At 50.0% G+C, this 115,343-nt stretch carries 109 protein-coding genes, 4 tRNA genes, 1 other RNA gene, 1 pseudogene and 1 other annotated feature (2 of these 116 cut by a window edge); of the genes and pseudogenes, 94 read left to right on the forward strand and 21 right to left on the reverse strand.

From position 1 onward, the window contains the following. From H9X84_RS03380 to H9X84_RS03415, 8 genes are all read left to right on the forward strand, one after another. On the forward strand, positions 1–1,110 hold the 3' portion of the coding sequence (locus H9X84_RS03380) for an N-acetylmuramoyl-L-alanine amidase family protein (protein ID WP_205132926.1). It extends 936 nt beyond the left edge of the window; only the last 1,110 of its 2,046 coding nucleotides appear in the window; the start codon falls outside the window, past its left edge; it ends in the stop codon at positions 1,108–1,110. Positions 1,111–1,251: 141 nt separating this feature from the next. After that, on the forward strand, positions 1,252–1,980 hold the full coding sequence (gene rph / locus H9X84_RS03385; RefSeq protein WP_205132927.1) for a ribonuclease PH: 729 nt from the start codon (positions 1,252–1,254) through the stop codon (positions 1,978–1,980). 32 nt (positions 1,981–2,012) lie between these two features. Continuing rightward, positions 2,013–2,609 (forward strand): XTP/dITP diphosphatase, encoded by a 597-nt coding sequence (locus H9X84_RS03390; protein ID WP_205132928.1) that lies wholly within the window; start codon positions 2,013–2,015, stop codon positions 2,607–2,609. A 1-nt stretch (position 2,610) separates the two neighbouring features. Continuing rightward, entirely contained in the window at positions 2,611–3,123 is a 513-nt protein-coding gene (locus H9X84_RS03395) for a metallophosphoesterase (RefSeq protein ID WP_205132929.1), read from the forward strand. Positions 3,124–3,254: 131 nt separating this feature from the next. Beyond that, positions 3,255–3,328, forward strand: a tRNA-Arg gene (locus H9X84_RS03400). A 6-nt stretch (positions 3,329–3,334) separates the two neighbouring features. Beyond that, positions 3,335–3,405: transfer RNA gene (locus H9X84_RS03405), tRNA-Gly, on the forward strand. A gap of 9 nt (positions 3,406–3,414) precedes the next feature. After that, a tRNA-Arg gene (locus H9X84_RS03410) sits at positions 3,415–3,488 on the forward strand. Between the two features lie 97 nt (positions 3,489–3,585). Next, a tRNA-Leu gene (locus tag H9X84_RS03415) sits at positions 3,586–3,665 on the forward strand. Positions 3,666–3,914: 249 nt separating this feature from the next. Here the strand turns inward: H9X84_RS03415 and H9X84_RS03420 are convergent. From H9X84_RS03420 to H9X84_RS03440, 5 genes are all read right to left on the reverse strand, one after another. Then, positions 3,915–4,517, reverse strand: a complete 603-nt coding sequence (locus H9X84_RS03420; protein WP_205132930.1) for a DUF4364 family protein — start codon at positions 4,515–4,517, stop codon at positions 3,915–3,917. A 96-nt stretch (positions 4,518–4,613) separates the two neighbouring features. Continuing rightward, a complete protein-coding gene (locus tag H9X84_RS03425; RefSeq protein WP_205132931.1) occupies positions 4,614–5,552 on the reverse strand; it encodes a TIGR01212 family radical SAM protein in 939 nt (312 codons plus the stop codon). Between the two features lie 5 nt (positions 5,553–5,557). After that, positions 5,558–5,962 carry a hypothetical protein gene (locus H9X84_RS03430; RefSeq protein ID WP_205132932.1) on the reverse strand — a complete coding sequence of 135 codons (405 nt, stop codon included), beginning with the start codon at positions 5,960–5,962 and terminating at the stop codon, positions 5,558–5,560. 71 nt (positions 5,963–6,033) lie between these two features. Next, entirely contained in the window at positions 6,034–7,134 is a 1,101-nt protein-coding gene (locus H9X84_RS03435) for a pyridoxal phosphate-dependent aminotransferase (protein WP_205132933.1), read from the reverse strand. 32 nt (positions 7,135–7,166) lie between these two features. Beyond that, positions 7,167–8,726, reverse strand: a complete 1,560-nt coding sequence (locus H9X84_RS03440; protein WP_205132934.1) for a hypothetical protein — start codon at positions 8,724–8,726, stop codon at positions 7,167–7,169. A gap of 327 nt (positions 8,727–9,053) precedes the next feature. Here H9X84_RS03440 and H9X84_RS03445 point away from each other — a divergent pair, with 327 nt between their 5' ends. The 3 genes from H9X84_RS03445 to H9X84_RS03455 all read left to right on the forward strand — a co-directional run bounded on the left by H9X84_RS03445 (position 9,054) and on the right by H9X84_RS03455 (position 11,742). Then, the gene (locus H9X84_RS03445) at positions 9,054–9,497 is read left to right on the forward strand and encodes an ACT domain-containing protein (RefSeq protein ID WP_205132935.1); all 444 of its coding nucleotides are present in this window, start codon (positions 9,054–9,056) and stop codon (positions 9,495–9,497) included. Positions 9,498–9,594: 97 nt separating this feature from the next. After that, a complete protein-coding gene (gene thrB / locus H9X84_RS03450) occupies positions 9,595–10,497 on the forward strand; it encodes a homoserine kinase (RefSeq protein ID WP_205132936.1) in 903 nt (300 codons plus the stop codon). A gap of 18 nt (positions 10,498–10,515) precedes the next feature. Next, a complete protein-coding gene (locus tag H9X84_RS03455) occupies positions 10,516–11,742 on the forward strand; it encodes an aspartate kinase (RefSeq protein WP_205132937.1) in 1,227 nt (408 codons plus the stop codon). A 184-nt stretch (positions 11,743–11,926) separates the two neighbouring features. Here the strand turns inward: H9X84_RS03455 and H9X84_RS03460 are convergent, their stop codons facing one another. The 8 genes from H9X84_RS03460 to H9X84_RS03495 form a co-directional block, all read right to left on the reverse strand. Then, a complete protein-coding gene (locus tag H9X84_RS03460; protein WP_205132938.1) occupies positions 11,927–12,514 on the reverse strand; it encodes a manganese catalase family protein in 588 nt (195 codons plus the stop codon). Then, positions 12,515–12,799 carry a spore coat protein CotJB gene (locus tag H9X84_RS03465; protein ID WP_205132939.1) on the reverse strand — a complete coding sequence of 95 codons (285 nt, stop codon included), beginning with the start codon at positions 12,797–12,799 and terminating at the stop codon, positions 12,515–12,517. After that, the gene (locus tag H9X84_RS03470; RefSeq protein ID WP_243423506.1) at positions 12,796–13,032 is read right to left on the reverse strand and encodes a spore coat associated protein CotJA; all 237 of its coding nucleotides are present in this window, start codon (positions 13,030–13,032) and stop codon (positions 12,796–12,798) included. The genes H9X84_RS03465 and H9X84_RS03470 overlap by 4 nt, the downstream gene beginning before the upstream one ends. A 403-nt stretch (positions 13,033–13,435) precedes the next feature. Further along, complete coding sequence (locus H9X84_RS03475; RefSeq protein WP_330612248.1) at positions 13,436–14,695, reverse strand: glycerate kinase; 1,260 nt, start codon at positions 14,693–14,695, stop codon at positions 13,436–13,438. Positions 14,696–14,881: 186 nt separating this feature from the next. Continuing rightward, a complete protein-coding gene (locus tag H9X84_RS03480; protein WP_205132940.1) occupies positions 14,882–16,273 on the reverse strand; it encodes a sodium-dependent transporter in 1,392 nt (463 codons plus the stop codon). A 503-nt stretch (positions 16,274–16,776) separates the two neighbouring features. After that, on the reverse strand, positions 16,777–18,168 hold the full coding sequence (locus H9X84_RS03485; RefSeq protein ID WP_205132941.1) for a sodium-dependent transporter: 1,392 nt from the start codon (positions 18,166–18,168) through the stop codon (positions 16,777–16,779). A gap of 569 nt (positions 18,169–18,737) precedes the next feature. Next, the gene (locus H9X84_RS03490; RefSeq protein ID WP_205132942.1) at positions 18,738–20,129 is read right to left on the reverse strand and encodes a sodium-dependent transporter; all 1,392 of its coding nucleotides are present in this window, start codon (positions 20,127–20,129) and stop codon (positions 18,738–18,740) included. Positions 20,130–20,702: 573 nt separating this feature from the next. Continuing rightward, on the reverse strand, positions 20,703–22,610 hold the full coding sequence (locus H9X84_RS03495; protein ID WP_205132943.1) for an LTA synthase family protein: 1,908 nt from the start codon (positions 22,608–22,610) through the stop codon (positions 20,703–20,705). Positions 22,611–22,914: 304 nt separating this feature from the next. Between H9X84_RS03495 and H9X84_RS03500 the strand changes: the two genes are divergently transcribed. Genes H9X84_RS03500 through H9X84_RS03515 form a run of 4 tightly spaced genes read left to right on the forward strand, consistent with a single transcriptional unit; the run spans position 22,915 to position 26,317 of the window. Further along, positions 22,915–24,147, forward strand: coding sequence for an LCP family protein (locus tag H9X84_RS03500; RefSeq protein ID WP_205132944.1), 1,233 nt, complete (start codon positions 22,915–22,917; stop codon positions 24,145–24,147). 4 nt (positions 24,148–24,151) lie between these two features. Beyond that, on the forward strand, positions 24,152–25,498 hold the full coding sequence (locus tag H9X84_RS03505) for an LCP family protein (protein ID WP_205132945.1): 1,347 nt from the start codon (positions 24,152–24,154) through the stop codon (positions 25,496–25,498). 16 nt (positions 25,499–25,514) lie between these two features. Beyond that, the gene (gene udk, locus H9X84_RS03510; protein ID WP_205132946.1) at positions 25,515–26,144 is read left to right on the forward strand and encodes a uridine kinase; all 630 of its coding nucleotides are present in this window, start codon (positions 25,515–25,517) and stop codon (positions 26,142–26,144) included. After that, complete coding sequence (locus H9X84_RS03515; protein WP_205132947.1) at positions 26,141–26,317, forward strand: hypothetical protein; 177 nt, start codon at positions 26,141–26,143, stop codon at positions 26,315–26,317. The genes udk and H9X84_RS03515 overlap by 4 nt, the downstream gene beginning before the upstream one ends. 129 nt (positions 26,318–26,446) lie before the next feature. Here H9X84_RS03515 and H9X84_RS03520 read toward each other — a convergent pair whose 3' ends face one another. Together H9X84_RS03520 and H9X84_RS03525 are read right to left on the reverse strand one after the other, a co-directional pair. Then, positions 26,447–26,803, reverse strand: coding sequence for a type II toxin-antitoxin system PemK/MazF family toxin (locus H9X84_RS03520; protein ID WP_205132948.1), 357 nt, complete (start codon positions 26,801–26,803; stop codon positions 26,447–26,449). Between the two features lie 94 nt (positions 26,804–26,897). Further along, positions 26,898–27,518 (reverse strand): LolA family protein, encoded by a 621-nt coding sequence (locus tag H9X84_RS03525; protein WP_205132949.1) that lies wholly within the window; start codon positions 27,516–27,518, stop codon positions 26,898–26,900. 272 nt (positions 27,519–27,790) lie between these two features. Between H9X84_RS03525 and H9X84_RS03530 the strand changes: the two genes are divergently transcribed. The 17 genes from H9X84_RS03530 (at position 27,791) to H9X84_RS03610 (ending at position 49,550) form a co-directional block, all read left to right on the forward strand. Next, positions 27,791–30,145, forward strand: a complete 2,355-nt coding sequence (locus tag H9X84_RS03530) for a phosphodiester glycosidase family protein (protein WP_205132950.1) — start codon at positions 27,791–27,793, stop codon at positions 30,143–30,145. A gap of 141 nt (positions 30,146–30,286) precedes the next feature. Next, positions 30,287–33,436, forward strand: coding sequence for a murein biosynthesis integral membrane protein MurJ (gene murJ / locus H9X84_RS03535; RefSeq protein WP_205132951.1), 3,150 nt, complete (start codon positions 30,287–30,289; stop codon positions 33,434–33,436). Beyond that, entirely contained in the window at positions 33,418–34,533 is a 1,116-nt protein-coding gene (locus H9X84_RS03540) for a glycosyltransferase (protein ID WP_205132952.1), read from the forward strand. The genes murJ and H9X84_RS03540 overlap by 19 nt, the downstream gene beginning before the upstream one ends. Beyond that, complete coding sequence (locus H9X84_RS03545) at positions 34,530–35,027, forward strand: DUF4330 domain-containing protein (protein ID WP_205132953.1); 498 nt, start codon at positions 34,530–34,532, stop codon at positions 35,025–35,027. The genes H9X84_RS03540 and H9X84_RS03545 overlap by 4 nt, the downstream gene beginning before the upstream one ends. Then, the gene (locus tag H9X84_RS03550) at positions 35,024–35,503 is read left to right on the forward strand and encodes a DUF4330 family protein (RefSeq protein ID WP_205132954.1); all 480 of its coding nucleotides are present in this window, start codon (positions 35,024–35,026) and stop codon (positions 35,501–35,503) included. The genes H9X84_RS03545 and H9X84_RS03550 overlap by 4 nt, the downstream gene beginning before the upstream one ends. A gap of 14 nt (positions 35,504–35,517) precedes the next feature. Then, a complete protein-coding gene (csaB, locus tag H9X84_RS03555) occupies positions 35,518–37,752 on the forward strand; it encodes a polysaccharide pyruvyl transferase CsaB (RefSeq protein WP_205132955.1) in 2,235 nt (744 codons plus the stop codon). A 20-nt stretch (positions 37,753–37,772) separates the two neighbouring features. Further along, positions 37,773–38,504 (forward strand): WecB/TagA/CpsF family glycosyltransferase, encoded by a 732-nt coding sequence (locus H9X84_RS03560; RefSeq protein ID WP_205132956.1) that lies wholly within the window; start codon positions 37,773–37,775, stop codon positions 38,502–38,504. 27 nt (positions 38,505–38,531) lie between these two features. After that, on the forward strand, positions 38,532–39,386 hold the full coding sequence (locus H9X84_RS03565) for a YitT family protein (RefSeq protein ID WP_205132957.1): 855 nt from the start codon (positions 38,532–38,534) through the stop codon (positions 39,384–39,386). A 284-nt stretch (positions 39,387–39,670) separates the two neighbouring features. Continuing rightward, positions 39,671–40,762, forward strand: a complete 1,092-nt coding sequence (locus H9X84_RS03570) for a PucR family transcriptional regulator (RefSeq protein ID WP_205132958.1) — start codon at positions 39,671–39,673, stop codon at positions 40,760–40,762. Positions 40,763–41,086: 324 nt separating this feature from the next. Then, positions 41,087–41,773: a cell division ATP-binding protein FtsE gene (gene ftsE, locus H9X84_RS03575; RefSeq protein ID WP_205132959.1), complete on the forward strand. Its 687-nt coding sequence runs from the start codon at positions 41,087–41,089 to the stop codon at positions 41,771–41,773. After that, positions 41,763–42,671: a permease-like cell division protein FtsX gene (ftsX, locus tag H9X84_RS03580; RefSeq protein ID WP_205132960.1), complete on the forward strand. Its 909-nt coding sequence runs from the start codon at positions 41,763–41,765 to the stop codon at positions 42,669–42,671. Before ftsE ends, ftsX begins: the two co-directional genes overlap by 11 nt. A gap of 155 nt (positions 42,672–42,826) precedes the next feature. Further along, positions 42,827–43,987, forward strand: a complete 1,161-nt coding sequence (locus H9X84_RS03585) for a S41 family peptidase (protein ID WP_205132961.1) — start codon at positions 42,827–42,829, stop codon at positions 43,985–43,987. Between the two features lie 107 nt (positions 43,988–44,094). Continuing rightward, positions 44,095–45,159 carry a rod shape-determining protein MreB gene (gene mreB, locus H9X84_RS03590; protein WP_243423507.1) on the forward strand — a complete coding sequence of 355 codons (1,065 nt, stop codon included), beginning with the start codon at positions 44,095–44,097 and terminating at the stop codon, positions 45,157–45,159. Positions 45,160–45,605: 446 nt separating this feature from the next. Continuing rightward, entirely contained in the window at positions 45,606–46,955 is a 1,350-nt protein-coding gene (gdhA, locus tag H9X84_RS03595) for an NADP-specific glutamate dehydrogenase (protein WP_205132962.1), read from the forward strand. A 179-nt stretch (positions 46,956–47,134) separates the two neighbouring features. Continuing rightward, a complete protein-coding gene (locus H9X84_RS03600; protein ID WP_205132963.1) occupies positions 47,135–47,641 on the forward strand; it encodes an RNA polymerase sigma factor in 507 nt (168 codons plus the stop codon). After that, positions 47,638–48,570 carry an RsiV family protein gene (locus H9X84_RS03605; RefSeq protein WP_205132964.1) on the forward strand — a complete coding sequence of 311 codons (933 nt, stop codon included), beginning with the start codon at positions 47,638–47,640 and terminating at the stop codon, positions 48,568–48,570. Before H9X84_RS03600 ends, H9X84_RS03605 begins: the two co-directional genes overlap by 4 nt. Before the next feature lie 89 nt (positions 48,571–48,659). After that, positions 48,660–49,550 (forward strand): hypothetical protein, encoded by an 891-nt coding sequence (locus tag H9X84_RS03610; RefSeq protein WP_205132965.1) that lies wholly within the window; start codon positions 48,660–48,662, stop codon positions 49,548–49,550. Between the two features lie 48 nt (positions 49,551–49,598). Here H9X84_RS03610 and H9X84_RS03615 read toward each other — a convergent pair whose 3' ends face one another. Both H9X84_RS03615 and H9X84_RS03620 read right to left on the reverse strand, forming a co-directional pair. Beyond that, positions 49,599–49,769 (reverse strand): 4Fe-4S binding protein, encoded by a 171-nt coding sequence (locus H9X84_RS03615; RefSeq protein ID WP_205132966.1) that lies wholly within the window; start codon positions 49,767–49,769, stop codon positions 49,599–49,601. Positions 49,770–49,904: 135 nt separating this feature from the next. Then, positions 49,905–50,432, reverse strand: coding sequence for a gamma carbonic anhydrase family protein (locus H9X84_RS03620; RefSeq protein WP_205132967.1), 528 nt, complete (start codon positions 50,430–50,432; stop codon positions 49,905–49,907). A gap of 177 nt (positions 50,433–50,609) precedes the next feature. Between H9X84_RS03620 and H9X84_RS03625 the strand changes: the two genes are divergently transcribed. From H9X84_RS03625 to H9X84_RS03695, 15 genes are all read left to right on the forward strand, one after another. Then, complete coding sequence (locus H9X84_RS03625; RefSeq protein ID WP_205132968.1) at positions 50,610–51,539, forward strand: metal ABC transporter substrate-binding protein; 930 nt, start codon at positions 50,610–50,612, stop codon at positions 51,537–51,539. Continuing rightward, positions 51,536–52,285, forward strand: coding sequence for a metal ABC transporter ATP-binding protein (locus tag H9X84_RS03630; protein WP_205132969.1), 750 nt, complete (start codon positions 51,536–51,538; stop codon positions 52,283–52,285). Before H9X84_RS03625 ends, H9X84_RS03630 begins: the two co-directional genes overlap by 4 nt. Beyond that, the gene (locus H9X84_RS03635; protein WP_205132970.1) at positions 52,282–53,118 is read left to right on the forward strand and encodes a metal ABC transporter permease; all 837 of its coding nucleotides are present in this window, start codon (positions 52,282–52,284) and stop codon (positions 53,116–53,118) included. Before H9X84_RS03630 ends, H9X84_RS03635 begins: the two co-directional genes overlap by 4 nt. A gap of 107 nt (positions 53,119–53,225) precedes the next feature. Then, complete coding sequence (locus H9X84_RS03640; protein WP_334298055.1) at positions 53,226–53,471, forward strand: TIGR03905 family TSCPD domain-containing protein; 246 nt, start codon at positions 53,226–53,228, stop codon at positions 53,469–53,471. A gap of 112 nt (positions 53,472–53,583) precedes the next feature. After that, entirely contained in the window at positions 53,584–53,748 is a 165-nt protein-coding gene (rpmG, locus tag H9X84_RS03645; RefSeq protein ID WP_275552241.1) for a 50S ribosomal protein L33, read from the forward strand. Between the two features lie 36 nt (positions 53,749–53,784). Then, entirely contained in the window at positions 53,785–54,054 is a 270-nt protein-coding gene (gene secE / locus H9X84_RS03650; RefSeq protein ID WP_205132972.1) for a preprotein translocase subunit SecE, read from the forward strand. Positions 54,055–54,079: 25 nt separating this feature from the next. Beyond that, positions 54,080–54,640, forward strand: a complete 561-nt coding sequence (nusG, locus tag H9X84_RS03655; RefSeq protein ID WP_205132973.1) for a transcription termination/antitermination protein NusG — start codon at positions 54,080–54,082, stop codon at positions 54,638–54,640. Positions 54,641–54,717: 77 nt separating this feature from the next. Then, positions 54,718–55,143, forward strand: a complete 426-nt coding sequence (gene rplK / locus H9X84_RS03660; RefSeq protein WP_205132974.1) for a 50S ribosomal protein L11 — start codon at positions 54,718–54,720, stop codon at positions 55,141–55,143. Between the two features lie 74 nt (positions 55,144–55,217). Then, complete coding sequence (gene rplA, locus H9X84_RS03665) at positions 55,218–55,913, forward strand: 50S ribosomal protein L1 (protein WP_205132975.1); 696 nt, start codon at positions 55,218–55,220, stop codon at positions 55,911–55,913. Between the two features lie 58 nt (positions 55,914–55,971). Further along, positions 55,972–56,096: a sequence feature (ribosomal protein L10 leader region), on the forward strand. Between the two features lie 23 nt (positions 56,097–56,119). Further along, a complete protein-coding gene (gene rplJ, locus H9X84_RS03670; protein WP_205132976.1) occupies positions 56,120–56,617 on the forward strand; it encodes a 50S ribosomal protein L10 in 498 nt (165 codons plus the stop codon). A gap of 100 nt (positions 56,618–56,717) precedes the next feature. Beyond that, complete coding sequence (rplL, locus tag H9X84_RS03675; protein WP_205133053.1) at positions 56,718–57,083, forward strand: 50S ribosomal protein L7/L12; 366 nt, start codon at positions 56,718–56,720, stop codon at positions 57,081–57,083. 144 nt (positions 57,084–57,227) lie between these two features. Then, entirely contained in the window at positions 57,228–58,184 is a 957-nt protein-coding gene (locus H9X84_RS13025) for an SHOCT domain-containing protein (RefSeq protein WP_243423508.1), read from the forward strand. Positions 58,185–58,506: 322 nt separating this feature from the next. Continuing rightward, on the forward strand, positions 58,507–59,553 hold the full coding sequence (locus tag H9X84_RS03685; protein WP_205132977.1) for a helix-turn-helix domain-containing protein: 1,047 nt from the start codon (positions 58,507–58,509) through the stop codon (positions 59,551–59,553). 96 nt (positions 59,554–59,649) lie between these two features. After that, the gene (locus tag H9X84_RS03690; protein ID WP_205132978.1) at positions 59,650–60,009 is read left to right on the forward strand and encodes a BlaI/MecI/CopY family transcriptional regulator; all 360 of its coding nucleotides are present in this window, start codon (positions 59,650–59,652) and stop codon (positions 60,007–60,009) included. Positions 60,010–60,011: 2 nt separating this feature from the next. Then, a complete protein-coding gene (locus tag H9X84_RS03695) occupies positions 60,012–62,102 on the forward strand; it encodes a M56 family metallopeptidase (protein WP_205132979.1) in 2,091 nt (696 codons plus the stop codon). 115 nt (positions 62,103–62,217) lie between these two features. Here H9X84_RS03695 and H9X84_RS03700 read toward each other — a convergent pair whose 3' ends face one another. From H9X84_RS03700 to H9X84_RS03710, 3 genes are all read right to left on the reverse strand, one after another. Next, positions 62,218–62,856 (reverse strand): DUF3885 domain-containing protein, encoded by a 639-nt coding sequence (locus H9X84_RS03700; RefSeq protein WP_205132980.1) that lies wholly within the window; start codon positions 62,854–62,856, stop codon positions 62,218–62,220. Positions 62,857–63,019: 163 nt separating this feature from the next. After that, on the reverse strand, positions 63,020–63,883 hold the full coding sequence (locus H9X84_RS03705) for a DMT family transporter (protein WP_205132981.1): 864 nt from the start codon (positions 63,881–63,883) through the stop codon (positions 63,020–63,022). A gap of 98 nt (positions 63,884–63,981) precedes the next feature. Next, the gene (locus H9X84_RS03710; protein ID WP_205132982.1) at positions 63,982–64,629 is read right to left on the reverse strand and encodes an epoxyqueuosine reductase QueH; all 648 of its coding nucleotides are present in this window, start codon (positions 64,627–64,629) and stop codon (positions 63,982–63,984) included. Positions 64,630–64,859: 230 nt separating this feature from the next. On the opposite strand from H9X84_RS03710, the gene H9X84_RS03715 reads away from it, so the two are divergent. The 13 genes from H9X84_RS03715 to H9X84_RS03775 all read left to right on the forward strand — a co-directional run bounded on the left by H9X84_RS03715 (position 64,860) and on the right by H9X84_RS03775 (position 85,857). Then, positions 64,860–65,006, forward strand: a complete 147-nt coding sequence (locus tag H9X84_RS03715) for a hypothetical protein (protein ID WP_205132983.1) — start codon at positions 64,860–64,862, stop codon at positions 65,004–65,006. Between the two features lie 407 nt (positions 65,007–65,413). After that, positions 65,414–69,271, forward strand: coding sequence for a DNA-directed RNA polymerase subunit beta (locus tag H9X84_RS03720; RefSeq protein WP_205132984.1), 3,858 nt, complete (start codon positions 65,414–65,416; stop codon positions 69,269–69,271). A gap of 17 nt (positions 69,272–69,288) precedes the next feature. After that, positions 69,289–72,936, forward strand: coding sequence for a DNA-directed RNA polymerase subunit beta' (gene rpoC / locus H9X84_RS03725; RefSeq protein WP_205132985.1), 3,648 nt, complete (start codon positions 69,289–69,291; stop codon positions 72,934–72,936). Between the two features lie 409 nt (positions 72,937–73,345). Continuing rightward, positions 73,346–73,768, forward strand: coding sequence for a 30S ribosomal protein S12 (gene rpsL / locus H9X84_RS03730; RefSeq protein WP_205132986.1), 423 nt, complete (start codon positions 73,346–73,348; stop codon positions 73,766–73,768). A 155-nt stretch (positions 73,769–73,923) separates the two neighbouring features. Next, on the forward strand, positions 73,924–74,394 hold the full coding sequence (rpsG, locus tag H9X84_RS03735) for a 30S ribosomal protein S7 (RefSeq protein WP_205132987.1): 471 nt from the start codon (positions 73,924–73,926) through the stop codon (positions 74,392–74,394). 103 nt (positions 74,395–74,497) lie between these two features. Then, a complete protein-coding gene (gene fusA / locus H9X84_RS03740) occupies positions 74,498–76,579 on the forward strand; it encodes an elongation factor G (protein WP_205132988.1) in 2,082 nt (693 codons plus the stop codon). Between the two features lie 140 nt (positions 76,580–76,719). Beyond that, positions 76,720–77,913, forward strand: a complete 1,194-nt coding sequence (gene tuf / locus H9X84_RS03745; protein ID WP_205132989.1) for an elongation factor Tu — start codon at positions 76,720–76,722, stop codon at positions 77,911–77,913. An 877-nt stretch (positions 77,914–78,790) separates the two neighbouring features. Beyond that, positions 78,791–79,930 (forward strand): acyl-CoA dehydrogenase family protein, encoded by a 1,140-nt coding sequence (locus H9X84_RS03750; RefSeq protein ID WP_205132990.1) that lies wholly within the window; start codon positions 78,791–78,793, stop codon positions 79,928–79,930. 66 nt (positions 79,931–79,996) lie between these two features. Next, complete coding sequence (locus tag H9X84_RS03755; protein WP_205132991.1) at positions 79,997–80,788, forward strand: electron transfer flavoprotein subunit beta/FixA family protein; 792 nt, start codon at positions 79,997–79,999, stop codon at positions 80,786–80,788. Between the two features lie 111 nt (positions 80,789–80,899). Then, on the forward strand, positions 80,900–81,952 hold the full coding sequence (locus tag H9X84_RS03760; protein ID WP_205132992.1) for an electron transfer flavoprotein subunit alpha/FixB family protein: 1,053 nt from the start codon (positions 80,900–80,902) through the stop codon (positions 81,950–81,952). 253 nt (positions 81,953–82,205) lie between these two features. Continuing rightward, the gene (locus H9X84_RS03765) at positions 82,206–82,835 is read left to right on the forward strand and encodes a GTP pyrophosphokinase (RefSeq protein ID WP_420314288.1); all 630 of its coding nucleotides are present in this window, start codon (positions 82,206–82,208) and stop codon (positions 82,833–82,835) included. Next, the gene (cls, locus tag H9X84_RS03770; RefSeq protein WP_243423510.1) at positions 82,832–84,406 is read left to right on the forward strand and encodes a cardiolipin synthase; all 1,575 of its coding nucleotides are present in this window, start codon (positions 82,832–82,834) and stop codon (positions 84,404–84,406) included. The genes H9X84_RS03765 and cls overlap by 4 nt, the downstream gene beginning before the upstream one ends. 287 nt (positions 84,407–84,693) lie before the next feature. Continuing rightward, a complete protein-coding gene (locus tag H9X84_RS03775; RefSeq protein ID WP_205132994.1) occupies positions 84,694–85,857 on the forward strand; it encodes a LysM peptidoglycan-binding domain-containing protein in 1,164 nt (387 codons plus the stop codon). Positions 85,858–86,021: 164 nt separating this feature from the next. Here H9X84_RS03775 and lexA read toward each other — a convergent pair whose 3' ends face one another. Next, positions 86,022–86,654 (reverse strand): transcriptional repressor LexA, encoded by a 633-nt coding sequence (lexA, locus tag H9X84_RS03780; protein ID WP_205132995.1) that lies wholly within the window; start codon positions 86,652–86,654, stop codon positions 86,022–86,024. Between the two features lie 212 nt (positions 86,655–86,866). Between lexA and H9X84_RS03785 the strand changes: the two genes are divergently transcribed. The 34 genes and pseudogenes from H9X84_RS03785 to H9X84_RS03950 form a co-directional block, all read left to right on the forward strand. Further along, positions 86,867–87,295 (forward strand): sigma factor-like helix-turn-helix DNA-binding protein, encoded by a 429-nt coding sequence (locus H9X84_RS03785; protein ID WP_205132996.1) that lies wholly within the window; start codon positions 86,867–86,869, stop codon positions 87,293–87,295. A 58-nt stretch (positions 87,296–87,353) separates the two neighbouring features. After that, on the forward strand, positions 87,354–87,722 hold the full coding sequence (locus tag H9X84_RS03790; protein ID WP_205132997.1) for a hypothetical protein: 369 nt from the start codon (positions 87,354–87,356) through the stop codon (positions 87,720–87,722). Then, on the forward strand, positions 87,719–88,966 hold the full coding sequence (locus H9X84_RS03795; protein ID WP_205132998.1) for a PBSX family phage terminase large subunit: 1,248 nt from the start codon (positions 87,719–87,721) through the stop codon (positions 88,964–88,966). Before H9X84_RS03790 ends, H9X84_RS03795 begins: the two co-directional genes overlap by 4 nt. A gap of 62 nt (positions 88,967–89,028) precedes the next feature. Further along, a pseudogene (locus H9X84_RS03800) lies at positions 89,029–90,405 on the forward strand (phage portal protein); the annotation flags it as partial. A 91-nt stretch (positions 90,406–90,496) separates the two neighbouring features. Continuing rightward, positions 90,497–90,856 (forward strand): phage scaffolding protein, encoded by a 360-nt coding sequence (locus H9X84_RS03805; protein WP_205132999.1) that lies wholly within the window; start codon positions 90,497–90,499, stop codon positions 90,854–90,856. Positions 90,857–90,868: 12 nt separating this feature from the next. Then, positions 90,869–91,789 (forward strand): hypothetical protein, encoded by a 921-nt coding sequence (locus H9X84_RS03810; RefSeq protein WP_205133000.1) that lies wholly within the window; start codon positions 90,869–90,871, stop codon positions 91,787–91,789. Positions 91,790–91,804: 15 nt separating this feature from the next. Continuing rightward, complete coding sequence (locus H9X84_RS03815) at positions 91,805–92,107, forward strand: hypothetical protein (protein WP_205133001.1); 303 nt, start codon at positions 91,805–91,807, stop codon at positions 92,105–92,107. Positions 92,108–92,122: 15 nt separating this feature from the next. Further along, positions 92,123–92,482 (forward strand): hypothetical protein, encoded by a 360-nt coding sequence (locus H9X84_RS03820; protein ID WP_205133002.1) that lies wholly within the window; start codon positions 92,123–92,125, stop codon positions 92,480–92,482. 12 nt (positions 92,483–92,494) lie between these two features. Beyond that, positions 92,495–92,986, forward strand: a complete 492-nt coding sequence (locus H9X84_RS03825) for a phage tail terminator family protein (protein WP_205133003.1) — start codon at positions 92,495–92,497, stop codon at positions 92,984–92,986. Beyond that, entirely contained in the window at positions 92,928–93,101 is a 174-nt protein-coding gene (locus H9X84_RS03830; protein WP_205133004.1) for a hypothetical protein, read from the forward strand. Before H9X84_RS03825 ends, H9X84_RS03830 begins: the two co-directional genes overlap by 59 nt. Before the next feature lies 1 nt (position 93,102). Further along, positions 93,103–94,395 (forward strand): phage tail sheath C-terminal domain-containing protein, encoded by a 1,293-nt coding sequence (locus tag H9X84_RS03835; RefSeq protein ID WP_205133005.1) that lies wholly within the window; start codon positions 93,103–93,105, stop codon positions 94,393–94,395. Between the two features lie 13 nt (positions 94,396–94,408). Further along, complete coding sequence (locus H9X84_RS03840; protein ID WP_205133006.1) at positions 94,409–94,867, forward strand: phage tail tube protein; 459 nt, start codon at positions 94,409–94,411, stop codon at positions 94,865–94,867. A gap of 36 nt (positions 94,868–94,903) precedes the next feature. After that, positions 94,904–95,239, forward strand: coding sequence for a phage tail assembly chaperone (locus H9X84_RS03845; RefSeq protein ID WP_205133007.1), 336 nt, complete (start codon positions 94,904–94,906; stop codon positions 95,237–95,239). 15 nt (positions 95,240–95,254) lie between these two features. Next, positions 95,255–95,914, forward strand: coding sequence for a LysM peptidoglycan-binding domain-containing protein (locus H9X84_RS13250; protein WP_205133008.1), 660 nt, complete (start codon positions 95,255–95,257; stop codon positions 95,912–95,914). Beyond that, positions 95,911–96,885, forward strand: a complete 975-nt coding sequence (locus tag H9X84_RS03855) for an XkdQ/YqbQ family protein (protein ID WP_205133009.1) — start codon at positions 95,911–95,913, stop codon at positions 96,883–96,885. Before H9X84_RS13250 ends, H9X84_RS03855 begins: the two co-directional genes overlap by 4 nt. 13 nt (positions 96,886–96,898) lie before the next feature. Further along, positions 96,899–97,267, forward strand: coding sequence for a phage tail assembly chaperone (locus H9X84_RS03860; protein ID WP_243423524.1), 369 nt, complete (start codon positions 96,899–96,901; stop codon positions 97,265–97,267). A gap of 144 nt (positions 97,268–97,411) precedes the next feature. After that, positions 97,412–98,047, forward strand: a complete 636-nt coding sequence (locus H9X84_RS03865) for a hypothetical protein (protein ID WP_205133011.1) — start codon at positions 97,412–97,414, stop codon at positions 98,045–98,047. 1 nt (position 98,048) lies between these two features. After that, positions 98,049–98,390: a DUF2577 domain-containing protein gene (locus tag H9X84_RS03870; protein ID WP_205133012.1), complete on the forward strand. Its 342-nt coding sequence runs from the start codon at positions 98,049–98,051 to the stop codon at positions 98,388–98,390. After that, positions 98,387–98,800 carry a DUF2634 domain-containing protein gene (locus H9X84_RS03875; protein ID WP_205133013.1) on the forward strand — a complete coding sequence of 138 codons (414 nt, stop codon included), beginning with the start codon at positions 98,387–98,389 and terminating at the stop codon, positions 98,798–98,800. Before H9X84_RS03870 ends, H9X84_RS03875 begins: the two co-directional genes overlap by 4 nt. After that, positions 98,793–99,857, forward strand: a complete 1,065-nt coding sequence (locus H9X84_RS03880) for a baseplate J/gp47 family protein (protein WP_205133014.1) — start codon at positions 98,793–98,795, stop codon at positions 99,855–99,857. The genes H9X84_RS03875 and H9X84_RS03880 overlap by 8 nt, the downstream gene beginning before the upstream one ends. Further along, positions 99,858–100,427: a putative phage tail protein gene (locus H9X84_RS03885; RefSeq protein WP_205133015.1), complete on the forward strand. Its 570-nt coding sequence runs from the start codon at positions 99,858–99,860 to the stop codon at positions 100,425–100,427. A 158-nt stretch (positions 100,428–100,585) separates the two neighbouring features. Further along, entirely contained in the window at positions 100,586–100,828 is a 243-nt protein-coding gene (gene secG / locus H9X84_RS03890; protein WP_205133016.1) for a preprotein translocase subunit SecG, read from the forward strand. A 120-nt stretch (positions 100,829–100,948) separates the two neighbouring features. Next, positions 100,949–103,099: a ribonuclease R gene (gene rnr, locus H9X84_RS03895; RefSeq protein WP_205133017.1), complete on the forward strand. Its 2,151-nt coding sequence runs from the start codon at positions 100,949–100,951 to the stop codon at positions 103,097–103,099. A gap of 109 nt (positions 103,100–103,208) precedes the next feature. Then, the gene (smpB, locus tag H9X84_RS03900; protein WP_205133018.1) at positions 103,209–103,682 is read left to right on the forward strand and encodes an SsrA-binding protein SmpB; all 474 of its coding nucleotides are present in this window, start codon (positions 103,209–103,211) and stop codon (positions 103,680–103,682) included. A gap of 56 nt (positions 103,683–103,738) precedes the next feature. Further along, positions 103,739–104,095, forward strand: a transfer-messenger RNA (tmRNA) gene (ssrA, locus tag H9X84_RS03905). Positions 104,096–104,191: 96 nt separating this feature from the next. Continuing rightward, positions 104,192–105,367: a L,D-transpeptidase gene (locus H9X84_RS03910; RefSeq protein ID WP_205133019.1), complete on the forward strand. Its 1,176-nt coding sequence runs from the start codon at positions 104,192–104,194 to the stop codon at positions 105,365–105,367. A gap of 52 nt (positions 105,368–105,419) precedes the next feature. Further along, positions 105,420–106,535: a copper amine oxidase N-terminal domain-containing protein gene (locus H9X84_RS03915; protein WP_205133020.1), complete on the forward strand. Its 1,116-nt coding sequence runs from the start codon at positions 105,420–105,422 to the stop codon at positions 106,533–106,535. A 710-nt stretch (positions 106,536–107,245) separates the two neighbouring features. Further along, positions 107,246–110,779: a pyruvate:ferredoxin (flavodoxin) oxidoreductase gene (gene nifJ / locus H9X84_RS03920; protein ID WP_205133021.1), complete on the forward strand. Its 3,534-nt coding sequence runs from the start codon at positions 107,246–107,248 to the stop codon at positions 110,777–110,779. A gap of 332 nt (positions 110,780–111,111) precedes the next feature. Next, positions 111,112–111,918, forward strand: a complete 807-nt coding sequence (proB, locus tag H9X84_RS03925; protein ID WP_205133022.1) for a glutamate 5-kinase — start codon at positions 111,112–111,114, stop codon at positions 111,916–111,918. A 4-nt stretch (positions 111,919–111,922) separates the two neighbouring features. Further along, positions 111,923–112,435 (forward strand): hypothetical protein, encoded by a 513-nt coding sequence (locus H9X84_RS03930; RefSeq protein ID WP_205133023.1) that lies wholly within the window; start codon positions 111,923–111,925, stop codon positions 112,433–112,435. 12 nt (positions 112,436–112,447) lie between these two features. After that, a complete protein-coding gene (locus H9X84_RS03935) occupies positions 112,448–113,068 on the forward strand; it encodes a DUF2085 domain-containing protein (RefSeq protein ID WP_205133024.1) in 621 nt (206 codons plus the stop codon). After that, positions 113,065–113,631 carry a 5-formyltetrahydrofolate cyclo-ligase gene (locus H9X84_RS03940; RefSeq protein ID WP_205133025.1) on the forward strand — a complete coding sequence of 189 codons (567 nt, stop codon included), beginning with the start codon at positions 113,065–113,067 and terminating at the stop codon, positions 113,629–113,631. The genes H9X84_RS03935 and H9X84_RS03940 overlap by 4 nt, the downstream gene beginning before the upstream one ends. After that, positions 113,628–114,875, forward strand: a complete 1,248-nt coding sequence (locus H9X84_RS03945; protein ID WP_205133026.1) for a glutamate-5-semialdehyde dehydrogenase — start codon at positions 113,628–113,630, stop codon at positions 114,873–114,875. The genes H9X84_RS03940 and H9X84_RS03945 overlap by 4 nt, the downstream gene beginning before the upstream one ends. Positions 114,876–114,893: 18 nt before the next feature. Further along, positions 114,894–115,343, forward strand: partial view of a ketopantoate reductase family protein gene (locus tag H9X84_RS03950; protein WP_205133027.1) — the start only. 471 nt of this gene lie beyond the right edge of the window; 450 of the gene's 921 nt are visible here — the first part of the coding sequence; it begins with the start codon at positions 114,894–114,896; its stop codon lies beyond the right edge, outside the window.

Raw genomic sequence — 115,343 nt, forward strand, 5'->3', positions numbered from 1 at the left:
GCGCAGGTGTCTACTCTCCAGAACCCTTATCGGATTGTCATTGATCTGCCGGGGGTAGCGGCGGACTTCGATGAGCAGATCTCTACCAGCGGCCTCTCCCGCATCTCCGAAATCAGAACGGGCTGGATGAACGGGACTACCTTCCGGGTAGTGCTGGAGGCGGATATGCTGACCAATCTGACATACAGCGAGACCAATGGTGTGCTGACAGTGAAGGTGGAGGACTCTACTCTGGATAATCTGGAATTTGACAGCACCAATGACGAACTGCGGCTGAAGGCGGTAGAAAGCATCAGTACCGGTAGCATCAGCCACAACGACCAGTATCTGAATGGGTATTATGAATTGACTCTGCCGGGAGATTATTCCGATGTTTACGGCTATGGCAAGCTGACCGTCAGCGATGACAAAATCGCCTCCATCGAAGTCTCCACCAGCGGCGGCAAGACAAAGATTCGTTTCAACCAGAATATCATCAGCTGCTATTCCGTCAAGGAAAGCGGCGGATATTATGTGATCTCTATTCAGAATCCGCAGGATGTCTATGACAAGGTGCTGCTTCTGGACGCGGGCCATGGCGGCAACGACCCGGGCACCAGCGGCAACGGCCTGACAGAAAAGACCATGAACCTGACCATGGCATTGAAGGTAGAGAAATATCTCAACGCCAACTCGGATATTAAGGTATATCTCACCAGAGACAGCGATACCCGTCCCGCTAATGAGGACCGGGCAAAAACAGCTAACCAGATCGCCGATCTGATGGTATCTATCCATATGAATGCCGGCGTGGCAACGGCCTCCGGTACGGAGACATTGTACGCGACCCACAGCAACGACAACGCTTCCATGCTGACCAGCCAGCAGGCGGCACAGATCATGCAGAACTATTTGACGGCGGCGCTGCAGCTGAATAACCGGGGCGTGAAACTGCGTTCCGATCTGCTGATTCTGAATTCCACAACAGTGCCGGCGATTTTGGTAGAGACCTGTTTCCTGTCCAATGCCGGTGACGCGCTGAAGATTTCCAACAGCGCGACCCAGGATGCTGCGGCGGCTGCCATGGGCAACGCCATCATTTACATGATGAATAATTATAATCTGCGCTGAGTCGCAGGGGGCAATATGGGGAGGATCTGAAAAGGGTCCTCCCTGCTTTTTGCAGAAAACATCTGTGCTTTTGAGAAGAAGCATGTTAGAATAGAACAAGAATTGAACAAAGAAGAAAAAAAGCGGAAAGGATGGAAACAGATGAAAAGAATCGACGGCAGATCCTTTGACAGCCTGCGTCCGATGCAGCTGGTGACGGGATATACGAAATACGCGGAGGGCTCTGTGCTCATTGTCTGCGGCGATACCAAGGTATTGTGCAACGCTTCGGTGGAGGAAAATGTACCGCCTTTCCTCAGAGAAAGCGGCACCGGCTGGGTAACTGCGGAATATTCCATGCTGCCAAGGGCTACGGCCACAAGAAATAAAAGGGATATCCAGAAGCTGAAGCTGAATACACGCTCCGCGGAGATTCAACGGCTCATTGGCAGGGCGCTGCGGGCGGCAGTGGATCTGGAGGCACTGGGCGAACGCAGTATTACCATCGACTGCGACGTGATTCAGGCCGATGGCGGCACCAGAACGGCGTCCATTACCGGCGGCTTTGTAGCTTTGGGGCTGGCCTGTCAGAAGCTGGTAGCGGAAGGCGTCATTGAGCGGATGCCTTTGAAGAGATATGTTTCCGCTGTCAGCGTCGGTGTGGTGGAAGGAGAATGTCTGCTGGATCTTTGTTATGTAGAGGATTCCGCCGCGGAGGTGGATATGAATATCGTTATGACCAGTGAGGGCGGCTTTGTGGAGCTGCAGGGCACAGGTGAGCACGGTACCTTTGACCGGACACAGCTGGATCGGCTGCTGGCATTGGGTGAAAAAGGCGCGGGAGAACTGCACCGGCTCCAGAAAAAGGCGCTGGGCGGCATGGAATTCTAATAATAGAACACAGGGTAAAAAAGGAGGAGACTATGGAAACGATTATTTTTGCCACAAAGAATAAGGGGAAAATTCGGGAGATCAACGCCATTCTGGCGGATATGGAAGTCAATGTAGTGTCTATGGAGGATGCGGGCATCCATATTGATGTGGTGGAGGACGGTACCACATTTGAGGAAAACGCTATGAAAAAGGCAGTGGAGATCATGGAAGCCAGCGGCAAGATCACACTGGCTGACGACTCCGGTCTGGAGATCGACTATCTGGACAAGGCCCCCGGTGTGTATTCCGCCCGTTTCCTGGGGGAGGATACCCCTTATCCCGAGAAGTTCAAGGTGATTTTTGAAAAAATGGAGGGAGTGCCGGAAGAAAAACGGACGGCGCGTTTTGTCAGCTGTATTGCCGCCGCTTTTCCCGATGGCAGAAAGCTTTTGAGCTATGATACCGTAGAGGGCCGCATCGCGCAGGAGGCGAAGGGAGAAAACGGCTTCGGTTATGATCCTATTTTCTATGTGCCGGAAAAAGGAAAGCATATGGCGGAGCTGTCGGCGGAGGAAAAAAACGCCATCAGCCACAGGGGTAAGGCGCTGCGGAAGATGAAGGACCTGCTGAAAAAGGAGCTGCATTGATATGAAGCTGTTGGTGCTGAGCGATACCCATGGGTATCTGGACCGGGCCAGAGAGGTGTTGCGCCGTCTGGGGGGCCGGGTGGACGCGGTGGCGCATCTGGGGGATCACGATCTGGACGCCATAGATCTCCAGCGGGAATTTCCCTCTCTGCCTTTTCATTATGTGCGGGGAAACAATGATTTTATGCCGGAGACACCCTCCAAAAAGATGCTCCGCTTTCAGGGGAGAATGCTGCTTTTGACCCATGGCCATAAGCAGCGGGTACATTGGAATCCGGATACCATCGCCTATTGGGCGGAAGAACAGGGGGCTGACGCGGTGCTGTTCGGGCATACCCACCAGCCCATGTATGATGACCGGGGGCGGGTGCTGATGCTCAATCCCGGCAGTATTTCTCTGCCCAGAGGGGGCGGCCTGCCTACCTTTGGTATCCTGACCATAGAGGATAACGGCAGAATGGAAGGCGCTATTATGGAGTGCCATCCAGACGGGCGGTTTGTGCGTCTGCCCTGAGAGAAGAAAAGGGGACTTTTCCTTTGGGAAAGTCCCTGCTCTTTATGGACCTGGGAAAAAACAAAAAACAGGAAAAAAACACTTGACGAAAGTATGTATTTGTGGCATAATATTTCTTGCCGAATTGGTATGAATCAGTAGCTCAGCTGGATAGAGCAACGGCCTTCTAAGCCGTGGGTCGGGGGTTCGAATCCCTCCTGGTTCATTTTTTGCGGGTGTAGTTCAATGGTAGAATGTCAGCCTTCCAAGCTGAACACGTGAGTTCGATTCTCATCACCCGCTTTTTTCTATGAATCAGTAGCTCAGCTGGATAGAGCAACGGCCTTCTAAGCCGTGGGTCGGGGGTTCGAATCCCTCCTGGTTCAGAAGCGCCGGAGCATTTGCTCCGGCGCTTTTTTCTTTTTGTGAAATTTCAGGAAATCTTGACAGATTGGACAGAAATGAGTACAATAATACCGTTATGCGGATATGGCGGAATTGGCAGACGCACCGGATTTAGGTTCCGGCGGGTGACCGTGCAGGTTCAAGTCCTGTTATCCGCAGAAAAAAACACCACAGACAGAAAGCAGACTCTCCTTAAGAAAACAGGGTAGTTTCTGGTCTCTTAAGGGGGACTGCGACAGCTGTCTTTACAGGAAAACAATCCCCTAAAAAAACATCGCTGGAATCCTTTACGTGTACTGGACTCCAGCGATATTTGTTTTCTGATGGAGATGGTGTGCCATGGTGTTTTCGTATTTGATGGAAAAAATAAAGTACGAAATTTCCTTTTGGGAAAAATCGTACTTTTTTTATGCCTGAGGATCTTTTTCCCCTTGGGGGAAATTTTCTTCTTTTGCCTTAAAGGAGATATGCTCTGCCTCCGTATCCTTTACCAGTGTGGTGAGGATAGCGCCATAGATGCGGCTTACATTTTTGCGCCAGTTCCGGCAGATGGAAAGGGCCTGCTGTTTGGAGACCACAGAAACGCTGATTTCCATGAGGGTATTGCCGTCATCATCGTTGAGACCGCATTTTACCAGGAAATCATCATTGATCTCCGGGAAATAATTGGCCGTTACGGCGTACTCCGCGCGGATGCGCTTGCTGTTTTCCTTGACATAGGTATTGATTTCGTTTTTGGCGTCCTCGGAAATATGGTTGAGGAAGTAGGTCAGGATCTCCTCACCCTCATCGGTGAGGGTATACCGGGTGTTGTTCTGCTCTCTGGATTTTTCCAGCCATCCCGCGTCCGTCAGTTCCGCCAGATACTGCTGTACGGAAAAATAGTCCATGTAGTTTTTTTCCAGTAAAAACTGGCAGATCTCGCTGTTGGATAAAGCAATCCCCATTTTTTTCAGCAAAAGCAGTATGATGAGCTTATGCTCCGCCAGCTGCCGTATGGAGTCAGCCATGGAACAACCCCCTTTCAATGGTTTTATCGTACATTATCATATCATATTTTCCGGAAAAGAAAAACAGGATTTGTAAAAAAAGAGACCTTTGTGCGGTTATTGGCCCTCTCTTTGGCGGGAAGGCGGCCAGTCCATGCCCTGGGTGATGTTTTCCAGCCGGAGACGATGGTGGATCTGGTTGAGGACGTGTCGCTTGTTCCGACTCCACAGAGGGGCCAGAAGGCTGTTTTTGTCCCCGTCACCCGTAAGGCGATGGATAACGATATCGGGCCGCAGACGGGCGATACAGCGGCAGACAAGACGGATATATTCCTCTTCGGCCAAAGGTACATAGCGGCCCTCCTGATACCACCGGGCCAGCTCGGTGCCTTCGATGACGTGGAGCAAATGGAGCTTGACGCCGGAGATAGGCAGTTCATTGAGAAAGTCCATGGTGGACAGGATCTCTGTTTCCCCTTCTTCGGGAAGCCCCAGAATCACATGGGCTATCACGGGAATCCGCCGCAGGTGCAGCTGTTTGACAGCGGCGGCAAAGGTGTCGTTAGGGTAACCCCGGCGAATCAGAGCCGCCGTGTGTTCGTTGGAGGTCTGAAGGCCAAACTCTACCCAAAGATGGGTATTTTGGGAGAGTTCTTCCAAGAGATCCAGTACTTCCTGGCCCATACAGTCGGGACGGGTGGCGATAGACAGACCGCGAATTTCCGGCTGGTCTATGGCCTGCCCATAGACCCGGCGCAGGACTTCCGCCGGTGCGTATGTATTGGTAAAGGCCTGGAAATAGGCGATATAAGCGGGGTCCTCCCATTTTTTCGCCGTTTGGGCCTTCCCCTTTTGGATCTGCTCCGGAATGGAAAGGGCGGGGCTTTCGGCAAAATCCCCGGAACCGCCCGCACTGCAAAATACACATCCGCCGGTGCCCAGCGTGCCGTCCCGATTGGGGCAGGTAAAGCCGCCGTTTAAAGAGATCTTGGCTGTTTTTTTGCCGAAGATCTCCCGATAATAGGTATTCAGATCACGATAAGGCTTTTCTGCCATTTGCTTCACTTCCAATCTATGGGCGTCTGCCGCAACAGCTCGCATTGTTCCTCAATGGACTTCCAGAGGAGAGGATCATCTCCGGCAAACAGCAGGAGAAGAAGAAAATCCCGCTTGCTGCTTTCCAGAAATTTTTCCAGCGTTTCCTCCGGGTTTTCACAGGAGGAAAGGAACTGACGCAGGCTTTCCTCCGTCAGCGCCAGTGGGATACAGCAGGCGATTTCCTCCAGTATCCCGCCCAGAGTACGGCCCTCCCAGCAGTGCCGGGACAGGGTTTCATAGGCGGCCTGGCTGTTGAGAAAAATTACGTTTTTTCCCTCCTGCTGCCGCCAGCAGGACAGCGCCTGGCGCAGAAGGGACAATGTTTCGCGGAGCAGATCGCTGCTGACGTTGTTGGTCATGGCACTCACCGGACATCCTTCTTTCGTCATAAGTTTAAAATAGCATATCCTGTTTCGCGGAAAATAACGTTGTCAGTTTTTTACTCAATCAGAGATTTCAGCTCTGCTATGAGAGCGGCGTTGTCCTGGGGCCGCAGCAGACAGAACCGCAGGAAGGTCTGATCCAGAAATGCGAAGGTGGACGCGTCCCGAATGAGCATTTTCTTGACGATCAGTTTTTCAAAAAGCTGGGCGGAGGTGATCCGATCCGTCAGCAGCTTTAACAGGATGAAATTGGAAGCGGAAGGGTAAGCCTTCAGATGCTTCCATGTGGCGAACTCCGCCAGGGCTTTTTTGCGCTCGGAGGAGATCAGATGCTGAGAGGTCTCGTGGAAGATGGTATCGGTGAACATATGCTCTCCGGCAAAGGCCGCCAGAGAGTTAACGCTCCAGGGGTCCTGATGCTCCAGCAGCTGACGGCGGAATTCTTCGTTGGAGGAAACGCCGTAGCCCAGACGCAGGCCCGGCGCCGCGAAAAATTTCGAGGTGCCGCGGATGACGAAAAGATTGTCAAATTCCTTTGTAAGAGGAATGGCGCAGATTTCCTCCAGCTGGTCGGAAAATTCAATATAGGTTTCATCGATCATAACGGAAGCGCCAATTTTTTTGCAGTGGGCCAGAATGGTCCGCAGCTGGGATACGGTCAGGGCACTGCCGGTAGGGTTATTGGGGTTGCAGGCGATGAACATGCCTACATCCTCTGTCAAAGCGGATAAAAGGCCCTCCAGATCAATGCGGAAGTCGTTTTTTTCTTCCAGGGGGAAGTAGTCGAACTGGCCGCCGCAGAGGGTCACTTCACGTTCGTATTCGCTGTAAGCGGGGCCCAGAATGACGCTGCGCTGGGGGTTCACTGTTTTGATAAAGGTGCTGATGAGCTCTGTGGAGCCGTTGCCTACCAGAATATGCGCCGGGTCCGCGCCGGTATACTGGCCGATGGCCTGCCGCAGGGCTTTGTATTTCTTATCCGGATAGGTGGAAACGATATGGAGGTTTTTGGCCATCAGGGTTTCCACACTTTTAGGAAATCCCAGAGGGTTGATATTCCCGCTGAAATCCAGAATCTCTTTCTTTGGAATATGATATTTTCTTTCAATGGCGTCCAGATCGCCGCCGTGCTGATGCATGAGCGTGGTATTCTGCATGATAATTCCCTTCTTTATTTATAATGATATATTTAATAGATCTCGTCGATCTGTTCCTGTCGGGTGATTTTTTTGCTCTGGGCCCTGACTCTTGGGTATTGGAGATAGCCGCTGCCGCGTTTCTTTTCCAGCGGCAGGATACGAAGCGCCAGTTTTTTGTTTTTTTCCGGTACCAGCCGGAGGGCGGTATCTATTTGTATGGGCAGTTCCTCCAAAGTCAGCCGGTTGGTCTTGTTCAGAGCGCTTTTGGAGCCCATGGGGGCGTATTCCACCGGGAAGCCGTTCTGGTCCGGTACGGACAGCAGGTAATCCGAGACAGCGTCCATGCCGAAGGCGGCGCAAAGATCACAGCAGAACTCATGAAGATGGCTGTGCGTCTCGATTTCGATGTCCTTCCAGAGGGTTTCGTCCTCGGCGACACAGACCCGGAACACATAAAGTTCCGGCGCCACCTCCACCCGCAGCAGCTCCTCATAGATGCGCATTTCCCATTCCGAGGCGACGGCGTCCAGAATCTGGTCGTAATTGAGGGCGTGGGGCATTTTCTGCCGGTCCTCTTCTTTTGGTTCCTTATTTTCCGCCAGGGCCTTCCCCAGAGAAGTCAAGCTGTAATAGCTGGGAGGAAGGAACAGCTCCGGGCTGATGTTATGTCCCATCAGGAACAGAGCCGCCAGATGGTTCACCGTCAGATAGAACCGGAAGGGGGTAAAGGAAATGGGGCGGATGAGCCGGAAAAAGACGCTCATGGGCGTCAGGAACCATTTATCCAGCATGATCCCCGCAAAAAGCAGGGAGGACAAAATGGCGTGATCCTCCTCCGTCAGATGGGAGGGCGGCGTCTGCCACAGATCGGAAATGTCTACATCTACCCGTTTATAGAACCGGACGAAGATCTCGTCTACCTCCTGATGGCCTTCCAGACAGGCCAGAAAAAATCCGCTGTCGATGGTGTCGGCCTCCAGATCCATGGTGTAGCGGAACCGTCCCGCCGCCAGATAGCAGGCCTCTTCCTTTAACAGTTCCAGCTGCTCTATGGGCGGCAGAGAAAGAAATTCCACGGCTTTGGGGCTTTTGCGTACCTTATGGACATGGATGGCGGTGACAGGCTCCAGCAAACGAAGCTGTCGGCACAGCTGGGTCAGGTAGTCCAGATAAAACGCATCGGCAAAGGAGAGCCGGGCCAGCAGGGCGGCACGCTCCTCCTCCGGGAAAAATCCGTTTTCGTCTACGGTACAGTCCGGCAGACAATGATCCAGCACAAGGGCCAGATCCGCCAGCAGCGGGTGCCGCTCCAGCGTATAGGTCAGAAGGCGGAAACTGTATTTTTCCTTTCCCTCTTTCTCCGGGGAGATATCCAGTACATAAGCCGCCTCGCCCTCGTCAAAGCCCAGATCCTGTGAAATGATATTCACTGGGGAAAGGATGGTGTCCGCCGCCAGCGCCGTATGGTACCACTTGGCAAAGACCATAGGTGCTACCTGATACAGCTGTTCCCGACAGCCCTCATCCATATGGGAAACATATTTTTCATATTCATGGGTAAAAAGCCGCAGCAGTTCGTCGTGCCGCAGCGTTGTATTTTTCTGTTCCATAAAAAATGGACTCCTTTTGCAGAGATTTCGGGCTTCTTTCGTCGAAAAAGGGCGAAAAAAGCCAATTTTCATTGTAGCAGAAAAAGACGGTTTTGTGAACGGTTCCGGCAAAAAAAGAGAAACTGGTATAAAAACAGGGAAAAAACGGGAAAGAAAAAATGTAAAAGGACAAGGGGAAAACGAAAGTGTTTTTGTGCAAAAGACAGAAATCTGTTCTTTTTGAAAAAAACTGAGGGCAACGGTTGAAACTATGCCGGGAATATGGTATATTCCTTGTAGCGGAAACAAATGTATGCAAACGGAAAACAAAAGAGGGGAGAAGAGAACGTGAAGGAAGACAAGAATTTCTTTATCGTGGACAAAAGTGTATTGCCGGAGATCTTTTTGAAAGTCATGGAGGTAAAGAATCTTCTGGAGAGCAGAAAAGAAAAAACGGTGCAGGATGCCGTCAATCGTGTGGGCATCAGCCGCAGCGCTTTTTACAAATACCGTGACGCCGTGCATCCCCTTTACGAGAATACAAGAGGAAAAACGGTGACCATCGCTTTGAACCTGGATGATACGCCGGGGCTGCTTTCCACAGTGCTTAACAGCATCGCCACGGAAGGCGCCAATATTTTGACCATCAATCAGACTATCCCCATCAACGGCATCGCCAATGTGACCATTACCATTGAGACCAACGAGATGCGCGGGGAGTTCGGCAGGCTCATGCGGCAGCTGGAAAGCCTGCTGGGGGTACAGTCCATTAAGATCATAGGCAGAGAATAAGAAAACACAGGAATTCGTGCCGTAAAAGTGGCGGCACGATTTTCCTTTTCTGCTGTATATAAAGAAGAAAAAATAAATTTGGGAATGGAGGAGCATGATGATACATATTCAAATTCCTGCAACATCGGCTAATATGGGACCGGGCTTTGACAGCATCGGTGTGGCTTTGCAGCTGTATAATCATCTGTGGGTGGAAGAGATCCCCGAAGGGCTGGAGATCCAGGTCAAACGGAAACAGGAAATCGAGATCCCCACTGACGAGACCAATCTGATTTATGAAACCATGCGGTATTTTTACCAGCAGAAGGGCCTGCCCATGCCCGGGGTGCGCCTGATCCAGGAGGATTATATCCCCATGGTGCGGGGGCTGGGCAGCAGTGCTGCCTGCATCGTCGGTGGGCTGACGGCGGCCAATGAGCTGGCGGGCCGTCCCTGCGGCAAACAGGAACTGGCGGAAATGGCGGCGGCGCTGGAAGGACACCCGGACAACGCGGTGCCGGCCTTCTTTGGCGGCATGGTTGTGGGCGCTATGAAAGAAAATACACTCAAACACGTATGTTTAGAGTTGCCGAAAGATTTGTTTTTTGCTATAATGGTGCCTGATTTCCCAGTATCTACGGAGAAAGCCAGAGGGGTACTGCCTCAGGAATATTCCCGGGGAGATGTTGTATACAATGTATCCCGGGCGGCGCTTCTGGTGGCATCTTTGATGAGCGGGAAATATGAAAACCTGGAAATGGCCATGGACGATAAGATCCACCAGCCCTACCGGAAGGTGTTGATTCCGGGGATGGAGGAGATCTTCGCGGCGGCCAAAGAAGCGGGCGCACTGGCCTGCTACCTCAGCGGCGCCGGTTCAACGCTGATGGCAATTATTACAAAAGAGAAAGCCGGGGAATTCAGAAATCAAATGTCCGCCTGCTTTGCGAAACTGCCGGATCATTGGGAACTGACCTTGTTGGAGCCCGATACGGAAGGCGTAAAAGCAGTGACTGAATAAACAGGAGGAAAGGAAACGATGTTAGTAGTGCAGAAATACGGCGGCAGCTCTGTCGCCGACGCGGAAAGAGTGTTTAATGTTGCCAGACGGATTATGAAGACCAAGGAAGAAGGCAACGATGTAGTGGTAGTGCTGTCTGCGCAGGGGAAGACCACAGACGGCCTGATTGCCAAGGCGAAAGAGATCAATCCCAAGGCCAGCCGCAGAGAAATGGATATGCTGCTGGTAACAGGGGAACAGCAGTCTGTGGCGCTGATGGCTATGGCCATCAATGCTCTGGGCGGCAGAGCGGTCTCTCTCAACGCCGTACAGGTGGGCATTGAGACCACAAACAATTACAGCAACGCAAGAATCCGGAAGATCCATTCCGAACGAATCGAAAATGAACTGGAAAGGGGCAACATTGTACTGGTCACCGGTTTCCAGGGCGTGAATATGCTGGGAGACATGACGACTCTGGGCAGAGGCGGCTCCGATACCTCCGCCGTGGCTTTGGCGGCGGCGCTGAACGCGGATATCTGCGAAATTTATACCGACGTGGAAGGCGTTTATACAGCGGACCCCCGTGTGGTAAAGGATGCCAGAAAACTGGATGAGATCAGCTACGACGAGATGCTGGAACTGGCGTCTTTGGGCGCGAAAGTGCTGCATTGCCGTTCTGTAGAGGTGGCGAAAAAATACAATGTGAAACTGGTAGTGCGTTCCAGTCTGTCTGACGCGGAGGGAACTGAGGTCAAGGAGGAATGTAAGATGGAAAGAATGCTGGTTAGTGGTGTAGCTGCGGATAAGAATGTATCCCGTATTTCTGTATTGGGTGTCAAGGACGAGCCCGGTAAGGCCTTTGAGATTTTCGATCTGATGGCCAAGGAAAAGGTAAGCGTAGACATCATTTTGCAGTCCAACGGCTATGACGGCAGACAGGACATCTCCTTTACCATTGGCCAGGACGATCTGGATATCGCCATCAAGGCGCTGGAGGAAAACAAGGAACGTCTGACAGCACAGGAAATCGCTTACGACAACAATGTTGCGAAGCTGTCCATCGTTGGTGCCGGCATGGCGTCCAATCCCGGTGTTGCGGCCATGTTCTTTGAAGCGATGTATGATTCCGGCGTAAATATCCAGATGATTTCTACCTCCGAGATCAAGATCACAGTATTGATCGCGGAAAAGGATATTGACGAAGCAATGGTAGCTGTACACGATAAATTTAAAATCGCTTCCGTAAATATGAGAAGAGATTAAGATAAAAAAAGAAACTCCCTAAAGGAAAAACAGTCTTCCCATAGGGTGATTCTCTTTAATAAAAATCATGGCAAAACAGAAAAGCTGAAATCTTTGTATCACAAAGATTTCAGCTTTTTTTCAAATCTCATGCGGGAAAAATAAGTCAGGCAAAAGAAAATTGCCCGAAAGCCCACGTGGCAGTTCAGGATTTTCTAAAGTCGAAGTAATGGGTAGAATTCAGATGGTGGCGGACAATATCCAGCGCTTCGCCAAACCGCTGGAAATGAACGATTTCCCGTTCCCGCAGGAACCGCAGAGGCGCCAGAACGTCAGGGTCATCGGTCAGGTCGATGAGGTATTCGTAGGTGCTGCGGGCTTTTTGCTCTGCCGCCATATCCTCATACAGATCTGTGATGGGGTCGCCCTTGGACTGGAGGACGGAAGCGGAAAAAGGAACGCCGGAGGCGGCGGAGGGAAACAGACCAAAGCCATGGTTAACATAGTAGGCATCCAGGCCGGACTGTATGATCTGATCCTTCGTCAGGCCCTGGGTCAGCTGATGGACGATGGTGCCCATCATTTCCACATGAGCCAGTTCCTCTGTGCCGATATCATTGAGGGTGGCCTGTGCCTGAGGAGTAATCATGCTGAATTTCTGGCTGAGGTAGCGCAAAGCGGCGCCGATCTCGCCATCCCCGCCGCCGTACTGCTCGATCATGATTTTGGCCAGACGGGCGTCGGGGGTTTTGATATGAACGGGAAATTCCAGTTTCTTTTCATAAATCCACATTTATACGCACTCCTTTCCTGCCATACTGGGATTAAAGTCTTTCTGCCAGGGCCATGGCGCGTCGATCCATTGCCATTTTTTATCGCTGGTGCCATAGCTGCGGAAGGAGCAGAGCGGGCCGTAGGCTTCCTCATATTTCAGCCGCAGGGTATCGGCGGCGGAAATGACCTGATGGTAGGCGGTGAGGGCTTCGGTATCTTCTGGATGCGTATTCAGATAGAGGGCCAGATCCACAGCCATAAAGTCCATTTCCGTTAATTTTTGGAGCAACTCATCGCGTGTCATTTCATTCCCCCCTTTTTCGTGCCCTTCTGGGCGAAAATACTGGTGTAAGGCATCGAAAGCGCCGGGAAAACAGTGCCGCAGGCGAGGCTTTGCTCCGGTGTGGAGGGAGATTCGTAGGGCTGGGGCGGCACATAGGCCTGGGCCAGCGGGCAGTTGTTTCCCTGAACGAAGCCGCAGACCATTTCCGGTGAGGTTTCCGTATCGGAAAGGAATACGGAAGACATTTCTTTCATGGAAATTCCTCCTTTTTGGTTTACACTGGTATCATATGACAAAGACAGGCAATCGGTGCAAGGATATAGAAAAAGAAGCATCAAAAAAGGCCCGCCGAAAGCAGTCTCCCCTTAAGAAAACAACGATTTTCGTGTTTTTTGCTTTCTTAAGGGGAACTGCAATGGCTGTCTTCATAAGAAAACGATACCAATCAAAATTGAATTGCCGTAATCCTCTTTGTTGCAAGGATTCCGGCAATCTTTGTTTTCTTATGAAGATGCCCCGAAAGCAATTTTCTTTTAAAAACATTCCCAATAAAATCTCAAAAAAATAACAAGGCTGACTCTTATGTAATTCATAAGGATGTTAGCCTTCTTATTTTCTTATGAAGATGCTCCAAAGCAGTCCCTTGTTTGAAAAGCATTATTCCTTCGGGCGGAAGAGCAGGAAATACAGGTCATTGACGTTGGTGCCGGTAGGACCGGTCATAATCAAACCGTCGGCCTGTTTCAGAGCCTCATAGGCATTATTATCCGCCAGAATTTCATCCAGGTCGATTTCTGCCTGTCGGAGTTTTGCCATAGTACTGCCGTCGGTGATGCCGCCGGCGGCATCGGTGGGGCCATCGGTGCCGTCAGAGCCTACGGCAGCCACCAGTACGTGCGGAAGACCATCCATATAAGGTGCTGCCGCCAGGGCCAGTTCCTGATTTCTGCCGCCTTTTCCCGTTCCGGTCAGGCGGACGACGGTTTCCCCGCCGCAGAGAATGGCAGTGGGACGCGGAGAGAGGCTGCCGCCTTTTTCCAGAGATTGTGCCATGGCGCCGAAAAAGCGTCCAGCCTCTCTGGCCTCGCAGTCCAGCTGGGATGTCAGAACCAGAGGGGTATATCCCAGTTTTTGGGCTTCTTCGGCCGCGAAATGGCAAAGCTGGGAGACGCTGCCGGTGATGACGGCGGAGGCGTTGGGCAGTGTCTTAGGCGTTTCTTTTTTCAGTTGTTCCATAACAGCGGGAGGAAAGACCAGACCATATTTTCTGACAATGGCCAGGGCCTCTTCCGATGTGGATTGGTCGGGACTGGCAGGCCCGGAGGCGATGGAATCCAGCCGGTCTCCCAGAATATCGCTGAGGGCGATGACAAAAACGGAGGCAGGGGCGCAGAGTGCGCCGAATCTGCCGCCTTTGACAGCGGAAAGATGTTTGCGGATGGTATTGATTTCCACAATATTGGCGCCGCAGGCCAGCAGCTGGCGGCTGACGTCCTGGAGCTGAGCCAGAGTCAGGCCCTGGGCCGGTTTTTCAAACAAAGCGGAACCGCCGCCGGAAAGAAGAAGGAGAACCGTATCCTCCGGCGTGGTTTGCTCTACCAGGCGCAGCACTTCTTCGGCACCCAGCAGAGAGTTTTCATCGGTGACGGGATGGCCAGCCTCCCGGATGGAGAAGCCGGGGATAGGGCCCTGACTATGACCGTATTTTGTCAGTACGATACCGCCGTCCAGACGGGGCAGTACTTCCGCCGCCGCCTTTGCCATGGTCCAGGCGGCTTTGCCGATGGAGACCACCAGAATACGGCCGGGGAAGGTGCGGCCTTCCAGCGCGCGATGTACGGCGGTTTCCGGAAGGACCTTTTGCAGTGTTTGTTCTATGATATGAAGCGCGTCTTGTCGCAGTGGGGAATTCATCATTTTGACCTCCTGAAAAGTGGTTTTCTTTTGTTATAACGGAAAAAACGTCTTTTGTAAAGAGCGGTCAGAAAAAGAAAAAAAGAAGCGCGTGAGCTCCTTTGGAGTTCACGCGCATTGGAACCGCCTCATTACCGGCGGCTGGAATTCAGATTATTTTTCCGGTCAAAAGAATTTGCTTTCCGCACATTAGGAAATGGACATACCCAGGAACATACCTGCGATGATGATGATAGCGATCGCGATAGGAGCCACAATCTTCAGCAGGAAGGCCCAAACGGGAGCCAGTGCGAATTTGTATTTGCCGTCGGAAGTTGCTTCCTGGATGGCGTTGTCTGTACCCCAGATCCAGCCTGCGAAAATGGTGGTAGTCAGAGCGCCCAGAGGCAGCAGCAGACGGTCGGTCAGGTATTCCATGAAGTCACCGAAGATGGGGTGAGAGATACCTTCACGGCTGATCCAGATACCTTTCAGGTCCATATGCGCCTGAGACATGGTGTAGAAGAAACCGATGATTGCCAGAATGATGCTGACGATAACAACGGTTTTCTTACGATCCATACCTTTTTCTTCTACCAGGAAGGCTACCGTACCTTCCAGAATGGAGGTAGAGGAGGTTACTGCCGCAAAGAACAGCAGGAAGTAGAACAGACAACCGAAGATGGTGCCGCCGGGGATAGACATGAATACGCCGGCCAGTGTTGCGAATGCGAAGCCGCCGCCTATACCAGGGTCGATGCCGGTTGCGAAAACGGCGGGGATAATCATGAAGCCTGCCAACAGTGCAACCATGGTATCCAGGAAACATACGATACCGGTGTTGGCAACCAGGTTTTCATCTTTGCTCAGGTAGGAAGCGTATGTAATCATAACGCCCATACCAAGGGACAGAGAGAAGAACGCCTGCCCCAGTGCTACCAGGAACGCGTTTGCGTTGATGGTGGAAGGATCGAAGTGTACCATGTAGTACAGGCCTTCGCTTGCGCCGGGCAGTGTGCAGGAACGGATGGTCAAACCGATCAGCACGATGAACAGCAGAGGCATCAGGATTTTACTCATTTTTTCAATACCTTCAGATACACCACGGCTGATGATGAATGCTGTCAGGAAAATGAAAATAATGGGGTAAACGATCGCGCCCTGTACGGGGAAGCGGTCAGCGCCCAGCAGGTTGCCGGTGAAGTAAGCCATGGGATCTGCGTAGATGGTGGAGGACTCTGTGATGTAGCCTACAATGTATTTCAGAGTCCAGCCGCCAACCTGGCAGTAGTAGCACAGGATGATAAAACCGGTCAGAATCCCAAGACCGCCAACCCAGGTATATTTGGAATTCAGTTCGCGGATGGCGCCGATGGCGTTTTTCTGTGTTTTACGTCCGATAACGAATTCGCCCAGCATTACGGTGGTACCGATAAATACAACCATCAGGATGTAAATAATCAGGAAGGCGCCGCCGCCGCAGTTATACGCTTTACCGGGGAATTTCCAGATATTGCCCAGACCAACGGCAGAGCCGGCAGCAGAGAGGATAAAACCTATTTTGGAACCAAATTGGCCACGATTTTCTACTGATGTTGACATAGTATTCCTCCTTTTCTAAAAATAACCGTTTGGTTTTTGGAAATGATGATGTGCAGAATCAGCAGTTTCCTGTTTTGTGTTTGAAAAGCCGCCTCTTTTCAGACAAGATGAAAATAATTCCGCATTTTCTGGTATCTGAATTCCATTTGTCCCTCCTTTTGGCTTTGAAAAGTGTACATGATTTCAAAAAATGTCTGAAAAAAATTGGATTTCAACGGTTCTTCTTGTATCACTTTACTCCATGAGGGAAAAGAAATCCATAAAAAACGTGTTAAGAACTGGATAAAATGTAAATAAATGGTAAAAAAATGCCGGATTTATTATGAAATCTAGCTAGTAAAAGCTTTTGAAAATGAAAAATTGTATGTAAAAAAATACTATTTAGCGGGAGTAAATTTTACTGAAACGAAAAAACCGGAGGGAAACCCTCCGGTTTTTGTATCGTGATAGGAAAAAGCGTGAAGATAAATCAGAACATTCATTTAAGACGCGCTTTGTTCGGATTAGGAGATGGACATACCCAGGAACATACCTGCAATGATGATGATTGCAATCGCGATAGGTGCTACGATTCTCAGCAGGAATGCCCATACAGGAGCCAGCGCGAATTTGTATTTGCCATCAGATGTAGCTTCTTTGATTGCGTTTTCTGTACCCCAGATCCAACCTGCAAAGATGGTGGTTGTCAGTGCGCCCAGAGGCAGCAGCAGACGGTCTGTCAGGTATTCCATAAAGTCACCAAAGATAGGATAAGAGATACCTTCACGGCTGATCCAGATACCTTTCAGGTTCATATGTGCCTGAGACAGTGTATAGAAAATACCGATGATGAACAGAACGATGCTGACAACAACAACAGTTTTCTTACGTTCCATACCTTTTTCTTCTACCAAGAAGGCTACAGTACCTTCCAGAATGGAGGTAGAAGAGGTTACTGCCGCGAAGAACAGCAGGAAGTAGAACAGACAACCAAAGATTGTACCGCCGGGGATAGACATGAATACGCCTGCCAGAGTAGCGAATGCGAAGCCGCCGCCCATACCGGGGTCAATACCTGTTGCGAATACAGCGGGGATGATCATGAAACCTGCCAGCAGAGCTACGCAAGTATCCAGGAAACATACGATACCTGTATTGGAAACAAGGTTTTCATCTTTGCTCAGGTAAGAAGCGTATGTAATCATAACGCCCATACCAAGGGACAGTGAGAAGAACGCCTGCCCCAGCGCAACCAAGAACGCATTTGCGTTGATTGTGGAAGCGTCAAAATGCAGCATATAAGCCAAGCCTGCGTCTGCGCCGGGCAGTGTGCAGGAACGAATTGTCAAACCAATCAGTACGATGAACAGCAGAGGCATGAGGATTTTACTCATTTTTTCAATACCTTCTGCAACACCACGGCTGATGATAAATGCTGTCAGGAAAATGAAAATCAGAGGATAAATGATAGCACCCTGAACAGGGAAACGATCAGCACCCAACAGATTATTTAAGAAGTAAGCCATAGGGTCAGCGTAAATGGTGGAAACTTCTGTAATATAACCAACAATGTACTTGATGGTCCAGCCACCAACCTGGCAGTAATAACAAAGGATGATAAAACCGGTTAATACGCCAAGACCGCCGATCCAAGAGTATTTGGCATTCAGTTCGCGAATAGCGCCGATAGCGTTTTTCTGTGTTTTACGACCGATAACAAATTCACCTAACATTACAGTAGTACCGATGAAAACAACCATCAGAATGTAGATGATGAGGAAAGCGCCGCCGCCGCAGTTATACGCTTTGCCGGGGAATTTCCAGATATTACCCAGACCTACTGCGGAACCTGCTGCCGAAAGAATAAAGCCTATCTTGGAACCAAATTGGCCACGATTTTCTACTGTTGTTGACATAGTATTCCTCCTTTTAAAAAGATACCCACTTTTTGTTACGTCGGAAAGTTGGAGCGGGCACATTGCTTTCCGACGGAGATCAAAGTTTCGACGAAGTTTACCAGAATAAGCAAAAGTAAAATAACAGGTTTTTCTTGATATGATGATTTCGCTTTTGTAAGATCACGCTTTTCCTATCCTCCTTTTTTTGAAATGTCTGATAAGAGTCGAATCTTTAATTGAAAAATGGTTACTGAGATGAGAAATTTTCGTTTCCCTACCAATACTTTATAAAATTTTTATAAAGAAATCCATAAAGATTTTGTTAAGAAGTGGTCAAAATGTAAATAAATGGTGAAAAATCAACGGTTTCATTGTCAAAATTTTTTTTGAGACTGGAATAAAAATGGAAAAATATGGAAGAAAGAGCCATAAGAAATAAGAAAAAAATTAAAAAAACGGAAAAATTGTACAAAATGCAGTACAAAAAAAGAAAGTATGATTGTACGAAAATATTTACTTAGAGGAAAAAACTAAACACAAAAAGAAAAGATCCCGTGCGGGATCTTTTCAGAGATGGTTTACTGTTATTAAGAGATGGACATACCCAGGAACATACCTGCGAAGATGATGATGATAATGGCGATAGGAGCCACAATCTTCAGCAGGAAAGCCCAAAGAGGAGCCAGCGCGAATTTGTATTTGCCGTCGGTAGTTGCTTCTTTGATGGCATTGTCTGTACCCCAGATCCAGCCTGCGAATACAGTGGTTGCCAGAGCGCCCAGAGGCAGCAGCAGACGGTCGGTCAGGTATTCCATAAAGTCGCCGAAGATGGGGTAGGTGATACCTTCGCGGCTGATCCAGATACCTTTGATGCTCATGTGTGCCTGAGACAGTGTGTAGATTACACCGATGATGAACAGTACGATGCTGACCATAACAACGGTTTTCTTACGTTCCATACCTTTTTCTTCTACCAGGAAGGCTACCGTACCTTCCAGAATGGAGGTAGAGGAGGTTACTGCCGCGAAGAACAGCAGGAAGTAGAACAGAATACCAAAGATAGTACCGCCGGGGATAGACATAAATACGCCGGCCAGTGTTGCGAATGCGAAGCCGCCGCCTATACCAGGGTCGATGCCGGTTGCGAAAACGGCGGGGATAATCATGAAGCCTGCGAACAGAGCTACACAGGTATCCAGGAAACAGATAATACCGGTATTGGTAATCAGGTTATCGTCTTTGCTCAGATAAGAAGCGTATGTAATCATAACGCCCATACCAAGGGACAGAGAGAAGAACGCCTGTCCCAGCGCTACCAGGAACGCGTTTGCGTCGATGGTGGAAGGATCAAAGTGCAGCATGTATTTTACGCCTGCGTCTGCGCCGGGCAGTGTGCAGGAGCGGATCATCAGACCGATCAGCAAGATAAACAGCAGAGGCATGAGGATCTTACTCATTTTTTCAATACCTTCCGCAACACCACGGCTGATGATGAATGCTGTCAGGAACAGGAAGATCAGAGGAAAGATGATCGCGCCCTGTACGGGGAAGCGGTCAGCGCCCAGCAGGTTATTCAGGAAGTAGCTCATAGGATCTGCGTAGATCGTAGAGGATTCCGTAATATAACCGATGATGTATTTGATGGTCCAGCCACCAACCTGACAGTAGTAACAAAGAATAATAAAGCCGGTCAGGACACCCAGACCGCCGACCCAGGCGAACTTGGAGTTCAGTTCACGGATGGCGCCGATGGCGTTCTTCTGCGTTTTACGGCCCAGAACGAATTCGCCCAGCATTACGGTAGTACCGATGAAAATAACCATCAGGATGTAGATTACCAGGAAGGCACCGCCGCCGCAGCTGTATGCTTTGCCGGGGAATTTCCAGATATTGCCCAAGCCAACAGCGGAGCCGGCTGCGGAAAGGATAAAGCCTAGTTTGGAACCAAATTGTCCACGGTTTTCAGTCGAAGCAGTCATAGTATTTCCTCCTTGTACTAGATTTTATAAAAGTATGAGTTCGTTGTTTTGTTCCGCGGTCCCTTTTGACACGAGCTGGACTGATGCGGAACTGGCTGTGCCGGGAACGATCCTCCTTTCTTATGTTTATTGATACGAAACTGTTTCTTCATTCACAGGAAACAGTTTCCACACACCTGTATTTTAACGTATTTATATCATAATTTCAATAGAAAATTGAAAAAATAAAATATTTTTTTGTATCAAATGCATATATAGAGCGTGAAAATGCTGACAAATCAAGAAAAGTTGATAGATTGGAGAAGTGTGAAACAATGTAAATTTGTAAGCGAAATAACAAATATTTACAAAAAATTTATGGAATAAATGGAAATATAAGGAATATTATGGCATAAAATTCAATCGGGAATTGGAAAAAACTGGAATATGTCAGACAAAAGAAGGAGAAAACAATGTTTTTTTACTAAAAAGAAAAAAGTTTTCGAGACGGGAAAAACGGCGGAAGGAAGAAAAAGAGGAGAAAAGGCAAAAAAACAGGCAGGAAACGGGATTATCCGCTTCCTGCCTGCGGGGTTATTCTTTTGCGGAAGTGGGCAGGCTCTGGTCAAAGAGCTTGTAGTACTGCCATCCAATGAGAAGTTCCAGCTTTTCCTGCTGTTCGGCGGAAAGCTCCGTCATGTAATTTCCGTTGGCATCAATGCTGTACATATCGGAAAGGACAGGCAGTTCCCGGCGCAGTTCATTGGTAAAGGAGAACAGGGGAGAAAGATCTTTCGCCCCAATGAGTTCCGCCGTCAGACCGCCCAGATAACTGGCGCTGATGAGGCCGTTTTCCGGCAGCGCGGCCGCCGCTGCATTTTCAGAGAAGCCGCAGAGTTCCTCGGCGCTGTCGTTGGCCCAGATCACGAAGGGAGTCTCATAGACAGCGGTCTGTTCTTCCGGAGATCCATTGGTATCCATGGGATAATCCAGCAGGTCAAAAAAGGCGGTGCCGTTGGAGAATCCGGGCAGATGGTCTCCAAAGTAGACCAGAACGACAGGTTCGTCCGAGGCCTGCGCGTAGTCCACCAGCCGGCCGATTTGCTCATCGGCATCAGCCATGCCGTAGAAATACTGGGTCAGCAGATCCGTTTCCGTATCGCTCAGTTCCACATCCGTGGAGAAATTGGGCTCCAGCGTACCGTATTTTCCTTCATAAGGTCCATGGTTCTGGATGGTTACCGTAAAGGAGAACAAAGGCGCGTCGCTTTCCGCCAGATGTTCTTCGAAGGTATCCAGAATCATGTCCATGGTGGCTTCTTCGTTGACATATCCGCCCAGACCCTGGGTAGCCAGATCAAAGGCGTTTTCCAGGAAGAGACACTCATCAAAGCCCATATCCGGGTATACGTTCTGGCGGTTGTAGAACCAGGCGTAGCCGGGGTGGATGGAAAGGGTATCGTAGCCTGCCTGTGCCAGACGGTAGGGCAGAGCGTCGATCTCGTGGCGGATAAAGTTGTAGGAGGGCAGGGCCGTATCCAGGAATCGGGTGGACAGGCCGGTCAGGGCGTCATACTCCGTATTGGAGGTGCCGCCGCCGAAATTGGCGACCACAATATGTCCGCTGACGGCGTTTTCCTTCTGGCACAATGCCCGGAAATTCTCCATGGGGTCCGTATACCCCTCAAAGCTGATATGTTCGTTTTCGCTCAGGTCAGAGTAGGCCTCTCCCATAATCATGATAACATGGGGGAGTCTGGTGCTGTCTATGGCCGTGCTTTCCTCCGCTTCCAAAGCGTCATAGGCGGAAGCGCTGTATCCTTCCGGAGGCTGTATCCGGGCAATATTGGCCTGATGGAAAAAGGAATAGACCAGTCCTCTGGAATTATACTGATTTACCTGGAAATAAGGGTTGTCGATGACGGGATAGCCATCGTAGAGTCCGGTGTCGGCATAGACCGCCGTATTCAGACCGAAGCCGGCCGCCGCCAGCACACAAAGACCGATGAGCCGTGTTTTCAGGGAAGGTCTGGGGTTGGAGGAGCGCGCAAAGGCGAATACCAGCACTGCCAGCCCGCAGAGAATCCCCAGCAGAATCAGCAAAATCTGGGAGGTGGGGAAGGTTTTTAAAATCGCCATAACCTCCTGCACCAGCGTCAGATCCGTAGGCAGAAGCGGCTCCTGCCGCATGGAAATCTTGATCTTGTCGGAAACCGCCAGCAGCACCCACACCAGATTTACCAGCAGCACCGAAAAAAGAGCTCGTCCTGAGAGAAAGTACAGCAACAGGATCATAGCCAGCAGAGGCAGCAGGTTCCACAGGATCAGCGTGGGGCTTTGCAGCAGGTGGTAAGCCACATGCAGCCGGCTGGTGGATGAAATCAGAAAAATCAATCCCATAGCGAAAACGGCGCCCAACAGGAGGAAGGCCCATATACTCCATGGGCGGTCCCAAAAAGAACGGCGCGGCTGTTCCGTCTGTGGGGAAGTGTTTTGGTCCATAAGCGAACCTCCTTTATGTTGATGGAAAAATGTATTTACTGATTCGGTATTATAATGGAAATGCTGGGAAAAGTAAAGAAATCCGGGGGAAAGTTAAGAAATGAGGCGTTGTTTTTTCAGGGAGAGGAAAAAAGAAAGAAGGGCGGCCCCGGGGAGTCGGATGGCGGAAAAAAACGGCAGCCGGGAGAGAAAATGGCGGAAATTGGGCATTTTTTGTTGTCATAAAATAACAGATTTGCTATAATAAATTGATTATGCCATTTTTCGGGGAAATCAAACAAGAATAGATCTAGGAGAATTACCCATGAAAGAAAACAGAACGGACCAGCGTCACAGAAGACGGGCGCAGGTGCATCCCGATTATGAGCGGGAGCGGAAATATGCGGAAAAAATGCGGCGCCGGCAGCAGGAATACAGCCGGCAGGAATGGATCGAGCAGGAACGGTATGCCCAGCAGCACAGGCTGGGGACCCGGATGCAGCGCAATCGGATCAAGCAGATGGAAATGCGCAGAAAACGGCGCAGAGGAGAGATTCTGCTGTGTGTGGCGCTGGTGCTGATTCTGGCGGCGACTTTTGCGGCGGCAAAGATCTATACCAAACTGGATCTGTGGCAGCAGAAGGCGGAAAAGCCGGATTTTGTGGCTACGGCGGCCCAGTCCTCGGAGGTGGAGGACGAGATTCTCAATATCGCCATTTTCGGTACGGATGGGGACGGCTTCCGGACAGATGTAAATATTGTTGCCAGCTTCCACGTAAAAACAAAGGAACTGCATTTGATCTCCGTGCCCAGAGATACCAGAGTGACCATGACAGATGAAATGATCTCCTATCTGGAGAAAAACGGAAAATATGTGCCGGACAAAACCGGCGTATATGGTCAGTGCAAGATGACAGAGGTTCATGCCTATGCCGGCGAAGGGAACAGATGCGCCTTTTCCGTGGCTATGCTGGAGGAGATTCTGGGGATTGACATTGACTACTATGTGAAAATCAATCTGGACGCTTTTAAGGAAATCGTGGACGCGGTGGGCGGCGTAACCTTCAATGTGGAGGAACGGCTGTATTATTCCGATCCGGCCCAGGGACTGTACATCGACCTGTATCCCGGGGAGCAGGTGCTCCACGGCGACGAGGCGGAAATGCTGGTGCGCTTCCGTTCCGGCTATGCCCAGGGGGATCTGAAACGAATTCAGGTACAGCAGGACTTTATGAAGGCCTTCATTGAGCAGGTGTGCAGCACCAAGTCCATACTGGATAATCTGGACAGTCTGATCCGGATCGGCCTGGAGAAAACAGAGACCAATATGCCTTTGTCCACGGCTTTGCAGTATGCCAAGTATGTGACGCAGATCGATCCGGCGACGGTGACGACGGATACCATTCCCGGCGAGGGCGGTTCCTACTTCGATATGGACGAGGAAGCCACCAAAGAGTTGATTGACTACCGGATCTATGACATTGAACCGCCGGCGGACGAAACAGAGGATGGGGCGCTGACGGAAACAACGGATATGACAGAGACGACGAACGGGTGAGGATATGAGCAGAAAAACAAGACGAAGCCATCGGGCTGATTATGATAATTACGAGGGGTATGAGGACTACCGTCCCAGAAAAAAGAAGAAACAGTTCCATCCCGTCAAGACATTTTTCAAAATCGTGATTTCCATTGTGGCGGCTTTTCTGGTGCTGTCCGGCGGCGCGGCTTTTGCCTATTACAAGATCACCGGGGAAAGCCCCTTTGGCAGCGTGGATATTTCCAATGCTTCGGATATGAATTTCCTGGATGCGCTGTTAAAGAGAAATGTGAAAATGAATGTGGCTGTATTCGGCACGGATAAAGACGGCGCCAGAACGGACGTTATGTTTGTGATCCATTACGACAGCGCCCAGGAAAGCATGGATCTGGTTTCTCTGCCCAGAGATACCAGAGTGTCCGTCTGTGACGCGGTGGTGGAGAACTATCAGGAGGGTGGACATGCCTATAATCAGGTGACAAAGCTTAACGCCATCCATTCTTACAGCGCCGGGGACAAGTGCTGTGAAAACACAGTGCTGCAGATTGAGGATCTGCTGGGCATCAGCATCGACCATTATATCAAGATTGATCTGGACGCCTTCCGCAAGATCGTGGACGCAGTGGGCGGCGTAGAAGTGGATGTGCCTCAGGATATGGACTATGAGGACCCCGCGCAGGATCTGTATATCCATCTGGACGCCGGATTGCAGACATTGAACGGCGATGAGGCAGAGCAGCTGGTGCGTTACAGGAAATATCCTACCGGCGATGAAGGCCGTATTGAGGTGCAGCAGCTGTTCTTAAAGGCTTTGGCCCAGAAGGTGCTCAGCAGCGAAACCATTTTGAAAAACCTGCCGGACTATATCGACGTGCTGTATAAAGACGTGGAAACAGATATTACACTGGCGGACGCTTTGAAATATGTAAACTATATCGAAAAAATTGACCTGAACAAGATTACCATGCAAACCATTCCCGGCGCGGGCCAGTATATCGGCGGCGTTTCCTACTTTGTCCATGACGCGGCAGGGACGGCGCAGCTGGTGGATCAGATCTTCTATCAGACCAATACGGGAACAGAAGGAAGCACAGACAGCAAATCTCTGACCATTGAGGTCTGCAACGGCGGCAACGTAGCCGGCCTGGCGGGACGGTTTACAGAGACGCTGGAAGCGGACGGCTATACTTTGACGGAGCCCACCAACTATACGGGAACCCAGTCTGCCCAGACCAGAATACAGGTCAAGAGCGAAGGCATGGGAGAGGATCTGATTTCCTACTTTACGGACGCTGTCATTGAAGTGGCGCCGGAAGAGCTTTCCGCGGGGACAGATATCCGCATTGTGCTGGGGACAAAGGAATCCTAGAAAGAGGGGAACGGACATGGATGAGATCATGATTATCGGCATCGCCGGCGGTACCGGCAGCGGCAAAACTACCTTGACCAACCGGATCAAGGAGCGTTTCGGCGAGGATGTGACGGTGGTATACCATGACAATTATTATAAACGGCACGACGAGATGACCTATGAGGAGCGTTGTCTGCTCAATTACGACCATCCGGACGCCTTTGACACGGATCTGATGATTGAGCATATCAAAAAGCTGCGGCAGGGAGAGACGGTGCAGTGTCCTGTATATGATTTTACGGTGCATAACCGCTCTGACCGATTTACGGAGATCCGGCCCACGAAAGTCATTCTGATCGAAGGCATCCTGATTTTTGAGAATCAGGAGCTGCGGGATCTGATGGATATTAAGGTGTTCGTGGATACAGACGCGGATGTGCGCATCCTGCGGCGTATTCTGCGGGATGTAAAGGAGAGGGGCCGGAGTCTGGATTCTGTTGTCAGCCAGTATCTGAACACGGTAAAGCCTATGCATGAGCAGTTCGTAGAGCCCAGCAAGCGCTCGGCGGATATTATCGTTCTGGAAGGCGGGCAGAATGTGGTGGCGCTGGATATTCTGATCCAGAGAATCTACGCCCATGTGCATAAGGAGGAGAGAGCATGAGTCTGAAAAGCGCGGTGATCAAATCTCTCTCCTACGGGGTGATCTTCAGCCTGCTGTGCAATCTCATGGACCGGTCCGGATTTTCCGTTCTGCGGTTTGCGGCCTTTGCCCTGTTGTTTACGGCGCTGTATACCATCTTTTTGATGCTGCTGCCTAAGGGCGGAAAGAAATAAAAACGGAAAAAGCAATCCCATAAAAATAAGAATCGCCGGATTCCTTCGTATGCCGCAGGAAGTCCGGCGATTTTTGTATTTTGATGAAGATATTCTGAAAACGTGGTATTCCGCGGGGGCGGCCGCCTCTTATGATACCGCGCCCCGCAGGCTCAGGCTTACCAAAAGGCTCTGATCCACCGCCGCCATCAGCTCATCATCCAGATGGCACAGTTTTTCCTTCAGCCGCCGTTTGTCGATGGTGCGGATCTGCTCCAGCAGGACTACGGAGTCCTTGGGCAGGGCGCATCGTTTCGCCGAAAGGGGTATATGGGTAGGCAGCTTGGCCTTGTTCATTTGAGATGTAATGGCGGCACAGATCACCGTAGGGCTGTATTTATTGCCCAGATCGTTCTGGATGATGAGGACGGGCCGCACGCCGCCCTGCTCACTGCCCACCACGGGACTGAGATCCGCATAAAAAATATCGCCTCTTCTGACAATCATATCTGTTCACACTCCGCCGCTTTGAATTGGTCAGGCTGTATGGATTCGGTATGTACACGCTGACTGATACCAGTATGTCCGCGGCTTCGGTTTTTTATTCCGGGATGGCGAAAAGGTTTTCGTCAAAATCCGGGTTGTATGTAAATTCCGTGTAGTCCAGACGGTAACGCTCTTTTCCGTCGGCGTCATAAAGTACCAGACGCACCGGCAGCAGGGTCTCGTTGTCGATCCACAGCTTTTCCGAGGCCAGCGCGTCGGCGTTGGAGGGGATGACCGCCTCCAGTACGGTGCAGCGGCTTTCGTCCAGAGCGGCGCTTTCCACGGCAACGCCTTCCGACTGGAGATAATTTTTCATGAACTGCCCCAGAAACAGCTCGTTGCGCTGGGAAGAAGGCGGCACGTCGTAGCGGATCTTCTCCTCCAGTCTGGGGTTGTACTGACAGACGGTGACGCCGTCAAAAATGGTAACGTTGCCTTCCACAGAAGGCGGGGAAAGCAGTTCCAGCCGGTATTCGCCGGTGGATTTGAAATCCTGGCGGGTTTCATAGACGGTTTCCGATTTGTTGGAAATACGGGTCAGGGTGGCTGTGGCCGAATACCCCTCCATTTCCGTCAGACGCTGCTGGATCTGGGCCATGGGCGTCATTTCCTCTTTTGGCTGACAGCCGCACAGAGCCAGCCCCAGCAGAAGACAAAACAGCAGTTTTCTTTTCATGATCTTCCTCCTTAAGATGAAAAAACAGGGTTATCATACTTTATGATGGGGACAGGGAGAGTATGAGATCCGCCAAGCAGGAGGATATTGGAAAGTATGTTACAAATTTATTAAGTTTTTACAAGAACTTAGCGGCGGAAAGGGTTTTGTGTTAGAATAGGATGGTATGGTTTACAGAAAATGTTCTTTTTTTGGACGGGAGACGGAACAAGACATGGAATGTCTGCGTCTAAGGGAAGAATGAAATAGAAAGGATAAGGAGTGGCAGAAAAATGAAAAAGAGATTTTACGGCATAAAACGTTTGCTGGCTGCGGTTTTGACGGCCTCTCTGGCGTTTTCCGCAATGGGGGTAACGGCTTTCGCGGCGGATACGGTATATCAGCAGAGAACCCACGAAACTGTGACAAAGGGCGTTATCTATGAAAAAAACAGCCGGATGACCACAGACGGCATCCAGAATATCCATGTGCTGACCATCGATCTGACCCAGAGTACGCTGGAATTAAAGGAAGTGGAGAGCACAAAGGAGTATGGCCTGAAGGAGACGGTACAGAAAATGCTGACGGACAACGGCGCTATTGCCGGGGTCAACTGTGACTTCTTTGGTCTTTCGGGCAGCTATTCCGCTTCTTTTGGTCCGGTAGTTACGGACGGAGAACTGATTTCCGCGGGAACTTCCGTAAATAAAGAATCCAATCAGTACGCCGCTTATGTACTGGATGAGGACGGGAACTCCATCTTCTCTTATTTTAAGACATGGGCGACCTTCGCCAACGCGGCAAAGACCATTGAACTGGCGTCTGTGAATAAAGTGACTTCTATGGTATTCCCTATCTATTTTGACCGGAACGCGGCGGACAGCACAGCGGATCTGGATAAACGATTTGAGAACCTGGTGAAATTTGTGGTGGTAGGCGATACCATCACCTATATCTCCCAGAAGGGAGAGACGGTAAGTGTGCCGGAAAATGGCTATCTGATCGTTATGAGCGGGGATTACTACACCAACGCGGCATCTGTGTTCAAGGTAGGCGACCCTGTGACATTGAATATTTCCTCTACCATTGATTTTGATAAAATCGAGACGGCCTTTGGCGGCGGCGGCCTGCTGCTGGTAGACGGGCAGACAGCGGCGGCTTCTTCTATCGTGGCTTCCGGCAGACAGCCCAGAACGGCCTTTGGCGTTTCTCAGGATGGCACCAAAGCGATTATTATGGTCGTAGACGGCAGAGGAGACAGCATTGGCGCGACCCATCAGGAAATGGCGGATCTGATGCGCACCTACGGGGCTTATGACGCTATGCATCTGGACGGCGGCGGTTCTTCCACTATGGCCGTAAAGACCGTGGAAGATACTACACTGGAAGTAAAGAATACCGTTTCTGACGGCGCGGAACGAAAGGTCATCAACTCTCTGGGCGTATTCCAGACAGCACCGGTGGGCAATGTGGAACAGATTGTGATTTCTCCTTCCACCACCCATACACAGCCCGGAAAGGCTATCACTTTTACGGTATATGGTCTGGATGAAAACTATCAGCGGATTTCTCTTAGTGCCGACGCGGTACAGCTGACAGCGGCGGGGATAGAAGGCACATGGAACGGATTTGACTTTACGCCTTCCGCAACGGGAGATTTCGCAGTCAGCGCAACTTACGGCGACGGACTCAGCGCCGTATCTTCCCTGATTTCCTGCGCGCAGACCTCTCGACTGAAGGCGACCAACGCGGACATTTCTATATCCGCCGTGGGCAAAACAGCGGGGATTTATGTAACGGCTTATGACGTGGATGGTTTCGGCAGAGCTGTGACCAATGACGCGGAATATACGGTGGCAAATCCTGCCATCGGCACCATGAACGGCAATATCTTTACGGCGAAAGCGACAGGTTCTACCTATGTAAAATGCAGCTGGGGCGGTAAAGAGACTTATGTGGTTGTGACCGTAGGCGGGGCACAGAAAACAACGGCGCCTGCTTCTTCCGCGGCGGCGGCAGACCCTATGGCGGGCACAGTCACAAAGGCAAATGACGGCGCGTACTATCTGAATATCGCTGGGGCTTTGGCGGCCAGTGATCCTTCCAAGGTAGACGCCTCTGTATACGCTTCTGTCAGAAGCAGAGTCAGAGCGGCGGCGGACAGCAACGCGGATGTGGCTATCTACGGCGGCAAATGCGATGTAACAACGGCGACGGTTCTGGATTCTATGACATGGAACGGCAGTTACCGTTTCCTGAACCGGGGCGGCGCCAGCGTGGTGATGATGTCCGCGGCCAACGGCGGCATCCGTGCTACCAACGCTTCCCAGTATATGAAATTTACGGCGGATCTGGACGCGGCCAATAATAACAATATCATCATTGTCATGGACAAAACGCCTTCCGATTTTACTTCCGCTGCGGAGGCAGATTACTTCCGGGCAATCCTGAACAAATATGTGGATCAGGGCAAAAATGTATTTGTGGTATCCTGTGCCGGAAACGCTTACTGGGCATCCAATAAGGACGGCGTCAGATACATCAACCTGCCGAATCTGTGGAAGGCGGACGGCAGAGCGAACACTGCGTATCTGCTGAAATTCCGCATGGACGGCAGCAACCTGACCTATGAAGCGGTGAAGGTCTGAAAAGAGGGAAAGTTTCTTAAATTTCGCGGCTTTTCTTGTAAAATGACGCAGAATACGGTAGTATAAGGTGGGCAGATGTTCTCTGCCCACCTTTCCTTGCGTATGCGGGAAAGAATAAATGAATTTTCAGGTGAAAGAATGATGACAAAACAGAAAAAAAACAGCGCGGTGAAAGCCGTGAGCTTTATGATGCTGATTACGTTGTTCGGGAAGGTGCTGGGGCTGGTCCGGGAGCAGCTTCTGGCGGCCAATTACGGCAACGGCATGGAGGCCAACGCCTTTACCATTGCCAGCCTGATGCCCAGGACGTTTTTCGACGCCGTTTTCGCTTCGGCTATTTCCGCCAGCTTTATTCCCATTTTTAACGAGTATCTGCAAAAAAAGGGGAAGGAAGAAGCCTTTGCCCTGTCCAACCGGTTCATTACCCTGATGGGACTGGTGACCATTTTGATGACGCTGGTCTGTGAGGCCTTTTCCAGCCAGTTTGTGTGGCTTTTCGCCGGCGGCTTTGACGCGGAGACAACGGCACTGGCGGCGAGACTTTCCCAGATCATGTTCCCTACCATCTTTTTTACAGGGGTAGCGTTTTCTTTTGTGGGAATATTGCAGTCTCTGGATGAGTTCAATGTTCCGGCGGCGCTAAGTGTGGCCTCCAACGCCGTCATTATCATTTATTATATTTTGTGGAACGACCGCTTCGGCGTATACGGCCTGGCGGTGGCCTTTCTGATCGGCTGGGGCCTGCAGGCGCTGATGCAGATTCCTTCCATGAGGAAAAAGGGATACCATTACCGTCCCAGCTTCCGTTTCCGGGATGAAGGCATCCGGAAAATTCTGGTGCTGATGCTGCCGGTTATGGTAGGGACGTGGATTCAGCCCATCAATCTTCTGATTAACAATCGTTTCGCCTCCCTTCTGGATATGACGGGGACGACGCTTTCTTACGGCAATACGGCTTTGCAGTATGCCAATAATCTGTATTTGATTATTGTAGGGGTATTTGTGCTGGCCATTGCCAATCTGGTATTCCCCAAGCTGTCCCGGATTACGGGAGACAGCGAGGATTTCGGCCAGACGGTGCGTGTGACGCTGAAGTCCATGATGTTTTTCCTGATTCCCATGATGGTGGGGGTCATGGTACTGAGCAAGCCTCTGGTAAAGCTGATTTACGAGAGAGGCAGCTTTGACGCTGTGGGTACGGAACTGACGGGGACAGCCCTCTGCTTCTTTTCCATTGGTATGATCGGCTACGGTGTGCAGACCATACTGAGCCGTGCCTTTTACGCTCAGCAGGAGGGAAAGATGCCGCTGGTGGCCGGTATCTGCTCCATCGCTGTCAACGCGGCTTTGTGCGTACTGCTGATGGAACCCATGGGCCTGGGCGGTCTGGCGCTGGCGTCCGCCGTATCTTCTACGGTGGCGGCACTGGTGCTTTTTGTGCCGACGGCAAAGAAATACCCCGGTATCCTGGATGGGGCCTTAGTGCGGGATTTATGCAAGATGGCATTCTGCGCTTTAGTGATGCTTTTCTGCGTCTGGGCGCCTTATGATTTTCTGTCGGCGAGACTGGCTGACGGACTGGTAACAAGAGTTCTGGCGGTGGGGATTCCTATAGCCATTGGTGTAGTGGTATATATGGCATTGACTTATCTGCTCCGGGTGGAGGAGAGCCGGATGGCCTTCGGCATTGCACTGAAGCTGCTGGGGCGGGGAGAAAAAGCCCCGGAAGAAGGCGGACAGACACCGCAGGAGGAGCAGGAGAAAGGAAAGCAGGGTATGACAGACAGAATTTCCGCATGGATCGAAGACAGCTTCTTCTTCCGTATCATACAGGCGGCCGTAATCTGGTTCTGGGGCATCTGGTCCGCCAGCCTGACGTACAGGGCTTACCGCAGACTGGGACGTGCCGTAGGCAGAGCCTTCCGGGAAAGCGCTATTTTCAGCTTTTTCCGCAGAGACTGGGATTTTGGCCTGCGGACGGAGCGCAGCCGTATTCCCCGTATCTGGCGGCGGCTTTGCTGGCGAAGCGGCAGCGCGGTGGCGGAAGGCCGCGGCGTTTTGGCGGTTCTGGCGGCGGAAAGCGGTATCCTGCGCCTTTGCAACGAAAATTTTCTGATCCTTTGCATCTGTGTGGTGGCACTGGCGATTCCGGTATTGCCGACGATGCTGCTGGTGGTCCTTTCTCTGGGGATCTTTGGGCTGTATCTGATAAACCTTTGGATGGGCCGGGTACACATTCAGAAAACAGGGATCGTCAGCATATTTGTGGGGCTCTTTGCTCTTTGCATCGTCTATGGCAGCCTTACCAGCTACCATTTCCCCAGAGCCTTGCAGGTCATGGCGGTATTTCTGACCTTTATGACTATGTTCTTTGTCTGCAAGGACTGCATTAACACGGAACGGAAGCTGGATCTGGTGCTTTTTGTGCTGATCGCGGCAGGGGTACTGATCGCCCTTTACGCCATTTATCAGTACGTGGTGGGCGTAGAGATGGACGCGGCCTGGGTGGACGCGGAAAGCTTCGATATTACCACCCGCGCCTACGCAACCTTCCAAAACCCCAATGTTTTGGGAGAGTATCTGATCGTCATTGGTTCTCTGGCGGCGGGGATGCTCTGGAAGGTGCGCAACTGGGCCGGCAGGATATTCTATCTGGGATGCTTCGGCATCATCTGCATGGGTCTGGTGGCGACCAATTCCAGAGGGGCCATGCTGGGACTGATGTTCTCGGCGGGGCTGTTTGTGCTTCTGGCGGAACGGCGGCTGATTCCACTGGGGATTGCGGGGCTTTTGGCGATGCCTTTCGTACTGCCCCAGAGTCTGTGGGAGAGATTGCTGTCCTCCATTACCATGAGCGACTCCTCTTCCCAGTACCGTCTGTCCATTTATCAGGCGGGGATGGATATGATCCGTCACTACTGGCAGACCGGGATCGGGGTAGACGCGTTTAACGAGATCTATCCGCTGTTCTCTCTGGAGGCGGCCAACGCTTATCATGTGCATAACCTGTTTTTGCAGGAATTTATAGAGCTGGGGATCGCGGGCATCGTGATTCTGGGGGCGCTGCTGGTGTTCTTTTTCCAGAAAATATACAGCGCCATGTCCAGAGCGCCCCGGCGCTACCGTATGATCCTGGCGGCGGTATTCGGGGCCTTCGGCGGCCTGCTGCTGCAGGGGATGACGGATCACATTTGGTTTGATTACAGTATCGTGCTGCTGTTCTGGTGCGTCCTTGGCATCGGGATGGCCGGTGTAAGATTGGGAGAGAAATCATGGCAGAAGAGAAAATGAAAATTTATCATGTACTGACAGACAAAAATATCGGCGGAGCGGGCAGATGGCTTTTATACTATCTGAAATACTGCAATCAGGACCGCTTCGATGTGCGGGTGGTGCTGCCCAAAGACAGCCGTCTGGCGCCTGCTGTGGCACAGCTGGGGTTCCCGGTGATCTCCATGGAGGCCATGGAGGACCGGTCCTTTGACAAAAAGGCGCTGAAGCCTTTGACGGAGCTGTTCCAAAAGGAAAAGCCGGATATCGTTCACACCCATGCCAGCCTGACGGCCAGAATGGCGGCAAGAAAAGCGGGTGTGCCTCGGATCTTCCATACGAAGCACTGTATGGAGGCGGCGGAGAAAAACACCCTGAAAAAGCTGGCGAAACGTATGGTGAACCATAAATACAGCGACTGTATCATTGCCGTCAGCAAAGCGGTGCGCCGCAGTATGATCGGCGGCGGTACGGACCCGGCGCAGATTGTGGTGCTTTATAACGGCATAGATATGATCCCCGCCCCCTCTGCGGAGGAAAAGAAGGCAATCCTTTCTTCCTACGGCGTGCCGGAAGGAAATCTGGCGGTAGGCATTGCCGCAAGATTGGAAGAAGTCAAGGATCATGCCACCTTCCTGAAGGCGGCGGAACTGCTGGCAAAGAAGCGGGAGGATGTGACTTTCCTGGTGATCGGCGACGGCAGTCTGCGGGAACGGCTGGAGGCAGAGGTAAAGATGATGGGCCTGCGGGGCAGAGTTGTTTTCACGGGCTTTGTACAGGAGATTGAACGGCTGGAGGCGGCGCTGGATCTGGCGGTGATTACATCCAGAGAAGAGGCCCTTTGCCTGTCTTTGATGGAATCCATGAGCGCAGGTGTGCCTGCCGTAGGAACAGACAGCGGCGGCGTCAGCGAGGTTCTGCGCCATGGGGAAAACGGTTTCCTGGTGGCAGTGGGAGACGCGGAGGATCTGGCCCGGAGGATGGAAGAGATCCTTGGGGATCAGGCGCTGTATGAAAAAATGAGCCGAAACGCCAAAGCATGGATGGAAGAAGGATTTACCGCGGAAAAAATGGCGGCCAGACTGGAAAAACTCTATATGGAGGGCGAGAAAAGATGAAGGAACGACACAGCAAAAAATTATTTGGCGTGCTGAACGCGTTGGATATTCTGATAATACTGGTGCTGGTTTGCGCCGCCGCCTTTGGGGTATACTGGACAAAGGGCCGGCAGACGGCGCAGACTACGGCAGAAAGCGCGACCTATACTTATGTAGTGGAAGGCAAGGCGGTGCTGGAAGAAACTGCGGAATACCCTGTAGTGGGCCAGAACGTATACAACAGCTCTACTTCGGAATATCTGGGCACTGTGGCGGAGGTTTGGAGCGAACCCAATACGGAAACCAATTTCAACAGAGTGACCAATACCTATGAGAAGGTGCCGGTACCGGGCTACTGCAATATTTATGTGGCCATTACGGGAAACGGCACGGAAACTGACCGGGATATTACTGTGGAAGGCACAGTGGTCAAGGTGGGCAAGGAACTGAATGTAAAAGGCAAGGGCTATGCCTTTAAAGGATATATCGTGGAAGTAAGGGACGGTGAGGAATGATGGCGAAGAGACGGCCCAATGTAATGGACTTTATCATTATCGCGGCGGTGGTATTGCTGGCGGCGCTGGCAGTATATAAATTCGGCGTAGTCAATAAGCAGGAGGCCACCAGTCTGGCGGAAGAACAGAAACAGATCACCTATACGGCCTTTATCGACGAGGTGCGCATGGCCACAGTCAACGCGCTGCATGAAGGGGATCAGATCTTTGATGAAAAGACAGGTATCTGCATCGGCACCATCACCGGTGTCAGCTATGAGCCGAGAGTAAAGAATGTGCTGGACAACAACGGAAACATGATTACGGTGGAGGTGCCGGATTATTACGGCATCACCCTTACCATAGAAGGCGGCGTAGTGGAAAAGGAAGACGGGTATTTTGTAGATGGGATTGTGGAATTAAAGGCAAATTCGGAAATGGATGTTTACACAAAATACGCGGAACCGGTAATTAAAGTGACACAGATCGATATTTGACAGGTGGGACGAGTATGAAATACAAAATATTGATGACACTGATGGGACTGGAGATCGGCGGCGCGGAGACCCATGTGGTGGAGCTTTCCAAGGAACTGAAAAAACAGGGTTATGATATTCTGGTGGCTTCCAACGGCGGGGTTTATGAAAAAGAGCTGGAGGAAGCGGGCATCCGTCATTACAAAGTGCCCATGAACCAGCGCAACATCCTGAAAATGCTGAAATCCTATTTTATGCTGAAGAAAATTATCCGGCGGGAAAAGGTGGATATCGTCCATTCCCATGCCAGAATCCCCGGCTTTATCTGCGGGATGCTCCACAGAAAAATGAAATTTACCTTTGTGACCTCGGCCCATTGGGTATTTTACACAGGTATGGGTCTGAAATATCTGACCAACTGGGGCCAGAAGGTTGTGGCGGTCAGCGAGGATATCCGGCAGTATCTGATGGATAATTACCATGTGCGCAGCGAGAATATCTTTGTGACCATCAACGGCATTGATACCGATAAGTTTTCCCCGGAGACCGACGGCAGCCGTATCCGAAAGGAATTTTCTCTGGAAGAAGGCACGCCGATGCTGGTATATGTCAGCCGTATGGACGAGAGCCGGGCGCTGGTGGCAAGACAGCTGATCCAGATCGCGCCGAAGCTGGCGGAAAAGATTCCCGGTCTGCGGATGCTGATTGTAGGCGGCGGGGATGTCTTTGATGAGCTGCTGGCAAAAAGCAAGGAAGTTAACGCCGCTTTGGGCAGAGAATGTATTACCATGACAGGGGCGAGAACAGATATCAATGAGCTGGTTTCTGTTTCCGATCTGTTTGTAGGCGTCAGCCGTGCCGCTCTGGAGGCTATGGCGGCAGGCAAGACCGTCATTGTAGCCGGGAACGAGGGCTATATTGGTCTGTTTGGCGAGGATAAGCTGGAAATGGCACAGGAGAACAACTTCTGCTGCCGGGGATGCGAAATGTCGGCGGAGGATCGCCTCTACCGGGATGTAGTCTATGGCTTTTGCCAGATGACGCCGGAGGACAGAGAACAGGCCGGGGCTTACGGCAGAGAGGTCATTTTCCGGTACTATTCCGTGACAAAAATGGCCCAGGACTGCGTCAGCGCCTATGGCGCCGCATGGCGGGAAAGCCATGAGAAGCAGTATCATATCGTGATGAGCGGTTACTATGGATTCAACAATACCGGCGACGAGGCCATTATGCTTTCCATGCATAAAAATATTCAGGAAATGGGCAGCAATTATCATATTACGGTATTGTCCAATAAACCGGTGGAGACCCGGGATAAATACGGCATTGAGGCGGTGTACCGCTTTGGTGTGCGGGATGTTCTGCGGGCCATCCGCCAGAGCGACGTGCTCCTTTCCGGCGGCGGCTCTTTGCTGCAGGACAGCACCAGTACCCGTTCTTTGATGTATTACCTTTCCATTACGGCGGCGGCGAAGATGATGCGCAAGAAAGTTATGCTGTACGCCAACGGCATTGGCCCTGTTTCCGGCAAGCGGAACCGGCGGCTGGTGAAGCAGGTAGTCAATAAGGCGGATCTGATTACCCTGCGGGAAGAAAATTCCTATGAGGAACTGCTTTCCATGGGAGTAAACCCGAAAAAATGCTTTGTGACGGCGGACCCTGTTTTTACCATGGACGGCGTGGACAAAGAAACGGCGGAAGGGATTCTGGCAAAAGAGGGAATTCCTCTGGACAAGCCGCTGGTAGTGGTCAGCGTCAGAAACTGGAAGGAGATCGACCGGTTTATTTCCCGGTTCGCGGATCTTTGCGATATCATTGTGGAAAAATATCAGCGGAATATTGTTTTTGTGGCCATGCAGATGCCCAATGACGTGACTATCAGCGAAAAAGTAAAGAAAAAAATGAAGCAGGATGCTTATGTGCTGCGGGGGAATTATTCGCCCTATGAGGTTATGGGGATCATTTCTCTGGCGGATTTCATCCTGAGCATGCGTCTGCATACTCTGATTTTCGCCGCAAGGCAGTGTGTGCCGCTGGTGGGCTTTGTGTATGATCCCAAGATCGCCTACTATCTGGAGAAGCTGGAGATGCCCGACGGCGGAGACCTGCGCCACTTTGACGAAGAGCGGGCGCTGGCGCTGGTGGAGGATATTATTGAAAACAAAGAGCAGTATGTGGCAAAGCTGACGCAAAAATCGGAACTGCTGTATCAGCAGGCTCATCAGAATGAGAAATATCTGCTGCGGCTGCTGGCAAAGAAGCGGAAATAAAGGAAGGGGCGGAAAATACAATGCGCAGAATAACGCAGATTTTGGAGGTGCCCTTTGATGCGCTGACCATGGAGGAAGCGGTGGAAAAGGCACTGGGATTTCTGGAGGACGGCGGAGCACATTATATCTGCACTCCCAATCCGGAGATCGTTATGGAGGCCCAGAAGGATCATGAACTGATGGAGATTCTGCGGAAAGCGGATCTGGTAGTGCCGGACGGCATCGGCGTGGTCTGGGCATCCCGTTACAGCGAGATCGTACTGAAGGAACGAGTGGCAGGCTATGACCTGACGCAGAATCTGTTCCGTGCCATTGAGAATACGGAGCACAAGGTATATTTCTTCGGCGGCGCGCCGGGTGTGGCGGCCACAGCGGCCAGAAAGATGAAAAAGGTCTATCCCGGCCTGCGGATCGCCGGCGGACACAACGGCTATTTTGACGCGGAAGAAGAAAAAAAGATATTGGCTGACATAAAAAAGGCGGCGCCGTCCATACTATTGGTAGGGCTGGGCGCGCCCAAACAGGAAAAATGGATCTATGAGCACCTGACGGAAACAGGGGCAAAAATCGCCATTGGCGTCGGCGGCAGTTTTGACGTAATGGCGGGCAACGTAAAACGGGCACCGAAGCTGTTCCGGAAGCTGGGACTGGAGTGGTTCTATCGTCTGATCACACAGCCCACCCGATGGAAACGGATGCTGCGGCTGCCAAAATTCGCGCTGACAGTCCTGAAAAAACAGAAGCGGAGATAGGATTCCGCAAAAGGAGCGGCGTGAACGATGAGCAAAGAACAAAGAGGAATGAGCTGGCAGCTGCCCGCTGGGGCGGCCCTGCTGGCTTTGGGCATACAGAACTTCATGGAGCCGGCACATCTGGTGGCCGGCGGGATTTCCGGTCTGGGCATTATACTGGATGACGCGGTAAAAAATCTGGGCGGGCCGGGAGTGCCTTTGTGGCTGGTGAATGTGGTATGCAACCTCCCTTTGTTCGCTGCGGCATGGAGGAAAATGGGGAGGCAGTTTGTGGGAAGAACCATACTGACCTCCCTTTTGTTTTCACTGATGCTGTTTTTGGCGTCTTTTCTGCCGGTCTATTATGGAGATCTGCTGCTGGCGGCAGTATACGGCGGCGCTATTGCGGGGGCCGGTCTGGGGCTGGTGCTGCGGGGAGGCGCTACCACCGGCGGGGTGGATCTGGCGGCAACGCTGCTGCATCGCAAATGGCAGCACAGAAGTGTATCCTCTATGGTGTTTTTTATGGACGCGGCTATTATTTTGCTGGGGACGGTTTCCTTTGGCGTGGAGCATACACTCTATGCCATACTGGCGGTTTATGTTATGGAGAAACTCATTGCATGGGTGCTGGAAGGCGCCGGAGCGGCCAAAATGGGCTGGATCATTTCTCATAGGAGCCGGGAAATCTGCCGTGCGCTGGAGGAAGAGACAGGCGGCAGGAAAATGGCGTTTTACGGTGGACAAAAATGGACACCAGAGGGGGAGGAAGTGCTCTTCTGTGTCTTTTCACAAAAAGAGATTGGAACGGTCAAAAGCATTATCATGAATATTGACAGGGAAGCCTGTTTTCTGGTGGCGGATATCCGGGAGGTTTTGGGGGACGAGCTGGGGGATAAGTGAAAAAAGACAATGCCTGACAAGAGAGAAAAACGTCTTTTGGTTATTCCGAAAGGCATTTTCAGGGGCAGTTTAAATAAAAAAAGGCCCCGTTTTTTATGGAAAAATGAAAGTGAAAGAGAATTTGTATGTTTTTTTACAATTTCTCTTTATTTTTTTGGCATTATGTTATAAAATGTATCTAGGCTATTTGAATAAACAGGAGATGGGTACGTTTTCGGCACTTTTGACAGTTTCCTGTTGCGCGGCTGGATAAGGAGAGAATAATTTTTTAGAGGTGATAGCGCATGATTTCCAATCAGATTTTACAGAGCACCATTGACGGGCTGAAGAACATTACCCGCAAAGAACTGAGCGTGGTGGAGAAAGAGGGCAAGGTTATTGCCACAACGGAAGAGAACATGATTGGGCGTCAGATCGACGCGGTGGAAAATTTTGTGGGATCTCAGGCGGAGAGCCAGCTGATCCTGGGATATCAGTATTTTAAGATTTATGACAATGGTGTGCCCGAGTATGTGGTACAGGTCAAGGGCGAGGACGAAGAAGGCTACCGCATCGGCAAGATCGCCGCTTTCCAGATCCAGAGCCTGCTGGTGGCGTACAAAGAAAGATATGATAAGGATAACTTTATCAAGAACCTGCTTTTGGACAACCTCCTTCTGGTAGATATTTACAGCCGTGCGAAGAAGCTGCATATTGAGAATAACGTAAGCCGTATCGTATTCCTCATTGAGACCAATATTGACAAGGAAATGAATGTAGTAGAAATCGTCAGAGGCATTTTCCCTGCCAAGACAAAGGATTTTGTAACAGCGGTGGACGAACACAGCATTATTCTGGTCAAAGAGCTGCGGGAGAAAGAAGCGCCGGATGAAATCGACCGCATCGCTAAGGTAGTGGAGGAAACACTCAACGCCGAAACAAACAGCAAGGTATACATTTCCAGCGGTACCGTTGTAGGGGACCTGAAGGACGTTTCCCGTTCCTACAAGGAAGCGAAAATGGCGCTGGAGGTTGGCAAAATCTTTGAGACGGACAAGTATATTGTCAACTATGAGAGACTGGGCATCGGCCGTCTGATCTATCAGCTGCCTCTGCCTCTTTGCAGAATGTTCATCAAAGAAGTGCTTCATGGCCTGACTATGGACGATTTTGATGACGAAACGCTGGCAACCGTGAACAAGTTCTTTGAGAACAATCTGAATGTATCGGAAACCAGCCGTCAGCTGTACATCCACAGAAATACACTGGTATATCGTCTGGATAAACTGCAGAAGATGACCGGTCTGGATCTGCGTAATTTTGACGATGCCATTATCTTCAAGATCACACTGATGGTAAGCAAATACATGATGTATATGGACAAAATGACGTATTAAAAAAGAAAGAAAGTCTTCTGGAAAGAAGCTGTTTTCAAAAACAGAGTCGCTGGAGTTCTTTGCGCCGCAAGGATTCCGGCGATCTTTTTTATGGAAAAGAAGCCTGAGCGCAGGCGGCTGTTTTGGAAGTAGTGGATACAGAAAAAAGAGGGCGGCACCGTATTTTATGGCAGAAATCCTAAAATTCAGTTAAAGTTGCGGCTGATCCGGGGGTTTGGGGTTGTTCGGTTTTTTGTTTTATGCTATAATCTTATGGTGTTTTAGGGGGAAACTGCGCAGATTTTGCGGTTTCCCGCAGAAAAATTCAGGAAAGGGAGATACGTTTTGATTCGATTACAGAATGTAACAAAAATGTACCCGAACGGCTCAAGAGGTGTCGAGGGTCTGAATTTACATATTAAAAAAGGCGATTTCGTATTTATTGTAGGTTCCAGCGGTTCCGGCAAGTCCACACTCATTAAGCTGCTGCTGAAGGAACTGGACCCCACCTCCGGCGAAATCATCATCAACCGGGTGAAAACAAACGATTTGAGCAGAAAACAGATTCCTTACCTGCGCCGAAACCTGGGCGTAGTATTCCAGGACTTCCGTCTGCTGCCCAATAAGACGGTCTATGAAAATGTGGCCTTTGCCATGCGTGTTATCGAGGCGCCCAGCCGCATCATCCGCAGGAATGTACCGGCGGTACTGTCTTTGGTGGGTCTGGGACAGAAGGGCAGAAGCTATCCCAATCAGCTTTCCGGCGGCGAGCAGCAGAGAACGGCGCTGGCCCGTGCTATTGTCAACAATCCGCCGATCCTGATTTGTGACGAGCCTACCGGGAATCTGGACCCGGATACGGCATGGGGCATCATGCAACTGTTGGATGATATCAACAAACGGGGCACCACCATTGTAATGGCGACCCATGCGAGAGATATTGTAGACGCTATGCAGAAGCGTGTTGTGACCCTGAACAAGGGACATATTATCAGAGATATAGAAAAAGGTGGTTATGACGATGAGGCCTAGTACAATCAGATATTTTTTAAAGGAAGGATTCAGCGGCCTGCGGAAAAACCTGCTGATGACTGTGGCATCCATCATCGCGGTAGCGGCCTGCATTTCCATTATGTCCTTCTCCTATTGCGTAGTCAGCAATCTGCAGTATATGATGGACCAGATGGAGGATTCCATTGGCATTTCCGTTTTCCTGGAGGGAGATGTCACCAGTGAACAGATCGAAAGCATGAAGAACCAGATTTCCCAGATCGAGCATGTCACCAATGTAACTTATGTTTCTCCGGCGGACTCTCTGGATAAACTGAAGGATGAATGGGGCGCCGATGAGGATATTTTCATTGGTCTGGATGATGAGAACAATCCGTTGTCCCATTCCTTCCAGATTGAGCTGGATCAGATCGAATCTCAGGAGGCGGTTCTGACATCTCTGCATAATATCGAGGGCATCAATGAGGATAATGTGGAATATGGACAGTCGGTTTCCGAGCTGCTGGTGAAGATCAGCAACGTCTTCCAGATCGCCGGTATAATCATTATGCTGATCCTGGGCGTAATTTCTGTTATGATTATTGTGAACACCATCCGGATTTCTGTTGTAAACCGGCGTGTGGAAATCAATATTATGAAATATGTTGGCGCAACGGACTGGTTCATCCGCTGGCCCTTTATCATCGAGGGGATTATCATTGGTCTGATCGGGGCTATCATTCCTTCTCTGCTGGGGCTGCCACTGTACGCCAAGACCGTCAGCCTGTTCTATAACTACGTACCCTTTGTGGCAAACTTTATCCGGTTCCGCCTGACGGGGGATGTATTTTCCTTTGTACTGCCCGCGGCGCTGCTGTTTGGTATCCTGCTGGGGGTAGTCGGCAGTGTGACTTCCATCCGGAAGCATTTGCAGGTATAAGCGAATTATAAAAGAAGATAAAACCCTTCCGTTCTGTCGCTGCTTAGCCATCTGCGCTCAGCAGGCGGCGGCGGAAAGGGTTTTTCTGTTTCGGGGCATGAAGCAGGGGCAGGAAACATAGGATACAAATTAGAAAATGCAAAGAGGCGATGAGTTTGCGGAATAAGAATTTTTGGAAAGGCTTTGCGGCGGCAGTGGCAGTTATGGTGGTTGTGACTTTTGGCGGCGGGGCTTTGGTACACAGAGGTGTGGTGCCTCTGGACTGGCTGCCGGACGGATTGGCCCGTATCGCCAAAACAAATATCCTTCTGGATTATCTGGAAGAGAATTATGTGGATGAGTTCAACAGCCGGATGGCGGAGGAACTGATGTATACGGGGCTGGCTGCAGGCGCCGGAGATACTTATACTTATTATCTGAGCGCGGAGATGATGGCGCAGCAAACGGAGAAAAACAGCGGTCATTTCGTGGGCATTGGTGTGGATGTGACTGTCAATGAAGAGGGATACTGCCAGATCGTATCCGTTACGGCCGGAGGACCCGCAGAGGCGGCCGGCATACAGACCGGCGACGTAATCGTGGAGGTAGACGGGGAATCCGTGGATGGTGTGGACGCCAATGAGGTGGTTTCCCGGATCAAAGGCGAAGAAGGCACAGAAGTAGCGCTGGGCGTGCGGCGGGGAGAGGATATACTGACCCTGACGGTGACCAGACAGGATATCCAGGTGACGACGGTAGAAGGCCGGATGCTGGAGGACGGCATAGGATATATTTCCATTTCCGCTTTCCGTGAAAATACATACGATCAGTTCCGGGAAGCGCTGGACGCATTGCTGGCGGAAGGCATGGAAGGGCTGGTTCTGGATCTGCGGGACAATACCGGCGGTCTGGTGCCGACAGCCTATGAGATCGGAGAGGAGCTTTTGCCGGAAGGGACCATGGTATACACATTAGATAAGGAAGGAAACCGTAAGGACCTGGTTTGTGACGCGCAGTACCTTGATCTTCCCCTGGTGGTGCTGGTCAACGGATACAGTGCCAGCGCTTCGGAGATTCTGGCCGGGGCTATCCAGGATACGGGACGAGGCGAGCTGATCGGGACGCAGACCTTTGGCAAAGGGCTGATCCAGCGGCTGTATACGCTTTCCGATGGTTCCGGTATCAATGTCACCATTCAGAAATACTATACACCCAACGGCACCAGCATCCATGGCGTGGGACTGACGCCGGATCTGGTGGTGGAACAGCCGGAAGAGGGCGGCGAGGACCTGCAGCTGGCGGCGGCGCTGTCCCGGATGGCGGAAAAAATGAATTGATTTGAGAAAAATCGGGTAATTTTGAGAAAAATGCTTTTCAAGGGACTTTTCTTCTATTATACTGGAGATACTGAGAAAAGATTGGAAGAGAACGAAGGAGCAAAGCTATGTTGGACTTTATGAGTTTTGGCGAGAATATCGGGATCGACCTGGGAACGGCTACGGTCCTGGTTTATATCAAGGGACAGGGGATCGTCATTCGGGAGCCCTCTGTTGTTGCCATTGACAAAGACAGCAATACCATCCTTGCCGTTGGGGAGGAAGCCAGAAGAATGCTGGGCAGAACGCCGGGCAATATCGTTGCCATCCGTCCTCTGCGGGAGGGTGTTATTTCCAATTATGAAGTAACAGAAAAAATGCTGCAGTATTTTATTGAAAAGGCTTTGGGCAAGCGGTCCTTTGTAAAGCCCACCATTGCGGTCTGCGTGCCCAGCAGTGTAACGGAAGTGGAAAAAAGAGCCGTAGAGGACGCTACCCGCCAGGCGGGAGCAAGACGGGTTCACATCATTGAGGAACCCATCGCGGCGGCAATCGGTTCCGGCATTGATATTTCCAGAGCTATGGGCAGCATGGTGGTAGATATCGGCGGCGGCACTACGGATATTGCCGTAATCTCTCTGGGCGGGACCGTAGTCAGCTATTCCCTGAAGATTGCCGGGGATAACTTTGATGACGCCATTATCCGCTACATGCGCAAGAAGCATAATGTGCTCATTGGGGAAAGAACGGCGGAAGAGCTGAAGATCAAGATCGGTACGGCCTTTGAGAGAACCATTCCTGTGACACTGGACGTCAGAGGCAGAAACCTGATTACGGGGCTGCCCAAAAATATCACGGTGACTTCCGAGGAAATGCTGGAGGCTCTGCAGGAATCTGTCCTGGCCATCTGCGACGCGGTACACGGGGTATTGGAGAAAACACCTCCGGAACTGGCGGCGGATATTTATGAAAGAGGCATCGTAATGACCGGCGGCGGAAGCCTGCTTTATGGTCTGGATAAGCTGATCCAGAGCCGGACCGGGATTCATGCTATGGTGGCGGAGGACGCGGTCAGCTGTGTAGCCATTGGTACAGGCAGATATATCGAATATGTTTCCGACGGCAACGGCGAGGAGGAGGCGGACACACCCTCCATGCTGCGCAGTGTATTGCAGAGATTCCGCAAAAAATAAGAAGAAAAGAGCTATGGTGCATACATGTCATAGCTCTTCTTTTTTTGCAGAAAAAAGACCATTAGAGCCTAAGTTTTCCTATGATGAAAATAGGGTTTGTGCAAGATGTTGAAAAAAATTCAAATATCATTGTTAAATCTATGCCAAAATAAGGGGAGGGACAAAAGAACATCAAAAAAAAAGATAAAACGTTTTTTTGCATAATTTTACCCCTGAATTTTTGTGTAAAAATAAATCCAAATCTTCAAAAAAATGCTACACAAGTTTGGAAATTGTGGTATAATTAGGGAGGTGAAAGGGTCGGCGGAAACCGCCGTTTATAGAAAACAGCGGAAACCTAAGGCTTTTTCTTCTGATTTTTGTTTCCCTTTTCGGAAACAAAAAGAAGTGTTTTTAACACAAAATACAGTTAAAGAAAAGACAAAAATGTAGGAGGTCAATGAGTTATGAACGCTTATATTGAACGCGTAATCGAACAGGTTAAGAGACGTGACGCACATGAACCTGAATTCATCCAGACAGTAGAAGAAGTGTTCTCTTCCATCGAAAAAGAAGTTGAACAGCATCCCGAATATGAAAAAATGGGTCTGCTGGAAAGACTGGTAGAACCTGAAAGACAGGTTTCCTTCAGAGTAACATGGGTTGACGATGCTGGTAAAGTACAGGTTAACCGTGGTTTCAGAGTACAGTTCAGCTCCGCTATCGGGCCTTACAAAGGTGGTCTGAGATTCCATCCCACAGTATACTCTGGCGTAGTTAAATTCCTGGGCTTTGAACAGATCTTCAAAAACTCCCTGACAGGTCTGCCTATCGGCGGCGGTAAAGGTGGTTCCGACTTCGATCCCACAGGCAAATCCGATATGGAAATCATGAGATTCTGCCAGGCATTCATGACAGAACTGTACAGACACATCGGTCCCGACGTTGACGTTCCCGCTGGTGACATCGGCGTAGGCGGCAGAGAAATCGGCTTCCTGTATGGTCAGTATAAGAGAATCAAAGGCTGCTGGGAAAACGGCGTTCTGACAGGCAAAGGTCTGGAATACGGCGGCTCCCTGTTCAGACCTGAAGCAACAGGCTACGGCGCTACATACTATGTAAACGAAGTACTGAAACATGAAGGCGACACATTCGAAGGCAAGACAGTTGCTATGTCCGGTTTCGGTAACGTAGCTTGGGGTATCGCTATGAAAGTTGCTCAGCTGGGTGGTAAAGTTGTTACACTGTCCGGTCCTGACGGCTACTGCTACGATCCCGAAGGTATCACAACTCAGGAAAAATTCGATTACATGCTGGAAATGAGAAACTCCGGCAGAAACCGTGCACAGGACTATGCTGATAAATTCGGCGTAGAATTCTTCCCTAAGCAGAAACCTTGGGGCCAGAAAGTAGATATCTGCATGCCCGCAGCATACCAGAACGAACTGGATGTTGCTGAAATCGAACAGATCATCGCTAACGGCACAAAATACTACATCGAAGTTGCTAACATGCCTACAACAAACGCAGGTCTGGCTCGCGCTATGGCTGAACCCGGCATGATCGTTGCTCCTTCCAAAGCTGTTAACGCTGGTGGTGTAGCAGTTTCCGCTCTGGAAATGGCTCAGAACTCCATGAGATACAGCTGGGATGGCGAAGAAGTTGACGCTAAACTGGTTGGCATCATGAAGAACATCCATGCTATGTCCGTAGAAGCAGCTGAAGCAGCTGGTCTGGGTTACAACCTGGTAGCTGGCGCTAACATCGCAGGCTTCAAGAAAGTTGCAGCCGCTATGATGGCTCAGGGTCTGGTATAATTCATCCGGAAACTGAAAAGATACTTCTGTATCTGACAGCATGACAAAAATGAAAATCCCAAAGGAGAAATCCTTTGGGATTTTTTATTTTAGTCTGACTTTTTGGGAAGTTCTGTTGTCTAATGAATAGAAGGAGGAAACAGAAGAAAACGAAGAAAACAAAAAGAGGAGGTGAAATTATGGAACAGGAGAGGAAAAGCAGGGAGACCGTCCGGCAGATCGGCGAATATGTATCGGAAAACCAGGCGCGTTTTTACCGCCTTGCTTTTTCTTACGCCAGAGAGCAGCAGGCCGCGCTGGACATTGTGCAGAACGCTATTGTCAAAGCGCTGGAGCATAGTGAACAGCTGAAACATACAGAATATATGAAAACGTGGTTTTATCGCATTCTGGTCAATGAGAGCCTGAACTATTTGAAAAAAGCAGGGAGGGAGGAGCCTAGAGAACCGGAGAAAATGGCCCGTCTGATGGAGCGGGAGGCGCCGGAGGAAGGCGCCCAGATCCATGAGATGGTGCTGGGACTGCCGGAAGAGATGAAAACAGTGGTGATGCTTCGTTTTTATGAAGATATGAAGCTGGAGGACATTGCCCGTATTACGGGAGAAAATTTAAGCAAGGTAAAATACAGGCTGTATACCGGATTGGAAAAACTGCGAAAAGCCATGGGAAAGGAGGCGGAAACATGACAGAGGAAGATTTCAGAAAAGAAATGGAAGCGGCCAGACAGTACTATGAACAGACAGAAATCCCGGAAGGTCTAGGCGAAATGGTTGCAAGGACATTAGAAGAGCATGGAGGGTCCATAGAAACAGACAGAAAGAACAGAAAAGAAGAGACAGCAGAGAAAAGAAAGGTGATTCAGATGAAAGAAAAGAAGAGAAGAAGCACTGGGAAAACAGCGGCTGTGGCAGCTGCCTGCGCGGTATTTTGTTTTACGGCGGCGCTGAACATCAGTCCGGCCTTTGCGGAGGAAATGAGTAAAGTGCCAGGGCTGAGCACGGTATCCAATGTCCTGACATTCCGCAGCTATGAATTTTCCGATGGCGACAAAACCGTTGGCGCGAATATTCCGCAGATCCAGGCAGAAGGGGCGTATACAGAACGGGTAAACGATGAGATCCAGCGGATTGTGGCGGATTACCAGACACGGGCCAATGAGGATATTGCTGCCTACAAGGAAGCCTTTCTGGCAACAGGCGGCACAGAAGAGGAATTCGCTAAGAAAAATATCCAGGTGAAAGTAGATTACGAGGTGAAATGCGAAACAGAGGAGATTCTCTCTCTGGTATTGACAGGGTGGGAGGATTGGAACGCTTCCACAGCTGTTACGGAATACTACAATATTTCTTTGGCTGATGACAGAGAGATCACACTGGAGGATCTGCTGGGAGAGGATTATATCAATATTGCCAATGAGCAGATCAGGGAGCAGATCGCTCAGGATGAAAGTGGGATGTATTTTGTGGAGGACGAAGGCGGTTTTACCTCTATTACGGAAGATACGGATTTTTACATCAATCAGGCGGGAAATCCGGTGATCGTTTTCCAGAAATATGAGATTGCGCCAGGCGCGGCAGGCATGCCGGAGTTTGAGATCCAAAGTGCTGCGGAATAACAGCGGAGGAAACTGGCCCGAAACATCGGCATAGTTTTAGAAAAATGTCGGTGAAAGGGGCAGGGACCGATGGAGCAGGAGGGGTTCGTATGAAAAGAGCAGGAAGATGGCACACGGCAGGAATTGCCATGGTAATGATGTTGAGTATGGGTGGCTGCGGTATGGCGGAGGAGTCTGCGGACAGCGGCGCGGAGGTTACCCTTCGAACTCAGCTGCAAAAAGGCGCCGATACCTTCGAAATCTCTTTTCGGGCACCGGAGGAGGTACTGCCGTATATAGAGGTGACACCTTTTACACAGGATGTTTCCGGGGCAGGGCTGACGCTGGTATCGGAAGAGGAGCAAGGCAGTTTAGGATATCTGGTTTTGTATGGGGAAGAAGCGTATGACCGTATGAAACAGGAAGATGTACCGCTGGAGGAGGAACTGCTGCGGGATAAAGAAGAGGGCGTTGTTCTGGCTTATGGCGGAACGCAGGATGCCGTATTTGAACAGGATACAACGGAAGCAAAGCTGGTCCAGGTATTTCAGAAAGAGATCGAAAATATAAAAAGCAGTTTTCAAATGGAAAAGGTAAGCACTTTGCCCCAAGAGCCGAATCTGGAGACGGTGCTGCAGCTGGGCGAGAGAAGATACGCCCTCTCCCTTGCTGTGCCGGAGAATCTGGCGGAGTACATGGACTTTGGGGCGCTTTGCCGGGATGATGCGGCTGTTACGGTACGAATGGAACATTTTGGACAAGAGGGGAATGTGGGACTGTTTGTGATCTATGATGCCGCGGAATATGACAAATTAAAAGAAGAAAGCCTTCCGTTGGAAACGGAGCTGTTCCGTCTGGAGGAAGAAGGGATTGTACTGGCTTTTAGCGGCATACAGGATTCCGTATTTGAACCGGGAACGGAAGAGGCAAGAATGGTATTGCAGTATCAGGAAGCCCTGGAAGAGATTCTTGATACAGCGAAGCTGGAAAGGACCACATAAAAAAGAGAAACAAAAAAAGTGAGTTTGCACTCACTTTTTTTATTTGGATTATTCAGCTTTGATTGCGCCTGTAGGACAAGCACCCATGCATGTACCGCAGTCGATACATTCAGCAGCATTGATTTCGAAAACACCGCCTGCTTCGTGGATGCAACCTGTAGGGCATTCGCCAGCGCAAGCGCCACAGCCGATGCATTCAGGACCGATTTTGTGAGCCATTGGAAATACACCTCCTTCATCATTCTTCAAGCCTATTTTATATCAAAAGTAACCTTTGTGCAAGGTAAATTTATCAATTTAAAGAGAAAATGCATCAGAAAACAGGAGAAATGCCGAAAAATCAACGATCTTCTTTTAGAATTCCTTTTGTTCCCTGTCCTGGGAAAGAAATTCCCGGCGGGAGATCTGATATTCCTCTGTGGATTCCCGGATTTCCCGGTACTCCGCTTCGGTAATGTCGCGGACGCGGTGGGCGGGGAATCCGTAGACCATACTGCCGGGCTCTACGACCATGCCCCGGCGCAGCAGAGCTCCGGCGCCGATAAAGCAGTTTTCTCCAATGACGACGCCGTCCTGTATGATGGCGCCCATGCCAATAAGGACATTGTCATGGATGGTGCAGGCGTGGATGATGGCGTTGTGGCCGATGGTGACGCCGCTGCCGATATGGACATCATAACCGACCTCAATATGCACGGTGCAATTTTCCTGGAGATTAGTATTGTCACCGATGGTGATGGAACGGTGCTCTCCCCGGATGACAGTGCCGGGATAAACGATGACGTTTTCTCCCAGAGTCACGTCACCGATGATGGTGGCGGTGGGGAAAACATAGCAGGAGTCGGGGACCACAGGGGTATGATTCTTAAATTTTCGTATCATAAAAGCAGCAGCTCCTTTCGTTGGGAAAAAAGGTGGGACATATAAAAAGCCAAAGAGCGTTCTTATTTTTACTACTCTCCCATTTTATCATTTTTGGGAGAGAAAAAACAGTCTTGACAAGAGCCGTCGGGAAGCATACAATCTATTTGCAAATGAATTGCATTTAGGAGGGATACCATGAAAAAATTCATGATAATGGTGACGGTGCTGCTGTTTACGCTGACAGGCTGCGGCAAAAGCCGGACAGATACAGCCCAGGGAGAGGAACTGACAGTAGTAACCAGTTTTTATCCGATCTATCTGATGGCCCAGTATGTGACAGAAGGAGCGGAGGGCATTGTGCTGGAAAACATGGCACAGCCCCAGACAGGATGCCTTCACGACTATGAGCTGACTACGGAGGATATGAAGCTGCTGGAACGCTCAGATGTATTTTTTATGAACGGGCTGGGTATGGAAAGCTTTCTGGATCAGGCCAGAGAGCAGAATCCACAGCTTTATATTGTAGAAACAGGGGAACACGCCAGCGTTCTGCTGGAAGGAGAATGTGAGCATGACCATGCCCATGGAGAAGAAGAGGAGGACCCTGTCAATGCCCATGTCTGGCTCCATCCGGAAAACGCAATTCTTCAGGCGGAGGCCATGCGGGATGCCCTGAGTCAGCTGGACCCGAAAAATGCCCAGCTCTATGAGGACAACACAAAGGCATTCGCGGCGGAGATGGAAAAAATACGGAAGGAAGCCGAAGCGCTGGCGGCGGAAGCGCCGGAGGTGAAAACGGCGGCCTTTCATGAGGGATTTATTTATCTGGAAGATCTGCTGGGAATGGAGGAAGTCATCGGTATTTTCCCGGAAGAAAACCAGACACCTTCCGCAAAGGAAATGGCGGAGGCTGTGGAAGAGGCAAAGGAGAAGGGCGTGGATCTGATCCTGACGGCGGAGGATGCCGGGGAGCAGTATGCCCGTCTCCTGTCGGAGGAAACAGGTACGGCTGTGGTGGTGCTGAATCCTTTGACCAGCGGGAATGGAGATAAAACGGAATTTGTGGATGGGATGCGGGCAAACCTGGAAGCGGTAGCCCAGGCATATCGAGGTGTAACGGAATGAAAAATCACAACAGCTGCGGGCTGTGCAGCATCGCTTTGAAGGATTTGCAGGTGGTCAGCGGTCAGGATACGCTGATCGAGGGTATCAATCTGGAGTTCCACTGCGGACAGCTGACGGCCCTGATCGGAAAAAACGGCGCCGGAAAGACGACGCTCATCAAAGCTATTTTGGGAGAACGTCCTTTTTCCGGGGAAATTTCTTATACAGATCATCATGGCGTCAAAATTGCCAAGCCCAATATTGGCTATGTGCCCCAGCAGATGGATTTTGACCGGAGCACGCCGGTGACGGTCATGGATTTTATGGCGGCGGCCCTGGGGAAAACTCCTGTATGGTGGAAAGTAGGCGGCAGAGAGAAAAAGGAAATACAAAAGGCGCTGGAGGAAATGGAATGTGGGTATCTGGCGGAACGGCGGCTGGGGGCCCTCAGCGGCGGCGAGCTGCAAAGGGTACTGCTGGCGCTGGCGACGATGCCGATTCCGGATCTTCTGATTCTGGACGAGCCTGTTTCCGGTGTGGATATGGCGGGGCTGGACCTGTTTTTCCGGCGGGTGGCCTATTTGCGGGACAGATACCATATGGCGATCCTGCTGGTGTCCCACGATCTGAGTCTGATCCGTCGGTACGCGGACCGGGTGGTATTACTGGATAAGACGGTCATCGCGCAGGGGGACGCCGAGGAAGTCTATGGTACCGCGGCTTTTCGCAGCGTATTCGGATACCTGGAAGAGGAGGCGGAGTCATGAGCGTGATTTACGGTTTTCTGGAGGGACTGCCCTTCGATATGTTTCAATATGATTTTATGAAAAACGCCTTTCTGGCGGCGTTACTGATTGCGCCACTGTTTGCTTTGCTGGGGACCATGGCGGTTAACAACAAAATGGCGTTTTTCTCCGACGCGCTGGGCCACAGCGCCTTTACGGGCATTGGCATCGGGGTGCTGCTGGGGCTGGACAGCCCGCTTCTTTCCATGATCGCCTTTGGTATTTTTCTGGGGCTGGTCATTACGAAGGTGAAAGGGGCAAATCTGGTATCCAGTGACACGGTCATCAGTGTATTTTCTTCGGCGGCCATGGCCCTTGGTATTGTGATATTGTCGGGGCACGGCGGATTTAATAAATATTCTGCCTATCTGATTGGGGATATTCTGACCATAGGGTCTGCGGATTTGCTGTGGCTGGCAGTGGTGCTGGCGGCAGTTTATCTGCTGTGGATCGTTTTTTACAATCCTTTGCTTCTGCTGAGCATTAACCGTTCTCTGGCGGCCAGTCGTGGCGTAAGGGTGGTGTTGGTGGAAAATATTTTTGTGATGATGGTAGCGGTAGCGGTTATGGTTTCTGTGCGCTGCATTGGGATCCTGATGATTAACGCTTTGCTGATCCTGCCGGCGGCGGCAGCCAGAAATATTACTTCCAGCGCGAGAACCTATCACTGGACGGCCATGGTGCTGGGGTTGATTTCCTCAGTGGCGGGGCTAGGCCTTTCCTACAGTTTTGATACCTCGGCGGGGGCGACCATGGTGCTGACAGCGGCGGCACTGTTTCTGGCGGCCTATGGTTTGGGCAGAGTACGAAAATAAGAAACTGCTCTGCAAAAATGGAAAAATCTGGAATTTATTGATTTTTGTCGAAAAATGTGGTATGCTTCCTTTTAGATTTTGTAAAACAGGGGGAAGATACGATGCATATTACATATGAACCGAAAGGCATCTGCGCCAGAAAAGTAGAATTCGACATCGAGGACGGCGTAGTAAAAAACATTCAGTTTATGGGCGGCTGTGACGGCAACCATAAGGGTCTGTCTGCCTTGGCGGAAGGCATGGCGCCGGAGGAAGCGGCAAAGAGACTGCGGGGCATTACCTGCGGGCCCAGAAACACCAGCTGTCCCGACCAGTTGGCGGTGGCGCTGGAGGAATTTTTGAAAAATCAGTGATTTTTTCCGGAAAATCAAGGGTTTTGAGAAAAAACAGTTGACAGGAAAAGAAGACTTGTGGTATTCTTTATGGGAAGACGCAGGTCTTTTTTTTATGCATAAAAAATATTCAATGGAGGTGGAAGTCTTGAGAACACGGATTACCTTAGCTTGTACCGAGTGCAAACAGAGAAATTACAGCACGACCAAAGACAAGAAAGTTATGCCTGACAGAATGGAAATCAAAAAGTATTGCAAGTTCTGTAAAGCCCATACATTACACAAAGAAACAAAGTAATGGCGCGGCGACTCCCAAATTTAAGGAAGTGAACGTATGGAAGAAAAGAACATGACAAGCCCAAATGAAACGAAGGAAGTAAAAAAGGTCACACCCAAGCAGCCTAAAAAGAGCGAAGGCAGTGACAGAAACACTTTCGCCGATTACAAGGCGGAGTTCAAAAAGATCGTTTGGCCCAGCCGCTCCGACATCGTAAAGAGCACGGCAACGGTCATCGTAACATCCTTGATTGTTGGCGTAGTCATCACTTGCATGGATACGGTATTTTCCACAGGGTATGACGCGATTATCAGTCTTTTAGGTTAAGAAAAAAGAGAAAAAGGATGGTTGTATGTCTGAAGAAATCAACAAGCCGGAAGAAATGAACAACACATCGTCCGAATCCAAGTGGTACGTTGTGCATACCTATTCCGGGTACGAAAACAAGGTAAAGGCGAATATCGAAAAAACCGTTGAAAACAGAGGAATGCAGCATCTGATCCATCAGGTCAGCGTACCTTTGCAGGATGTTGTGGAGATCAAGGACGGACAAAAAAAGACGGTGCAGCGCAAAGTATTCCCCGGCTATGTATTGCTGAAAATGATCATGACCGATGAGACATGGTATGTAGTCAGAAATACAAGAGGGGTGACCAGCTTTGTAGGCCCCGGCTCCAAGCCTGTTCCCCTCACCGACGCGGAAGTATACGCAATGGGCATTGGCGGCGAGATCGAGAATATCGACGTTGCCATTGGCGATTCCGTTCGTGTTGCCAGCGGTCCTTTTGCGAACTCTGTCGGTGTGATCCAGGAGATCAACACGAACAAGAAAACGGTGGTCGTAAGTCTTTCCATTTTTGGCAGAGAGACACCGGTAGAGCTTGATTTCGCTCAGATTGACAAGATTAGTTGACGTTTGAAGAAGGCGGCCAGTCCGCCGGTGGGAGGGAAAATCCCCGCTAATTACCACATTTATAGGAGGTGCCACTCATGGCAAAGAAAGTAACAGGTTATATCAAATTACAGATCCCCGCAGCGAAGGCAACACCCGCTCCTCCTGTTGGTCCTGCACTGGGTCAGCATGGTGTGAACATCATGGGCTTCTGTAAAGAATTCAACGAAAAAACAGCTTCTCAGGCAGGCCTGATTATCCCTGTTGTTATCACAGTATACCAGGACAGAAGCTACACATTTATTACAAAGACACCCCCCGCAGCAGTTCTGCTGAAAAAAGCAGCCGGCATTGAATCCGGTTCCGGCGTGCCCAACAAAACAAAGGTAGCAAAAGTTCCCAAGGCAGAAGTTATGAAGATTGCGGAACTGAAAATGCCCGACCTGAACGCAGCGGATGTTGACGCAGCTTACAGAATGATCTGCGGTACAGCAAGAAGCATGGGTATCGTTGTAGAAGAATAAGACAGGACAGACGGCGAAAGCCGGTAGAGTGGGAGGGAATTCTCCCGATAATACCACATAAGGAGGTCACGAAAGTGAAAAGAGGAAAAAAATATGTTGAGGCTGCGAAACTGGTAGACAGAGCAGCTCTCTATGATACAGCAGAAGCGATTGAACTGGTGCAGAAAACTTCCACAACAAAGTTTGACGCAACAGTAGAAGCGCATATTCGTTTGGGCGTTGACAGCAGACATGCTGATCAGCAGGTTCGTGGCGCGGTTGTTCTTCCCCACGGCACAGGTAAAACAGTTCGTGTATTGGTATTCGCAAAAGGCGAAAAAGCAGAAGAAGCTTTGGCTGCCGGCGCGGATTTCGTAGGAGCAGAGGATCTGATCCCCAAAATCCAGAACGAAAACTGGTTTGGTTTCGACGTTGCAGTAGCAACACCCGATATGATGGGCGTTGTTGGTCGTCTGGGTCGTGTACTGGGTCCCAAAGGCTTGATGCCTAACCCCAAGGCCGGCACAGTAACTATGGACGTTACAAAAGCAATCAACGATATCAAAGCTGGTAAGATCGAATATCGTCTGGACAAAACAAACATCATCCATGTTCCTGTAGGTAAGGTATCTTTCGGTTCCGAGAAGTTGAGCGAAAACTTCCAGACTCTGATGAGTGCAGTTATAAAAGCAAAACCCGCAGCTGCAAAAGGTCAGTACCTGAAGAGTGTTGTTCTGACAAGCACAATGGGCCCTGGCATCAAAGTAAACGCTGCAAAAATTTCCGAATAATCTCTGAGAGGTTATTGACAGGGATTCGTATATTTGGTATAATGTACGAGTTGGAAATGAAGAAAATCTCATATTGCCGTAGACAGCAGGTGCCTTTGGCGTAAATCCTGCCGAGGAGAACTGCTTCTTTGAGCGTATGATCGCCTCTCTGTCTATGTGCAGAGAGGCTTTTCTGATACAAAGAGAAACTTCGAGGAGGTGTAAACATGGCAAAGATTGAACAGAAACAGGTCGTTGTAAACGAGATCAAAGAAAAACTGGAAAGAGCTAGTTCCGTTGTTATGGTTGACGCAAGAGGCTTGACAGTAGAACAGGATACTGCTCTGAGAAAGAAACTGAGAGAAGCCGGTGTTGATTATAAAGTATACAAAAACACAATGGTACACTTTGCAATCCAGGGCACACAGTACGAAGGTCTGGATGAATATCTGGCAGGCCCCAGCACATTCGCATTCTCTTATGAAGATGCGACAGCAGGCGCTAGCATCCTGAACAGCGTAGCAAAAGACGTGAAAGCACTGGAATTCAAAGCTGGTGTTGTAGAAGGCGTTGTTTACGATGCAGAAGGCATGAAAGTAATCGCTGACATCCCTTCCAGAGACGTACTGCTTTCCAAACTGCTGGGCAGCTTCAAGTCCCCTATGTCTTCCTTCGCTCGCGTAATCGATCAGATTGCGAAAAAAGGCGATGCAGCAGCAGAATAAGAAGTAAGAAATTCAGACAAAGCCGGGCTGAGGCTTCGGCGGCATGAAACACATACAAAACATTTCACAAAATAATCGGAGGTGCTTTAAAATGGCAAAATTGACAATCGAAGAAATCATTGCAGCTGTAAAAGAACTGACAGTAATCGAACTGAATGATCTGGTAAAAGCAGCAGAAGAAGAATTTGGCGTATCCGCAGCAGCAGGCGTTGCAGTAGTAGCAGGCCCCGCAGCAGGCGCAGCAGCTGAAGAAAAGACAGAATTCGACGTTGAACTGACAGAAGTTGGCGCTGAAAAGATCAAAGTTATCAAAGTTGTTCGTGAAGTAACAGGTCTGGGCCTGAAAGAAGCGAAAGAAATCGTTGACGGCGCTCCCAAGGTTCTGAAAGAACAGGCTTCCAAAGAAGATGCAGACGCTATCAAAGCAAAACTGGAAGAAGTTGGCGCAAAGGTTACACTGAAGTAATTTTTACCACCGAAGTTTCCGAAGGACATCCTCAAAAGAGGGTGTCCTTTTTTGTTCTGATGAGAAACCATAGAAATCCTTTTTCGCGAAAAATACAAGGTCTTTTCAGCAGGAGGAGGCTTTGCCGGAAAAGGAGGAATGAATATGGAAATTTGCAGTGGATGCGGCAAAAAAAGCCTTATGGTGGAGCGGTATGGCCAGGTGCGGCTTTGCAAAGTATGCGCGCTGAAGGTACTTACGCCCACATGGAAACACAAAGAATATCGGACCAACGAGGAGGTGGAACGGCAGAAGGAGAAGGTGCGGATGATGGCGGAAAAGAGCGGGTTTATGCCCCAGGCCATAGAAGGGCTGGAACGGTACTTCGATCATTTGCGGATCGAAGGTCTGGTGAAAAAGCTGGACGGCGGAAAAGGGCAGAAGCTGGTCCTTTGCGAAAAGGAGTGTATGATGGAGACGACCGATGACTTTAATTTCAAGGAAGCGGAAAAGGCTTACCGGAAAATCCAGTCTGGACACAGAGGCGGCGGGACACCCTTGGATGAAATCATCAATTCCCAAATGGCCATTGGGATTTTAAGCGAAGTTGTTGGAAGTGCTCTGCCCGGCGGCGGACTGGTAAAGAATCAGATCAAGCGGGCAGGACGGAATCTGGCGGCACAGACCATTTCCGGGAAGTTAATGGATGAGACGGAGCAAAGGACGGAAGTAAGAAGTCTGGCCTACTGTATCCGGACGGGAGAACGGCGGGCAGAATACAGCCAATACGACAGAATACAGTATATAGAGCCCGTAGGTGAGGAAACATATGGGTTTTTGCTGCTGCAAAACAGTCGGCGGCTGGATGATCCGGCGGAAGATGTGATATTCTTCTTTGATAGCAGTACAGAAACCAAAAAAGAAGCCAATCAGGCGTATGGCTTCATAAAAAGCCGTCTGGCAGATCCCATGGAGGAAGAAGGGGAGGAGGAACTTCCGCCCCAGCAGACAGCGGGAAATACTTTGGCGGAGGAGATCCTGATGTACAAACGACTGCTGGATCTGGGCGCCATTACACAGGAAGAATATGACGCCAAGAAGAAACAACTGCTGAATCTGTAAAGAAAGCTCCGGCGGAATAGGAGAATATGGCAAAGCTCCTTCTGCGTTTCGCCGGGCAGCAGTGCGGAAGAGGTATATTTTTATAGGGTATCGTTCCGCGTGAAATAGAATCGCTGGAATCCGATTTTATGGATTTCAGCGATTTTCATTTTCCAGGAAAATACTCCATAGGAAAGACGTTTGTATTTGGATAGACAGAATTTGAGCGGAGGTCAATTTTTTTGAAAATAATGTGAAGGAGATTCCATTGTAAGGACCATGGTGATCTGATATGCTGGTATCAGCAAAGGCCGATGCAATACACAGCAAAGGAGATGACAGGATGTCATTAGGAGAGGTAATCAGAAAATACAGAAAAACAGAGGGGATGACACAGGAAGAAATGGCGGAACGGCTGGGAGTGACGGCATCCGCGGTAAATAAATGGGAAAGAGGCAATTCTTATCCGGACATTACTCTGTTGGCGCCCATTGCCAGACTTCTGCATATTTCTCTGGACACACTGCTTTCTTTTCGAGGGGAGTTGACGAAGAAGGAGGTGGGAGAGATTTTAAAGGAGGCACAGCGGCGGCTGGAGGAAACGGAATATGGGGACGCGTTTTCGTGGGCAAAGCGGCAAATAAACCAGTATCCCGACTGTGAAGTGCTGATTTTGCAGCTGGCGTTGTGTTTTGACGCCTATCGGGTGGTTCATGAGGTGACGGATGCGGAGGCATATGACAGATATTTCTGTGGGGTGTATGAACGGCTGCTGGAAAGCGGGGAAGAAAGGATACGGATGCAGGCCGCAGACGCGCTGGTGGGATTTTACCGGAGGAAAAAGGACTATCCTCAGGCGGAAAAATATCTGGAATACTTTTCCATGCAGAATCCGGAAAGAAAAAGGAATCAGGCCCAGATCTATGGAGAAACAGGACGGATTCAAGAGGCGTACCGCACTTATGAGGAGCTTTTATTCTCCGACTATCAAAGGATCAGCGCGGAATTATACGGCATGTATCAGCTGGCATTGAAGGAAAAGGATTTGGAAATGGCCCATCGGCTGGTTTCCAAACAGGCGGAGCTGGCAAGATGCTTTGAAATGGGGCGGTATTACGAGGTTTCCACAGGGCTGGAACTGGCAACCATGGAAAAGGACACGGAACAGGTGCTGGCATTGATGCGGGAAATGCTTTCCAGCGTGGAAGAAATCGGCGACTTCCGGAACGCGTGGCTGTACCGGCATATGGAGTTTCGGAAAATGGAAGAGGGGGTTGCGGCGGAAATGAAAGAAAAATTATTGCAGTGTTTCCGGGATGAGGAAACCTATGGGTTTTTGAAAGAAAACAAAGAATGGAGGGAACTGGGGAAAGGAGATCCTTCTTTTTGATTTATGAAGTCAATGAAAGGGGATTGACAAATTGGTCTATAAGATATAGACTAAAATCAAGAAGTCTATAAAGTATAGACCGATGGAGGTGAGCGGATGGGATACCAATTAACGGAAGCGGAGGAACGGCTGGCGGAGCTGTTATGGGAGAATGTGCCCATGACTTCGGCGGAACTGGTGGCAAAATGCGCCGAGGCGTTTGCGTGGAAGAAATCGACCACGTACACCATGCTGAAAAAGCTGGAACGAAAAGGAATTTTCCGAAATGAAAGCAGTGTAATTACAGCGGTGGAGACGAAAGAGGAATGGCAGGCCAGAGAAAGCAGGCAGTTTGTGGCGGAGAGTTTTGGCGGATCACTGCCGAAATTTTTAACGGCCTTTGCAAAAGGAAAGGGCCTGACAAAAAAAGAAGCGGAGGAACTGCGAAAGCTCATTGAGCGCTATGAGGAGGAATGAGCATGGACAGATGGTTTCTGGAAATACTGAATTTATCCTTTTGCGGCAGTTTTGCTATACTGGCGGCGCTGGTTTTGCGGCTGCTGCTGAAAAAAAGCCCCAGAGTGATTTCCTACGGACTTTGGATTGTGGTGTTTCTGGCGCTGATTTTTCCCATCAGGCTGAAAACCGATTACAGTCCCATGCCTGTGGGCGTGGAGAGCTTTCAGGCGGAAAAGCTGTATCAGGCAGTCCCCCGAGCGGAAAGTGGGATTCCGGTGGTGGATGAATTTTTCGCGGAAAGGACCCCGGCACGACAACTGGGCGAAGAAGTCTTTCCTATGGAACGGCTGATGGAAGGGGCTTCTGTGCTATGGATTGGAGGCGCGGTACTTCTGCTGGGATATGGCGCCTTTTCCTCTCTGAGACTGCGGAAAAAACTGAAAAACGGAAAGAAGCTGGAGCCGCAGGTGTATCAGGTGGAAGGTCTGCCCACGGCGTTTGTGATGGGGATGCCGCCACGTATTTATCTTCCGGCGGATCTGACGGAGGAAGAACGGGCCCATGTGCTCTGTCACGAGAGAATTCATATCCGGCGGCATGATATGCGGATCAAGCAGGGGGCCTTCCTCATTCTTTGCCTGCACTGGTTCAATCCGCTGGTCTGGCTGGCCTTTCGGTGCATGGAAGCGGATATGGAAAGCGCTTGTGATGAAAAAGTGCTGGAAACCATGGGGACGGACATTAAAAAGAAGTATTCCCTTTCTCTGGTACGGTTGTCAGCGGAGGAGCGTTGGTTTGGGACACCGCTGGCCTTTGGGGAAAAGCCCGTCAAGACAAGGGTAAAACATATCCTGCGATACAAAAAGCCGGTATCTGCTGTGGCGGGGCTGGCGATTGTGGCGGCGGCAGCGGTGGGATGCGCTGTCTGGAGTGCGCCGGCGGAGAAAAGCGACGCCAACGACATTATCCACATGGAGGAAGAAAAGATTACATCTATGGTGGAGGAACAGGGCAGCCGCATTGTTGACAGAGTGGTGCTCCAGCGTATCGAGCATTGTCGTGTGAACGGATTGCTGGGGGAAGATGTGGCGGTGGAAGTCTGGTCGGAAAAATGCCGGTTCCGGTTGGACAGCGACAAGTCTTTGCAGCTGCCGGACGGCATTACCCAGGAGGGGGATTGGCTCTATCTGGAATCGGAAAAATACGCTTTTGGGGCAAGTGCTACGCCGAACCCTGATGAAAATGGTGTGGATGTTAGGCAGTACACGAAGGAGCAGGAGGCTCTTTTCGGTGTATGCTTTGGAAGTATCTATCCCTATGAACTGGCCATGCCCCAGGAAGAAATGGATACCATGGTGCGGGCGCTTTTGGAGGAAAAAGGATATATTATGCCGGAAACCTACGCAGGGGAGCATATGGTGGCAGAGGTATCTCTCCATCAGCAGAAGGGATACAGCGATTGGAGGCTGTTTTTGTCCCAGCCTGTGAAGCAGGGGGATGACGGTATCTGGTGCGTGGAACGATGGAGCGACGAGACGGGAAACCTCTATTACAACTATATCAGCGGCGCGGAGGAAGACGTTTATTACGCGGAACAGCAGGCACAATGTGACGAAGGGCACATAGTGGGGCTTCTGAATCCCGAAGATGTTGCCATGACATTTCTGCGGGAGGAAATGGGGCTTGGGTCTGTGACGACGGAGGATATTGTGGTAAAAGAAGGGACACTGGAAGATTTTTATGGACCGATGTCTTCCAAGCGGTTTGGATATATCGTAAAATTGGTTCCGGAAGACAGTATTCTGCATCTGAATGAAGCTCAGTGGTACACGGAGGAAAACAGAGACCGTCTGGCGCAGGTGCAGTTAGATCCGGACATGGAGATGCCCAACGGGTTTTATATCCGCAGATGGGAAAACGATACGGTCCTGCAGCTGGGAGAAAGACCGGAAATTCTGGTGGTAGAGATGACAGAAAACGGAGCGGAGCAGAAGGAGCTGCGCAGCTGGGAGGAACTGGCGGAATATCTGGAAGAACGCGGAGAAGTGCCTTTCTGGATCACCACAGAGGGCGGCATCGTAACGAAGGCAGAGGAACAGTATCTTCCTTAAGGAAAAAGACGCAGGACAGAAAGCGGGTTCCTCTAAAATATATCTGATAAAAAAAGACAGTTGGGTTCTTTGCGAAGAAAGAATCCGGCTGTCTTTATTTTCTGATGAGAAATCTTTAAAAAGGTTCTGTGTCTTTGGGATTTGCGAATATTTTGTTCATCCGGGGCAGGTCATAATCCAGCAGCCAGTTATGGCAGTCCTCATAAAAGGGGCGCAGGACTTCTTTGTCCGCCGCTACCAGATCCATGCCGCGGTCATCATAGAGATGAAGGAGGAAGGGCGTATCTGTGCGGAAAAAGAAAACGGCGGAGGATAATTCCCGAAAGCCGCGATAGTCTGTTCTGGTAATTTCCGTCAGAAGGTTGTCGGCTTTCAGCGGCGTTTGGTTCAAATCCCAGAAAAAGAAAACACGGATCAGGGGATCGCCGTCACTGTCGGTGGTTTCCTGCTCCAGAACTTCAGCCGGAAGGGGCAGCCGGGTGATTTCCTGGAAGCGGGACAGAAGCTCCGGGATTTCCGTTTCTTCCAACGGTGTGCGGTAAAGGACCCAGAGAAGGGTATCGAAGGGCGCGGCTTTGGCGTAAAGAAAAGCCGCACGCCACTGCGCCAGACGGAGGTACCGAGGGTCCCGTGTGGAATATTCTTCCGGACCGATCTCGAAACGAAGGGAAATGGGGCTTTCATAAAAGATGGGCAGCTGGAGCCGGGGGTTTCCCATGGCTTCCAAGGCGGAAAAGGTACGTTCAAACAGCATAAGGATCTCCTTTTTCTTTTTTGGCAATAGTATAACATAAAAGAGCGGAAAAAAGAGAAGCTTTTAGAAAAACGCGGGAAAATGGAAGGGGAAAAACAAAGACCGCCGGAATCCCGACGATGCGCAGCGGAATCCGACGGTTCTGTTTTTGTAAAAGTCCGTTTCAGGAAACAGGGGCCTTCTTTGTGGTATGCAGGAACATGGCTACGGCGGTGCCGCAGATGATGACATAGCCCAGCCAGCTGAGGATATCCGGGATCTGGCTGAAGATCAGAAAGCCCAGCAGTGCCGAGAAGGGAATCTGGAAATAATCATAAACAGAAATTTCCCGGGCAGGGGCATAGCAGTAAGCGGCGGTAATGGTGAACTGACCGCCGGCGGCGGAAAGGCCCGCCAGAAGAAGGATGCCCAGCTGTGTCCACGTCATGGGGTGGAAATCGAAGATCAAAAAAGGCAGCAGTACCACGCAGGAGAAGGCCGAGAAGAAGAACACGATAAAGGGCCCGGCAACACCCTGCTGGCCCAGAGAGCGGACATAGGTATAGGCCAATCCTGCGGTCAGACCGCCCATAAGGCCGATAAAGGCGGGGAAAAGCTGCATATTTCCTGTAGGCTTAACGATAAAGAGCACGCCAATAAAGGCGATGACAATAGACATGGCCTGAAAGCGGCTGGGTTTTTCTTTTAGCAGGAAGATGGCAAAGATGACCGCGAAGAAGGGGGACATCTTATTGAGCATGGAGGCATCCGCCAGCACCAGATGGTCCACAGAATAGAAATTGCACAGAACGCCGATAGTGCCGGCCAGGGCACGAAGGAACAGGTGGCGTTTTGCCTTGGGAGTAAAGGATACCTGCGGGCGCTCCCGGAAGAGAATGACCGCCGCAAAGATCAGCGCCACGAAATTACGGAAAAAACTTTTCTGCATGGCGGGCAGATCCCCGGAAAGGCGGACGAAAAGATTCATCAAAGCGAAGAAAAAAGATGAAAGGGTAATACATAAGATCCCTTTTTGTTTTTGAGTCATGAAAAAACTCCTTTCCTGTAAAATTTGCACGAGGATTATTATACGACGGTTTGGAGGGAAAGAAAAGAGAAAAATAAAAAAGAGCCTGCCGTCTGGGATCAGACAGCGGACTCTTTGGCCTTGCGACGGGCCTCGGCTTCCGCCTTAGAGAAGGGACAGCCGCAGTAATCCTGGCGGTAAAGACCGTATTCTTCCGAAAGGACACAGGAACGGCGGTAGCCGTTTTTCTTTTTGAAATCAGAAAACAGATAGGAAACGCCGTACTCCTCCGCCAGTTTCCGGCCGATGGCGTTGAGGACCTGGGCGTTTTTGTGGGGGCTGATGGAAAGGGTGGTGGTAAAGTAATCATAACCGCTCGCCTTTGCCGCCTCCGCCGTTTTGCGCAGTCGGAGTTCGTAGCAGTCAAAGCAGCGGGAGCCGCCTTCCGGTTCTGTTTCTCTGCCCTTTGCCATGGCAAAAAAGGTTTCCGGGTCATAATCGGCAATGAGGCAGGATACGGGACCTTCCAGGGGCATTTGGGAAATGAGCTTTTGCTGTTCCGCCGCCCGATGCTGAAATTCCGCCGCGGGAGAAATATTAGGGTTATAGTAAAATACGGTGATATCGAAATAATGGGTCAGATATTCCAGAACATAGGAAGAACAGGGGCCGCAGCAGCTGTGCAGCAGCAGACGGGGCCGGCGGCCTTCCTTTTCTATGGTTTGCAGGGTGCGTTCCAGCACCAGCTGATAGTTTTCTTTCTGCATAAAGCACCTCCAAAAAGCAGGAATTCTTTCTCCAGTGTAGCAATGGCGAGGGAAAAAGTAAAGAAAAACAGAATGTACGAAAAAAAATACAAAAATATTTCACAAAAATGCGATTTTTTGAAAGGCGCAAGGAAAAAAAGATTCATGAACTTTTTAGGGAAAAGATAGAATTTCCTGTTCATGATGCGAGATGGCAGGAAAAAGCGGAGCAGACAGAGGAGAAAATAGAAATGCAGACAGAAAAAAATGACGGGAAAGAAAAAAGCTTTCCCAAACGGCGGGAAAGCCCGGAAAAACAAGTAAAAAAGGGCTTGACACTTCGTCCGCCCTGTGGTAAAATATTTCACACATTAGCAGATAAGCACATATCCCCATAATTACAGACAGTATAGCATAGGGGTGGAAAAAATTCAACAAAATTTTTTCAAAAACCTGATTTTTCCCGGAAAATCAGGCATTCCAAGGACTGTCGGAAAGTGGGAACAGGCACTGTTAACCAGAACCAATAGGTGGAACGGGAGGCATTATGCAGACTGTTCAAAAGTGTATTAGAATTTCTTAGACCAAAGAGGCTTTTGTCATGACCGCTGATCAAAGGTGGTGCAGGCAAAGGTCTAGCTTTGTTTAGGCAATTCTAAATTTTTTGCGCAAAAGAAGTTTTTTTGAGCGAAAAGCGGCTGCCGTCCGGACGCCTGATACGGAAGAATGAAGAGTCGTTTTCCCGTATCAAGTGCCCGTGGGGCAGAGCAAGTCGGTGTGAAGGATAAATTCGAGAGGTGACAAGATGGAAAAAAACAGAATTCACGCACTCCGTTTTGGCGACACGACACGAATGAGCTATTCCAAGATCAATGAGGTTTTGGAAATGCCCAATCTGATCGAGGTGCAGAAGGACAGCTATCAGTGGTTCCTGGATGAAGGTCTGAAGGAAGTATTCGAGGATATTTCCCCTATTACAGACTTCAGCGGCAATCTGGTGCTGGAATTTATTGATTTTTCTCTGGATTCCGAACCTAAATTCTCCATTGAGGAATGCAAGGAAAGAGACGCCACATACGCGGCGGCTTTGAAGGTAAAGGCCAGACTGTACAACAGAGAGCTGGACGAACTGAAAGAGCAGGAGATCTTCATGGGGGATTTCCCTCTGATGACAGAAACCGGTACATTTATCATCAACGGCGCGGAACGTGTTATTGTCAGCCAGCTGGTTCGTTCCCCCGGCATTTACTATGCCTCCGATTTTGATAAGGTAGGGAAAAAGCTGCTCTCCGCTACGGTCATCCCCAACAGAGGGGCATGGCTGGAGTATGAGACAGATTCCAACGATGTATTTTATGTAAGAGTAGACCGTACCAGAAAGGTGCCTGTTACGGTTCTGATCCGTGCCCTGGGCATTGGTACAGACGCGGAGATTCTGGAACTGTTCGGCGACGAGCCCAAGATCCGCGCGACCATTGATAAGGACGTTGCGAAGTCTTATGAAGAAGGTTTGATCGAGATTTACAAGAAGCTGCGTCCCGGCGAACCTCCCACAGTGGAAAGCTCCGAATCTCTGCTCAGAGGTATGTTCTTCGATCCCAAGCGTTACGACCTGGCAAAGGTAGGCCGCTATAAATTCAACAAAAAACTGGCGCTGAGAAACAGAATCCGCGGCGCGAAGCTGGCGGAAGCAGTGGTAGACCCCATGACCGGCGAAGTGCTGGCGGAAGCGGGCGCGATCCTGACCATGGAACTGTGCGACACCATTCAGGACTGTGGTACAGACCATCTGTATATTGAGGTAGAGGACAAACAGGTGAAGATTCTCACCAACCGCGCGGTTGCCATTGACGCTTATCTGGAAGAATTCGGACTGACAGCGGAAGATGTCAATATCCGTGAGAGAGTATACTATCCTGTACTGGAACAGATTTTAAATGAATACGCTACCGCCGAAGAGATTAAGGCGGCCATTAAGGAAAATATCCACGAGCTGGTACCCAAGCACATCACACTGGAAGACATTCTGGCTTCCATCAACTATGTAATGCAGCTGGACTATGGCTACGGCAATGTGGATGATATCGACCATCTGGGCAACAGACGTATCCGCTCCGTTGGCGAACTGTTGCAGAACCAGTTCCGTATCGGTCTGTCCAGAATGGAAAGAGTGGTTCGTGAAAGAATGACTACACAGGATCTGGCGGTGGTAACACCTCAGGCACTGATTAACGTGCGTCCCGTGACAGCTGCCATCAAGGAATTCTTTGGTTCCTCACAGCTGTCCCAGTTCATGGACCAGAATAACCCTCTGAGTGAACTGACACATAAGAGACGTCTGTCCGCACTGGGCCCCGGCGGTCTGTCCAGAGAAAGAGCCGGCTTCGAGGTGCGAGACGTTCACCATTCTCACTACGGCAGAATGTGTCCTATCGAAACACCAGAAGGTCCTAACATCGGTCTGATCAATACACTGGCAACCTTTGCCCGCATCAATGAATATGGTTTCATTGAAGCGCCTTACAGAAAAGTAGACCAGAGCGGCGATGAACCTCGTGTAACAGACGAGTTCATCTATGTAACCGCTGACGAAGAAGAAAACTACAACGTAGCGCAGGCCAACGAGCCTCTGGACGCGGAAGGCCACTTCGTTCATAAGAAAGTAACCGGCCGTCACCGTGAGGACATCATCGAAGTAGACAGAAGCCAGATCCATCTGATGGACGTATCCCCCAAACAGATGGTATCCGTAGCCACAGCGCTGATTCCTTTCCTGGAAAACGACGACGCGAATCGTGCCCTGATGGGTTCCAACATGCAGCGTCAGGCAGTGCCTCTGATGGTGACAGACTCTCCTATCGTTGGTACCGGTATGGAATACAAGACAGCGAAGGACTCCGGTATCTGTGTCATCGCCAAAAACAGCGGCATCATCGAGCGTGTTTCCGCCGACGAGATTGTGGTACGAAACGATAACTCTATGCGGGACGCATACAAGCTCATCAAATATCAGAGAAGTAACCAGAGCACCTGCCTGAACCAGAAACCTATTGTAAACGTAGGCGACAGAGTGGAAGCAGGTCAGATCATCGCCGACGGCGCGTCCACCTGTCAGGGGGAACTGGCACTGGGCAAAAACCCTCTGATCGGTTTCATGACATGGGAAGGTTACAACTACGAGGACGCCGTTCTGCTGAGCGAAAAGCTGGTACAGGACGACGTATATACCTCCGTTCATATCAATGAATTTGAGGCGGACGCCAGAGATACCAAGCTGGGGCCCGAAGAAATTACTAGAGATATCCCCAACGTAGGCGAGGACGCCCTGCGTGACCTGGATGAAAGAGGGATCGTCCGCATCGGTGCGGAAGTACACCCCAACGACATCCTGGTTGGTAAGGTAACACCGAAGGGCGAAACAGAGCTGACCGCGGAAGAAAGACTGCTGCGGGCCATCTTCGGCGAAAAGGCCAGAGAAGTTAGAGATACTTCCCTGCGTGTGCCTCACGGCGAAACAGGTATCATTGTAGACGTTAAGATCTTTACCAGAGAAAACGGCGACGACGTAGGTCCCGGCGTAAATCAGCTGGTAAGAGTATATATCGCGCAGAAGCGTAAGATTTCCGTAGGCGACAAGATGGCGGGCCGTCACGGGAACAAGGGTGTTGTTTCCAGAGTACTGCCTGTGGAGGATATGCCTTTCCTGCCCAACGGCCGTCCTTTGGATATCGTACTGAACCCTCTGGGTATCCCTTCCCGTATGAATATCGGGCAGGTATTGGAGACCCATCTGTCTCTGGCGGCAAAAGTACTGGGCTGGAAGATTTCCACACCCGTATTTGACGGCGCCAACGAGATCGACATCATGGATACGCTGGAAATGGCAAACGACTATGTCAACACAGACTGGGAGGAATTCTCTGAGAAGTGGAAACCTCTGCTGGAAGGCGATATTTATGATGAACTGTACGCAAACAGAGACCACAGAGAAGAATGGAAGGGCGTAGCCATCGACAGAGACGGTAAGGTTTCTCTGCGCGATGGCCGTACCGGCGAATTCTTCGATAACAGAGTCACCATCGGTTACATGCACTATCTGAAGCTGCACCACCTGGTAGACGATAAGATCCACGCACGTTCCACAGGTCCTTACTCTCTGGTAACACAGCAGCCTCTGGGCGGTAAAGCGCAGTTCGGCGGCCAGCGTTTCGGTGAGATGGAAGTTTGGGCGCTGGAAGCATACGGCGCGGCTTACACATTGCAGGAAATCCTGACAGTGAAGTCCGACGATATCGTAGGTCGTGTAAAGACTTACGAATCCATCGTAAAGGGCGAGAACATCCCCGAACCCGGCGTACCCGAATCCTTCAAGGTACTGCTCAAAGAACTGCAGTCTCTGGCGTTGGATATTCGCGTACTGCGTGAAGACCAGACAGAAGTAGAAATCAAGGAATCCATCGAGGATGTGGATGATCTGAATGTAAATATCGACGGCTTTGAAGGCGATGACGACGAATTCCGCCGTCCCAGACCCATGACCGCCGAAGAAGAATTGGTGGACTTCCTCTTTGACGACGAGGAAGGCACCGTTCACGACAACAGCGATCTTTTGTCCGACGACTACGGCGACAGCGATCTGCTGGACGACTATGACGAAGAATAAGAAAGGAGAACAAGCCCATGAGCACACAAAACACAGAACAGGGAATTGTTTTTGATTCCATTAAAATTGGATTGGCTTCTCCTGAAAAAATCCATGAATGGTCCAGAGGCGAGGTAAAGAAACCCGAAACCATCAATTACAGAACATTGAAACCGGAAAAAGATGGTCTGTTCTGCGAAAGAATTTTCGGGCCCACCAAGGACTGGGAATGCCACTGCGGGAAATATAAGAGAATCCGTTACAAAGGCGTTGTCTGCGACCGCTGCGGCGTTGAGGTAACAAAAGCAAAGGTAAGAAGAGAAAGAATGGGCCATATCGAACTGGCGGCCCCTGTTTCTCATATCTGGTATTTCAAGGGAATCCCCTCCAGAATGGGTCTGATTCTTTCCATGAGCCCCAGAGCGCTGGAAAAGGTGCTGTATTTCGCGTCTTATGTGGTACTGGACGCCGGGGATACAGAGCTGCAGTACAAACAGCTGCTGAGTGAAAGAGAATACAGAGAAGCCTATGACAAATACGGCAACCGCTTTGAGGCGGCAATGGGCGCGGAAGCTATCAAAAAGCTGCTGCAGGACATTGATCTGGAAAAAGAGGCGGATGAGCTGAAACGTCAGCTGGCGGATACCACCGGTCAGAAGAGAGTCCGTATCATCAAGAAGCTGGAAGTTGTGGAAAGCTTCCGTGTATCCGGCAACAAGCCCGAATGGATGATTTTGGATGCCATCCCGGTTATCCCTCCCGATATCCGTCCTATGGTACAGCTGGACGGCGGACGTTTCGCTACCAGCGACCTGAACGATCTGTACAGACGTGTTATCAACAGAAACAACCGTCTGAAAAGACTGCTGGATCTGGGCGCGCCTGACATTATCGTAAGAAACGAAAAAAGAATGCTGCAGGAGGCAGTAGACGCTCTGATCGACAACGGCAGAAGAGGCAGACCTGTGACCGGCCCCGGCAACAGAGCTCTGAAATCTCTGTCCGATATGCTCAAAGGCAAACAGGGCCGTTTCCGTCAGAACCTGCTGGGCAAACGTGTTGACTACTCCGGCCGTTCCGTTATCGTAGTAGGACCCGAACTGAAAATCTATCAGTGCGGTCTGCCTAAGGAAATGGCCATCGAGCTGTTTAAGCCTTTTGTTATGAAGAAACTGGTGGAGGATGGTCTGGCACACAACATCAAATCCGCCAAGAGAATGGTAGAAAGATTGCAGACAGAAGTTTGGGACATCCTGGAAGATGTCATCAAAGAGCATCCTGTTATGCTCAACCGCGCACCGACCCTGCACAGACTGGGGATTCAGGCCTTTGAGCCTGTACTGGTAGAGGGCCGTGCCATCAAGCTGCATCCCCTGGTATGTACCGCGTACAATGCCGACTTCGACGGTGACCAGATGGCGGTACACGTTCCTCTGTCCGTAGAGGCACAGGCGGAATGCCGTTTCCTGCTGCTGTCCCCCAACAACCTGCTGAAACCCTCCGACGGTGCGCCTGTAACCGTACCCTCTCAGGATATGATCCTGGGTATGTATTACCTGACACTGGAAAGAGAGGACCTGAATAAAAAATACGAAGAGGATATTCTGGACGCAGAAGGCAATGTGATCGTTGCCAAAGGCGACCCGATCCTGAAAGTATTCAAAGACGAAAAGGAAGCTATGCTGGCTTATGACAACCATGAGATTTATCTGCAGGAAGTGATCAAAGTCAGAAGAACACTGGAATTTAACGGTGTGAAAGAGACCAGACTGGTAAGAGCTACCGTTGGACGCATCATCTTCAACGAAGCGATTCCCCAGAACCTGGGCTATGTGGACAGAACAAACGAAGAAACCAAATTCGACTATGAGGTTGGTTTCCTGGTAGATAAAAAAGCCATCGGTAAGATCATCAACAAGTGCATCAACCGCTGCGGCGCAACAGAGACAGCGGAAGTGCTGGATAAGATCAAATCCCTGGGTTATAAATTCTCCACAAGAGCTGCCATGACCGTATCCGTATCCGATATGGAAATTCCTAAGGAAAAAGCGGAATATCTGGCAGAGGCGGAAGAAAAGGTAGATATGATTACCAGAAAGTTCAGACGTGGTCTGATGACCGACGAAGAACGCCACCAGAAAGTTATCGAGGCATGGAATATTGCCGATGATAAGATCACCGTTGCCCTGCTGGCTGGTCTGGGAAAATATAACAACATCTATATGATGGCCAACTCCGGCGCCCGTGGTTCCAACAGACAGATCAAACAGCTGGCTGGTATGCGTGGTTTGATGGCATCCCCTAACGGCGGTATCATCGAGCTGCCCATCAAGGCGAACTTCCGTGAGGGTCTGTCCGTACTGGAGTACTTCATTTCCGCACACGGCGCAAGAAAAGGTCTGACCGATACGGCGCTGAAGACAGCCGACTCCGGTTACCTGACCCGTCGACTGGTAGACGTATCCCAGGATATTATTGTAAGAGAATGGGACTGCTGCGAAGGCAGAGATATGGAAACACCCTGCATGGAAATTTCCGCCTTCATGGACGGCAACGAAGTCATTGAAGGTTTGCAGGATCGTATCCGTGGCAGATGGTCCGCTTATGATATCATCCATCCCGAAACAGGGGAAATCATTGTTCCCGCTGACACCATGATTACGGTAGATCAGGCAGAAGCAGTAGAAAAAGCAGGGATCAAGAAGGTTTGGATCAGAACCGTACTGACCTGCCGTTCCGAAGTTGGTATCTGCGCGAAATGCTATGGCGCGAACATGGCTTCCGGCAGATATGTACGAATTGGTGAATCCGTAGGTATCATCGCAGCACAGTCCATCGGTGAGCCCGGTACACAGCTGACCATGCGTACCTTCCATACGGGCGGTATCGCCGGCGATGACATCACACAGGGTCTTCCTCGTGTCGAAGAACTGTTTGAGGCAAGAAAACCTAAGGGCCTTGCCATCATCGCGGAATTCGGCGGTCATGTTACACTGAATGATACCAAGAAAAAACGTGAGGTTATCATTACCAATCCGGAAACAGGGGAAACAAAGGATTATCTGATTCCTTACGGTTCCAGAATCAAAGTTTACGACGGCGACGTGATCGAAGCCGGCGACGAAATTACAGAAGGTAGCGTAAACCCTCACGATATTCTGAAGATCAAGGGCCTGCGTGGTGTACAGGACTATATGATCCAGGAAGTACAGCGCGTATACCGTTTGCAGGGTGTAGAAATCAGCGACAAGCATATCGAAGTTATCGTTCGTCAGATGCTCAAACGTGTTAAGATCGAAGAAAACGGCGATACAGATTTCCTGCCTGGTTCTCTGGTTGACTGGCTGACATTTGAAAACACAAATGCGGCGCTGGAAGCAGAAGGCAAAGAACCTGCGAAGGGTTCCCGTGTACTGCTGGGTATCACAAAGGCATCCCTGGCAACAGATTCCTTCCTGTCCGCGGCTTCCTTCCAGGAAACAACGAGAGTCCTGACAGAAGCAGCAATTAAAGGCAAGATTGATCCATTGATTGGTCTGAAGGAAAACGTTATCATCGGTAAGCTGATTCCCGCAGGTACCGGCATGAGCCGTTACCGCAACATTGATCTGGAGCTGGATCAGCCTCGGCAGGAGGATGGATACAGCGCAGACGGCACCTATATTGATGAGGACGAAATGGTATAAATAGAAATCTGTTTATTCCTATATTTATTGAAGAAAAGGGGAGCGGTTTCTCCTTAAGATAATAACTTCAATTAAAATTGAATTGCCGGAATCCTGTTTGTTGCAAGGATTCCGGCAATATTTTTTGGGGGGACGCTTTTGGAGAGGGGGTATCTTTTTGCTGAACGTGGGGCAGTTTTGGCAGAAAAGAGGAATGGAAAGGCTTTTTTTTGTATACAAAGACGAAAATAGCCGGGAAAGGCGAAAAATCAAGGGTTTGGGCGGAAAAAAGACTTGACTTTTTATTTTTAGGGTGATAAAATTTTCTAGTGTCTGCGGTCCGGGCTTTTCTAAGCGGGCCTGTGACCCGGCATCAAAGAAGAAAAAATGCAAGAGCAGAAAGTATGATTCTATAAGGAGGTGCATTTTAATGCCAACATTTAATCAGTTAGTAAGAAAAGGCAGACAGACTGTTGAGAAAAAATCCACAGCACCCGCTTTGCAGAAAGGTCTGAACTCTCTGCAGAAGAAAGCAACGGATGTTTCTTCTCCTCAGAAACGTGGTGTATGCACAGCAGTAAAGACATCTACACCTAAGAAGCCTAACTCCGCTTTGAGAAAGATCGCCAGAGTTCGTCTTTCCAACGGGATCGAAGTTACAGCTTATATCCCCGGTGAAGGCCACAACCTGCAGGAACACTCCGTTGTTCTGATCAGAGGCGGTAGAGTAAAAGACCTTCCTGGTGTACGTTACCACATCATCAGAGGTACTCTGGATACAGCCGGCGTAGCAAACAGAATGCAGGCTCGTTCCAAATACGGCGCAAAACGCCCCAAAGCAGCAAAGAAGTAATAAAAATTGAAACATTTAGAAATGCCTTATACCAATCAATACAATCTGCGATTGCTTAGAGGACGGATAGAAGTTGAGAGATAAGGCATGAAAACACAAGCATACAGGCTTGTGAAGTACCGAGAATATCATTATTCATTAAGGAGGGAAGAATCGTGCCAAGAAAAGGACATGTTGCAAAAAGAGAGGTTTTAGCAGACCCTATTTACAACAGCAAGCTGGTGACAAAGCTGATCAACAGCATCATGCTGGATGGTAAGAAAGGTGTAGCTGAAAAAATTGTTTATGGTGCATTCGACAAAGTAGCAGAAAAGACAGGTAAGGAAGCTCTGGAAGCTTTCGAAGAAGCTCTGGGCAATATCATGCCTGTACTGGAAGTAAAGGCTCGTCGTGTGGGCGGTGCTACTTATCAGGTACCTATGGAAATCAGACCGGAAAGAAGACAGACACTGGGTCTGAGATGGCTGACAATCTATGCAAGAAAACGTGGTGAAAAGACCATGGTAGATCGTCTGGCAGCAGAGATCATGGATGCTCTGAACAACGCCGGCGGCGCTTGCAAGAAGAAAGACGAAACACACAAGATGGCAGAAGCAAACAAAGCTTTCTCCCATTTCAAGTGGTAATCAGAGAAAAAATAAAGTATGGATTACGGCAATTCCGGAAAGACTGTTACAAGGTCTTTTCGGGGATTGCCCCATTTTCGTATAAGACAAAGGAGGAGTAAGCGTGGCAAACAGAGCGTTTCCGCTGGCCAGAACCAGAAACATTGGTATCATGGCGCACATCGACGCCGGCAAGACAACACTGACAGAACGTATTCTGTTCTATACAGGACGTAACTATAAGATCGGCGACACCCATGAAGGTACCGCAACCATGGACTGGATGGAACAGGAGCAGGAAAGAGGTATCACAATTACTTCCGCTGCGACTACCTGTCACTGGAATGACAACAGAATCAACATTATCGATACACCCGGTCACGTTGACTTTACAGTAGAGGTTGAACGTTCCCTGCGTGTACTGGACGGCGCTGTCTGCGTATTCTGCGCAAAAGGCGGCGTAGAACCTCAGTCCGAGACCGTATGGCGTCAGGCGGATAACTACAACGTACCCAGAATGGCATTTGTAAACAAAATGGACATCATGGGTGCGGATTTCTACAATGTACTGCAGATGATGGTAGACAGACTGGGCTGCAGCCCTGTTGCTGTAACTCTGCCCATCGGTGCAGAAAGCGATTTCGTTGGTATCATCGACCTGATGAAAATGAAAGCGCTGATCTATGAAGATGATCTGGGCAAGGAAATCGACGAAGAAGATATCCCTGCGGAATATATGGAAAAAGCAGAAGAATACAGAGCAAAAATGATCGAGTCCATCTGTGAAACAGATGAAGAACTGATGGAAAAATTCTTCGGCGAAGAAGAAATCACAGAAGAAGAACTGAAAGCAGCACTGCGTAAAGCTTGCATCAACTGCGAACTGGTTCCTGTATTCTGCGGTTCCGCATACAGAAACAAAGGCGTACAGAAACTGCTGGACGGCGTTATTGAATATATGCCCGCTCCTATCGACATCCCCGCAATCAAAGGGATCGACCCCGAAACAGACGAAGAAGTAGAAAGACATTCTTCCGACGAAGAGCCTTTCTCCGCTCTGGCATTCAAGATCATGAATGACCCCTTCGTTGGGAAGCTGGCATTCTTCCGTGTGTACTCCGGTACACTGGACGCAGGCACATACGTTTATAACTCTACAAAGGGCAAAAAAGAACGTGTTGGCCGTATCCTGCAGATGCACGCAAACCACAGAGAAGAAATCGACAAAGTATACTCCGGCGATATTGCCGCAGCAGTAGGCTTTAAGATTACAACCACAGGTGATACCATTTGTGACGAGGATCACGAAGTAATCCTGGAATCCATGGTATTCCCCGAACCCGTTATCTCCGTTGCTATTGAGCCTAAGACAAAAGCAGGCAGAGATAAAATGGGCATCGCTCTGGCAAAACTGGCAGAGGAAGACCCTACATTCAAGACCTACACAGACGCAGAAACAGGCGATACCATCATCTCCGGTATGGGCGAACTGCATCTGGAAATCATCGTTGACCGTCTGCTGAGAGAATTCAAGGTAGAAGCAAACGTTGGCGCACCTCAGGTAGCTTACAAGGAAACATTCCGTAAGGCTGTTGACGTAGAAGGTAAGTTCGTACGTCAGTCTGGTGGTAAAGGTCAGTATGGTCATTGTAAAGTTAAATTCTTCCCCATCCCTACCGATGCGGAAAACAGCTATGAATTTGTAAACAGCACCGTGGGCGGTTCTATTCCTAAGGAATATATCCCCGCCATCGACAAAGGTATTCAGCAGGCAATGCAGAGCGGTATCCTGGGCGGTTATCCCGTACTGGGCGTTAAGGCAGAAGTTTACGATGGTTCCTACCATGAAGTTGACTCCTCCGAAACAGCGTTCCAGGTAGCTGGTTCCATGGCTTTCAAAGAAGCTATGAGAAAAGGCGATGCTGTACTGCTGGAGCCCATCATGAAAGTAACTGTAACAGTACCCGAAGAATACATGGGCGACGTTATCGGTGACATCAACTCCCGTCGTGGCCGTATCGAAGGTATGGAAGCAAGAAACGGCGTACAGGTAATTCACTCCTTCGTTCCTCTGGCTGAAATGTTCGGTTACTCCACAGACCTGCGTTCCAAATCTCAGGGCCGTGGTAACTACGTAATGGAAGTAGACCACTATGAACCCTGCCCGAAATCCGTACAGGATAAAGTACTGGAAGGCAAGAAATAATTGCAAAAACCGGAATATAATTGTATTTTGGTATTGCAAAAAGGCTTGAAATTTAATATAATTAAGGACGATAGGTACATTTCTGCGAAGATGTATGAATCTATTTGCCTTAGTCAAATTTTAAAGGAGGATATTTAAAAATGGCAAAACAGAAATTTGAAAGAACCAAACCTCATATGAATATTGGTACTATCGGTCACGTTGACCATGGTAAAACAACTCTGACAGCAGCTATCACAAAGACTCTGCATGAAAGATACCAGATCGGTGAAGCAGTTGCTTTCGAAAACATCGACAAGGCTCCCGAAGAAAGAGAACGTGGTATCACAATCTCCACAGCTCACGTTGAATATGAAACACCCGTAAGACACTACGCACACGTTGACTGCCCCGGACACGCTGACTATGTTAAAAACATGATCACAGGTGCTGCTCAGATGGACGGCGCTATCCTGGTAGTAGCTGCAACAGACGGCCCTATGGCTCAGACAAGAGAACACATCCTGCTGTCCCGTCAGGTAGGCGTACCTTACATTGTTGTATTCATGAACAAATGCGACATGGTTGAAGACGAAGAACTGCTGGATCTGGTAGAAATGGAAATCAGAGAACTGCTGAGCGAGTATGAATTCCCCGGTGATGATATTCCCATCATCAGAGGTTCCGCATTCCAGGCTCTGCAGGATCCCATGGGCCCTTGGGGCGACAAGATCGTTGAGCTGTTCGAAGCAATCGAATCTTATATCCCCGAACCCGAACGTGACACAGACAAACCTTTCCTGATGCCTGTCGAAGACGTATTCTCCATCACAGGCCGTGGTACTGTTGCAACTGGTAGAGTTGAAAGAGGTACAGTTAAGGTTCAGGATGAAGTTGAAATCGTTGGTCTGAGCGACGAAATCAGAAAAGTAGTTGTAACTGGCGTAGAAATGTTCAGAAAACTGCTGGATCAGGCTGAAGCTGGTGACAACATCGGTGTTCTGCTGCGTGGCGTACAGAGAAACGAAATCGAAAGAGGTCAGGTTCTGGCTAAACCCGGTTCCATCACACCTCACACAAAATTCAAAGCACAGGTTTACGTACTGAGCAAAGAAGAAGGTGGCCGTCATACACCTTTCTTCAACAACTACAGACCTCAGTTCTACTTCAGAACAACTGACGTTACAGGCGTTATCTCTCTGCCCGAAGGTGTTGAAATGTGCATGCCTGGCGACAACGTTGAAATGACAATCGAACTGATCACACACGTAGCTATGGACCAGGGTCTGCGTTTCGCTATCCGTGAAGGCGGCAGAACTGTTGGTGCAGGTTCCGTAGTAGAAATCATCGAGTAATTTCGGCCTTTGTTTTTACAAAAGCACGCAAAAGGATAAGATCCTAAAAGGATCTTATCCTTTTTTTATTTTTACGAAAAAAGAGCCAGAGGCGAAGAAAAATGACTTTGTCAGGAGTGTATAAAAACAGAGGCTAAAAACCCAAAGGAATTTGTGCGAAAGGAAAGAAAAATGGGGAATAAACAGACGAAGGACGGTGAAAGGAGAAAATGGCAGAAGGAAAAACAATGTTTTGTACGGATTTTTGTACAGATGGAGCAGAAAAACCAGCGGAATGGAAAAAACGAATCCCAAGATTTATTCATTATTCACAAAAGTTGTATGACAACAGGAGGGCCGTAAAGGGGCGGGGATATTGACAGAGAAAAGACAATAGTGTAAAGTAGTACCAGAACAAAAGGACAGGGACACACAGAAAAACAAAGAAGTGTGTTATTTTTTCGGCAGTATAGTTCGCATACAAAATATTGTAAAAGGCGGCGGTCCGGCGGAAAGAGGCTTTTGGCGCGGGGAAGGAATTCCCAGAGGGCGAAAAGCGGCAGACCAAGGGGCGCGCGGCAGAGAGGGCGAAGAACATGGCTGGCGGAAAAGGATGTTTTTTTGTTGGTTTTTCTATGGTGACTGTCAAGAGTTTATCGGGCGGTATTACCATAAATGCTTACCGTTTTTTATCTAATATTTAGAGACCAAATGAGTTGACAATTTTTAGACAAAAATGGTATAGTTCTTTTAGAAGCGCAGCTTGCTTTTTTCTTGCTATGCAATAAAAACAGCAGGAGCGGTTCGGGACGGCAGCGTCGGAAGTAGGTCGTTTTAATAAAACAACTGGTGGCCTGATCGGTTGTTTTAAATTTTTAAAAAATAGGAGGAATATTAAATGGATTTCAAATTGACAAAAACTCAGATGCTTCAGCAAGAGTTGTTCAGAAAATTTGCTGAAACAGAAATTAAACCCATCGCAAAGGACATGGATGAAGCTGAAGATTATGATCGCGAACTGCTGCAGAAACTGCAGAAGATCGGCGCGTTCGGTATTCCTTATTCCAGAGAATACGGCGGTCAGGGTGCTGACGTTCTGACATACACACTGTGCATGGAAGAAATGTCCAAAGTAGATGCCTCCACAGGTATCACACTGTCCGTACATACTTCTCTTTGCTGCCCTTGCATCAACGAATTTGGTACTGAAGAACAGAAACAGAAATATCTGAGACCCCTGGTAGACGGTTCCAAGATCGGCTGCTTCGGTCTGACAGAGCCCGGTGCTGGTACAGACGCTGCTGGCGTTCGTACAGAAGCTACACTGGACGGCGACTACTATGTACTGAATGGTACAAAGATGTTCACAACAAACTCCGGTTTCGCTGATATCTTCATCGTATTCGCACTGACAGACAAATCCAAAGGCCCTAAAGGCATGTCCGCTTTCATCGTTGAAAGAGAATATGAAGGCCTGACAGTTGGTCCCAACATCGAACGTATGGGTATCAGAGCTGCTTCCAACTGTGAAGTTATCTATGAAAACGTAAGAGTTCCCAAGGAAAACCTGCTGGGCAAAGAAGGCCAGGGCTACAAGATCGCTATGACAGCTCTGGGCGGCGGCCGTATCGGTATCGGTGCTCAGTCCGTAGGTATCGCTCAGGGCGCTATCGACGAAACACTGAAATATGTTAAAGAAAGAAAACAGGGCGGCAAACCCATCGGCAAATACCAGAACACACAGTTCAAGCTTGCTGAATGCCAGACAAAGGTAGACGCTGCTAGACTGATGGTATGGAGAGCTGCTACTGAAAAAGACAACCATGGCAACTATGCTCCTTATGCTGCTATGTGCAAGTACTTCGCATCTGACGTAGCAAACGAAGTTACAAGACAGTGCGTACAGCTGTTTGGTGGTTACGGTTACTGCCGTGAATACCCCGTTGAAAGAGCTATGCGTGACGCTAAGATCACAGAGATCTACGAAGGCACAAACGAAGCTATGAAGATGATCATCTCCGGCTCCATGAAAGTTTGATCCGGTAGACTATCTTAAAAGTAGATGACGAAGCCAAATAAATAAAATTTTGGAAGGAGAACTATAATGAAAATCGTTGTATGTATTAAACAAGTACCAGATACAGTTGAAGTTAAAATTGATCCTAAGACCGGCACACTGATCCGTGACGGCGTTCCCTCTATTATCAACCACGACGACAAAACAGGTATCGAAGCTGCTCTGACACTGAGAGAACAGCTGGGCGGCACAGTAACAGTAGTATCCATGGGTCCCCCTCAGGCAGACGTTGCTCTGAGAGAAGCTCTGGCTATGGGCTGTGACGAAGCTATTCTGGTAAGCGGCAGAGAATTCGGTGGTTCCGACACATATGCTACATCCGGCATTTTGGCAGCTGCTCTGAAGAAAATCGGTTATGACCTGATTATCACAGGCCGTCAGGCAATCGATGGTGACACAGCACAGGTTGGTCCTCAGATCGCTGAAAAGCTGCACGTTCCTCAGGTTTCTTATGTAGAAGAAGTTAAGGAAGCTACAGAAGACTACGTTGTAGTTAAGAGACAGTTTGAAGATGGTTACCACATCATCAAAATCAAAACACCTTGCCTGCTGACAGCTATTGCTGAGCTGGCAACACCCAGATACATGACAGTTAGAGGTATCGTAGAAGCTTATGAAAAAGAAATCAAGATTCTGGGCTTTGAAGATCTGAAAGATGGCCTTGAACTGGATATGATCGGCTTGAAGGGTTCCCCTACAAACGTATATCAGTCCTTCACAAAAGAAGTTAAGGGTGCTGGTACAATCCTGAAAGATCTGTCCGCAGACGAAGCTGTTAAAGCAATCGTTGCGAAACTGGAAGAAAAATTCATCATCTGATGAAAGCTTGTGTATCTGCTTTATTCGGGAAGCAGAGAGAAAGACACGCAGTCTTTTTCTGAAACAAGAGAAAATTAGACGAAATTTGAAATATAAGGAGGAAACCCTACAATGAGTAAAGGTATTTATGTAGTAGTTGAACAAAGAAGCGGTAAGGTTCAGAACGTAGGTCTGGAACTGATCGGCGAAGCTACAAGACTGAAAGCAGACCTGAAAGACGATGTATACGCAGTTCTGCTGGGCAGCGACATCGAAGGCGAAGTAGACAAACTGTATCACTATGGTGCAGATAAGGTTATCCTGGTAGATCATCCTTACCTGAAAGAGTATGTAACAGAACCCTACACAAAGGCTGTTACAGAAATCATCAAAGCTTATGATCCTGAAATCATGCTGTTCGGCGCTTCTTCCATCGGCCGTGACGTTGCACCTCGTGTAGCAAGCCGTGTAAGAACAGGTCTGGTTGCTGATACAACAGGTCTGAGAATGGCAAAAACACAGGAAGAATATGACAAAGAAGCTTCCATGGGCTGCGCAGACCCTACAAGAGCTCTGCTGATGACTCGTCCCGCATTCGGCGGTAACATCATGGCTACACTGATGTGCCCCAGAACAAAACCTCAGATGGCTACTGTTCGTCCCGGCGTTATGAAGAGAATCGAAAAGGACGAAACAAGAAAAGGCGAACTGATTAAATTCGACGTAAACTTCACAGAAGCAGACATGAACGTAGAAATTCTGGAAGTTGTAAAATCCGATAAGAAATCCGTAGACCTGACAGAAGCAAAACTGATCGTATCCGGTGGTCGTGGTATCGGCGGTCCTCAGGGCTTCGACATGATCAGAGACGTTGCAGACGCACTGGGCGCTGAAGTTGGTTCCTCCAGAGCATGTGTAGACGCTGGCTGGATCGAAAAAGATCGTCAGGTAGGTCAGACAGGTAAGACAGTACGTCCCGACCTGTACATGGCTTGCGGTATTTCCGGCGCTATTCAGCACGTTGCTGGTATGGAAGGTTCCGAACTGGTTATCTCCATCAACAAGAACGACACAGCTCCTATTTTCGAAGTATCTGACCTGGGTATCGTAGGTGACGTAAAACAGATCCTGCCTAAACTGGCTGAAGCTATCAGAAAATACAAAGCTACAAAAGCTACAAACTAATTTCTGCATAAGAAAGAGCAAAAAGGGCTTCCCGCAAGGGAAGCTCTTTTTTTGGTGCGTGAAAGACAAGGTTTATGAGAGTATGATGAGGAAAGCCGGCGAAAATAGACTTTGCTGGGGAAGTATGCTATAATAGTCGAAATGACGAAATTTGTCAAAAACTTCCGGTTTTAGAGCAGATGGAAGAGAAACGATGGAAGGTGAGAATATGATTGAGAAAGAAATGCAGTTTCGATTCAAAGATATTTTTGAAATGGAGCATCCGGAGATTATTTTAAAAAGAGCACAGCCTTTTATAGAGTTAATGATGGAATATCAGTGTGCGCTGATGGAAGTGGAGACAAAGCTGAATGTCCTGAACGAGGAATTTGCGTCGAAATACAAAAGAAACCCCTTTGAGTCCATCAAGTCCAGAATCAAAGAGCCTTTGAGCATCATCAATAAGATGAAGCGCAAGGGATTTGAGATGTCTGTGGAAAGCATGGAAAAGAACTTATTTGATATTGCGGGGATTCGGGTAATCTGTTCCTTTTGTGATGATATTTACACTATTGCGGAGCTTTTGACCCGTCAGGACGACATTATTCTGGTGGAGACAAAGGACTATATCAAGAATCCCAAGGCCAATGGATACAGAAGTCTGCATCTGATTCTGGATATTCCCATTTTCCTTTCTACGGGGAAAAAGCACATGAAGGTAGAAGTACAGTTTCGGACCATTGCCATGGATTTTTGGGCAAGTCTGGAGCACAAGCTGAAATACAAAAAGGATATCGAACATTCGGAAGAAATCGCGGAGGAATTAAAGGATTGTGCGGATGTGATCGCCACTATGGACTGCAAGATGCAGGAGATCAGGAATAAGATAGAGGGGAATTTATGAAAAATGAAGAAAAAGAACATTTAATGATACTGGAAAGAAGCCGAAGCGGCGTGCATCGCGCCATTTTTGGCCGTGCAACGGTGATTGCGTTGCTGGTAGCCATTCAGGCGGTATTCATGATTATGATATTTGATGTATTCAGCAAGAATGTACCCTATGTGTTTGGGGGACACATGGTATTTGCGCTGATGATTACATTGGTGATTATCAACCGGCCGGGGAATCCGCAGATGCAGCTGCCATGGGTCATTATTACGCTGATTTCGCCCATTGTGGGTGGTTTGCTCTATTTATTTGTGGAGACACATCCGGGACAGCGTATTTTGGAAAAACGCCTGGAGGCATTATACAAGGAAACGGAAAAATACATCCAGCAGGATGAGGGTGTTTTGGAACGGCTGGAAAAAGAGGATGTAGGAACGGCCAACATGGCCAGATATATCCGCAGGCATGGCAATCACTTTGTATATGAAAATACGGAAGCGGTATTTTTCCCTCTGGGGGAATACAAGTTCCAGGCGATGCTGGAAGAACTGGAAAAAGCGGAACATTATATCTTTCTGGAGTATTTTATTGTGGAAAAAGGGGAAATGTGGAGCAGGATACTGGAAATTCTGAAACGAAAGATAGACGAGGGCGTAGAGGTTCGGATGATGTATGATGGGACCTGTGCCTTCAATTATCTGCCCTATAATTATCCTAAGGAAATGGAGAAAATCGGGATAAAATGCAAGATGTTTTCGCCTATCCGCCCGGTGCTTTCCACCCATTACAATAACAGAGACCACAGAAAAATACTGGTGATTGACGGGAAGGTAGGCTTTACCGGCGGCGTAAATATCGGGGATGAATACATCAACCGGAAAGAGAAATACGGCCACTGGAAGGATACAGCGGTAATGCTGAAAGGAGATGCCGTGGAGGGCTTGACACAGATGTTTTTGCAGATGTGGAACGTCACAGAACGGAAGGAGAACTACGAGCAGTATTTGCCGGGAGTTAAGGAAAAGAAAAGTAAGGATCTGGGGTTTGTACTGCCTTTTGGGGACAGCCCCTTTGATGCGGAACTGATTGGGGAGACGGTTTACCGGGATATCTTGGATCGAGCGGAAAAATATGTGCATATTATGACGCCGTATCTGATTATAGATGATCTGATGGTGGCCTCTTTGACCTACGCGGCGAAACGGGGCGTAGATGTGAAGCTGATTCTGCCTCATATCCCTGACAAGAAGACTCCTTTTGCACTGGCGAGAGGGCATTATCGCCAGCTGTTGAAGGCAGGCGTAAAGATTTATGAATATACGCCGGGCTTTGTTCATGCGAAGATTTTTGTCAGCGATGACAAAAAGGCAGTGGTGGGCACCATCAATCTGGATTACCGTAGTCTGTATCTGCACTTTGAATGTGGCGCTTTCTTCTATCAGGCGCCAGTGGTATATGATGTAGAGGCGGACTATCAAAAGACGCTGGAGCAGTGTGAAGAGATCAAGCTGGGGGATGGGAAAAAATGGCCTCTGTCTCAGCGGATCGTTGGAAAGCTCTTAAAGGTATTGGCACCGCTGATGTAAACGAAGAATCATCAGCATGGCCATAAAAAAATATTGGAATAAAATAGCTGGAATCCAAAGGAGGGTTCCGGCTTTTTTATTTTGGTAGGCGAAGGACGAAGGTTTTTTATGGAGAAAAGGTCGAAAAAATGCGGAGAAAAAGAGGAATGGACCGCCAGCAGTCGACAGATTGCGCGGGAAAGGCGTGGTATCATATGGAAAAACGATTCCGGACAGGCTGAGAATGGGGCAACGCCTGTTGGAAAAGGCAGTGGATACCGCGGCCATAAGACAAGGGAGGAGACAGGATGCAGTATTTTTTCGACGGAGATAATAATTTATACGGCTATGGCACAGAAGAGCGGGAGGACGGCTTTACACTGCCCTCCAAGATCCGGCAGATGGGCGCCATTGAGGATGGGCTGAAAATATATATGGAGGATTATGTATATACCTATTTGTATCAATACGGGAAGAGTGCCGGAGGAACGGAAAAGCTGGCGGCACTGGTGGGACAGCATTTGGTCATAGACGATCAGGAGACGTTGGTAATCTGCGGCGCCATTCAGGGGAAGTCTGCCAAAGAGGAAGGCGGAAGTCTGCGCTTTGGGGATGAAACATGGGAATACATCGGCAGCCAGATGGAAAAATATTTCAAAGGAATGACGTTGGTAGGATGGGTTCATTGTCAGCCGGGGTTCGGTTCTCTGCTGATGGCCAGAGACGAAGAGTTTCATCGGGCATATTTTCAGGAGCGCTGGCAGGTGCTTTTTGTGGTGGACTGCCTGGATAAAATGGACAGCTTTTACATATATCAGAAGGAAAGCGGCGGGTTACAGCAGGCGAAGGGGTATTTTCTGTACTATGAGAAAAACGAGGAAATGCAGGAATATATGCTGGATCATCATGTAGGCAAAAGAAAAGAGGCGGAGACAGCGAAACCAGAGCCGGCCGCGGAGGAAGGAGAGAGAAAGCGGCGGCGGCCAACGCCAGAGGAGCGGATCGATGCGGCACAGGAGATCCGCCGGGTATTGCAGAAAAGAGCGAAGGCGGCGGAGGCGGCACAGAAAAGCCGATATACCATGCTGGCGGCGGTAAGCGGTATGCTTTGTCTGGTGTGTGTATGCATGGGGTTTGGATTCATGAAAGGGCTGGAACGTCTTCAAAGTGTGGAGAACCGGCTGGCGGCGGTGCAGACCTCTTATACAGCGTTGGCAGAGGATATAGAAGGTGTAAAGTCACAGGCGGTGTTTTCCGCCATGGCTCTGGTTACAGAAGACAAAGAGAGCGAAGAAACAAAAAAAGATGAGACAGAGGAAGTACGGACCCATATTGTGGAGGAGGGAGAGACATTAGGGTATATCAGCAGAAAATATTATGGGGACAATTCCGGCGTAGAGCGGATCATGGAGGCCAACGGAATAGAGGATGCCAATAAAATCATCTGCGGACAGGAATTGCGTATTCCCTAATAGAAGAAACCGACATGGTTTTCGCAAAAAAGCGGATAACATACAAAACGGTCATAGGGGAAAGTTTCCCGGGAAAACAAAGATCGCTGGAATCCTTGCGGCGCAAGGAATTCCAGCGATTTTCTTTTGCGTAGGGCTGCTTTTTCAATGTTTTTTATGGGAAATCAGACACGGAATTTGACATGGAGGACTTTGCCGATAATACGCAGGCGGGAGGATTCCTCCGGCGTAAACAGCAAAGGGGCGTATTTGGGGTTTTCCGCCTGAAGAATAATCAAATCGTTTTTTTTCAGGACGCGTTTTAAGGTAGCGTTTTCGCCGTCCACCATGACGACAGCGATATCCCCATTTTCTACATCTTCCTGTTTACGGACGAAGACCAGATCCCCGGGACAGATGCGGGCGTTCACCATACTATCGCCCTCCACACGCAGATAAAAGCAGGTATAGCCCGGCGGAATCTCACTGGCGTCCACAGTTTCATATTCCTCAATGTCCTCCAGAGCCAAGGTGGGCAGGCCCGCATGGACGGCACCCAGAACAGGGACCCGCACAGAGGGGGACGTTGGATGAATCCCGGCGGGAAGATAGCCGCAGGCGGACATCAGTTCTTCATAAGAAACCTGGGGTCCGGCGATGGCCTTCAGCAGATCGGGAGAAGGCGGGCGGTCCAGACGCAGATTCAGATATTTGGAAAGATACGTACGGTTGAACCCGGTACGTTCGGCAAATTCGGTGGTGGTAGCCCCATTGAGCAGTTTTTCCAGCTGCTGGCGAAAAAGATATTTCTGGAACATGAGGCGGCCTCCTTTCTATAAAAAGATAGCGGGATTTTTCTTGAGTATACCAGAAGATAGGAAAAGGGGCAACAGAATGTGAATTAAGTTGACAAACAGAAAATAAAATGGTATATTATGAGAACAAATGTTCGCATAATGTGACGGAGAAAAAGTATAGAACGAATACAAATCTATTGAGTGTGAAAAAAATTAACAAATGGAGGGGAAGTATGGGAGGAAAAATGCATGCGTTTTTGGAGAAGGAGGCGGCCAGCCCCAAGGGGCAGATGAAACGGAAGCTGCTGCATTGGGGCGGCGCCATGGAGATCTGTGCCAGAAAACAGGAGGAGATCCGGCGGCTGCTGCGGCTGCGGGAGGATTGCGCCGCATGGGAGGAGGAAGAAGGAAAGGTTTTAGGAGAGCGGTATGAAAATGAGACCAAAAGATTGCAGGAGGAGATCGAGCGGGTCCTTGCGGAAAAGGCGGATATGGACCGGCAGGTGGACAGGCTGCCGCCGGAGGAACAGCAGATGGTATACCTGCGGTATGTGAAGGGATACGGATACGATTATATTGCCATGAAAAAACATATGAGCCGGGCTACCTGTTTTCGGGTTTTGGATCGAGCGCTGGAATTTTTGCTGGAGGAAGAAGGTTGAGACTCTTTGAGACTTTTTTTCTGCTAGGATAGGGGCTGTAAAAGAAAGGAGGGAGAAGATGGGAAGCAAAAAGCAGCTGACACAACTTCAGAAAAAATACTGCGAAAGCGCGGCCCGGGGCAGGAATCCCACAGAGGCGGCCAGAGAGGCGGGATATCAAAATCCGGCCAGAGCAGTAATAGCGCTGGAGAAGAATGAGCGCGTCCAGAGGGAAATCCTGCGGCAGAAGGAAGCGGCGAAAAAAGAAGCGGCACAGGAGGAAGAACCGGAGGTGGCGGATCAGGGGGAGATTCTGGAATTTCTGACACAGACCATGCGGGGAGATGAGGAACCCCGTATCCGCATGAAAGCGGCAGAGCTTTTGGGAAAGATGAAGGATACGGGAGAAAAGGAGGAACGCGTGGTGATTGTGGATGATGTGAAATGACACAGGAAAAGGCCATCCGGCTTTCTTCTGTCATAGGGCCCGGATTTTACGGGGTACACCGAAGTTTGATGCGGCAGGAATACACGCATTACTGGCTGAAAGGCGGCCGGGGCAGCGGAAAGTCCTCCTATATTTCCATTGAGATCATACTGGGGATCATGGCGGACCCGCAGGCCAATGCTGTGGTACTGCGAAAGGTGGCGGCGAATCTGAAGGACAGCGTGTTTGCCCAGCTTCTTTGGGCTGTACAGACCCTGGGCGTGGCGGAGGAATGGGAAAGCAAGGTTTCGCCTATGGAGATGATTTACAAAAAGACCGGACAGAAAATCATTTTCAAGGGGGCCGATCAGCCCAGAAAGATCAAGTCGGCGAAATTCCGCAGAGGATACGCCAAATACATCTGGTACGAGGAAGTGGACGAATTTTTAGGAATGGGGGAGATTCGGACCATCAATCAAAGCCTGATGCGGGGCGGCGAGAAATTTGCCGTGTTTTATTCCTATAATCCGCCCAAAAGTTTAAACAACTGGGTAAATCAGGAATCTTTGGCAGAACGGGAGGACAAGTTGCTCCATCACAGTACTTATCTGGAGATGCCGAGAGAATGGCTGGGAGAGCCTTTTTTTCTGGAAGCGGAATACATGAAAGGACACAACGAAACGGCCTACCGGCACGAATATCTGGGAGAGGCGGTAGGAAGCGGCGGCGAGGTATTTCACAATCTGGTCTTTCGGCGGATCACAGAGGAGGAAATCGCGGCATTTGACCATGTGGCCAGAGGGCTGGACTGGGGCTATGCCGCGGACCCTCTGCATTATACGGTGAACCATTACGACAGCACCAGACGGCGGCTCTATCTGTTTTACGAGATACACAAAACGGGGATGAGTAACCGGCTGCTGGCGGAGGAGATCCAAAAAGAAGGGCCGGGGCGGCAGCCAGTGGTCTGCGACAGCGCGGAACCGAAGTCTGTGGCAGAACTGCGGGACTACGGCATCATGGCGGTACCGGCGAAAAAAGGGCCGGACAGTGTGGCCTACGGCATGAAATGGCTGCAGGATCTGGAGGAGATCGTCATTGACCCGGCGAGATGTCCCTATACGGCAAAGGAATTTGGCGGATACGCACTGGAAAGTGACGGCATGGGCGGATGGAAAGCCAGATACCCGGACCGGGACAACCATTCCATCGACGCGGTACGTTACAGCCGGGAAGAGGATATGCGCCGGATCAGAATACGGTAGGAAAGAAGGAGGAAAAGATGTATCTATCGGAAATGGAACTGCTGAAGGCAAGGCTTTCGGCAATGGGCAGGCTCAGCGAAAGCCGGATTTTAGAGGAGATCCTGCTTTCCGACCAGTCCAGCGAGGAGAAAAAGAAGATGCGGGAGGGGGAGCGGTATTTCCGCTGCGCACACGATATTTTGCGGGAGGATTTTCGGAAGAAGCCCGTTTCGGAATCGCCGGAGGGAGAAGGCGAGGTGCTGCGGAATTTCTACAATCCCAACCGCAGCAACCATCACTGCGTCAATCCCTTTCACCATACGCTGGTGGTGCAGAAGGCTGCTTATCTGGTGGGGCGGGAGCCTACCATTACGGTAAAGGGCGGACAGAAAGGATTTGCGGAGGAACTGGAAAGATTCTGCGACGAGGAAATGAACCGTACCCTGTATCAGTGGGTGGTGGGAGCCGCCAACAAAGGCGTGGAGTATCTGCATGTTTACTATGATGAGGAAGGAGAACTGCGCTACTGCATTGTGCCGGCAGAGGAAATGATCGTTTTTTATGACGAGGTTCATCAGAAGGAGATGGTGGAGGCCATCCGCTACTATGACATTACGGTGCTGGAGGACGGAAAGGAACGTCTTCGACGGAAAGTGGAATGGTGGACAAAGGAGGACGTGACCTATTACACGGAAAACGACAAGGGGGTGTTTCTGCGGGAGCGGAATCTGCCCCACTGGCAGGTGAGCCGGACCGAGGACGAAGAGGAAACCGTCTGTGTGGCCCACAGCTGGGGAAGAGTGCCTTTTGTGCCGCTATACAACAACAGCCGGCAGATGACGGATCTGGAACTGGTAAAAGGGCTCATTGACGCCTATGACTATATCAGCAGCGAAGGGACCAACAACCTGCTGGATCTGGTAGACCTGTACTGGGTGATCCAAGGGTACGGCGGGGAAACGGCAGGCGCCATTGCCAAAAAGTTACAGATCAATAAAGCAGTACAGATCAGCGACACCAGCGGCCGGGTGGAGGCCAAGCAGGTGAATCTGCCTGTGGAGGGCAGATTAAGCTGGATGAAAGCACTGCGAAAGGACATTTTTCATTTTGGTATGGGGGTAGACACGGACAGTGAGAACTGGGGAAAGGCCCCCAGCGGCGTGGCACTGCAGTTTCAGTACGCCATGTTTTATCTGAAAATCAATGAGATCGTGCCGGAGATCCGGCGGGCTGTGAAGGAATTCCTGCGGTTCGCGACGGAGGACTGGAACAGAAGAGACCAGGGACAGCGGGATTGGAGAGATATTCAGGTACTGTTAAACACCAGCGGCATTACCGACGATCTGGAAACAGTGCAGATGATCCGGGAGTCGGAAGGATTGGTCAGCGAAAAGACACTGCTGGGCAGACATCCCTTTGTGGAGGATGTGAACAGGGAGATGCTCCAGCTGGAGGAAGAGAGAAAGGAGAAAGGATATGACAGAGGAAATGTGGATGGAAATGGGCGTATCGGCAGAGGTGGCGGAAAAAATCAGAGGCCGGATGGCGGAAATGGAGGAAAGATGCCGTCTGCTGGAGGAAAAAAACGAACTGCTGACGGCGCAAAAGGAAGAAGCGGCCCAGGAACTGCTGGACGTGAAAAAAACAGCGGCGGCACAAAAGGCAGTGCTGGAGGCCGGCGGCAGAAACGCCAAGGCAGTGCTGGCGCTGATGGAGCTGGACGAAATGGAATTTGACGAGAAAACAGGGCTGGCAGGCATTGACAAAGCGCTGGCACAGGTGAAGGCAGAGGCGCCTTATCTGTTCGTGGAACGAAAGGAAAAGACAGTGGGCACCGGCTTTGCCGCCAGCCAGCAGAAAAAGAAGGAAAGCGAGATCGCCAGACAGTTCAAAAGCGGACTGAGAAGATAAGGAGGAGAGAGCATGAGTTTGAATACAATGGAATACGCGGCAGTGTTTATGCAGGAGCTGGACAGTCAGATGGTGGAAAATTCTACCTCCGGCTGGATGGAGGCCAACGCGGGACAGGTGCAGTACAGCGGCGGCGCGGAGGTGAAAATCCCTAAAATGCAGATGAGCGGTCTGGGGAATTATGACAGAGAAAACGGTTTTGTAAAAGGCGGCGTGACAGTGGCCTATGAGACAAGAAAGCTGACCCAGGACAGAGGCAGAGCCTTCCAGGTAGACGCTATGGATGTGGATGAGACCAATTTTGCCGCTGTGGCAGGCAATGTCATGGGAGAGTTTCAGAGAACAAAGGTGATTCCGGAAATTGACGCCTACCGTTACAGCGCCATTGCGGCAGCGGCGGCGAAGGCAGGCAAGCAGAAGGAATATACTCCTGCGGTAGATACCATCTGGCAGACACTGCTGGGAGATATTACACAAATTCGTGATGTGGTAGGCGACGGCGCGGAAATCGTCATTACCATGTCCGCCAAAACAGCGGGGATGCTGGATCAGGCCAAGGGGGACAGCCAGCTGATCCAGAGCGGCGAATTTGTACAGGGCGGCGTGCATCTGAAGGTTAAGGAGATCGACCAGTGCCCTGTGATCCGTGTGCCCTCCGCCAGACTGAAAACGAAATACGATTTTAACGACGGCGTCAGCGAAAGCCAGGAGGACGGCGGCTTTGCGCCTGCGGCAGACGCCAAGGACATCAACTGGATCATTGCCGTGCGTCACGCGCCCATTGCCGTATCCAAAACAGATGTGACCAGAATTTTTGACCCTATGACCAACCAGAGTGCTAATGCATGGAAGATTGATTACAGAAAGTATCATGATCTTTGGATCACCGACAACGGTATGGAAGGGATTCTGGTCAGTGTAAACAATGCGTAAGGCGGCGAGGCGGACATGAAGGAAAATATCATGGAACAGCTGCGAAAGCTGCGGGCGGAGGCGGCGGAAGAGGCCGCCCTTGCCTTCGCGGCCCAAAGAAGTGTGGATATGGTGCAGGCATACTGCAATAGAAAAGAGATACCAACGGAACTGGAATCGGTCTGTACCGCACTGGCGCTGGCGATCTATGACGGCGCGGAAGGGCTGAAATCCATCAAGGAAGGAAATGTTTCGGTGGAGTTTTACGAGAAAAAAGAGGGAGAACTGCTCCTTGCGTTTCGGGAAGAACTGGATCGGTTCCGGAAAGCGGGCTGGTAGAAAGGAGATGGGGACATGGCAACCTGGCAGGCGGCGAAAAAAGCCGTAGAAAGAAGATTTTGCGACAGATGCAGTGTGACGGAATACCATACGGAAACGACAGCCTGGGGAGAGGATCGTTTTGTGCTGGAGGAGCCTTATGAGATGGTCTGCCGTCTGGTGGAGGCGGGAGAAGGCACAGAACTGGAAGGGCTGCTGGCTTATGGGCAGAAAGAGGCCATTCTTCTGTATCCGGCGGAGGAATGGATTGGCCCGGGCAGTCAGGTGGAAGTAACGAAAAAAAGTGGACGTGTGGCGGTGTTTTATACGGCGGGGGAAAGCGTGGATTATCAGACCCACAGAGAAGCGGTGCTGACCAGCCGCAGTCCCTTTTAAAGGAGGCGGAGCATGGAACGGCAGGATTGGCAGAATGTGGTGAAGGAGGCCGCCATAAAGGAAATACACGACTATTTTTCCCTGACGGTGTATGGAGAGGAAGCGCCGCAGAAGATCAAAACGCCTTGCTTTACTGTGACCCAGAAGGAATGTACGCAGAAGCGGCTACTGGGCCAACGGCGGGAGATGCGTCTGACGCTGGAGGTGGTCTATCATACAGAGGATCGTCGGGCCGGACGGGAAGAAGCGGCGGCAGTGGCGGACGGGCTGTATGACTGTCTATGGATCATAGGCGGAAGTGAGAAATTCTGCGCCCAGTCTATGAGCCATGAGATGAAGGAAGGAAAGCTGGTGTTTCAGGTATGCTATGTATGGCATATGATTCGGCAGGAAGAGGAGATTTTGATGCAGCGGCTGGAATACAACGGGAGAAAGGTCGTGGGATATGAGCAGGACGGCGAAATTCAGCAGGGAACAGCTGGCGGCCAGTCAGAGGTTTCGTGAGGACAGAGACCTGTTGCTGGCGGTGCTGGCGGCAGAGAAACAATATACCAGAGAGGAAGCGGAAGAGGCCATGGCGGCTTACCGCAGACAGGGGAATGTAGGAAAGGAGAAATAATATGGCATTAGGCGGAGGCACCTTTTTGGTGCAGAACAAGGTACTGCCCGGAGCGTACATCAATTTTGTTTCCAGACCAAGAGCCATGGGCACTTTGGGCGAGAGAGGCATTGTATGCATGGGCATGGCACTGGATTGGGGCGAGGAAGGCATGATCTGTGTGGACGTGGAGGAATTCCAGCTGGGATGCAGAGATGTTTTTGGCTATGGATACAGCCATGAGAAGATGAAAGATCTGAGAGAATTGTTTCTGGGGGCAAAAACGGCGCTGATCTATCGTCTGAATGGAGGACAGAAGGCGGCGCTGACCAGAGGAAGTCTGACGGCAACGGCAAAATACAGCGGCGAAAGAGGAAATGACCTTCGTATCACCGTGGCGGAAAATGTGGATCAGGAAGGTTTATATGATGTGATGACCTATCTGGATCTGGAGCTGGTGGACAGTCAGACAGTGGCAACCATTGAGGAACTGGAAGAAAACAAGTTTGTGGTATTTTCCGGTACAGGGCAGCCGGAGGAGACCGTTGGCGAGCCTTTGGCGGGCGGCGCTTCCGGAGAGGTGGACGGCAGCGCTTACGAAGGGATGCTGAAGGCAGCGGAAAAGGAAGCTTTTACAGTGCTGGCCTATGAAGGCAGCGATGAAATCACCAAAAAGCTGTTTGTGAATTTTACGAAGCGTCTGCGGGATGAGGAAGGCGTGAAATTTGTAACGGTGCTTTATGATTACTGCAAGGCGGACTATGAAGGCGTGATTTCCGTAGGAACAGCGCCGGAGCTGGTGTACTGGACAGCAGGCATGGAGGCGGGCGCACAGGTGAACGAAAGTCTGACCAACCGGAAATATGACGGGGAGTATGCGGTGGACGCCAAGGATTCCAAGAGGAATTTTGAGGAAGGCATCCAGAGCGGGAAATTCCTGTTTTATGATGACGGTGGAGAAATTCGTGTTCTGCGGGATATCAATACCTTTACTTCCTTTGAGAGCAACAAGAACAGCGATTTTTCCTCAAACAGAGTGGTGCGGGTACTGGACAGCATCGCCAATGATGTGGCGAGGATCTTCAGCGACTATTATCTGGGCAAGCGCAGCAACAACGCCAACGGACGGAATCTGCTGAAGGCGGAAATTCTGGCTTATCATGAACAGCTGCAGCAGATAGAGGCCATTGAGAATTTTACGGCGGAGGATGTAACAGTCACTCAGGGCACAGAAAAGCAGGATGTTGTGGTCTACGAAAACGTACAGCCCACCGATGCCATGGAAAAGCTGTACATGAGAGTGGAAGTAGTGTAAAAGGAGGAACGGCATGGGCTATTTAAGGGCAAAGGATACGGTAAACGGCGCGTTGGGCACCTGTTTTGCCATCATTGACGGCAAGCGGTATGAGCTGATGCAGGTGAAGAACGTGACCGCGTCGGTGAAAAAGACGAAAACGGAGATCCCCATTCTGGGTATGACAGGGAAACAGCAGAAAAGCGGCGGCTGGGAAGGCAGCGGGAAAATGACAGCGTATTATGTTTCCAGTCTCTTTCGTGAGCTGATGCTCAAATACATGAAGGATGGGGTGGATACTTATTTTGAACTGATGATTACCAATGAGGACCCCAGCGGGGCCACAGGAAAGCAGACGGTACTGCTGAAGGACGTGAATATTGACGAAATGGTGATCTCCAAGCTGGACGTAAATCAGGCGGCTATGGATGAGGAGATTTCCTTTACCTTCGGAGACGTGGATCTGCTGGACAAATTCGCGGAATTATCATAAAAAAGCTGGGTGGGCGGAGGGAAGAAAGGAGGAAGCATGGAACAGAGTATTTTTTTAAAGGAGAAAGCTCTTCCCATGGGAGAAAAGGAAATATTGATATCCGGCCGTTTCCAGGAGGAAGGCAGAGAGCTTCCGTGGCGCATCCGGGCCATGAGTCAGAAGGAAAATGTGGAAATACAGAACAGCAGGATGTGGCGGGAAAAGGAATATCTGGCGGAGGTCATTGCGGCCTGCGTGGTATTCCCCGATCTGAAAGACGCCGCTTTGCAGGACAGCTATGGCGTTCTGGGGGCGGGGCGGCTTTTGGAGAAGATGCTGACGGCGGGAGAATTCGCCATGCTGCAGGAGGCGGTGGAGGAAATCAACGGATAACAAGGAGGGGAGCAGGTGTACCGATTTTATTTAAAGCAGGGAGAAAAGCAGTTTCTGTTCCCTGTGACGCCCGCCCGGATGGAGAGCAAAACGGGAAGCGGGAACAAGCTGGTTTCTATTTTGCAGATGGGGCAGATGAATCTGCTGCGGTATCCCAATCTGCGGGAAATCCGCTTTACGGCCCTTTTTCCCGGCAGGCAGTACCATTTTGTGCAGGTGGAGGACGGATTTCATGAGCCTTCTTATTTTTGGGGGCTTTTACAGGAATTTCAGCAGGCCAAAAAGCCCGTACAGTTTCTGGTATTCCGGCGGCTGGCCGACGGCAGTCAGATTTTTTGCGAAAATTTGCAGATGGCGTTGGAGGATCTGGAGATTACGGAAAAAGGCGGAGAACAGGGAGATCTCTGGGTGGAGATATTGCTACGGGAATACAAAGAAGCGAAAAGCGTGAAGTATGAGGCCGCACAGGAAGGGGACAAAACCATTCTGTCCGCTTCGGGGGCCCAAAGAGAAGAAAAGGAGACGCCAAAAACCTATACCGTACAGAAGGGGGACTGTCTTTGGACCATCGCCCGGAAGAATTACGGCAGCGGCGCAAAGTATAAGGAGATTGCCGCGAAAAACGGTATCAGTAATCCAAATCTGATTTATCCGGGGCAGGTGCTGCAGTTATGAACATTCGGCTGCTATTGGAGCATAATCAGACCGTTTATGACGCAACCAGCATTGTGACCGATGGTGTGGCGTGGGAAAGCAGTATGCGGGGAGAGGCAGGCAGACTGCGGTTCTCCGTGGTACGGGACGGCATTATCAATTTTGTGGAAGGGGATAAGGTTCAGTTTTATACGGACGGTATTCTTCGTTTTGTGGGCTGGGTCATGACAAAGGAGAGAACACAGGAGCAGATTATAGAGGTGACGGCCTATGACCAGATGTTTTATCTGGCAAAGAACAGGGGGACTTATGTTTACTGGGATAAGAAAGCCTCGGAGGTCATTTCCATGATCGCGTCGGACTATGGTCTGGCGGTGGGGACGATGGCGGATACGGGCTGGAAGATTCCACAGCGCATTGAGGAAGGGCAGACGCTGCTGGACATGATGCTGACAGCACTGGAATTGTCAGAGGAGGCTACGGGAAAGGAATACTTTCTTTTTGACGACTGCGGCAGACTGACCGTAAAGGAGCGAAGCCAGATGGACACAGCGGGGGTATTCTGCTGTGACGGCGGTGTGGGGAGCTATACCTATGTGACAGATATCAGCGAGGATACCGTCAATGGGGTACGGCTTTACCAGGCAGGTCGGAAGGAGACGGAGCGGCTGGCCTACCAGCAGGAAAACAGCGAAAAGGTAGAGGAATGGGGCAGGCTGTATGCCTACCGGCATGTGGCCTTTACCTTGAATCAGGCACAGATGAAAGAAATCGCCCGGGGGATACTGGAGAAGCAGTGTCGGGTGAAAAAGACGCTGGTGGTGGAGAATGTCAACGGGGATCTGGATATCCGGGGAGGTAATTCCATTTATTTATCCATTCCCGATCTGGCGGAGATTGGCGTAGAGCAGAAGGTACTGGTGGAAAAGTGTACCCATGTTTATGAGGACGGCAGTCATAAAATGAGCATGGAGATCAGAGTGGAGGGATGAGGAAGTGGAAGAAATGAGAGCCTTTTTTCAGGAGGCGGCCTACCTGCCCGGAGAGCGGGAGATTCTGGTATCGGAACGGTTTCGGCAGGAGGATGGACCGGCCTTATGGCGAATCCGGGCGCTGCGGGAGGAAGAACTGACGGCGGACGTGGAGGAAGAGCAGTACGCGGGGCTTTGCGCCGCGGCGGTATGCGCGCCGGATCTTTCTGACAGGAAGCTGTGGGAAAGCTATGGGGCAGACAGCAAGGAGGAACTTTTGCAGAGGATGCTGACGCCCGGGGAATATCTGCGGCTGCTGGAGGCGGTGCTGGAGCTGAATGGGTACAGAGAACGGAAACAGGAGAGAAAAGAAACGGCAAAAAACTCATTCGGGAGGGCGTAGATGAGGCGGATTATGCCTGCTATGCCCTCCGGCACTATGGAATACGGCCGGGAGAATGGGCCAAAATGGAACTGGCGGAAAGAATGTTTTTGTGCGCTGTGATTGAGCTGGAACTGGAAGAAGGGGCAAAGAAGGGATGACACATTGCGAAAAAAGAAAAGTCTGTTTTTTCGCCTGATGCAGGCGACAGAAAAAGAAAAGAGAAAACGAGGCCCCGGTATCTGGGAAACGGCAGAGAAAAGGCATCTGGGAGAGCGGCGATCTGTTTTTCAGAAGGAAAGGACCACTGTTCAGGAAAAACAGTCTTTTTTTCGGACGGCGGTTCTTCAAAAAGAGCGGGAACGGCAGGCGGAACGGCTGGAACGTGTCTTTTGGCGGCCTTCCGCGGGAAAAACGGCAGGAGAACATCACCCAAAAACGCTTTTTTTCGGGGAAAATGGGGTGCAAATACGCAACGAGACAAAGGGAGAGCGGCGTTTTGGAAAGGAAATCAGCAGACGGGAGCTGTTTTCCCGGCAGAAAGAGGAAAAGGACAGACAAAGAAGTGTTGGGAATTTATTTTTCGCGGACATGAGACGGGAGAACAAAGAAAGAACGGCACTGGAGGAGATGAGCCGATATTTTTCTGAAATACGGGAGAAAGACAGCGGGCAGAACGTGACAATACATATTGGACAGATCCGGGAGACAGCGGATGTGGACAAGGTCATGGAAGAGATGACGAAGAAGCTGTGGGAAGCCCGTTCCATGGGACGCAGCAGAATAGAAAGGCGGAGATAGGATGCTGGAAATCATGAAGCAGCTGGCGCTGGACGCGGTGGATAAGGAGAGTCTGGCGGATTTTACCATTGGGACAGTGAGCAGTGTATCCCCTCTGGTGATCCGGCAGGAGGATGGGCCGGAGCTGACAGAAAGGTTTCTGGTTCTGGCCAGGAGTGTAACAGACCACGAAGAACGGGGGCAGGCCAGAATCTGGACGGAAAATGAACCGGACCGCTGGTCGGAATACCGTTTGATCCGGCGGAACGGTCTGAAACAGGGGGAAAAGGTGATTCTGGTCAAAGCGTCTGGCGGGCAGCAGTATGTGGTGCTGGACAGAGCGGCGAAAGGGGGAGAAGAATGATACCCAAGAGAGAAAGCGTGGTATTGCTGGAGACGGTAGAGGAAAAAAAGATGCCGTCTCTGACCTATGCCATGATGGAGACAAAAGGGGAAATCAGAGGAAATGCAGACGGTTTGGAGGCCATAAAACAGGCCATTTACAAGATATTGATGACGGAGCGGTACCGGTATTTGATCTATGATTTTCAATACGGCGTGGAGCTGGCGGATCTGTATGGCAGACCGGCGGCATATGTGATCCCGGAGGTGGAAAAGCGCATCCGAGAAGCATTGCTGGCCGATGACAGGGTGAATTCCGTGGAGGATTTCCAGTTTTCAGAGGAACAGGGGGCATTGGCGGTGCGTTTTCAGGCGGAAACGGAATTGGGAACCATAGAGCTGGAAAGAAAGGTGGAAACGGCATATGTTTGAGGATTACGAGGGTTTGATGGCCAGAAAGCTGGCTATGATCTCAGATAAGAGAGACAAACGGCAGGGCAGTCTGATTTTTGACGCTATGGCACCCAACGCGGCGGAAAGTGCTTCTTTTTACGCGGATCTGGAAATGCTGATGGACCGGACCTTTGCCGATACAGCCACAGGCGAGGATTTGACCAGAAGATGCGCCGAACGGGGCATCTGGCGGAAGGAAGCGGTAAAAGCTACATTTTACGGGAAATTTCTGGATGGAGAAGGCGCGGGATACCCTTTGGAAACGGGCGAACGGTTTTATCTGGAGGGACTCTATTACTGTGTGACAGGGCAGGAAAACGGCCGCTATGTGCTGGAATGCGAGACTGCGGGAGAGATTGGCAACAGTTTTCTGGGAGAATTGCTGCCGGTACAGCATCTGGAAGGATTGGCTGTGGCTGAGCTGGAGGAACTGCGGACCGACGGCGAGGATGAGGAAGAGGACGAGGTACTGCGCGGACGGTACATGGACAGTTTTACCGCAGACGCCTTTGGCGGAAATGTGGCCGATTACAGGAAGAAGGTCATGGCGCTGGAAGGCGTGGGCGGCGTAAAGGTCTATCCTATCTGGAACGGCGGCGGTACGGTGAAACTGGTGGTGCTGGACAGAGGATGGAGAAAGCCCACAGAAAAGGAACTGGAGGAAATACAGACACAGATTGATCCGCAGCAGCGGGGGCTGGGCTACGGCATCGCGCCGGTGGGCCATAAGGTCACCGTGGAAGCGGCGGAGGAAAAGGCGTGTGAGATTACCACAGAACTGACTTTGGAGGAGAATGCTGTATTAGAGGATATTCTGGAAAAAATAAAAGCGGCGTGGGAGGAGTATTTTCTGAGTCTGCGAAAAAAATGGGCAGACAGCGAACGGCTGGCAGTGCGGATCAGTTATTTGGAATCGGCAGCGCTGGAGGTATTCGGTGTGGTGGATATTCAGAATACCACAATCTGCCATCAGGCGCAGAATCTGATTCTGGAGGAAACAGAAATCCCGGTACTGGGAGAGATTGAGGTGGTCTGAGTGGAAAACAGGTATGAGAAATATGTGCCGCCAATGCTGTTGGAATATGCGCAGTTTCGGAAGCTGGCGGAATTGGAAGGCGGCATTTTGGAAGAAGAGGCACAGGCAAAGGCAGAAACGGAGCAAAGCCAATGGATTCTGACCTCGTGCAGAGAAGGGCTTCTGCGCAGAGCGGCGTTCATGGGACTTCGTGTGGAGCCGGAGGAAGAAATTGAAAAGATGCGGGAGAGAGTGCTTTCTTATTGGAGCAGCCGTACGCCATATACCTATTTTATGGTACTGGACTGGCTGGACGGTTACTGTGGGGAAACGGGATATCAGGCGGAAATACGGTATGACCAATATTTGCTGAAAATTGTACTGCGGCTGGCGGAAAAGGAAAAACGGGCAGCGGTATATGAATGGCTGCGCAGCCGTATTCCTGCGAATATTGTGCTGGAGGTACTGCTGGATGTCAACCCGCACAGGAAGGTAGGCTGGCTGACTCATGGGCAGCTGAAACAGTCGGGATGGACCTATGGACAGATTCCTTATGAGGATTTGGCGGCCTATGAGCGGAAGAAGGAATAAATTGCGGAGGGTCGAATTTGTTTTGAAAAATCCGGAATATATTTTTTCCGGGAATAGAAAAAAATCCTTGCGGAGTCAGGGGTTTTGTGATAGAATATTGATACTGTGTGAAAGAATAGGCCCGTTTTATTAAGGGAAAAATATAGGAGGTTTCAAAAATGGCGACCATCAGTTTGGTTTTATCCGTAGTTTTGCTTATTTTATCTGTATTGCTTTGTATCATCATCCTGCTTCAGTCCAAGCGTTCCGCAGGCCTGGGCGCTATCAGCGGCGGCGGCAGCGGCGACACATACTGGAGCAAGAATAAAGGCAGTTCCATGGAAGGCGCTTTGGAAAGATACACAAAGATCGGCGGCGCCCTGTTCATGATTATTGCTTTTGTCATCAACCTGGTAGGCTGAGAAAGATAAGAGATGCAGAAATGCGTCTCTTTTTTTGTAAGAAAACGGAGAAAACGGAAAAAATATGGGAAAAAGCAATTTCCTTTGGATGGGGATGTCTGTGTGGCAAAGGAGGGAATCATGGAGAAAGATATTTGGACCATTCGAAAAGAAAAAATACTGGCGTTGATGGAGACGGAAGCCTATACGCCTATGAAACGAAAAGAGATTCGGCGGCTGATGGAGGTGCCGGAGGAGGACCGGGAAGATTTTGATCGGATGATCGAAGAATTGAAGGAGGAAGGCAGCGTTTTTGAGACAAAAAAAGGCAAGCTGGCTTCCCCTCGGGCGCTACAGATGGCAAGGGGTACTTTCCTTTCCCATGCCAAGGGATTTGGTTTCGTTGCGCCGGAAAACGGCGGGGAGGATGTATTTATCCCGGCGGCGGAAACAAACGGCGCCATGCAGCAGGACAAGGTGCTGTATAAGGTGACAGGACGCAGCGGCGGCGGGAAACGGGCCGAAGGCGTTATCATCAAGGTGTTGGAGCGGGGGCTGAACCGTATTGTGGGACTCTATGAACAGGGAAAGGGATTTGGTTTTGTCATTGCTGACGACAGGAAGATCGGCAAGGATATTTTTATTGCCAGAGAGGACAGTATGGGCGCAGTCAGCGGTCATAAAGTAGTGGTGGAGATCACCGATTACGGCGATGAGCGCAGGAATCCCGAAGGAAAGATCACTGAGATTCTGGGGCATATCAACGATCCCGGCGTGGATATTCTGTCTGTGATCCGACGTTATGAGCTGCCGGTGGAATTTCCCGGGGAAGTCTATGACCAGATTCAAAATCTGGAGACGGAAGTGCGGGAAGAGGACAAGGAAGGCAGAGAGGATTTGCGGGATGTACTGACCATCACCATCGATGGGGCGGATGCCAAGGATTTGGATGACGCTGTATCTTTACGGAAACTGCACAACGGGAATTACGAGCTGGGGGTTCATATTGCGGACGTGTCTCATTATGTACCGGAAGGAACGCCCCTGGACAAAGAGGCTTATGCCAGAGGCACCAGTGTATATCTGGTGGACCGGGTCATTCCTATGCTGCCCCATAAGCTGAGCAACGGCATTTGTTCTCTGAATCCGGAGACAGACCGGTTGACCATGAGCTGTATCATGGAGATTGATGAAAAAGGAAATGTGGCGCATTATCGTATTGTCAATTCTGTGATTTATTCCAATTATCGTATGACCTATATGGCGGTCAGGGAAATTCTGGAGGACAAAACGCCGGAGCTTCTGGAAAAATACGCCGAGATCGTCCCCATGCTGGAGGAAATGAATGAACTGCGGCAGATTCTGGGCGAAAAACGGAAACGGCGGGGTTCCGTGAATTTTGATTTGCCGGAATCCAAGATCATTCTGGATGAAGAGGGAAAACCGGTGGAGATTCGTCCGGAGGACCGGAATATTGCTACCAATTTGATTGAGGAATTTATGCTGGTATGCAACGAGACCGTGGCAGAGAGCTTTTTCTGGCAGGAAGTGCCTTTTGTATTCCGTTCTCATCAGGAGCCGGATGAGGAGAAAACGGAAAAGATGGAGCAGTTTCTGCGGGGATTCGGTTACTACGTGCGGAAAAAGGACGGGGAGATTCATCCCAGAGAATTCCAGCGGATATTATCCCAGGCGGAAGGAAAGCCAGAGGAACGCATCATTACCCGTATGGTGCTGCGGAGCATGATGCAGGCCAGATATACGGCGGACAATCAGGGCCATTTTGGTCTGGCGGCAAAGTATTACTGCCATTTTACCTCTCCCATCCGCCGGTATCCCGATCTGGAGATCCATCGTCTTATCAAGCTGATATTGGCGGGAGAGATGGCCGGAAAGCGGGAAGAAAACTATCGGAAGAAAATGCCGGAGATTGCCCTGCACTGTTCCAGAAGAGAGCGAATCGCCGAGGACGCGGAACGGGATACGGACGATTTGAAGAAAGTGGAATATATGCTGGACAAGATCGGACAGAGTTATAGGGGCATTATTTCCGGTGTTACCAACTGGGGCATTTATGTGGAACTGGAAAATACGGTGGAAGGCATGGTAGCGTTGTCGCAGATGGACGATGATTATTATGCTTTCGACGAGCGCACCATGCAGGTGGTTGGCAGATGCAGCCAGAAGGCATACCGTCTGGGAGACCAGGTGCAGGTTGTGGTGACAAAGGTTTCCAAGGAGCTGGGAACGGTGGATTTTGCCTTTGTGGAAGAGGACGAAGCGGAAATGTAAGAAAATTGATGATTTTGTAATAGAATCGTCATTTGATTTTTGGGGAAATTATGATATAATCATCCTGCGAGAGAATGTCGCGGAAAAAAAGAAAGTACAGGTGTGGCCAATGGCGAAGGGAAATGGAACGAAGCTGATCGCGCAGAATAAAAAAGCATATCATGATTATTTTATCGAGGAAGTGTATCAGGCGGGGATCTCCCTTGTGGGCACGGAGGTAAAAAGCCTGCGGGCAGGCAAGTGCAGTCTGAAGGAAAGCTATATCCGCATTGAAAATGGAGAGGCTTTCATCTATAATATGCATATCAGTCCTTATGAACAGGGGAATATCTTCAATAAAGACCCACTGCGCACAAGGCGTCTGCTTCTGCATAAAAACCAGATCCGTAAGCTGGCCATGGAAGTGCAGGCGGCCGGATATACCATTGTGCCGCTGAAGGTGTATTTTGACAGAAGTCTGGTAAAGCTGGATATTGGGCTGGCGAAAGGGAAGAAGCTTTATGATAAGCGGGAGACCATCGCCAAAAACGATATGCGGCGTCAGGCGGAAAAAGATTTTAAAATACGAAATCTTACTTTGTAAGAGGAAGGATTCCAAAGGTTGTCGAAAGTGTCCTCCGCTTCGGCGGAGGAGGATAGGGGGATGTAAAGGTTTCGACGGGAGTCTTGAAAGTAGGGATAGCCATCCGCAGGCCGGTGAACTGCGTCATCAAGCCGGAAAATTCTTAAAAAGAAACGACAACAATAAATTAGCATACGCTGCCTAATTGCGGCAGCTGTCAACCCCGGATTTCCTGCCGTCCGGGTGCTTGGCATCGACCTGGCGGGGCACTTTTTCGCTTAAGCTTTGCGGCGGAAAAAGACTCATGAAGCTACTGGGGCATAAAGCCTGTCATTCGGCGTTATGACCCGGGAATTTCAATAGACTGACTGTGATGGGAGAGGTTCTTACAGATGGGTTTTCGGACAGGGGTTCGACTCCCCTCATCTCCATGGAAAAAGCGGGCGTTCGGGCGGTGATTATCTCCGTCTGTGCGCCGTTTTTTTGAGGAAACAGTATGGGTGAAAAGGACGAAAAAAGGGGGAAAATAAATGGGAAAAGGATGGATGCTGTTTCGGGGCATCTTCAAAAGAAAACAAAGGTCACCGGAATCCATGGGGCACGCAGAACGTCGGAGATTCCAATGTGAATGGAGTTGTTTTCCTGAAAAGACTGCCGGCGCGGTTCCCCTGGAAAGAGCGGGAAGCGGGAAAGCTGGTATTTTCTTAAGGGGTATCTGCTTTTTTGCGGTATTTTTTCTTTGCTGCGGCATATACAGCGTACACAGCACCCGGGCGGAAGGGTTCCCTTATGAAATAGAGGTAAATCTTTCCAAAAATGTGGTGACGGTGTACCGGGCTGATGAAAATGGGGAATATTCTCTGGCGGACCGGGCGTTTGTTTGCTCGGTGGGGAAGGCTACCCCTACGGGCGTGTTCCGTACTACGGACAAGTATGAATGGCGGGCGCTGTTCGGCAATGTGTTCGGGCAGTATGCCACAAGAATCACAGGAAGCATTCTGTTCCATTCTGTGCCGTATTTTGAAATGTATGATAAGGGGTCCTTGGAATATCTGGAATACAATAAGCTGGGGACCACGGCGTCTATGGGCTGTGTCCGACTGACGGTGGAGGACGCGAAATGGATTTACGACAACTGCCCTTCCGGAACGACAGTACGGATTGTGAAAGATGGAGCAGTACCCATTACACCGGAGGAGCCTGTAACCATTGACGTAAACAACATGGAACTTCGCGGATGGGACCCGACAGATCCGGACCTGAGCAATCCCTGGAGAAGCCAGCTGCCGGACCATGCCAGACTGGAGAAGCTAACGGTCAAAAATCCGGAGACAAGTTTCTGGCTGGAAGCGTTTTACGGCGGCGGCAGTTATTATCTGAAGGCGGAGGACGCCAAAATGGTGTTTGGGTATTTTGAGAAAAATCTTCTTTTGCCCACATCTTTATCTTCCAGCTGGAAGGCCAATGACAAACTTCCATTTTTATATGGAGAAAAAAGCTATGAAGTGGAATACTGCATCTATGACGGCGTTCCTTATTATAAACTGCGGGATCTGGCTGACATATCCGGCATTACGATTTCCTGGAGCATGGAGAAAAATGAGAGAACCAACATCCTGCTGCAGGACAATACCTTTGCGGGAAGATGGGAAAAGCTGATTCGGGAAGGACGCAGGATAGAGCAAGCCATAGAGGAGATTTCCTGAGTTTGCCCCTATGGTATGACGCAGGGAGAAATCATCAGAAAGAGGGAGAAGAATGGGTTGGAAAAAACTGACCATTATTGTTTTGGCGGCGGCAGTACTGATCTGCGGCGCCATTGCCCTTTCCATGAAGCTGACGAAACAGCAGCAGGTGGAAATGGAGGTCAATCAGAATAAAACGCCTCAGGCCGGGGATACGACGACACTGACGGATATGGAGAATATGCCTTTGTACTATGATGACGAGGAAGTGCTGTTGCTGCCGGTGCGTAACGTTGTGGAAGGCCTGGGCGGCAGTGTTTCCTGGGATGCGGAGAAAAAAGCTACGGAGATTTCCTATTATGGCAAAAAACTGCTTTTGAACCGCGGCAGCAGCGAAGCGCAGCTCAACGGATATGATATCACTCTGAAAAGAGAGGTAGAGGCCATCAATGGCTGTTTATACGTAACATCGGATGTGTTTTCCGAATATTTTGCCACAAAGGTCATCTGGGACAGCGACCAGCAGCTGGTGACTATACAGACGGGAGACAACAGCCAGCCGGTCATTGCCAGCTGTGTGATTTCCGGAGAAGACGGAGAGCGGAGTTATTCGGCGGAATATCCTGTCGTTGTGGGATTGAATGACGGCAGCTTTGAAAAAAATCTGAACAATAGCTGGAAGGAATACGCGGAAGAGGCCATCGCATCCTTCCTGCCGGAGGAAGAGATGGAAGAAGACACTTCTGAGGCTTCGGCGGAAGATGCTGCTGCGGAAGAAGCGGCAGCTTCGGAAGAGAGCGGAGAAACAGCGGAGAATAACGACGCCCAGGAAGAGCCTTTGCCCAAGCAGGTTCATCTTCGCTTTATGAAAGGCTATTGCAGTGACGCTTTTCTTTCCCTTTGCTGGGAAAAGGAAACAGACGGCAAACTGGAAGTGGAATGTGTCAATATAGACCTTCTGGAACAGCGGAAAGTAACCCTGTCGGATCTGACGAATGGGGAGAATTTGACAGAAAGTCTGGCGCCGTACGCCACAGAGAAGAATACGGAAAATTATTATATTTCCGCGGAACAGGAACTGATGCTCATGGAAAATATGGAGGATGGGACCTATACTTCGGTGCCTGTGCCTTTTGAATTCAGTCAGTCTGTTTGGAAAGAAAAGTATCGTTTCCTTTTGGGAATCTGATCGGAAGGGGAAACAGCCGTTTTACGCGCAAAGGAACGAGAGTGTTCTGCGTTTTTAGGCGCGGTTGTTTTATCAGAGAAATATGCAAAATAATAAAATCGTCGGGCCCTTTGAGATGCTTCGCAAAGAACCCGGCGATTTTTATTTGCTTATAAAGATGCGTCCCAAAGGATGCTTTGTGTTTTTACGGCGGACGCTTGTATTTCCTTGTTTTTGCCTATGTTTTCCACCACTAAATTTTTTTACGGGAAAAAAACATGGTTTGTTTATGCTTTATCAAAGTGGCGAATATTGTATAAAAACATAAACAATAAAAAGTGGGACAATAAAAGTTTGTCTGACAAATAAAAAAGTGAAAAAGTGGGCAAAAACTGCAAAAGAAATAGAATTTGCATAAAAATATTTATTTGTACAAGGCTGTTGACAGCAATTCGCACAAAAGGCATTTTGTTAGAAACATAACGGTTTTATTTCCATTTTGCGGTTGAAATCATTTCCGAATGATTGTATAATAAACGAGTACCTAAGGCTGTACTTTGGTCTGATAAGAGGGTTTTGTTGTGTGACAAGCACATTGACAAAATCTTTACCATGAAAGGACAGGCTGTACAGGATTCGCGGACTTTTCCGCAAAAAAAGAAGGGGCTTTTGCCCCGAGGGAGTTTGTAAAATCACTTTACAAATTTATTTTTGAAGGAGGAGAAACAAAAATGTCTAAAGTAATGAAAACGATGGACGGTAATGAAGCTGCTGCATACGCTTCCTATGCGTTTACAGAAGTAGCTGGCATTTTCCCCATCACACCATCCTCCCCAATGGCTGAAAAAACAGACGATTGGGCAGCAAATGGCAAGAAAAACCTTTTCGGTCAGACTGTTAAGGTAGTAGAAATGCAGTCTGAAGCAGGTGCTTCCGGTACTGTACACGGTTCCCTGGCAGCAGGCGCTCTGACAACAACATATACAGCATCTCAGGGTCTGCTTCTGATGATCCCTAACATGTACAAAATCTCCGGCGAACTGCTTCCCGGCGTATTCCACGTAACAGCACGTGCGCTGGCTGCACAGGCTCTGTCCATCTTCGGTGACCACTCCGACGTTATGGCTTGCCGTCAGACAGGTTTCGCTATGCTGGTTTCCAACAGCGTACAGGAAGTTATGGACCTGGCTTGCGTAGCACATCTGTCCGCAATCAAAGGCCGTGTTCCTTTCCTGCACTTCTTCGATGGTTTCCGTACATCTCACGAAATCCAGAAGATCGAATGCATCGACTATGATGAACTGGCTAAGATCATCGATATGGACGCTGTAAATGCCTTCAAGAGAAATGCGCTGAACCCCGAACATCCCGTAATCAGAGGTACAGCACAGAACCCCGACATTTACTTCCAGGCTCGTGAAGCTGCAAACAAATTCTATGATGCTCTGCCCGCAGTAGTAGAAAACTACCTGGGTGAGATCAACAGAATCACAGGCAGAGACTACAAGCTGTTCAACTACTATGGCGCTGCTGATGCAGAAAGAATCATCATCGCTATGGGTTCCGCTTGTGAAGCAATCGAAGAAACCATCGATTATCTGGCAGCAAAAGGCGAAAAAGTTGGTCTGGTTAAAGTTCACCTGTTCAGACCTTTCGTAGCAGCAAAACTGCTGGAAGCTATTCCTAAGACAGTTAAGAAGATCGCTGTTCTGGACAGAACAAAAGAACCCGGCGCACAGGGCGAACCTCTGTACATGGATGTTTGCACAGCTATGTTCGAAATGGAAGATGCTCCTGTTGTTGTTGGCGGCCGTTATGGTCTGGGCTCCAAAGACGTTACACCTGCACAGTTCCTGGCAGTATATGCAAACCTGTCTCTGGACAAACCTAAGAACCATTTCGTAATCGGTATCGTTGATGACGTTACAAACCACTCTCTGGAAGTTGGCGAAGAAATCGACGTTACAGGCGATGACGGCACAATCAGCTGCAAATTCTGGGGTCTGGGCGCTGACGGTACTGTTGGTGCAAACAAGAACTCCATCAAGATCATCGGTGACCACACAGACATGTACGCACAGGCTTACTTCAGCTACGACTCCAAGAAGTCCGGCGGTGTTACACAGAGCCACCTGCGTTTCGGTCACAAACCCATCCGTTCCACATACCTGGTTAAGACAGCAAACTTCGTTGCTTGCCACAAACAGGAATATGTAAATCTGTACGACATGGTTACAGAACTGAACGAAGGCGGCACATTCCTGCTGAACACAACATGGTCCGTAGATGAACTGGAACAGCACCTGCCCGCAAAACTGAAGAGACAGCTGGCTGAAAAGAAAGTAAACTTCTATATCATCAACGGTACAGAAATCGCAAAAGAAATCGGTCTGGGCAACAGAATCAACACTGTTCTGCAGGCTGCATTCTTCAAACTTGCGAACATCATTCCTATCGATCAGGCTGTAGAATACATGAAAGCTGCGATCACAAAATCCTACGGCAAGAAGGGTGACACAATCCTGAACATGAACTACGCTGCTGTTGACCGTGGTGTAGACGGCGCTGTTAAGGTTGAAATCCCCGCTTCCTGGGCAACAGCTGTTGATACAGAAGTAAAAGCTGCTAGAAAATCCACAGAATTCGTTGATAAGGTAGTAGCTCCTATGAACGCACAGGAAGGCGACAAACTGCCTGTATCCGCTTTCTCCGGCAGAGAAGACGGTACATTCCCTTGCGGTACAGCTGCTTATGAAAAACGTGGTGTAGCCGTTGACGTACCCGAATGGAACGCTGAAAACTGCATCCAGTGTAACCAGTGCTCCTATGTATGTCCTCACGCTGCAATCCGTCCTGTTCTGCTGACAGAAGAAGAAGCTGCAAAAGCTCCTGCTGCATTCAAGACAGTAGACGCAAAAGGCGGCGCTGCATTCGCTGGTCTGAAATACAGAATGCAGGTATCCTCTCTGGACTGCCTGGGCTGCGGCAGCTGTGCAGTAGTATGTCCTGCACCTAACAAAGCTCTGGTTATGAAACCTCTGGCAACTCAGGAAGCTGAAGCAGCTAACTGGGATTACGCAATCGACGAAGTTGCTCCTAAGGCTAACCCTATGGGCAAAGGCTCCGTAAAAGGCTCTCAGTTCGAACAGCCTCTGCTGGAGTTCTCCGGCGCTTGCGCAGGCTGCGGCGAAACACCTTACGCAAAACTGGTAACACAGCTGTTTGGTGACAGAATGTACGTTGCAAACGCAACAGGCTGCTCCTCCATCTGGGGTGGTTCCGCACCTTCCATGCCTTACACAACAAACAAAGACGGCCGTGGTCCCGCATGGGCAAACTCCCTGTTCGAAGACAACGCTGAATATGGCCTGGGTATGGCTACAGCTGTAAAACAGATGAGAAATGGCCTGAAAGATAAACTGGAAAGCCTGAAAGCAATCGACGGCTCCGTTGCTGGTGTTGTTGACGCTTGGGTAGAAACTATGTTCGATGGTGAAAAATCCAGAGAAGCATCCGACGCTCTGGTAGCAGCTCTGGAAGGCTATGCTGGTACAGACGCAGAAGCTAAGAACATCGTTTCCTATGTACTGGAAAACAAAGATCAGCTGGTTAAGAAATCCCAGTGGATCTTCGGTGGTGACGGCTGGGCTTACGATATCGGCTACGGCGGTCTGGACCACGTTCTGGCATCCGGCGAAGATGTAAACGTTCTGGTATTCGATACAGAAGTTTACTCCAACACAGGCGGTCAGGCATCCAAATCCACACCTGCTGGTGCAGTTGCTCAGTTCGCTGCATCCGGTAAGAGAATCAAGAAGAAAGACCTGGGTATGATGGCTATGAGCTATGGCTACGTTTACGTTGCACAGGTTGCAATGGGCGCAGACAAGAACCAGCTGGTAAAAGCTCTGCTGGAAGCTGAAAGCTACCATGGTCCTTCCCTGATTATCGCATACGCTCCTTGCATCAACCACGGTCTGAAAGGCGGTATGAGCGGCGCTCAGAACGAAATCAAACGTGCTGTTGAAGCAGGTTACTGGCATATGTTCAGATTCAACCCCGTTCTGAAAGAGGAAGGTAAGAATCCTTTCACTCTGGACTCCAAAGAACCTACAGCAAGCTTCAGAGACTTCCTGCTGAGCGAAGTGCGTTACAGCGCACTGCAGAGAACATTCCCCGAAGTTGCGGAAGAACTGTTCGAACAGTCCGAAAAGAACGCAAAAGAAAGACTGGAAAGCTACAAGAGACTGGCTAACCAGCAGTAATCAGATTCTTTTGAGATATTCAGGCGCTGCCTGAGAGATAAGAGCCGGATGGGAAACAGATTCCCCTAAGAACACATGGTTTTTCTATTCCTTGGTTTCTTAGGGGAGCTGCCCCGGCTGCCCTCAGAAGAATACAGATGAAATCAAATTAGAAAGCTGAAATCTTTGTATTACAAAGATTTCAGCTTTTTTTATGAACAACGTATTGCATGGGCCCTTTTTTATGTTTTTTTGAGAGAATTTTACATTTTTATTGAGAAGGGAAAAAGCTCTTTTGCGGAAGAGAAAAATAGTGTATACTCTACCTATGGGAAATGAAAGGGGGAGCGCATATGCGAGAAACATTATGCCGCTGCCGCAGGATTGTGGTAAAGGTAGGAACAGCTACCATTACTTATCCCAACGGCAGGCTGAACTTAAAACGGATCGAAGAACTGGCCTGGGTGCTGACGGATCTGCGTAATCGCGGGATCGATGTAGCACTGGTTACCAGCGGCGCCATTGGTGTCGGCGCTGTCAGAATGTCTCTGGCGGAACGCCCCACCGAAATGCGAAAAAAACAGGCGGCTGCCGCTGTGGGGCAGGCTATGCTGATGCAGATTTATCATAACTTTTTTGACCGGTATAATCAGACCGTCGCGCAGATTCTGCTGACGAAAGAGGAAATGGGCACGGAAGAAAGATACCAGAATACCCATAATACCTTTGAGACACTGTTTGAAATGGGCATCATCCCCATTGTCAATGCCAACGACACCATCTCAACCTATGAAATTGAGATTTCCGACAATGACCGGCTTTCCGCTATGGTAGCCGAAGTTACGCAGGCGGATTTGCTGGTGCTGCTGACGGATATTGATGCTCTTTATGATAAGAATCCCAGAGAACATGAGGATGCGAAACGGATATCCTATGTGGAAAGAGTGACGGAAGAAATTGAGAAGATGGCCAGCGGGAAAGGCTCTGCCTTCAGTGTCGGCGGAATGCAGACAAAACTGGAAGCGGCGAAGATCTGCGAAAAGGCCGGTGTTTCCATGGCCATTGCCCATGGCCAGGACCCTACGGTAATCCATCGTATTCTGGCGGGGGAGGATGTAGGCACCTGCTTTGGCAAAGGAATCGAAGAAAAGGAGAGATGAGAAGATGAGCTATTGTCCAAAATGCGGAAGAGAAATCATAGACGAAAGTCTGGGCTGCCCTATTTGCAGTGTCAGAGATAACGTGCAGTATGGATCACAGCAGCAGGAACAGTCCAATCCTGCCCAGTCGGAAGAGCCTAAGGCGGAAAAGGTGGAGTCCTTTACGGTAGAAGACGGAAACGGTACCTATCAGCGCTTTGAAAGCAGACAGACCACCGGCGGCACCTGGGGAGAAAATCCACAAAACAACAGACAGTATGATCCTGTCCATGAACCCACCATCCATCCGGCTTTGAAAGTAATTGTCATTGTGCTGATTATTCTGGTAGGTGGCATTGGCGCCGTGGCCGGTCTGATTGCCGGTATCATCCTGATGAAAAGCCCTGCGCAGGATTATCAGCGTTTCGGGAAAACCATTACCATTGTCAGTGCCATCATGCTGGCGCTGAGCCTGATCTGCTGCGTAGCAAGCGGATTTGTTGGTATGGCGGCTCTTCCCTTTACTTATTACTACTAAGGATATTACCGTATGAATTTATTTGATTTTATTGGCTCTGCCGTCTGTCATCAGATGGCGGAGCGCAGTTTTATATGGGGAGATCTGCAAAGTCCGGTTTGTGCCCGCTGTACCGGCATTGAGGCCGGTCTGCTCTTTGGTACAGTATTCTTTCTGCTGGCAGGCAGACAAAAGGGGAACCGTCCTTTCTCCTTTGGCAGCAGCCTGTTGGCAGGGCTGTCCTTTTTGCCGATTGCTGTGGATGGCGTAGGCAGCTATCTGGGCTTTTGGGCAAGCAACAATCTTTTGCGGGTCGTTACAGGGGCCATGGCGGGCTATGGCTTGCCGGGACTTTTTCTGCTGGCGGCGAATTTCCAGCCGGGGCAGAGGAATGACAGCCCCATCTATGCCCGTTTGTGGGAACAGGCGGGGCTTTTGGCCCTTACACTGGTCTATGGCCTTCTGGTCTGGCTGGGTTGGCTTCCTTATGGGACCGTGGCGGTCATAACGGCCTTGGGCGTTATTTGTTTTTACGGGGGATTTGTGTTCCTGCTGCTGCGTCTTCTGGCGGGGAAAAGGGAATGGCCTTTTCTCCGGCTGTCTGCTCTGGGCGGCTTGTGTTTGGTCTGTCTGATGGGAGGACTGGTAGGATGAAAAAAATACTGCGGCAAAAAGGCAAAGAAAACAGAGACAGTCTTTCTCCGGCGGAACGGGCGGAAAAAAGCCGGCGGATAGCGGAGAATATTCTCAAAGGCCCCATTTTCAGCAGGGCGCAGAGGGTGTTTTCCTACCTGCCCATGGGGACAGAAGCGGATACGATGCCGATTCTGGAAGCGGCCTGGCGGATGGGGAAACAGGTTGCGGTGCCTGTCTGTGAGAAAAAAAGACAGATGTATTTTGTCGTTATTGGGAGTATAATGGAAACAGAAGTCAGCGCCTATGGCATCCGGGAACCGAGAAAAGGCAGAGAATGGGAGGTGACCCCGGAACCGGGGGATCTTTTTCTGGTGCCTGCCCTTCTTTTTGACAGAAATGGCTATCGCCTGGGCTATGGCGGCGGATATTATGATACATATTTTGCGGAACATCCGGTTTCTCTCAAAATCGGCTGTGGATTTTCCTGTCAGATTTATGAGGGCAGCCTGCCCCGAGAGGAGACGGATCTGCCGGTGGACTGGATTGTAACGGAAAATGGATGGTTGGGAGGAAAAAAATGAGTGATTTGATTCAGATGGGGAAAAAAGCAAAGGAAGCGGCAGTGGTTTTGTCTGTACTGCCTACCACAAAGAAGAATCAGGCCCTTTGTCATGCGGCGGAGGCCCTGCTGGCGGCCAAAGAGGATATTCTGGAAGCCAACGCCGCGGATGTGGCGGCGGCCGAAGCGGCAGGCATCAAAGGCGCCTTTATTGACCGTCTGACATTGACGGACAAGCGTCTGGAGGAAATGGCGGAGGGCCTTCGTCAGGTGGCGTCTCTGGATGACCCTGTGGGCGAGGTGCTTTCCATGAAAACACTGGATAACGGTCTGATGATCGGCCAGAAACGGGTACCCATGGGCGTGATCGGCATTATTTTTGAGGCACGGCCCAATGTGACGGCGGATGCCTTTGGTCTTTGTCTGAAGGCAGGCAGCGCGGTGATCCTGCGGGGCGGCAAGGAAGCCATTTCCACCAATAAACGGGTCGTAGAGGTTTTCCAGCGCGCGCTGGCGGAAGAAGGTTTGCCGGAGGGCGTGGTGCAGATTGTGCAGGACACCTCCAGAGAGACGGCCAATGAAATGATGCGGCTCAACGGCTATCTGGATGTACTGATTCCCAGAGGCGGCGCGGGACTCATCCAGAGCGTAGTCCAGAACAGCACTGTGCCTGTGATCCAGACCGGTGTGGGCAACTGCCATATTTTTGTGGATGAGAGCGCCGATCTGGAAAAGGCCCTGCGGATCGTGCTTAACGCAAAGACCCAGCGCCCCGGTGTATGCAACGCCTGTGAAAGCCTGCTGGTTCATGAAAAACTGGCGGAGACCTTCCTGCCCATGATCGGGAAGGCTTTGCAGGAAAAGAAGGTGGAGGTCCGCGGGGATGAGACCACCTGCCAGAAGGTGCCCGGGGCTGTGGCGGCAACGGAAGAGGACTGGGCAACGGAATACGCGGATTATATTATTTCCACCCGGGTGGTAAAGAATCTGGACGAGGCCATCGAACATATCCGCCGGTATACCACAGGACATTCTGAGGCCATTGTAACGGAAAATTATACCAATGCCCAGCGATTCCTCAATGAAGTGGACGCGGCAGCAGTCTATGTGAACGCCTCCACACGCTTTACGGACGGCGGTCAGTTCGGCTTTGGGGCGGAAATCGGCATCAGTACCCAGAAACTCCATGCCAGAGGGCCTATGGGCTTGAAGGAATTGACAACAACAAAATATATTATTTACGGCAACGGACAGATCAGAGAATAACAGAAGGGGGATTTTATAATGCGGATTGGCATTTTAGGCGCCGGCGGCGTAGGCGCGACTGTGGCGGGAGCCATTGACAAAAGCGGAGAGGAACTGATTTTGATCGCCAGAGGCGAAACCAAGCAGAAGGTATTGGAGCGGGGCTGGATTCTGGAATCAGAGCGTTTGGGAAACCGTGTGATCCGTCCCGTTCTGGTCAGTGATGATCCTAAGGAAATCGGCGTGCTGGATGTGCTGATTCTGGGCTGCAAGAGCTTTGCCGTAAAGGAAGTCTGCGCTCAGTACAAAGATGTGGTAGGAGAGGATACACTGGTGATCCCTCTGCAAAATGGCTTTGTGACCGCGGAGCAAGCGGAAGAAGCGCTGCACCGTGGCGTGATCGCCCATGGTTTTATTTACTGCCTGTCTCAGATCGTGGAAAAAGGCCATGTATCCAATGTAGGTACGCTGCTGCGGGCAGGCTTTGGC

Source organism: Anaerotignum lactatifermentans, from assembly GCF_016902535.1.
Taxonomy (GTDB): Bacteria; Bacillota; Clostridia; order Lachnospirales; family Anaerotignaceae; genus Anaerotignum; species Anaerotignum lactatifermentans_A.

What these genes read in the sequence shown, in the direction of transcription:
- H9X84_RS03515 (WP_205132947.1), top strand. Translation starts at nt 26,141, where the DNA reads ATGAGTCTGAAAAGCGCGGTGATCAAATCTCTCTCCTACGGGGTGATC.
- nifJ (WP_205133021.1), top strand. Translation starts at nt 107,246, where the DNA reads ATGTCTAAAGTAATGAAAACGATGGACGGTAATGAAGCTGCTGCATAC.
- H9X84_RS03705 (WP_205132981.1), bottom strand. Translation starts at nt 63,883, where the DNA reads ATGACTCAAAAACAAAAAGGGATCTTATGTATTACCCTTTCATCTTTT.
- nusG (WP_205132973.1), top strand. Translation starts at nt 54,080, where the DNA reads ATGTCTGAAGAAATCAACAAGCCGGAAGAAATGAACAACACATCGTCC.
- H9X84_RS03630 (WP_205132969.1), top strand. Translation starts at nt 51,536, where the DNA reads ATGAAAAATCACAACAGCTGCGGGCTGTGCAGCATCGCTTTGAAGGAT.
- secE (WP_205132972.1), top strand. Translation starts at nt 53,785, where the DNA reads ATGGAAGAAAAGAACATGACAAGCCCAAATGAAACGAAGGAAGTAAAA.
- H9X84_RS03600 (WP_205132963.1), top strand. Translation starts at nt 47,135, where the DNA reads ATGGAACAGGAGAGGAAAAGCAGGGAGACCGTCCGGCAGATCGGCGAA.
- H9X84_RS03565 (WP_205132957.1), top strand. Translation starts at nt 38,532, where the DNA reads ATGAGCAAAGAACAAAGAGGAATGAGCTGGCAGCTGCCCGCTGGGGCG.
- H9X84_RS03830 (WP_205133004.1), top strand. Translation starts at nt 92,928, where the DNA reads ATGAGCAGGACGGCGAAATTCAGCAGGGAACAGCTGGCGGCCAGTCAG.
- H9X84_RS03505 (WP_205132945.1), top strand. Translation starts at nt 24,152, where the DNA reads ATGAGCAGAAAAACAAGACGAAGCCATCGGGCTGATTATGATAATTAC.
- H9X84_RS03790 (WP_205132997.1), top strand. Translation starts at nt 87,354, where the DNA reads ATGGGAAGCAAAAAGCAGCTGACACAACTTCAGAAAAAATACTGCGAA.
- H9X84_RS03810 (WP_205133000.1), top strand. Translation starts at nt 90,869, where the DNA reads ATGAGTTTGAATACAATGGAATACGCGGCAGTGTTTATGCAGGAGCTG.
- csaB (WP_205132955.1), top strand. Translation starts at nt 35,518, where the DNA reads ATGAAATACAAAATATTGATGACACTGATGGGACTGGAGATCGGCGGC.
- thrB (WP_205132936.1), top strand. Translation starts at nt 9,595, where the DNA reads ATGATACATATTCAAATTCCTGCAACATCGGCTAATATGGGACCGGGC.
- H9X84_RS03945 (WP_205133026.1), top strand. Translation starts at nt 113,628, where the DNA reads ATGAGTGATTTGATTCAGATGGGGAAAAAAGCAAAGGAAGCGGCAGTG.
- H9X84_RS03520 (WP_205132948.1), bottom strand. Translation starts at nt 26,803, where the DNA reads ATGATTGTCAGAAGAGGCGATATTTTTTATGCGGATCTCAGTCCCGTG.
- H9X84_RS03480 (WP_205132940.1), bottom strand. Translation starts at nt 16,273, where the DNA reads ATGTCAACATCAGTAGAAAATCGTGGCCAATTTGGTTCCAAAATAGGT.
- H9X84_RS03855 (WP_205133009.1), top strand. Translation starts at nt 95,911, where the DNA reads ATGAACATTCGGCTGCTATTGGAGCATAATCAGACCGTTTATGACGCA.
- rplK (WP_205132974.1), top strand. Translation starts at nt 54,718, where the DNA reads ATGGCAAAGAAAGTAACAGGTTATATCAAATTACAGATCCCCGCAGCG.
- smpB (WP_205133018.1), top strand. Translation starts at nt 103,209, where the DNA reads ATGGCGAAGGGAAATGGAACGAAGCTGATCGCGCAGAATAAAAAAGCA.
- H9X84_RS03455 (WP_205132937.1), top strand. Translation starts at nt 10,516, where the DNA reads ATGTTAGTAGTGCAGAAATACGGCGGCAGCTCTGTCGCCGACGCGGAA.
- H9X84_RS03425 (WP_205132931.1), bottom strand. Translation starts at nt 5,552, where the DNA reads ATGGCAGAAAAGCCTTATCGTGATCTGAATACCTATTATCGGGAGATC.
- H9X84_RS03525 (WP_205132949.1), bottom strand. Translation starts at nt 27,518, where the DNA reads ATGAAAAGAAAACTGCTGTTTTGTCTTCTGCTGGGGCTGGCTCTGTGC.
- H9X84_RS03570 (WP_205132958.1), top strand. Translation starts at nt 39,671, where the DNA reads ATGATTTCCAATCAGATTTTACAGAGCACCATTGACGGGCTGAAGAAC.
- H9X84_RS03820 (WP_205133002.1), top strand. Translation starts at nt 92,123, where the DNA reads ATGGCAACCTGGCAGGCGGCGAAAAAAGCCGTAGAAAGAAGATTTTGC.
- proB (WP_205133022.1), top strand. Translation starts at nt 111,112, where the DNA reads ATGCGAGAAACATTATGCCGCTGCCGCAGGATTGTGGTAAAGGTAGGA.
- H9X84_RS03835 (WP_205133005.1), top strand. Translation starts at nt 93,103, where the DNA reads ATGGCATTAGGCGGAGGCACCTTTTTGGTGCAGAACAAGGTACTGCCC.
- udk (WP_205132946.1), top strand. Translation starts at nt 25,515, where the DNA reads ATGGATGAGATCATGATTATCGGCATCGCCGGCGGTACCGGCAGCGGC.
- H9X84_RS03750 (WP_205132990.1), top strand. Translation starts at nt 78,791, where the DNA reads ATGGATTTCAAATTGACAAAAACTCAGATGCTTCAGCAAGAGTTGTTC.
- H9X84_RS03815 (WP_205133001.1), top strand. Translation starts at nt 91,805, where the DNA reads ATGAAGGAAAATATCATGGAACAGCTGCGAAAGCTGCGGGCGGAGGCG.
- H9X84_RS03940 (WP_205133025.1), top strand. Translation starts at nt 113,065, where the DNA reads ATGAAAAAAATACTGCGGCAAAAAGGCAAAGAAAACAGAGACAGTCTT.
- H9X84_RS03625 (WP_205132968.1), top strand. Translation starts at nt 50,610, where the DNA reads ATGAAAAAATTCATGATAATGGTGACGGTGCTGCTGTTTACGCTGACA.
- H9X84_RS03495 (WP_205132943.1), bottom strand. Translation starts at nt 22,610, where the DNA reads ATGGACCAAAACACTTCCCCACAGACGGAACAGCCGCGCCGTTCTTTT.
- H9X84_RS03930 (WP_205133023.1), top strand. Translation starts at nt 111,923, where the DNA reads ATGAGCTATTGTCCAAAATGCGGAAGAGAAATCATAGACGAAAGTCTG.
- tuf (WP_205132989.1), top strand. Translation starts at nt 76,720, where the DNA reads ATGGCAAAACAGAAATTTGAAAGAACCAAACCTCATATGAATATTGGT.
- cls (WP_243423510.1), top strand. Translation starts at nt 82,832, where the DNA reads ATGAAAAATGAAGAAAAAGAACATTTAATGATACTGGAAAGAAGCCGA.
- H9X84_RS03395 (WP_205132929.1), top strand. Translation starts at nt 2,611, where the DNA reads ATGAAGCTGTTGGTGCTGAGCGATACCCATGGGTATCTGGACCGGGCC.
- H9X84_RS03610 (WP_205132965.1), top strand. Translation starts at nt 48,660, where the DNA reads ATGAAAAGAGCAGGAAGATGGCACACGGCAGGAATTGCCATGGTAATG.
- H9X84_RS03545 (WP_205132953.1), top strand. Translation starts at nt 34,530, where the DNA reads ATGAAGGAACGACACAGCAAAAAATTATTTGGCGTGCTGAACGCGTTG.
- H9X84_RS03935 (WP_205133024.1), top strand. Translation starts at nt 112,448, where the DNA reads ATGAATTTATTTGATTTTATTGGCTCTGCCGTCTGTCATCAGATGGCG.
- H9X84_RS03710 (WP_205132982.1), bottom strand. Translation starts at nt 64,629, where the DNA reads ATGCAGAAAGAAAACTATCAGCTGGTGCTGGAACGCACCCTGCAAACC.
- ftsX (WP_205132960.1), top strand. Translation starts at nt 41,763, where the DNA reads ATGAGGCCTAGTACAATCAGATATTTTTTAAAGGAAGGATTCAGCGGC.
- H9X84_RS03785 (WP_205132996.1), top strand. Translation starts at nt 86,867, where the DNA reads ATGGGAGGAAAAATGCATGCGTTTTTGGAGAAGGAGGCGGCCAGCCCC.
- H9X84_RS03435 (WP_205132933.1), bottom strand. Translation starts at nt 7,134, where the DNA reads ATGCAGAATACCACGCTCATGCATCAGCACGGCGGCGATCTGGACGCC.
- H9X84_RS03390 (WP_205132928.1), top strand. Translation starts at nt 2,013, where the DNA reads ATGGAAACGATTATTTTTGCCACAAAGAATAAGGGGAAAATTCGGGAG.
- H9X84_RS03915 (WP_205133020.1), top strand. Translation starts at nt 105,420, where the DNA reads ATGGGTTGGAAAAAACTGACCATTATTGTTTTGGCGGCGGCAGTACTG.
- H9X84_RS03760 (WP_205132992.1), top strand. Translation starts at nt 80,900, where the DNA reads ATGAGTAAAGGTATTTATGTAGTAGTTGAACAAAGAAGCGGTAAGGTT.
- H9X84_RS03530 (WP_205132950.1), top strand. Translation starts at nt 27,791, where the DNA reads ATGAAAAAGAGATTTTACGGCATAAAACGTTTGCTGGCTGCGGTTTTG.
- H9X84_RS03695 (WP_205132979.1), top strand. Translation starts at nt 60,012, where the DNA reads ATGGACAGATGGTTTCTGGAAATACTGAATTTATCCTTTTGCGGCAGT.
- H9X84_RS03465 (WP_205132939.1), bottom strand. Translation starts at nt 12,799, where the DNA reads ATGACACGCGATGAGTTGCTCCAAAAATTAACGGAAATGGACTTTATG.
- rnr (WP_205133017.1), top strand. Translation starts at nt 100,949, where the DNA reads ATGGAGAAAGATATTTGGACCATTCGAAAAGAAAAAATACTGGCGTTG.
- H9X84_RS03540 (WP_205132952.1), top strand. Translation starts at nt 33,418, where the DNA reads ATGGCAGAAGAGAAAATGAAAATTTATCATGTACTGACAGACAAAAAT.
- H9X84_RS03460 (WP_205132938.1), bottom strand. Translation starts at nt 12,514, where the DNA reads ATGTGGATTTATGAAAAGAAACTGGAATTTCCCGTTCATATCAAAACC.
- rplJ (WP_205132976.1), top strand. Translation starts at nt 56,120, where the DNA reads ATGGCAAAGATTGAACAGAAACAGGTCGTTGTAAACGAGATCAAAGAA.
- rpsL (WP_205132986.1), top strand. Translation starts at nt 73,346, where the DNA reads ATGCCAACATTTAATCAGTTAGTAAGAAAAGGCAGACAGACTGTTGAG.
- rpoC (WP_205132985.1), top strand. Translation starts at nt 69,289, where the DNA reads ATGAGCACACAAAACACAGAACAGGGAATTGTTTTTGATTCCATTAAA.
- H9X84_RS03755 (WP_205132991.1), top strand. Translation starts at nt 79,997, where the DNA reads ATGAAAATCGTTGTATGTATTAAACAAGTACCAGATACAGTTGAAGTT.
- H9X84_RS03605 (WP_205132964.1), top strand. Translation starts at nt 47,638, where the DNA reads ATGACAGAGGAAGATTTCAGAAAAGAAATGGAAGCGGCCAGACAGTAC.
- H9X84_RS03720 (WP_205132984.1), top strand. Translation starts at nt 65,414, where the DNA reads ATGGAAAAAAACAGAATTCACGCACTCCGTTTTGGCGACACGACACGA.
- H9X84_RS03845 (WP_205133007.1), top strand. Translation starts at nt 94,904, where the DNA reads ATGGAACAGAGTATTTTTTTAAAGGAGAAAGCTCTTCCCATGGGAGAA.
- H9X84_RS03795 (WP_205132998.1), top strand. Translation starts at nt 87,719, where the DNA reads ATGACACAGGAAAAGGCCATCCGGCTTTCTTCTGTCATAGGGCCCGGA.
- H9X84_RS03860 (WP_243423524.1), top strand. Translation starts at nt 96,899, where the DNA reads ATGAGAGCCTTTTTTCAGGAGGCGGCCTACCTGCCCGGAGAGCGGGAG.
- mreB (WP_243423507.1), top strand. Translation starts at nt 44,095, where the DNA reads ATGTTGGACTTTATGAGTTTTGGCGAGAATATCGGGATCGACCTGGGA.
- H9X84_RS03875 (WP_205133013.1), top strand. Translation starts at nt 98,387, where the DNA reads ATGATACCCAAGAGAGAAAGCGTGGTATTGCTGGAGACGGTAGAGGAA.
- H9X84_RS03700 (WP_205132980.1), bottom strand. Translation starts at nt 62,856, where the DNA reads ATGCTGTTTGAACGTACCTTTTCCGCCTTGGAAGCCATGGGAAACCCC.
- H9X84_RS03910 (WP_205133019.1), top strand. Translation starts at nt 104,192, where the DNA reads ATGGGAAAAGGATGGATGCTGTTTCGGGGCATCTTCAAAAGAAAACAA.
- lexA (WP_205132995.1), bottom strand. Translation starts at nt 86,654, where the DNA reads ATGTTCCAGAAATATCTTTTTCGCCAGCAGCTGGAAAAACTGCTCAAT.
- H9X84_RS03635 (WP_205132970.1), top strand. Translation starts at nt 52,282, where the DNA reads ATGAGCGTGATTTACGGTTTTCTGGAGGGACTGCCCTTCGATATGTTT.
- H9X84_RS03870 (WP_205133012.1), top strand. Translation starts at nt 98,049, where the DNA reads ATGCTGGAAATCATGAAGCAGCTGGCGCTGGACGCGGTGGATAAGGAG.
- H9X84_RS03440 (WP_205132934.1), bottom strand. Translation starts at nt 8,726, where the DNA reads ATGGAACAGAAAAATACAACGCTGCGGCACGACGAACTGCTGCGGCTT.
- H9X84_RS03840 (WP_205133006.1), top strand. Translation starts at nt 94,409, where the DNA reads ATGGGCTATTTAAGGGCAAAGGATACGGTAAACGGCGCGTTGGGCACC.
- H9X84_RS03825 (WP_205133003.1), top strand. Translation starts at nt 92,495, where the DNA reads ATGGAACGGCAGGATTGGCAGAATGTGGTGAAGGAGGCCGCCATAAAG.
- secG (WP_205133016.1), top strand. Translation starts at nt 100,586, where the DNA reads ATGGCGACCATCAGTTTGGTTTTATCCGTAGTTTTGCTTATTTTATCT.
- H9X84_RS03485 (WP_205132941.1), bottom strand. Translation starts at nt 18,168, where the DNA reads ATGTCAACAACAGTAGAAAATCGTGGCCAATTTGGTTCCAAGATAGGC.
- H9X84_RS03690 (WP_205132978.1), top strand. Translation starts at nt 59,650, where the DNA reads ATGGGATACCAATTAACGGAAGCGGAGGAACGGCTGGCGGAGCTGTTA.
- H9X84_RS03775 (WP_205132994.1), top strand. Translation starts at nt 84,694, where the DNA reads ATGCAGTATTTTTTCGACGGAGATAATAATTTATACGGCTATGGCACA.
- H9X84_RS03715 (WP_205132983.1), top strand. Translation starts at nt 64,860, where the DNA reads ATGCAGACAGAAAAAAATGACGGGAAAGAAAAAAGCTTTCCCAAACGG.
- H9X84_RS03880 (WP_205133014.1), top strand. Translation starts at nt 98,793, where the DNA reads ATGTTTGAGGATTACGAGGGTTTGATGGCCAGAAAGCTGGCTATGATC.
- H9X84_RS03615 (WP_205132966.1), bottom strand. Translation starts at nt 49,769, where the DNA reads ATGGCTCACAAAATCGGTCCTGAATGCATCGGCTGTGGCGCTTGCGCT.
- rph (WP_205132927.1), top strand. Translation starts at nt 1,252, where the DNA reads ATGAAAAGAATCGACGGCAGATCCTTTGACAGCCTGCGTCCGATGCAG.
- H9X84_RS03475 (WP_330612248.1), bottom strand. Translation starts at nt 14,695, where the DNA reads ATGATGAATTCCCCACTGCGACAAGACGCGCTTCATATCATAGAACAA.
- H9X84_RS03685 (WP_205132977.1), top strand. Translation starts at nt 58,507, where the DNA reads ATGTCATTAGGAGAGGTAATCAGAAAATACAGAAAAACAGAGGGGATG.
- H9X84_RS03765 (WP_420314288.1), top strand. Translation starts at nt 82,206, where the DNA reads ATGGAGCATCCGGAGATTATTTTAAAAAGAGCACAGCCTTTTATAGAG.
- murJ (WP_205132951.1), top strand. Translation starts at nt 30,287, where the DNA reads ATGACAAAACAGAAAAAAAACAGCGCGGTGAAAGCCGTGAGCTTTATG.
- H9X84_RS03490 (WP_205132942.1), bottom strand. Translation starts at nt 20,129, where the DNA reads ATGACTGCTTCGACTGAAAACCGTGGACAATTTGGTTCCAAACTAGGC.
- H9X84_RS03620 (WP_205132967.1), bottom strand. Translation starts at nt 50,432, where the DNA reads ATGATACGAAAATTTAAGAATCATACCCCTGTGGTCCCCGACTCCTGC.
- H9X84_RS03420 (WP_205132930.1), bottom strand. Translation starts at nt 4,517, where the DNA reads ATGGCTGACTCCATACGGCAGCTGGCGGAGCATAAGCTCATCATACTG.
- H9X84_RS13025 (WP_243423508.1), top strand. Translation starts at nt 57,228, where the DNA reads ATGGAAATTTGCAGTGGATGCGGCAAAAAAAGCCTTATGGTGGAGCGG.
- H9X84_RS03500 (WP_205132944.1), top strand. Translation starts at nt 22,915, where the DNA reads ATGAAAGAAAACAGAACGGACCAGCGTCACAGAAGACGGGCGCAGGTG.
- H9X84_RS03550 (WP_205132954.1), top strand. Translation starts at nt 35,024, where the DNA reads ATGATGGCGAAGAGACGGCCCAATGTAATGGACTTTATCATTATCGCG.
- H9X84_RS03560 (WP_205132956.1), top strand. Translation starts at nt 37,773, where the DNA reads ATGCGCAGAATAACGCAGATTTTGGAGGTGCCCTTTGATGCGCTGACC.
- rpmG (WP_275552241.1), top strand. Translation starts at nt 53,584, where the DNA reads ATGGAGGTGGAAGTCTTGAGAACACGGATTACCTTAGCTTGTACCGAG.
- H9X84_RS03470 (WP_243423506.1), bottom strand. Translation starts at nt 13,032, where the DNA reads ATGAAAGAAATGTCTTCCGTATTCCTTTCCGATACGGAAACCTCACCG.
- gdhA (WP_205132962.1), top strand. Translation starts at nt 45,606, where the DNA reads ATGAACGCTTATATTGAACGCGTAATCGAACAGGTTAAGAGACGTGAC.
- H9X84_RS03805 (WP_205132999.1), top strand. Translation starts at nt 90,497, where the DNA reads ATGGAGGAAAGATGCCGTCTGCTGGAGGAAAAAAACGAACTGCTGACG.